This window comes from Peribacillus sp. Bi134 (assembly GCF_918698065.1).
In the GTDB taxonomy this organism is placed as follows: Bacteria; Bacillota; Bacilli; order Bacillales; family DSM-1321; genus Peribacillus.
In genome coordinates this window covers 57,672-173,014 of sequence record NZ_CAKKLN010000001.1, presented here as the reverse complement: position 1 = coordinate 173,014, position 115,343 = coordinate 57,672, and the positions used below count along the sequence as shown (strand labels likewise).

The following is a 115,343-nucleotide window of genomic DNA, read 5'->3' as shown; positions in this document are numbered from 1 at the left end:
AGTAGATTTTGATTTTCATCATTTTTAATATAATCTAGTTCTGTTAAACCATTAATATCAATTAAGCACTTGGGTGAGGCAAGTCGCATATTCATAATGGGAACTAAGCTTTGCCCACCGGCAATGATCTTTCCATCTTCACCGGCTTCTTCTAAAAGATTCAATGCTTCATTTAGTGTGGTAGGTTTATAGTAATCAAACTTTGGTGGTTTCATAATTCCCCTCCCCTTCGGTAATCCTATTTTTATGAGATTCAGAATATTTGTTTAAGGAGCTGTCACTTTTTCCTTTGCCTCACTGAGTAACTTCCAAATGCGATTAGGACTTAATGGTAGCTCATCGATCATAATATCTAAATGGGCTAAGGCATCACTTACGGCATTGGCAATCGCCACCGGTGCACTCATGGTATTCCCTTCACCCAGGCCTTTGGCTCCTAAAGGAGTAAGAGGGGACGGAGACTCCGTATGTTTAATCGTTACATTAGGGATTTCTGGAGCAGTTGGGCATAAATAATCCATAAATGACCCCGTTAAGAACTGTCCATTCTTGTCATAAGCTAATTCCTCGTATAAAGCGCCACCAACACCATGAGCCAGACCACCCATGATTTGTCCATCAGCAATCAACGGATTTAATAGCTTTCCAGCATCATGAACGGTGAAATAATCTATTATTTTCACTTCTGCTGTATCCGGATCAATTTCCACGGTCACCATATCCGCAACAAATCCGTATGTGACAGAGGAATTGATCAGGTCGTTATCATCCGGTGGTTCTGCAGCCTGTGGTGTATAATAATGAGTTTCATAGATTCCTGGTTCCATTCCTTCAGGTAATGCAAGCGGATTCCAATGTGCTAGACCTGCAAGGCGCTTGATAGGAAACTTTTTAGCAGGATTATCCCTTACGTAAATGAAACCCTCTCCCAGCTCGAGTTCAGTGACATCTACACCAAGTTGAGAGGCAGTAATGTTAAAAAGTTTGTTCCTTACCTTTTGGGCTGCATAATAAATAGCGCTTGAACCTAACGAGGCAAACCGACTTGAATAGCTTCCTGAAGCGATGGACCAAGGACTGGTCGCTGTATCAAGTTCAGCGATTATATTTATTTGTTCCCTTGGTATCCCTAAAACTTCAGATACAATTTGGGCTGCCACGGTTTCGTGTCCTTGACCTGTTGGTGCAGTGCTAATTCTCACGTTTACACTTCCTAAGGGATCCATTGAAACAGTAGCCGCTTCTGATGCACCTGACTTCGGTAAGGATTTCGCTCTTTCTTCTGGTGTTAAGGCAACCGTGATATATCCCATATTTGATCCGGATGGTTCGACGATACATGCAAGGCCGACGCCTAAAATTTTTCCACTTTTACGCGCTTCTGCTTGTTTTTTTCTAAAGTTCTCATATTTCCCCGTTAAAAGGGCGAGTTCAAATGAATTCTCATAATCCCCACTGTCGTAAATTCCACCTGATGCTGTTGTGAATGGAAATTGTTGTTTTTTAATCAGGTTTTTTCTAATCACTTCAGAGTGGTCCAAAGAAAGTTCTTTTGCAATAAGCTGCATAATTCTTTCGAGGGCAAAGTACTGCTCCTGTCCCCCGTAACCACGGATTAACCCGGTAGGTGACTTGTTTGTCATGACTGCAAACGCTTCAATATTTAAATTTGGTATATCGTATGCCCCGGTTGAGTTGGCATGGTTACGGTATAAGCAGGCTGGTTCTGGTGCGCGAATATAAGCACCAACATTATCCATCAATTTCATTCTTAAACCGGTGACCTTGCCATCATTTTTGACGGCGGCTTCAATGTAGGTCACGCGATCTGTTCCGCTCGCACTTGATGAAAGATGTTCCTGTCGATCTTCTATCCATTTAACTGGACAGCCGAGAAGTTTACTTGTGATGGAACAAAGAACGATATATGGGAAAAGCCCTGCCTTTATTCCATAACTTCCCCCAATATCCTTTGGAATGATCAGTCTTAATTTATTGCTGGGGACTTGTAAGGATTGAGCCATGATTGCCTGAATAATAAAGGGTCCATGAAAATTAGCATGAACATTATACTGATTATGAGCAGAATCATAGTTTGCAACCACACCATATGTTTCAACAGGGGTAGCCGTATATTTCGGAAACTTATATTTATGCTTGACGATATGATCTGCTTCTTTAAAGGCTTTGTCTACATCTCCATAATGGAATTGACGATGATTGGCGATATTCGACCCAACATTTTCATGTAAGATCGGTGCATCCTCTTGTACCGTTTTCTCAATATCTACAATGGCTGGTAACTGTTTATAAGAAACTTTAATCTTTTCCATTGCGTCTTCGGCAGTATAACGATCCTTGGCAACTACAATGGCAACAGGTTCTCCAACATACCTCACCTTTTCGATGGCAAGAGGAAAATACTTAACTGGTGCCGTAACCCCAACACTAAATGGTTTTACATGGTCTTTTATGTCTTGACCGGTTACTACTCCCTTTACTCCCTGCATTTTTACCGCTTCGGTTGCGTCTATGGATTTTATATAAGCATGAGGATGTGGACTACGTAAAATTGCCGCATAGCCTGTATTTGTTGTGTTACCAAGATCATCAATATAAGTTCCTTGACCGGTTAGTAGCCGTTTGTCCTCCACCCTCGTAGCAGACTTACCTATTACCTTTGTCATGTACAACCCCCCTCTTTTTAATCAATCTTTGATAATCGTCTATTGTGTCAACATCCGGAATAATGTGCTGATTCATTGGTGCATATACAACTTCCCTGCTAAACTTTTGAATGACGGACTTTCCACCACTATCTCCTTCTACCTGTAAAAGATGATGAAACATATCTCGTTTGAATAAAACAGGATGCCCCTTCTCGTTGTTAAAAAAAACCGACTGAACGATGGATGGCCTATTCTTTACTTGGTAGGTTTCAACAATTCTGTTTATTGAGCCTTCATCCATTTCAGGCTGATCGCCTAAAAGAATAACCATGGCCTCTACTTGTTGGGGTAAAGCTTCCAGTCCGACTTTAATCGAAGTAGACATACCTAAATGTGAATCATGATTCTCTACCACATGTTTTATACCAGGAACAGATACCGCCTCTACCAACCCATTCACTTTTGGATTTATCACAACAACCACCCCATCAAGTACTGAGTGTAAACACGTTTCGATCACATGATGAACTAGTGTTTTTTGTTGATAGGGCAAAAGCATTTTTGGAGTACCCATTCTGGTTGATAAGCCCGAAGCTAAAATGATCCCCCAGACTTCATGATTCTTATCATTGATAAGCAATCACTCTCCTATGATCTCTAGAGGTGTACAAAAGTTCCTTACCCTTCGTTTGTTTTAAATGCATCGAATTACCACCACGATGAACATTAACCAATTCTGCAGCAATACTGATAGCAATTTCCTCAGGAGTTTTTGCACCAATATCAAGGCCTATAGGACTATAAATACGGTTTAACTGCATTTCATCAATAGTGAAACCGTGGAGCAACTGGTTTGTTCTGGTTGTTGGTCCTAACACTCCGATATAGGGTACCGATGAATGTAACAACGATTTTAGAACCAATTGGTCTTGAGTAAAATTGTGGCTCATCACAATAGCATAACTATGTTCACTTAATGGAACGGAAGCGGGGTGGTCTCGTTCATAGCATATTAATTCATCGGCTAAGGGAAAATTTCTTTTATTAACAAAGCCCGGTCGGTGATCTAATACATTTACAGTCCAGCCTAAATTTTTAACCGTCTTCACCAATGGAACAGCGTCTGGTCCTGCACCAAATATGTAAAGGGTAGGAACCGGCGTAATATGGTCATAGAAGACTTCACTGTTATCTTTCATCTTGAGATCCATTGGTTCCCCAATTTGTAAATTGGAGTGAACCCATCTCTCACCGATCTTAGATTCTTCTTCATCACGAGTTATGGTTGCTATGATAATGGGCTGACTTGTTGTAAAAGCCTCTCTCATTAACTTGCTTCTTTCATGGTGACCAACAGGATCAAATAGCTCTATAAAAATCTCAATGGCTCCATTACACCCTACACCCAAGCCCCAAATTTGGTCTTCTTCGCCCCTGAAATCGTAATGGATTTTTTTGGGTTTTCCTGTCTGTAAAACTTCTTTTCCGTGCTCAAGGACATCACCTTCCACACATCCTCCACTTAACAAGCCTATTAACTCTCCATCTTCAGCAAAAAAACATTTTGCCCCTTCTTTCTGGTAGGTTGAACCTTCGACACGTATGACAGTGGCCAGAATTCCTCTTTTCTTTTCTCTGACACACCTGTCCATCTCATTTATTATGGTAATCATAACCACCCCTCCCAAAGTGAAAAAATATTTTTTTCAATTGATATCTTTTTTTCTTTCCCAGAAAAAATGCTCTCGATACTGAGTTGGAGTTTTTCCTTCTATTTTCTTGAATGTTGTTGCAAAGTAACTGGAATTTGCAAAACCGGTGTTATTAGCAATAACATCAATTGGTAGTGAAATCATTCTTAACATATTTTTTGCCTTCTGAACACGAATCCAAGATAAGTATTCTACAAATGTCATCCCTATTTCTTCCTTAAAGGATTTACTAAAGTAGGATGGGCTTAAATAAACCCTATCAGCAATATTTTTAAGAGTAAGACATTCATTGTAATGTAACTGAATGTATTGTACGGCACTTTGAATCGGTTTTCTTAAATCTAATTCGAATTCACCTTCATTTTTAACCGTCTGACTTATTTCCATTTTAATTATTGGTTTTAAAACACGATCGAATATGTTCAAAAGCTGGTTTTTAGTAAGCGGTTTCAATAAATAAGCTGAAAAACCCGCATTAATGGCTGATTGGACGATTTCAAACATTTTTAACCCTGTAATTGCAATGATGGGTAAGTCTGGATAGATAAGTAGTACGTTTTTCCCAAAATCTATGCCATCCATGTTCGGAAGTGAAACATCCATTATAAGCGCACTTGGACGGGATTGTTTAAGCATCATCATAGCCCGTTGTGCGTTATTAGCTTCATAAATACGAAGAAAGTTATAGTCGCTATTTTCAACAATATGACGAATATTGCTTATACAGCTTTGGTCTGTATCAACAATTAGCAGCTCTGCCATAGGACACCTCTTTACTTCTATGTAAATCTATTATAAAAATATTCAGAAATAATTAGTTTTAATTTTTTAAGATGAGAGTTATAAAAATTTAACCACTTTGACTAGAGTTAGAAAATACATCTTTTCAACACTCTCAGCGGAGAGATTTATTTTATATCAGCCTACAGAATCGCTTTGATTTTGTAGTGCCTCAAAATCACCCTCACGTAATTTTCGGCGTAGGATTTTCCCAACGGGGCTTTTTGGCATTTCCTTAACAAATGTATACTTTCTTGGTCTTTTATAGTTCGACATGTTAGGATACCTTTTACAAAACTCATCTAACTCTTGTGCTGTAACCGTTTCGTTTTTAGAGACAATATAGGCGGATACGATTTGTCCCAATCGATCATCCTTCTCTCCAATAACGATAGCTTCCAAAACGTTTGGATGTTGTGACAGACAATCTTCAATTTCTAATGGATGAATATTTTCTCCCTCAGAGATAATCATATCGTCAAGCCGACCAACAACGAATAAATCGCCGTCTTCATCAAGAAAACCAATATCTCCTGTAAAATACCAACCATTGCGCATCGCTTTAACAGTAGCATCCGGGCGATTCCAATACCCCTTAAATGCTTCATCGGAATCTAAATTTGAAATTATTTCACCAATTTCTTCTTTCCCAACTATATCTTCGGGAGTAGAACGACCGTCGGGATCTGCCTTTACAACACGAAGATTTTGGTGAATACCTGGTTTACCAACACTGCCTGGCTTTTCAGATACATTAGGACAAATAGAAAACGTATATACTTCTGTACTGCCGTAATGATTTACAAATACCTTTGGTTTAAGTAACTTCACACATTGATTTACTAATGTAGTGGTCATTGCAGCACCTGCATATCCAACTTTTTCAAGCTTGGATAGGTCATATTTATTGAAGTCTGGATGTGTTAGCATATCATGATAAAGCGTAGGGATTAAATAAAGGGAAGAGATTCTTTCTCTGTAAATAATCTCAAGAGCATCTCCAGAATCAAAGTCTGGCAAAATAGCAATTTTTCCATTTAATAACGCCATGGTAAGCAGTGAACGAACGCCCATTGTATAATATAGCGGCATTACTCCTAGTGTACTTTCCCACAACTTGTACTGGTTTTGGACGATATGTGCCATCGCTGAGGCATATTCATTCCTATGGGTACGTGGTACTCCCTTTGGACGTCCTGTTGTTCCTGACGTGTATAACATGATCGAAATATCATTTTCATCTAAAGTAGGCTTTTGATAGCTACCTGGGCTTCGGTCTACTAGTTCAGGATAAGAAATATCTACACCAATATAATTCTCATCACCTATCAAAATTGGCCTTTCAGAAAAGTTCGATCCTAATACGGCATTTTGACTGGCTGATTCATAGACGACAGCTTTCGCTTCAGCATCGTTTACACAATACTCGACCTCTTTAGTGGATAATCGGTCATTAAGCGGAGTATAGATCGCACCAAGTTTTTGTAATGCCCAATAAATGATTACATTTTCAACTCGGTTCTTTAAGATGACTACAACACGATCCTGCTTCTGAATGCCTAGACGCTGCAAAGAGGCTGCAATTTTTTCTATTTCCTGTTGTAATTGGACATAAGTATAGCGTTTTTGGTCTTGAACTAAAGCGATATGGTTTGGGTAGCGCTCAACTGCAAAATCGAATAATGTACCTAAATTCATTTTACATCTCTCCTTTTCCCCTTGAGTTGTGCTTATCTTATCTAAATCACTTTTTACTCGTTTTTTAATTCTAAGAAAGGCCAGTTTTGGTTTTTTAGCATGGAGGCTGTTGCGGGTATTATCCTTGAGTCAGTTGATTCCAAGGCCCCACACCCTTTACGATTATTCGATAAGATATAGATTTACAATCGATTAGTCACCCTTCACTGCACCACAACTATAGAAATATCAGCTTAATACATATTTTCTATTTTCTTTAACAAGCTCTATTTTTTTGCACCCAATGATGCATATTTTAAACACCTCTGGATCTACTCCCTAGACTGTTCAATTTCTGCTGACAATTTTAAACTCCCTATACCTTCTATCATGAATACCCCCTCGCTTTATATTACTTTACTAAAATAACATATGATAGAAGAGTTATGTTTCAAAAAATGATTTTAAAATTAAGAATGCATCTTTAAATTTATTAATAGACATAATAATCGATAACTTACTTTTGGTATTCAATATTTCACTTTCCTCATATCAATATTTTCCTTAGTACAAACAATGTACCTATATTGAATCTATTAATACTGCAAAAAACAAGCCAAGTTCCATTTATAAAAAAACCTAGGCTTCCTGTTCCTTATAATTCCATCTAGAAAAGGTAGTTTAGTTGTTTTGATAGTGGTTTTAAAGGAAAAAAACAAAGCATGAAGCCGTTTATTTTTCAAGAGACTTTGCAGGTCTTTTTTACCCAGTGAATCAAAGGCATACTGTTCAACATGAATTCAAAAGTTTGACTAATACTTTTTGTACAGGTTTGCTTACAATCACATTGAATAGAGGAGAATATGAATAATAACTTGTAGGAAATGAGCGAAGTGTTTTTTTGATTACCCATGTTGAAAAGGCTGACACCAAAAGGTCATGCACAAAGCCTTTTGAGTCAGCCACAATTTTTTCATATTTTTTAGAAGTCTATATCTCCTTCAAGATGAACTGATTGAATCAATTTATCAGGATTTATGTAATCATCTAGATTACATTCATTGTAGCCGGGAATTTGAACTCGCAAGTATTGCATTTCTTCACTGTCTAAGGGGATTGTACAGTCAAATCCCATCTTCGAGCCCACTCCATCGCGTGTTGACGGGTCAAGCTTCGAACTTTGTGCTTCATGAACTACCACTAAGTCTCTGTCTGCTTGAAAGCGGGTTGCGATTGCCCATTCCACTTCTTCCATATTAAAAATATCAACCTCTTCATCCGTTACGACGACATGTTTAATATCAAAACTGTTAGCAAGTGCTGCTAAAATTGCATTTTTGGCTTCACCCTCATTTCTTTTATTAATGGAAACAATGGCATGATACCGACATGTTCCACCAGGGCTCATATGAACCGCTTTTACGGATGGAACTGTCTGTCGAATGCTCTGAAAGAGACTTGCCTCACGAGGGATGCCACCAAGCAAAAGATGTTCGTAACCCGCAGGGACAATGGTATAAAAAATCGGGTTGTTACGGTGAGTGACAGCCGTAATCTCAATCACCTCTTTGTCACTGCGTGGTCCATAGTATTTTGGGAATTCTCCAAAAGGGCCTTCAGGCTCTCGAACATGTGGAAGAATTTTTCCTTCTAACACTATTTCCGCGTAGGCCGGTACATCGATATCTACCGTCTCACAACGAACGACTTCCAACGGTTCCCCCCGAAGGGCGCTTGAGATTTCCAGTTCATCTACCCCGAACGGAGTACTTGCTTGTGACGCCAGTAACGTCACCGGATCGACCCCAATGACTATCGCACACTCCAGTGGTCTTCCCGCCTCTTCAGCCTGTTTATACAAATGAAATGTATGGCGAGGCAAGATTAGGGCTCCTATCTTATTTCCCCCGGAGATTTGGAGGCGATGAATCGAAACGTTCTGCTTTCGAGTTACTGGATCCCGAACAATAAACAACCCAGCTGTGATGTAATTACCTGAATCTTTCTCATGGTGTACCGGAATTGGTAACATCTTCATCAAATCGATATTATCCAGAATAATATTTTCTTTAATTGGCGCTTGTTGTTTGTTTAGTGCTCGACAAGGAACGGGAGATGCAACTGCTTCGGTAAATTTTGAAATAACGCCATATTGGTCTGTTTCCAACGCCTCTGCAAAATCTTCACGTGTTGAACAAATTCCTGATACAACCGGAACCTGATAATCTTCTACACTAGTAAAGTATGTTGCTTTTTTGCCATCTAATTTCTTAGCTATTTTTGCGATTTCATACTGTAAGCTAACTTTTCGGTCAATTACCGCCAACCGATGAGTTGCTTGCAGATGCTCAATCCAGGTGCGAAATGTCTTAGCTTTCATAAAAAAAGATCTCCTCCTTATATAGCAACTGAAGTTCCTAATATATCCTTTAGTCTGCGTTCTAACATTTTAGACACTCTTTCACGGCCTCGAACTTCAGGTGGAGTTGGGTATTCCCTACCATCTACAATGACAGGTTGATCATATCGAACCAAGATAAGAGGAAGGTATTCTTCGTATAACGCACGAATTCTCTTGGCATGTTCTGGTTTACGGGCAAACAGCTTTAGCATACGAAGTCCAAAGCCTACATGCCGTCCTTCGTCTTCCTTGATTCGGGCAAATCCTTCACTCAAACCAGGCAATAGGCCCTTACTTCCGTATACACCTCGAAACACATCATATCCAGTCATCGCTTGAACACCTTCTATTATTCCTTGGTAATGGGTTAACCCTTCTACAAGTGCAGCCTCACGTTCCTCTTCTCCTTGTTCAAGAGCATTCAGCATTACTTTTACACGATTATCAAGTTTCTGCTGAACCATATTTTTCACTGAAGGAATTCGCTCACGACCAATTACTTCTTTAAAATAGCGCATAAAAAACTCAGTATGTTTAAATTCCTCGAGCAATTGAGTACTAAGGAATGCCTGTTGTTCTGTAGAGGTGCCTAACATGATCCAGGGACAAAACTTTAAGGCAACATTTTCTTCAGCATCGAGAAATCCTGTACAAAAATGAATAAGATATCCTTTAAGATCTTCATCAAGCGCTTCAAAATCCCTTTTATCCTGGCTAAGATCGATAGCAGCAGGATCCCAAGTCCCAAAACGAATCGCTTTTCGATATAAGTCCCACGCCACTTCATCCGTCGTCTTATCAATACTAGGGATTAGCTCTTCAGTTTTATCGATATTTTCTGACATTACAATTACCTCCATTTTTATAATAGAATTAATAGTCTTTAATAAAAAAATCAAACTTTAAAACAGTTCTTTCAGTAGATCCAAAATCTCTTCTTCTGTTGCTAGCCAAGGATTAAATTTCCACATTCCACTTTTCACGGAGTCGTGTGCGATCCCCTTAAGGTGCTCTTCTTTAACCCCCACCTGCTGCAATTTCTGTGGAAGTCCGATATCGTTTCGTAATTTAGTCACATCTTCTATTAATTGATCTGTAATCTTCCAACCAGGTAACGATGGATCAGTTACTCGAAAAACGCTCGCCATTTCAACATGCTTATCGACCAGGGATATCGAATTACGGCGGATAACCTCCGGTAAAAGCAGACCTATTGCCACTCCGTGACTAACATAGGCATATCCGCTTAACGCACTACCAACGGCATGTGTCAATCCGAGAAATGATTGATTGAATGCCATACCGGCCAAGAGACTAGCTTCTGCCATTTTGATCCTTGCCTCTACATCATTTCCATTAAATACGGCCCGACGAAGGTATTTGCTAACAGTTCGCATGGCTGATAATGCAAGTGCGTCACTGGCAGGCTGGGATATCCGTGACACAAATGACTCTGCCCCATGTGCAAAGGCATCAAATCCTGAGGCTGCTGTAATTTTCGTTGGTGCAGTCATCGTCATTTTAGGGTCCACTATACTTATATCCGGTGCGATGAATGGGCTCGTTACCGTAACTTTTCGATTCTCCTCCCAATCCGAAAAAACAGCAAACATGGTCACTTCACTTCCGGTGCCGGATGTCGTAGGTATTGCAATGAGAGGAATATTGGATGATTGCTTGATAAGATTTACTCCAGTATAATCACGAATACTCCCTCCATTTCCAGCTATTACACGAACACCTTTGGCTGTATCGATCGGACTGCCCCCGCCAATGGCGATTAAAGCATCGCATTCTTCCTGTTGAAACCCGTGAGCTGCTTTGTCAACGGTTTCAACGCTCGGATCCGGTTCCACATCATCATAAATCACATAAGAAATGTGATTGTCCTCTAAGATTTTGGTTACATTTTCGATTAACCCTGATTTTAAGACACCGTTATCAGTAACGATAAAGGCACGTTTTACTTTAAAAGGTATATTGTTAAGTTCGTTGATTTTGTTATATCCAAAATAAATCTTTGTGGGAAGATGAAACTCAAATGATCGATACATAATAGATAGATTCCCCCCTATTCTTCTATTTCAATATTAATATGTTTTGTTTCGGTATATTCCATTAATCCTTCAATTCCCCTTGTACGCCCAATTCCGCTCTCTTTATAACCCCCAAATTCTGCCTGTGGGTAATTTTTGTTATAGGTATTAATCCAAACCGTTCCGGCCTCGACCTTTTTAGCAATTCTCACAGCTCTGTTGACATCCTTTGTCCAAACGCCAGCAGCTAAACCGAAAATTGTTCCATTAGCAAGTGAGATCGCTTCTTTCTCGTCCCTAAAAACTTGTATGGCCAGCACGGGCCCAAAAATCTCTTCTTGTGCTATTCTTGATTCAATTGGCACCTGATCAAAAATGGTTGGCTCAATATAATACCCTTTATCGTAATCTCCACCGGTCAACCTATTACCACCCGTAATAAGTTTTGCATCTCGTCTTCCAATCTCGCAATATTCCAAAATTTTATTAAGCTGTTCTTCCGAGATGACAGGTCCCATATCGGTTGTTTCAATTAACCCGTTACCAACTTTCAATTTTTCAGCCTGTTTACGCAATCCTTCCACCACTTCTTCATGAATCGACTCATGAACAATCACTCTTGATCCAGCAAAACACATTTGGCCGGCAGTAATAAAGGCTGATTTTGCAACGGCTTGAATCGCTTTGTTTAGGTTTGCATCAGGAAATATTATATTAGGAGATTTCCCCCCCAGTTCAAGAGCAAGTTTCTTCACCTTTTCTGCTGCTTTTTTCATTAAGTTTTTGCCAGTAGTCGTGTCACCTGTAAAGCTGATGGCATTAACATCGGGATTTGTAGTCATTTCATCTCCAATAACCTTTCCCGGACCAGACACGATATTCACAATTCCTGGTGGAAAGTCGCTATTTTCCTCGATTAATTTGACAATGGCAGTGCTGATAAGTGGTGTCCGACTTGCCGGTTTTAAAACCACTGCGTTTCCTGCAGCAAGGGCTGGAGCAACCTCTCGAATCATTAGCATAGCCGGCCAGTTCCAAGGTGAAATAATCCCTACTACTCCAATCGGCTCTTTGTCAATGATGCCATATGACGTGGTGGAAAGATTTATCGACCTACCGAATATACTTCGAGCCATACCTGCAAAATATTTTAACGTATCAATACAGGCGTCCAATTCTATACGAGACTCCTTTATCGGCTTTCCGTTCTCTGTGGTTAAAATTCTAGCAATTTCTTCTCTATTTTCCTTCAATTTATAAGCCCATTGCATCAAAGCATCAGAACGTCGCGAAGAATTTGAACGCCAGTCGGATGTATGAAATGCTGCCTTCGCCAATTTAATTGCCAATTTAATATCTTCTAATCCCGATTTCTGTGACTCTCCAACAATCTCACCTGTAGCAGGATTTACGGATGTCATCGTTTCCCTAGTTTTGGCTTCTTGCCAATCGCCATTAATATAATTTCTAGTAATCTCTAATTTTGCAATCACTATTTACGGCCCCCGTTTCTATTTGAGATTGCCTTTTGTTTCTGGAACGATGAGGCTTCCAATAATGTAGACAAGAAAAATTACAATCACAAAATACATAAGTGTGTACGGTATATTTTCAATCGAACCGCTTGCTAATGTTACGAAAGTTGGCATCATACCGCCAATTGCAAATCCCATATTCCATGAAAGTCCTGTACCCGTAGACCGTATTGATGTAGGAAAGCGTTCATTAAGAAAAATTAACACAGGTGCATAAGCAGCATTTCCTAAAAACACCAGACCCATCGTATTCAAATAAATCGAAGTCGTTGTAACAGCATCGGCTAATGCTAGATAAAAATATGGAAGTCCGACGATATTTAAACATCCAATAACTAAAAAGGTCTTTTTTCTTCCAATAATTTCACTAAGTTGTCCGAACAGTAAAGCCGAAATTATCGTGACAATACTTGAGACAATGAGAACACCTGATAAAACTTCTGAAGATACATTGTTAACTACTTTTAGAAATGTGGGAATAAAACCAGCTGTAAGGTAATAACCTGAACCACCACCAATAACAATCATTAGATTCACAGCTATAACTCGGAAATATTTTGTAAATAGGGTCTTAATAGGAGACTGCGGTATTACATCCTCTTGCCCTTTTTCTTCATTCTCTTTACGTAATTGTGCCCAAAGCGGAGACTCGTTAAGTGTTCTAAATACAAGTAGACCAGCTACTGCACCTAAAATCCCTGTAAAGAACATGACTCGCCACCCCCAATCATTAAACGCTTCACCAGGAAAAAAAGCAGAAACGATGGTAAACGTTAGTGAAGCGAATAGTGCTCCTAATCCGGCTCCTCCCCCACCTATAAGACCAGACATCAATCCGCGCCATTTAGGCGACGCAGATTCTGTTCCAATTGTATGTGTAGATGCCACGACACCGCCGACAAAGACCCCTTGAACTAATCGTAGAATTAAAAAAAGGATTGCAGCAGTCACACCAATTTGTGGGACAGTAGGCAAAAGACCAAAGGCAGCTGTACTAACACCAACCCCTACCACAGAAACAATCATGGCTTTCTTTCGCCCGTTTTTATCTGCATAAGATCCAAATATTGCCGACCCAAGAGGCCGCATCAAAAGCGTTACCCCAAAAGAAGCATAAACAGCAGCTAAAGAAAGCGTAGGGCTGGTTGTAGGGAAAAATAGTATACTAATTGTGGGAGCCACAAAAAGTAGAAGAAAAAGATCATAAAGATCGAAAGACCACCCTAATAGTGACGCTGTCATTGCAGAGACAACCTGACGTCTGTTAACGATTACATTTTCTTGTTCAGAATGAGCGACTACATTAGACATTAGAGTACCTCCATTTTTTCATGTCATGTTCTGAGTCATGTTAAACGGGAAAAATAGTATATTAATACCCAAAAAATAATGATTATAGATTGGTTATTATTTCATCTTTATTGAGTCCCGACCACCGTTCAAACAGTCGAGCATCAATACCAAACTGATCTAACGCCTTACCTACACTTTGATTAACAATATCATCCAATGATGTTGGCTTATGATAAAAACTAGGAACAGGAGGGAGGATTACCGCACCATTCTCTGCAGCTGATTGCATTAGCCGCAAATGCCCTAAATGCAATGGTGTTTCACGGACCATTAGAACCAACTTCCTTTGTTCCTTCAAAGTTACATCAGCAGCTCTAGTGATTAAATTATCATTAAAACTGTTTGCGATAGATGATAGAGTTTTAATAGAACACGGAGCAATGATCATCCCGTCAACATGAAAGGAACCACTTGAGATGCTTGCACCTATATCATTTGAGTCATATACAAAACTGCACAGTGATTTTACTTGTTCCACCGAGTATTCTGTTTCATATTCGATGGTTTTTTCAGCAGAGGAACTAATAATTACATGACTTTCAATTTGAAGTTTGTTTAATGTCTCAAGACATCTAATACCGTAAATGGATCCACTTGCCCCTGATATACCTATAACAATTTTTTTCACTCTGTTTCCTCCTACATTTGAAAACGACTTTTTGGATCATGCACTTTGAAGCGGGTAATCAATCCACTTTTGTTAACTGCACGCTTTTCAAAGTTCCCCCCTTTCAACTTTCAATATTCATCTTTTATATTTGCAAGTTTCATGCCATTAATAAACTGTTTAAAATTCACTCTTTCCTACCCATTAACCATCCAACTGGAACGAATGACGTTACAACTGGAACCCCTGCAGTTCCGCTTTTCTTGAAGACTAGGGTAAGGCTCGAACCTTACTGGATGGCAAATTTCAAATAAACAAAAAAACGTTTGCTCCATTCTGAAACGTAGACCCCGTTCAGATGGGCAATAATTTTACCTTTTACACCTTGTGAACTGCGTAATATATAGTACTGATTCCGAGTCGGTACCTTTCAAAATTGAAGTAAAAAGGATATCCAACTGTGATTGTTTAATGTAAAAAGCCCTTCTCTTAATCGAGAGGGCTTTTATTAGAGATTAATGTTTATTATTTATTTCAAACTCCTTGAGAAACGTTAGAATCTGTACTATTTTTACTTTGTTGAACAATGATGGTTTTAAAATCAGGCTTTTCAATAATTAGAGAAACAGCAACACCACCCAATATCGCCCAGAATGGAGAGCTTATATCATAAAAATGGACTCCTGACATCGCAATGATAAGGGCAAAAAATGAACCAAATTGGAATTGGGGTTTAGAAAACGCTTCCTGTAATGAACTTAAAAGAACTCCCATCATAGCCAGTCCTGCAACAGTGCTGATTAATACTTTCGGCATTGCAGCTACAAAAGGCATGACTATACCTGCAAACAATCCAAAGGTAGAAAATAACACACCACATACAACCACTGCTGCATATCTTCCTTCCATTTGACCAGCTTCTTTTGATGCGCAGATTGCTGTCATTGACCCCGCAATATTCGCATTATGACCTCCAAAAAAAGATGTAATAACCCCGCCAATTCCGCTTAAAATCGTCATCTCATTAACCGGTGGTTTATATCCTTGGGTGTTTAACACACCTGTAGCCTGGGCGTTTTCAGCACCAATTACTAAAAGTGCAAGTGGGATGCCCATTGAAATAATCGCTTCAATATTGAATGATGGAGTCACTAGTTGAGGAACGACAAAAACGGAACTCACATCTTTCACTTGTAATTCTCCCATCCAAACCGATAAAATGATAGCAACAGCAAATGATATTAAAATAGGTGGAAATTTTTTTATATAACGGAATGAGAGAAGATACACGAGGATGGATGAACCTGCAATTATTGGTGCTTTTTCGAGGGATGCAATCATCTCAGTCCCAAAACTAATCATTGTTCCAACGACCATCGACATAACAATTGGAACCGGAATCCAGTCCATAACTTTACCAATAACCCCTGCTATCCCTAACATAAAGACAATGAGACCTGCTGCCAAATAAGCACCCGCAGCTTCATTTAAAGAATAGTTTGACAGTGAACCTACAACAAGTACTGCACCTGGAATTGAATAAGCGCCAGCAATCGGCTGCTTATTTCTTACGGAGATGAATATTCCTAATATCCCACCAAAAAAATATATGGCAAATAACCAAGAAATCATTTGTGTTTGAGTTAATTCGCCATTTGATGCTCCGTTTATTATAATTAGCGACGGACCAGTACAGCCAAAAATTGCTGCCAGCGCTCCTGCACTAACCGTTCTTACATTTAAATGACTTAATAAACCTTTCTTGTTTTCAGAACCCTTTTTTAGCTGCATACCTTCAATCCTTCCCATATCGTTCTATTAACTTCCCTGAATCAAACATGATTTAAAGCGACTTTTCTTGATCTAAAATGAGAATCACCGGCAGAGGCTGCCGGTGACTCTCATTTTATTACTTCCCTGTAAAAACTGGTTTTCTCTTTTCGACGAACGCATCTACGCCTTCTTTAAAGTCTTCTGTTGTGCGAAGGAGGCCGTAGGCTTTCCCTTCCATTTTCAATCCGACTCCCAGCGGACTTTCTTCAGAAGCGTTCAACACTTCTTTTGCAACACGCTGAGCAAGCGGAGAAAAATGAACAAGCTCCTCAACTAACGAATCCACTGTTTGTTGAAGGTCCCCTTTGGACACCACTTGTGTTAATAGACCCCATTGATATGCTTCATTTGCAGGAATTTTTCTGGCACGCATGATCATGTCCTTTGCTCTTGTTAAGCCCACAATCTTTGCAATTCTCTGTGTACCTCCACTCCCAGGAATCATTCCTAGGTTCATTTCTGGAAGGGCAAGCAGGGTATCTTCCCGTGCAATCCTGAAATCACAGGCCATCGCAAGTTCTAGGCCTACACCGAACGTATACCCCTGCAGCTGAGCGATGACAGGTTTTGGAGAGCGTTCAGGAGCAGCCACGTTTTCGGCTAAATGGGAAAGCTTTTCTTGATGGGTCGCCATAAATTCTGGGATGCTTCCTCCTGCACTGAAGCATACATCTCCTGCTCCTTTGAGGATAATGACACGCACTTCATCATCTTGATTCAAACCATCAAAAATCTCTGCCAGCTGTTCTCTGCCGAGCATACTGATATAATTCATTTTCTCTGGACGATCAAACACGATTGTTGCCGTTTGTTTTTCTGCATTTTTCTCTACCCGAATATGGTCATACGTTTGCTCTGTTATAGTCATTTGTTATTTCCCCTTTTCTATTTTAAAATTTTTATTGGCTGATAGCTTCACTTTCATTGTGAGGTGCATCAATATCACCCTCGCGCAATTTACGGCGAAGAATTTTCCCTACAGGACTTTTTGGAATCTCTTTTACAAACGTATACTTACGAGGCCTTTTGAAATTTGATAAACTGGGTAGATTCTTGCAAAATTCATCCAGTTCTTGCTCTGTAACAGATTCGTCTTTAGCGACAATATAAGCGGTAACAATCTGCCCCCAGCGCTCATCAAGCTCCCCAATTACGGTAGCTTCCCTAACTTTTGGATGTTGAGTCAGACAATCCTCGACTTCTAATGGATGAATGTTTTCTCCCCCAGAGATAATCATATCGTCAACCCGGCCAACAACGAATAAGTCACCGTCTTTATCAATAAAGCCAATATCTCCTGTAAAATACCAGCCATCTCGAATAGTTTTTTCCGTCGCCTCCGGGCGATTCCAATACCCTTTAAAGGCTTCAACGGACTTCAGATTCGCAATAATTTCGCCGACTTCTCCTCTCCCAACAATATCATCAGGAGTAGAATGACCGTCTGGATCTGCTTTTACCAGGCGAATATTTTGATGAATCCCCGGTTTACCTGCACTGCCTGGCTTTTCATGTACATCAGGGCAGATGGTAAACGTATATACCTCCGTACTGCCGTAATGATTTACAAACAGTTTTGGTTTAAGTAACTTCACACATTGATTTACTAATGTAGTAGTCATTGCGGCACCAGCATACCCGATTTTTTCAAGCTTGGTAAGGTTATACCTGCCAAAATCCGGGTATGATAACATATCATGAAAAAGCGTCGGAACTAAATAAAGGGATGAAATTTTTTCTCTTTCTACAATTTCAAGCGCCTCACCAGCATCAAAGTCTAAGTTTGATAAAAGAGCAAACTTTCCATTTAAAAAAGTCATAGAGAGCAACGAACGAACACCCATTGTATGATAAAGTGGCATAACTCCTAATGTACTTTCCCACAACTGGTACTGGTTTTGGACGATATGTGCCATAGCCGAGGCATATTCATTCCTATGCGTTCGTGGTACTCCCTTTGGACGTCCTGTTGTACCGGATGTGTATAGCATTATCGATATATCATTCTCATCTAGAATTGGCCTTTGATAGCTTCCTGGGCTTCTGTTTACTAGTTCCGGATAAGAAATATCCACACCATTATAATTTTCAACACCAATCAAGATTGGTCTTTCGAGAAAGTTCGCACCTGACACAGCACTTTGACTGGTTGATTCAAAGATGATAGCCTTCGCTTCAGAATCGTTTACACAATATTCGACCTCTTTGGCGGATAAGCGGTGGTTTATTGGAGTATAGATTGCACCAATCTGTTGTATTGCCCAGTAAACCATAACATTTTCCTGTCTGTTCTTTAAGATGACAACAACACGATCCTGTTTTTGAATGCCTAAACGTTGCAGAGAGGCAGCAACTTTTTCTACTTCCTTTTGTAATTGGGCATAAGTATAAGATTTCAGGCCTTGTACTAGAGCGATTTGATTTGGATAGCGTTCCACCGCAAAATCCAATAATGTACCTAAATTCATAAAAAATCTCTCCTTTCTCCCCTTGAAGGTTCATTACTTATTTAATTGGTAACTTCAGCCTTTTTTAATTCTTTCCCAAATTTTTTGAAGAAGTCTTTAATAACCAGTTTAGATACGCCTCCTAGCATTCGTTGACCGACCATCGCAACTTTTCCTCCCACTTCTGCTTCAAAGCTGTAAGAGAGAACAGTGTTGTTTTCATCTACTGATTCAAGAGTAATATCTGCGACGGCTTCTATGCTTCCAGGTCCTCCCTCACCTTTAACGATCATTTGATAAGATATCGGTTTATTAATATTCGCTAATTCAATTGTTGTAGAATAATCACCTTTCACTGATGCAACACCCATTGATATATCAGCTTCATATTTATTTTCTTCAACTAACTCCAATTTTTTGCACCCCATGATGCATCTCTTAAGCACCTCTGAATCTAATAACACATCCCAAGACTGTTCAATTCCTGCTGGCAAATTCAAACTCCCTTTACCTTCCATCATAAACTCCTCCTATCCTATCTTTAACTACGTTTTCAAGAAAGCGGTTTCAAATGATAAATAATAAATGAAAAAAAAGTATTGCATTAATAATATGGATTGTTTTAATTGTGATTTCACCTTCCATTACTAGCATAATAATCTATAAACTTACTTTCCATTTTCAAAATCTTGTTTAAATCACTTAAAATATTTCTTATTATTTCGAATATTCAATATTCCCCTTCTGAAATTGCGCACAGGCTTTTAATTTTTTTTAACTTAATATAAACTTGGAGAATACCATTTACGCCAAAGTTTTTTACTATGCCAATATGTTCCCATACCTTCAAATATGTTGACTGATAAATTAATATGGTCATCTATTAGGTAATTATATTTTTTCTACACATTGTGTAAATGGAAAGACGCTTAGTATAACAATTTCACCCTAATGTCATTTTCTATTTCTCCATTGGCTTCCATTACATCCTCCTCTTTTAACCTCCTCTTTTAAAAAAACTAAAGGTAACAGAATCAATGTCTCAAAAAAGAATATTAGGATAATTCAAATAGTAATTATTTTGTCATCTTGAAGATGTAATGGATCATAAGTCACGTGAGAACTTAATGAAATACAACAAAGGCAGACCATTTAGATACGATTATTATTTGAGAGAAACCAATGGAAATTAAAGAAAAGACTCCAGTTCAAATACCATGATCCATATTCTTATAGAGTACCCCTTTTTAATTTGTCCCTTATAAGGGATATAGTCCAAAGGGGAGCTTCATAAATCCCAAACCCTTTATATTACTATGCAATCTTTGCTCCATCTTTTTTTGAATCCATTTTACTTTTTGCTTTGCTGTAGTCCTCTCGATCAAGTAATAATGAAACGACAAATCCTACCAATAGAGCCCAGAAAGCGGCACCAACAGTAAATACTGTTACATTAGAAATGGCTATAAGAAATGCTACCATGGCTCCATTTTTAAATTTCCCGTTGAAAGCCCCGGCAAATGTACTTATAAACACGTTAAAAATAGCAAGACCACCGAGCACAGAAAGCAATTGACCAGGAACCACCGTCGAAACCGCAATAACCATCCCGGCTACTAAACCAAAACATATCCAAAGTAATCCATCAAAAGTTGCCGCTACATATCTCAAATTTTTATCCTCACCTGCTGCATCGCTAGAAACCATTGCAGTACTTGGTCCAGCTATAACAGTTGGGTGTCCTCCAAAAAGAGAGTTAACGATTGTACCAATACCTGGAATGGTAAACATAGCATTGATAGGAGGTTTATATCCTGTAGCAAATAGCACCCCGACAGCCTGCATATTCTGAACACCAATTATCAATATAATTAAGGGCAACGTTAGTTCTAATGTAGCTTGAATACTAAAATGAGGTACTACAAATATAGGATGAGCAAATGAAGGTTGTATCGCCCCCCAGTTCGTTTGCCCAAGGGCTGTTGCGATTATCCCTCCTATTATTATTGCTCCTAGAATAGGCGGGAATTTTCTTGAGAATTTTTTCATCGCCATTAAGAGGAAGAAGACTGCAAAAGAACTCCCTGCAACTGCTGGTGCCTCTACCACAGCCTGTATTGCTTTGATACCAAAAGATAGAAGGACACCAGCAATCATTCCAAGCATAACCGGAAGAGGAATTAATTCTATTACCTTCTTGATTACCCCTGACAATCCAAGAATTGTAACTACTATTCCAGCAACAATAGATGCACCAATTGCCTCATTAAAGGGTATATGCTTTAAGGCATTACCTATTAATATTGCACCAGGTATGCTATAGGCCACCACAATAGGTATGCGATAGCGGAGTGACAAGATAATCGTAAATATACCTCCCGCCGTATAAATAATAAACAACCAAGAAATTGCCTGCTCAACAGAAAGATTACCTTCTTTAGCTGAATTCATTACAATTAAACCTGGCCCCATAATGCTAAACAATGCAGCAACCAAACCAGTTCCAAGAGCAGCGGGAGTTAAATTACCAAAAAAATCCATAATGTTTTTCCTCACGTCTGTACCTCTTTCGATACTCATTTTGGAAACCTCCTTTTTTATCATCTCATTGGATAGAAAAAGATTCTGTCTCTGGCCAACTCCTAGGACGGAATCTAAAACGGAATACTATTACTTTTGGTATTAGCTAACGAGATAATGGCCAGAGATTTACGTTTTCCTTTTATCGTCCACGTTGTCATCCCTCCTATTTTATGAATCAAATCCCCCAAAGAAAGCGTTTACAAATAAAGGTAAGGAGAATCTTATAAAGATATTTGAAGTAGAGTTAACTTTCCCTAATAACAGAATAATCAATTAATATATATCAGTCTTTTAAAATCTTACTTTTCTTATTTCAAAATAAATCTGTCAAACAAACTTTCCTCTTCTTTAGTACGCTATTACTGACAGTACTTAAGTGAAAATCTTAACAAGATTAATTAACATAAATACATCCATTTTCCCTTTAAAGTAGAAGCTTATAGTGTAAACGGGTTTAGTAATTATAATTACAGGGTAATTAAAGTTTTGGTATATAAAAAATAGGGGGATTAAATGATGAAGGGGTCACTAGATACATATAAATTACTGGAATTCATCCAACAAAATAAAGCGGATTTTGAAAATTCATTATTAAACGAAGCATCTAATGTAAAAGAAAAAATTGAAGAAATTTTAACGGTCGGTAATATTGACCTGGTAAATAATGCCCATAGGCTGATTCAATACATTATTGAGGCTAAAGAACAGGAGCTTCAATCATTTGCTACACAAGAAGGTATAGCTTGGGCGACGCACGCAATTCCATTAACTTTCAAATTAGAGTGGGTGCAAGCAATTCGAAGGACCTTGTGGAGGTTCCTACAAGAATTTAACAAGGTAAATAATAAGGTTATTACTGAAGAATTTTTTTCGGTAGAAAAACAAGTTAATAATCAGGTAGACAGATTTTTAAATGTTTTTTTTATCACATATTCTCAATACAAAGATTCGTTGATAATGGCTCAAAAAGAATTGGTTGAAAATCTTTCGGTGCCCATAATCCCAATAACACCCACTATATGTATTTTGCCTCTTATTGGTGCGGTTGATCTTTACCGAACGAATATCCTCGAGGAAAAAGTTTTAATGGAGATTGGAAAATTACGTATTCAAACATTGATTATGGACTTATCTGGAATTATGGAAATCGAGGCCGAAGTAATTGATCATTTAATGAAGATTATAGACGGCACTTCATTAATGGGATGTACCACTGTGATTACCGGGTTAAGAGCTGAAGTGGTTAGAAGTATGATAAACTTAGGAATAAGATTAAATGAAAAAGCACAAACATTAGGAACTTTACAACAAGCATTGAATAAATTCTTATTAAGTTAAACACGGAGAATTTTAGAGGAGAGTCGCTTTGCCGACTCTTTTTTCTTATTAATATATTCTGACCAACTGTCTAAATATTTGTTCCTGCCCGGCAGTTACGCCTTGGTATAAGCTATAATTAGGGTATTTAGTATTTAATTCAACACTAATCAAATCATTTTTTTCTTCAACCAAAATGCCCGGTATACAAAGAATGTGCTGCCTTAAAAACAGCTCCTGTTTTCAGCTAACGCACCCGTTACCATCTATGAAGCGCAAAAACCAGCGTTTCACCACAGAGAATGAAAATTGGTCTCTATGTCGATAATGTTTTAATGGCTGGCGAAGAAGGTCGTTAAACTATGGTGCCTTTGAGCCCATCCGTTAGTCTGACTCCGACAACAATGGTGTACCATCGACTGTCGCGCCCTTTATGGGTAATACTTTTGGGAGATTAATCCTTTTTTGATCGTCGCGCTAGCCTTTACTTAATTTCCAATTATTGGAGGTTTTGTTTAACGATTTACCAAATTCAATCAGATCACTCATAAGACTCAGCCTTTTTTTAAAAAGCGTTTTTACTGGGTCTTTTTTTTTTGTGGTTTTTTCTGGATTTTGAGCCTTTTAATTCTCATGGGAGCTCAATAAGAAAAACACGATACCTCTTATTGAAGTATCGCACTCGTTAGTTTAAGAAGTACATCATTAATCAATCAAATGGTTCTCTACAATTTTCCTTTCTTATTTGAATCTGTAATTAATATTAAAACTAAGATTCTTAGGCTTATTCCAAGTATAATTGCACCTACCCTACTTACTCCCATTCCTACAAAGCCCCTAATTAACTTCAAACCAACAAAATGCGTTATACTACCTAAATTTACAAGAACCAATGGAAAAATATATAAAGGTAAGCTTGATTTGTGTTAGAACATCAGTGTGACAAATCTCCGACGGAATAAGGCGAACTAAACCTAACTTCTGTGATTTGGAATGGTTCACCTTCCCAAATGTAACTGCTGACCTTTTCTGTTGAATCCTTACAAAACGATCTGCCCAGATTGTATTATAAGTTAATAGAAGCTTTCTATCCTACTTAGTTATTTTATGCTTAATATGAATGTACAAAAAGAGAAAAGGGATATATAGATACACAAAGTAAAAAGCAATGTTTGAATACATTTCATTCAATCGCTCTATTTGACTCCTCTCTTTGAGCACATTAGCTATAATAAAGAATAGGACCAGTACAATGAACAGACTTATACGTTGTTTCACATTTATTACTTTCTTAATAGCACGACAACCTGCCCATATTTTCACACTGATATTGGGTAATATGAGAAGTAACCAAATCGAAACAACGATAAATTCGACTCTTTCTATTAGAGGGAATTTCGCAATTTTCATTTGATCTAATGTGGGCCATATTGTATGGTTTAATTGTCCTTCACTAAAGAAAACAAATGTGATGAGTGCTACTATTAGATAAAGTAAGCTTGAGAACAAAAGTCCAAAATGGGCCCATTTTTGTGATCTGTCTGGATTTTTAATGAATGGGTAGAACATGAATAAGGTCTCAAAGCCAACATACTGAAACAACATAGCTTTAGAGGATGATACGATTTCCTTCAGAGAGTGGTTAAAGACGGGTAATAAATTGTGAAAATTGGCAAATTCCAACGAAAAAAAATTAAGGGGAAACAGGATAATAAAAGGTATAATAGTTCCCCAGAAACACATTCCAGTAATCACGCGGAATCCACCGGATACAACGTAATAAATGAGGACTAGAAGAATGAGGCTTATTTGCCAGGTCTTCATTAAGGGAAACAGCCAAACTTGAACAACTTCAATATAAACACGGAAAACAATTAACGCTAATATAAGAAAGTAGAAAATCACAAAAATGTTGAACAGTCCGCCAATCCATTTTCCAAAGCAAAATTTGTGAACATGTATGACATCATTTTTAGCAATTCCAAGAATACGATAAATCATCCAAACTAGTATATGAATGCTTATACTTGATAAAATGATGGAAATCCATGCATCATAACCTGCGTCCTTCGTTATATCTCGTTGAAAACTCATGATTCCTATGCCAATAATATTCGTGTAGATCAGAAAGAAAACGTAAAAGGAAGATACTAAATGTCGTTCGTCTAGTAATGATTTCACGTGGCTCCTCCTCTTATCATGCAGACTTACTCTTCAATACCTGTATTTAGGATGTCAATATTTGTGTGTACAGTGGTTTTTACTTTTGGGTATATGTCCATAAACCGTTGATAGTCCCAATTTCTTGAGTTGGCTCTAACCTTTTCTCCCAACCCAATGGGATCTACATTGTATCCTTGTGCCAGTGAAATTAAACGTTGGACCTCTTCCTTAAAGTGTTCATTTAAAATTCGTTCCAATTTTACAATATCTTTATTTTTTTTCAAATCAAACCAGGATGATGCTTTTTCAATCTCTGCATGGATGGTTAAATCGATGAATATACTCGGAATGCCTTCGCTTTTCTCAACCGTATATGTAGTTTTTGCATCCAGGTTTTTCAAGAGAATAAAACCTTCCTTTTTATTTTGCGTGATTTTGGTTTTATATTGTCCATTTTGAGACCCATCAATTAATGTTTTTAGAATTAAGGACTGTCTTAAATTAATATGATTTATGTACTTCCCGTTTTTTAATAAAGCTAACCCGTCAATTTTAATTTGATTTTCCTCTAGGATAAGGTAAGGTAAAATTTGATCCCTCCCTTCTTGATGAAAATTATTCAAAAACATGTGCAGATTCATTTTTGGCAAATTACCACTTTCAATGTTTTGATTGATTTTTTCACTTAAATGGAATGAAAGATTCACATGTTTACTGGATTGAAGTATATCTTCGGCTGTGTTTTCAGCAATGCCCAACTGCATTCGACTCGCTGTATTTGGATTTCGGGCAAAATTAGTGATAACATCTTCAATCCCTTGTGTGGCGTATTCCTTGCCAAACAATAAAAAATCTAATTTTCCTGTCTCAATAGGATAGGCTGATTTTGCATTCATTCTCGGGAGTATGTCTTCATATGAATTAGACACCGTTTTATAAATCTTCAATTTGACATTTCCCTGCTCTGCGAAAGTAGGATAAATAGCAATTCCTTTAACTTTGCCTTCTTCCCGATCATATCCTAGAGCTTCAATTATCTGAACTTCATCAATGATCCTCTCATGTATACCACACCCTGATAAAAAGAAAGTTAAGCTAAAAGTTAACAGAAAACATAATTTCATGAAATTCACCTTTATTATCCTTTCCCAATTATTCATCAAAATCACTTTTCTTTTTTTTGTGATTATGTGGGTGGTATCTCCAAATTGATTTAGGACGTAAATAATTTGGCCTTTTGGATGTTTTACTATAAGAGGAACGGATCAGGCTGTCCGTTAAATCCTCATGCCTAAAAGGATAAAATGGAACTGTATAGGGTGTTCCTAAAGATTCTAACCGTGTAAGGTGAATGATTAAAAACGCAATCCCAATAACGATACCTAGTCCCCCCCAAATAGATGCGAAGAGAATTAAAGGAAAACGTAAAAAACGTATAGTGTTCGACATTTTATAAATTGGGGTAGTAAAGGAAGCTAAGGCAGATAAGGCGACTATAATGAGTAAGACATTACTTGTAAGAGACGCCTCAACTGACGCTTGGCCGATAACAATACCGCCCACTATTCCCAATGTTTGTCCTACCTTTGTAGGTAACCGGACTCCCGCTTCACGTAATAGTTCAATCGTGAATTCCAGAAAAATCACCTCTAATACCGGCGGAAACGGGACATTATAACGAGAAGTACTAAGTGAACCGAATAAATCGTTTGGAATCATCTCGTAATGGTAAGTGATAACGGCTATATAAATAGATGTTCCAAAAATGGAGAAAAGGACACTGAATACCCGTATTAAACGAAAAAAAGATGCAAGAATCCATGGGAGAAAGTAATCTTCAGGTGAAATAAAATAATCAATGATCGTAGAAGGACCTGTAATGACATATGGCGACCCACTACTTAAAACAGCTACTTGTCCGTTAATAAGAGCTTGAACCGCCCTATCCACACGTTCAGTTGGCAGAAGCAAAGGAAACGGTGTAAGGGAATTATCTTCTATAAATTGATGCAGCTGAGAAGTATCAAAAATGACATCAAAATCAATATCTTGAAGCCGTTGGGTCATGGTATTAACGTGCTGCTCACTCGTAATCCCATCAATATGAGCAATAATAACTCGAGTATTTGAAGTAGAACCAATGTTTACTTCCTTCGTAATTAGATCAGTTGTATTTATTTGTTGTCTTAATAAATGTATATTTACATCAATATTCTCAAGAAACCCAATTTGTGGCCCCACCACACTAAACTCATTTTCAACATTATTTTGTTCACGCAATCCAGCTTTATCATTAGATAAGAGAATTAAAGCAACCCTTTGATCATTTTCCTTCATTTGAAGTATCGCATACCCTTTAAGTAACTTTGATTCAGCTTCGTTCCGATTATCTGTTATTACAATATCTTCTATTGCGATGATTTTCTTTATGTCATCAATTTTCTCTAGCCTGCCTAGTTCAAAAGGGGTCTCTCGGAAAATCATTAAAATTTTCAGTTGGAGTTGTTGTTGATCGACCAGTGTATTGTAGTAAGAAATGATTAAATGTCCCGATTCATCTGTAAGTGGAAATTGTTTAAAATCACTGGATTTTTTAACCTTAGCAAACAGCTGGCCAATATCTTGTGAATTCTCAGTCACGACCTGTTTGTCTTTATTATTTCTAATCTTTCGTTTTTTGAAGAACATCTAATCACCTCCCTATTACAAAGGAATTTATATCCTTCTATATTATGTAAAGTCATCCCCATATTTATGTAAATCCGTTTTATAATAAGCGAAAACTCATAATATAAATATAGCTTAGAGTAAGCAAAGGACCATGATCCTAATAGAAATAATCCCTGTAGGGGTAGGGTAGGACAGCAAAACAAAAATTTACAAAGTTAAAACTTTTTCAAAATAAAAAGAGCCAAAAGGCTCTCTTTAATCATCGAATGGAGTTTAAACTCTAATGCTCCCCTCAATTTTATATCTAATTCAGGATAATCACTTAAACCGGTCCATACATTAACTCAACTCTCCTTTTGTTAAACAGTTTGCTTATTAGTGTATCATCATTTTCTGTCAAACCTTTTTAATAAAGTTAGGATGGTATCCTAACTTTTGCATTGCCTTACGAACACGAACCTTCGTTTTTTCACTTATTCGAGTATCATCTGCATTCAATTGAGAAATTATAAAAGTAGCAACATTCGCCAGTTTTTCCACATCTTTTATTGTAATTGCCATAGGTTATTTCTCTCTCCTCTCCTCTCTATAGCCTTTATTTTTAATAATTGGCTCTGTTAAAGAAAAATGTTGATATTGAATGACTGTTCAAGTGTTTTTATCCTTGTTAAATATTACAGGATGAATGTAAGATCACCTTGAATTACTAATAACCAAAAAGAATCCTAAAACAACAGAGGTAGCTACTAGGTTTATATATATAAAGAATAGAGGCATAGCAATCGACTATGCCTCTATTCTTTATAATTTTTCTAATCAGTTTCCAAACCTTAGCAACTTTTTCTAGTATCCTTTTCTTCTCAGAAATCATAGGTATATAACTTCAAATATGATATTTCATAACAATACCTTTTATAAATAATCAATCTCACTTAATTTAGCTTTCAAGTATTCAATCGAAGTCCTTGCGTACCAATCTGGTTCTGCTTGTCTTGTATGAAATCCTACTTCCATTGATAAATACCCATCATAATTGATTTCTTTTAATGCTTTAAGTACGGCCGTAAAATCGCCTCTTCCTTGGCCAGGAGGGAGACGGTCATTGTCCGAAATATGCACATGGTGGAGTTTATTCTTCATTCGATATACATAATCACTTGGTACTTCGTTTCTGTACAAAGCATGGAATGTATCAAACATTACCTTGACATTGGATAAACCAGTTTGTTCGCTTAATAACAAAGCATCATCCGCTGTTTCAATCAGGTTGCTATCTGCAGGGGTTGGCTCAACAACCATAGTTACACCTAGCTCTTTGGCATAATTACCAACTTCCCCCAACCCCTCTAAGCTGTAATTCCAGGCATCCTGTTGAGACATGCCAAATGAGGCCCATCCTGCAATCCACATAACTGTCGGGCATTCCCACTCGTGTGCCAACCGGACAACCTCTTTATAGTGGTTGATCGTAAATTTTCGTTCCTCAGCAAGAAGTGAACTTGGGTTATTACCCGGTCCGCCTCCTGGTGCAGGAAGCATCGATGATACCTTTAAGTTTTTTTCTTTTAAAAGTTTTAAAATTTCCTTCCTTCTTTCCGGTGATAAATAGTCCGGCCAGGCATGAGGAGCTGCACATCCAATCTCAATCGCATCATAACCAAATGATGAAATCCTATTTATTACTTCCTCTAGCGGATAGGAAGGAACCCAAGATGGAAAACTGCTGTATGCCCAAGTATTAAACGAAATGCCCTTCATGATACATAACCTCTTTTCGAATGATATTATCTAACGATTGTTATTTTATCCCTATACTTCGGACCGGCAATGAGAGCTAATAAGTATTTGTATAGCTAAATATTATTCCCAAACAAATACTGCTTTTTCCGTTTTTCTTTCATCAAATAGTCGGAACGCTGTTTCTGCTTCTTCCAGTCTGAATTTATGGGTCACCAATCTTTCAACAGGGAGTTTTTTTCTCACAATGAATTCCGTAATTTCGTCAAATTCCTGGATTGGGAAATACCACGACCCTATGACAGAGATTTGTTTACGGATTAATTGTGCACTTGGTTTAATCGTAGTTTCCTTGCTTTCACCAACAAAGGCAACCCGTCCATGGGCTCTAACGCAATCCAGCGCATCATTCTGAGCAAAAGGGCTTCCTGAACAATCGATCGCCGCATCGGCACCAAGCCCATTTGTAATGCGGGAAATTTCTTCTTGTACGTTTGCATTTTTCCCATTAATTACGTAGGCAGCGCCTAATTCTTTCGCCATTTCTAAGCGCTCATCGAGCATATCGACTGCAATTACAGTCGCACCCAGGGCATTTCCGATCATTACACCGGCGGCCCCCATAGGACCCATTCCGAAAATGACAAGTTTGTCTCTTCCAGAAATCGCTAGTCTTTTTTGGGCATGGAATAACGTTCCGACAGCATCAGTTGAAACGGCAGCTGTTAAAAAGCTCATATCATCGGGAAGCCTCATGCAGTTTTCAGCCGGAACAACCATGTAATCTGCGTCTCCACCGTGGGAATCAAATCCTATGCACTTGAATTCCTTACAGAACATTTTGTAACCACTCTTACAATGGGCACACTCCCCGCATCCTAGTGCTAAATAAACCGCAACACGGTCTCCTGTCTTAAAAGTGGTTACCCCTTCTCCTAATTCTGTTATGATTCCTGCAGGTTCATGACCTGGAACAATAGAACCAAGTTTTGTACCCTCAAAAACCGAAGTTCCATAATATAAACTCATATCACTGCGGCAAATCGCAGATGCTTTCATTTGGATTAAAACTTCTCCCATACCAGGTGTCGGGATTTCCATTTCTCTTATTTCTACTTTTTTGTCTCCAGGAAAAATAACTGCTTTCATGGTTTTCTCCTCCTATTAATAAAGGTCTTATTTTTCATAGTTTTTAATATATAATGTTTTTATTATCTTTTAACTTGCTTGATCTTTGTCAATAAAAGCATTTTCTTTCTGTTTTTGCTTTTCTTCATGCGGTAATTTCATGAATCTCATTAAGAATGCACTAATAAAATACAAGATGGCGAATACCCACATCACACCTTCCACACCGATGCTGCCGATGAATGCCCCAACGATTGCCGGTGCAATGAAGTAAGATAATCCTGCTCCGAAATTTACAACAGCCATTGCAGACCCTTTCTTATCCGGTGCAAGTGAAGTTACAATTGCAGTGATTGGTACGTAACCTGTGAGTGCAGCTCCAAGAAATACTCCTGCAAGAGTCATCATCCAAAAATTACCACCGAAAACCTGTGGCGTATAAAGCAAAACCAAAGTCATTACACCCGAACCAAAGCTTCCAATCCACATAACCGTATTTCTCCAGCCTAACCATTTATCGCTGACATAGGGGATAACAATATCAAAAACAATATTAGCTAACCACATCGTTCCCCATACTTGCAGCCATTGCTCTGTGCTAAATCCGTATTCGGAAGATAAATATAACGGGAAAAAGATTGGCAGTGCACCTATACCTGTCGTATTGATCGTACGAACAATACCACCGATTGCTACTTTTGGATTCTCGTAGCAAATGGTTAGTCCACTAATTAAGCTTTTGAACTTTTCCTTTGGATTGCCTTTCTTAGCTCCTGTATCGCGTCCGACAACATAAATTCCAATTAAACCACCGACTAAAACCCAAGCAACTGCACTCCATAGAAGACCTACATGCCCAATTTTAGGAAGCATAAATGCTGGGAAATAACTTCCGATTACATAAAGCCCCGCAATCCAAGCTGCCCAGAAAACTCCGATTGCTGTCGCAAGGACCTTACCAGGGCTGCGATACGTGACCCACACTAAGAAAGAGTAACAAAATAATGGATATCCGAATCCGCGTAAAGCATAGGTAGGCAACATGACTGAATAGTTAATACTTTGAAGAGCCTCTATAAAAGCAATGTGACCGATCAACCAGATGATCATTCCTAAAATCATCACTTTTCTTGCTCCCCAGGCTTCTGTCAGAACCCCGGAAAAGTAGGAGGCAATAGCCAATACTCCCCCATATGCCATAAATAAGGTAGCAGACTGTTGAACGGTAAAACCTTGTTCAATAAGATATGGAGACAGCCATCCATGCTCAAGTCCGTCCCCAACCATAAAAATCATTGTTGCTAAATATCCCCAAATCATGGTGATAGGAAGGCCGAAGAGACCGCGTTTCGTTCCTTTTATTGCTTTCACTATTAATCACCTCGAATTATAAAGTTAAGGAATGGTGAGCCTTATGCCCACCACATTTCAGTTAATTGCTCTTTAAACATGGTCCCTTTTAATAAGGAAATGGCCTTGCCTAAACCCTCATCTAGCGACGCAAGCATATCTTCATGCTCGATTGAAACAACGTAATCATATCCTACTGCGAGTAGAGCGCTTACAATATCTTTCCAAACTTTTTCGTCTTGTCCATAACCTACAGATCTAAATGTCCAGGAGCGATTTAAGATATCACTGTAATGCTTTGTATCCAGGACGCCATTTACACTAATATTTGCTTGGTCCAAATACGTATCTTTCGCGTGAAAATGATAGATGGCATTTTCTTTTCCAAGCCTTTTAATGGCTTCAACCGGATTTATTCCTTGCCAGATCAAATGGCTTGGATCAAAATTCGCTCCTATAATCGGTCCTACATGCTCCCTTAACTTCAGTAATGTTTCCGGGTTGTACACAACAAACCCTGGGTGCATTTCAAGTGCGATTTGATTGATGCCGTGTGACTTGGCAAATCGAGCTTCCTCTTTCCAATAGGGAATTACGGCTTCGTTCCATTGCCAATCTAGAACCTCGGTGTATTCAGGTGGCCAGGAGCATGTTACCCAGTTTGGAAACCTTGCTTCATGATGATCACCTGGACAGCCTGAAAACCCATTGATGACAGGAACTTCTAACCGTTCCGCTAATAAAACGGTTTTTCTCCAAGTTTCATGTGCTTCTTTCGCAGCCTTTTGATTCGGGTGAAGCGGATTCCCATGACAGCTTAGTCCACTGATAGTCATTCCTCTACTATCAATCGCACGTTTAAATTCTTTAACTTTTTCAGGACTGCTTAATAACTCATCCGGGTTGCAATGGCAGTTCCCCGGATAATTTCCAGTACCCAGTTCAACCGCATCTACCCCCATTTCGGAAAGCTTATCCAACATCGCTTCAAAAGAAAGGTTTTGATAAAGAACGGTAAATACACCTAGTTTCATAGATACTCCTGCCTTCCCTGGACTTTCACCCATTTTTGTTGTTCATGGCTCTCTAAAATCGCATCAGTAATGCACATGGATATATGACCATCTTCAAATGTCGCAAAATTAACTTGTTCATTTAGTAGATCCTTGCCTTCACGAATGAAGGAATAATAATTCAGCATCATATTCTTCATTGCATCCGGCCAACCTTCATTATGTCCGCCTGGATGGTGGATTGCTTGTTTGGCTTCCGGTAAGAACAAAGCAGGATCTGCCTGAAGGATTTCATTCGGTCTTTCACGGTGGCCAATCCATAATTTCTCCGGTTCCTCCTGGTTCCAGAAGGCTGAATGTTGACTTCCATTGATCTCAAAGCTCAACCTATTTTTCCGGCCAGCGCTTACCTGAGATACCGTAAACACCCCTTTGGCTCCATCCTCAAAGCGTACAAGAACGGATGCGTAATCTTCTGTATTGATAGAAACATCTTCATAATTCTTATTTTCTTCTTTTTCCGTTCCAAAAGTGGATCCGTTGTGTTTTTGTTTCTTTCTTACTGGAATGACTGTTGCTAAATCAGCGAATACTTCCGTAATCCGTTTTCCGGTCACATATTGGACGGTATCGCACCAGTGGGAACCGATATCCGCGATGGCTCGTGATTTTCCGCCTACATCCGAAGCCAACCGCCAATTAAAATCTGTCTCATATAATAACCAATCTTGTAAGTAGCTTCCGTGCACAAGATTCACTTTGCCCAACTCGCCATTCTTTATCATTGCTGCCAATTGTTTCATGATCGGGTATTGCCTATAATTGAAGTTGACGCCATGCACGACTTTATTTTCCTTTGCGAGCGCTAACAATTCAGCTGATTCTTGGCTTGACATTGCTAGAGGCTTTTCTGAAACAACATGCTTTCCTGCTAACATAATCTCTTTATTGATCGTAAAGTGAAGATGGTTCGGTGTGCAGTTATGTACCACTTGGATTTCACTATCTTTTAGCATATCGCGATAATCGCCAAAGGCTTTTGAAATCCCGAGTTCAGCCGCCTTTTTTTCAGCGGCCTCCTGACCATTAGCTGCTAGCCCGATCACTTCCACAAAACCAAGCCTTCTGATAGCTTCAATATGAGTAGGTCCAATAAAACCATTTCCGATGACTCCCACTTTAATTTTTTCCATGGTGTGATCCTCCTTAACCAGTAACATATGATTTTCTGTAATCGATTACAAAGTTTTATTCCTTTTTTCCTTTATTTCCTTGATTTCGTGTGAATTAGAGATAATTACATGTAATCGATTACATATTATAGAGATTAATGCTATCTATCTATTCTTATTAGGCTGTTTAAGTATTAAACTGTTTTACAAGAATAATTGTAATCGATTACATTAATAATTGCAACTTTTTTCACAAAATTTATAATCTTTATACTTATTGTATATAGACATTTTTTACCCATAAATTTATATTTTCTCAAAAATAGATGTACTTCTAAATTAGTTAACTCAGTCAGGTCAAAACTGTGTGAGTCTTAAGGTTTGTTAATGAGGGATGCAATAAAAAGGGGGTGACTTGTTTTAATAGTCACCCTTTTTTTATATATTAGAGATAAAAAACACAGAAGTATTATCAAATAACATAGCTCATATAATGAAACCTGCAGGTTTACCAATTTATTTCAGGACTGGCCTGTTTAAGTGTAAATGAAATAACCTTCTACTGATGGAGTTTCCCTTTATTTATTTTACATTTACAAGGTTTTGTTGCAGATTCACCCATGCACCTTTTTCAGCAGATTCAAGGATTGCATCAGAAATAACTGCAATCTGAAACCCATCATTAAAGTCTGGTGAAACAGCTGTGTTTTCTGCAATTGATTTAATAAAATCATAAGTTTCGATTATTTTTGTTTCACCATAGCCGATGCCTAACGCTGGAATTGGCCAGAGACTTTCTCCGTATGGATGGGCCGGACCAGTATAAACTGTTCTGAAGCCTTTGGCATCGCCTGGGTCGTCAGAGAAACAAACTTGGAGTTCATCACGGCGCTCGTAGTTGAAACAAATTGAACCTTTGTCACCATGAATTTCGAATGTTAAGAAGTTGTTACGACCCCAAGCATTGCGTGTAGCCTCAATACTTCCAATTGCTCCGTTCTCAAACTTTACCAATGTAGTAAACTCATCATCTACATCTACAGCACTCTTTGGTACACCTTCAGATCCTTTGATAGTACCTAATTTGTCGACACCACCTGTTTGAACTGGCCTCTCAGGAATCCATGTTCTTGCAAGTGCATTAACATCAGTGATTTCACCGACCAGGTAACGTGCAAAGTCGATTACATGAGTTCCTATATCTCCTAGAGCGCCAGAACCTGCGACTTTTTTCTGGAATCGCCATGATAAAGGTGAATTAGGGTCTGCAGACCAGTCTTGTAGATAAGTACCCCGGAAATTCAAAACCCTTCCAATTCTTCCTTCTTCAATATATTTTTTAGCCAATGCAACAGCTGGTGTTCTTCTATAATTGAAAGCAACCATATGCTTGACCCCTGCCTCACGTACAGCCTCTAACATGGTTTTTGCCTCTTTAGCATCTCTTGCTAAAGGTTTTTCTGAAATAATATGCTTTCCAGCCTTAGCAGCAGCAATCGCTATTTCTGCATGTGAATCATTAGGAGTAACAATATCAATAATATCAATGTCTGGATTTTCTACTACCGCTCTCCAATCGGAAGAATAATTCTCAAACCCTAGACGCAGTGCACCATCCTTAGCTAATTCATCTGTAATATCAACTAAAGTATGACGATGTGGGATTGCTGGTGACGGCCAAAAAAACATCGGCATCCCTGCATATGCAAGTGCATGCGCTTTCCCCATAAATCCTCCACCAATCATGCCTATATTCAATTTCTTCATTTTATTCTCCTCCTATTATTAAATTAGCGATCAATAAGTATTTACTTTCCTGCATTCTGGATTGTATTAGGTGCCTCTGTATGGTAAACCAGTTCCCATGCATCCAGAATATTGTCTTTATTTACTGTTAAAGCTGGTACTGCTATATATGCAGGTGCTTCTTTTCCAAGTAAAGCATAACCAGCAAGGATAGCTTCAGCGATACCCTGGTCATAAGGCAGCTGTGCCCCTAGACCTTTTATTGGCCCACCTGATGCAATATCCAAAGCAACATTTGTGCCTAAATCAATTGTTGTTATGACCATATCCTCTCTACCTGCAGTTCTAACTGCCGCTAATGCTCCTTCAGCAGGTACATCCCAAACAACAAAGATTCCATCTAAAGTGGGGTTTTTTGTCAGCATACCTGATGCAACCTTCTCTCCCTGGTTCGGGTCAGTTATCCCTCCACGTGCAACAATTTTCATATCGGGATACTTTTCTTTAAGGGTTGCTTCAAATGCTTCTGTACGTTGTTTTGTTACAAAGAAGTCAGCATCATGAAAAACCATACCGATCTTCCCCTTTTCACCAAGTTTTTCAGCCATAATATCTGCTGCGGCCACGCCATTTCCATAGTTATCTGCAGAAACAATACTCACATAATCCTTGCCTGCTTCCAGACCGCTAGGTGTATTATCCATAAACACAAGCTTAACTCCAGCTTCAACTGCTTTCTTATATGCTGCAGCAGTCGAGACAGGGTCTACTGGAATACTTATGATAAGATCAGGATCCTTTGCTAGAACAGTTTCTATATCTGAAACCTGCTTCTCTGGTTTAAATTGTGCATCCGTAACGGCTACAACTTCTACGCCCATTCTTTTGAAGGATGATTTCAGACCGTCGATTTGTGCCTTTGCCCAATCGTTACCCGCGTAATGCATTACAATTGCTGCAGTATATTTCCCTTTTTTAATTTTTTCCATATCCTGTTCTGAAAGTTCTAATGTTGTTGCTGAAACTGCAGTTTCCCCATGAGGACCTTTACTAAGAATTTCCTGATCACTCGGTAATTCAGTGTTAATGGTAAGCGGACCCGATGAATTTGCTTCTGGGGCATTTTCAACTTCAGTGCTGTTCGAACTTTCCTGGCTGCAGCCAACTAGTCCAAAAGAGGTAATCAACAAAATCATAGGGAATACCGACAAAAACTTCTTCATAATAACCCCACTTTCATATCCTTTAACCTATACGTTATTTATCTTCACAAACTTAGAAAGAAAATGACGGCTAATCTCTGCCCCTTTTTTTGGATCAGGGTAGCTATCTAATTCGACAGTAACCCATCCATCATAGTTCACTTCATCCAAAACGGTCAGCATCAGGTCAAAATTTTGGTGACCCTCTCCCAAAGGTAAGAAATCCCCATTATGGTAGTCTTTTAAATGAACGTATTTAATACGATCCCAATACTTTTTTATAACATCTATCGGTTCTCCACCACCAGCTTCAATATGAGCAGTATCCGGGCAGAGATTTATCTTTGTTAATAGCATTAGTTTATCCAGTTGCTTAGGGGACTGTACATTTGTCCCTAAATGTGGATGGTAACTTGCTATAAGGTCATACTTTTCAGCAATGTCTGAGACAATATTAAGAGCATTCCCTAACGCTATGTAATCGCTATCCAGGATACCATTCGAACGGATTGCCCCTCCCCCGACTATAAGGTGTTTTGCGCCCGCTTTTGATGCCAAAGCAGCTACCGCCTCTATTTTTGATAATTCCTCTTCTAATATGTCAGGAAAGATAAAATTCCCACCTGTGTACACACCAATAAAATCTAAGGAATTCTCCCGTATCAAAGACTTAAATTCTTCCACTCGATCTTTGTATTCCATTAGGTTTCCATCGAAGATCTCAAAACCTTGATAGCCTGCTTCTGCTATATCTTTTAACGCTTCCTCTGTTGACCCATTTGCTAGATAGAATAAATCCTTCACTGAAGTGACTCCTGCAGGATGGCCAATTACTCCACCCCAGGTATTCGTATGATATCCCAATTTCATTATTTACCCTCCAATTCGAACTGATGAAAAGCCTTCTTTAAAACCCTAGAATAATAATCACCTCCTAAAAAGGAATAATGAAAAACTAACCCTGTATCATTTAGTTTTCTATACTCTCACTGATCGTAAGTGGTATCTAGTGTCCTAGACGTGCTATCGATTTACAGGGTTGTGCTAGTATTCCTACAATTATCAAGTTTTATTGTTGCAGATTCCTATAAAGAGATACCCAATCCCAAGAACGATCCTTTAAATGCTTAAAGAAGTTGTTATTTCCAGGTATAAACATTAAATCAAATGTAATCGATTACATTTTGAATTGTTATATATTTGAAAAATCTAAACCGTTCTCAGTCAAAGAAACCACCTCAAACAAAGCTGAGTCATCTGATTACTTCAATGTAAGTGGCCCGATAAAAACCCATTTCAATATTCCCACCTGATTTTTTGTTCACATCTCATCCCTGCTCTAGTGGTTGAAACCAAATGAGTATTGAATCGTTTACTATCTTTTCAAGGCTTTCTTACCGAACGCTACAGCCATGATAATGATCATTCCTTTAACAATCATCTGTTGGCTCACATCTAAGCCCATGATTATTAATCCGTTGTTAATAGTTCCAATCATCAACGATCCAACTACAGTCCCAACGATGGTTCCTACGCCGCCAAATAAGCTTGTTCCGCCAAGAATGACTGCTGCGATAACGGATAGCTCATCGCCCTGACCAAATGTATACCTCCCTGCATGCATACGTCCTGCATATAATAAACCTGCCAAACCCGCCATTAGGCCCGTCCCAAGAAAGACTATAAGTTTAATTTTCATGGTTTTTACACCTGAGAAACGAGCGGCACTCTCATTCCCGCCTGTGGCAAGGGTTTGTCTGCCAAAAGGTGTTTTTTTCAATAGAATATGAGCAATAATAGTCAGAATTAATGTCCACACTAATAAGATAGGAACTGCACCAATGTCACCGGATCCAAAGATAAAGTTAAAAGAAGCATCAACGATCGGCACCGGTGCAGTGTCTGTTATCCACATCGCTACCCCTGAAATAGCTCCCAACGTTCCAAGCGTAACCAAAAAGGAAGGGATTTGTACTCTTGTTACTAGCAATCCGTTAATTAATCCAACTAGTAACCCAGTCGCCAAGCCAACTGCTACACCACCTATCGCTCCATAACCAGCCTGGATGGCCAATGCACCTGTTAATGAAGATAAAGCGGCAATAGAGCCAACAGAAAGGTCAATTTCACCTGTACTGATAACAAATGTCATCGCTAGTGCCATGATTGTGATAGGAGCTGTTTGTCTAACTATATTCATAAAGTTATCTGAGCTCAAGAATCCTTGGTCAGAAAGGCTAACCGAGAAATAGAATAATACTCCTATAAAAGCTATATAAACGATATAGTTTCTCCATTCAAATCCTTTAAGTGATGTAGTTACATTGTTTCTAAGTTTGTTTTCAACTTTATTAGTGACCTTGTATTGCATATTGAAGATCCTCCTCTGTATCGATTTCTTTTCGATTGAGCTCCTTGATGATCGCTCCTTCGTGCATGATGACCACACGATCACTCATGGCCAGCAGTTCTTGAAGCTCCGAAGAGATAACAAGTATAGCCTTGCCGCTGTCAGCAAGTTCACGAATGACATCAATAATTTCTGATTTTGCACCAATGTCTACCCCTACTGTAGGTTCGTCGAGAATAAGCACCGTTGGATCATTCGCCAGCCACTTGGCCAAAACAATTTTTTGCTGGTTTCCACCTGAGAGCAAACCTGACTTTTTGAAGATATTGTCTGTCTTGATATTAAGTTTTTTAACAAACTTGTTTGTAATTTCATTGGACTTTTTATCATCAAGCAAAAAGCCTCTTTTAACCTTCGAAATGATTGGTAAGACCATGTTCTCTTTCACACTGTGCTCCAAGATTAATCCCTGTACCCTACGGTCTTCCGGAATAAGGGCTATACCCGCATTTATTGCGTCAGTTGGACTTTTTATGGTTACTTTTTGTCCATTTACAATGACTTCTCCACTATCTTTAGGGTCTACCCCAAATATGCCTCGGACCATTTCTGTTCTTCCGCTTCCCATCAGTCCGGCCACACCAAGTATCTCACCAGGATAGATGCTTAAATTTACATTATTGACTTTTGGTCCTGACGATAAATTTTTTACCTGTAATACCGGCTGGGCAACTTTAGAATAACTTCTTTCTTTCCATTCAAAGGCCTTATTAAATTTCGCCCCTACAATATGATGAATAACAGATTCCATATCAGTATTTTCAATGTTATCTGTAGCTACATGCTTTCCGTCTCGTAAAATCGTAATACGGTCGCAAATCTTGAAGATTTCATCCATTCTATGTGAAATATAAATGATAGAATACCCTTTTGCTTTTAGTTGATTCATAAGCATAAATAGTATGTCTATCTCATTTTGAGTAAGCGAGGAAGTCGGTTCATCCATGACTAATATTTTGGCTTCCTGAGAAAGCGCTTTAGCAATTTCTGTCATTTGCCAGTACCCTACTCCAAGTTCCTGGACAATGTCATTAGGGTTGATATCGACACCTAATTCATTTATGATTTTTTCTGCTTTTAAAACAAGTTCTTTATCATTAATCAGCCCAACAGAAGTTTTGGCTTCTCTTGTGAGAAAGATATTTTGTGCAACTGTTAATGTCGGAATTAAACTAAACTCCTGAAAGATCATAGATATAAAGTTTTTTCTAGCATCCTCATAGCTATTGATTGTTACTTTTTCATTTTCAATTAAAACTTCTCCTGAGTCTGCTGTATAAACACCCGTTAAAATCTTCATTAAAGTAGATTTACCAGCACCATTTCCACCCATTAAGGCGTGTATCTCTCCCTTATTGATAGAGAAATCAACATTGTCAAGAACCGTGATACCGTTGAATGCTTTAGATATTTTTTTCATTTCAAGTATTGGCTGTCCCAAAGCTAATTCACCTTCTTTATTTGTAGAAGGTATTCATTTCAGAATAACTTCATATAATTTAATGATTTAATTAGTAGTAGATATTATTCAGCTGCATTTTGAATGATCTCCGGGGCATCCACTCCGTAAATTAGCTTCCAGCTATCCAACACGTTTTCTTTGGTTACAGATAGAGCTGGTGTAGCGACATAAGCTGGTGCCTCTTTCCCAAGTAGTGCGTATCCTGCTAAAATAGATTCTGCTACGCCCTGGTCAAAAGGTAATTGACCGCCTAGGCCTTTTACAACACCTTCAGAGGCAATTTCCAATCCAACATTTGTGCCTAAGTCTGTTGTAGTGACTACTAAATCATCTTTCCCTGCTGTACGAGCAGCTGCGACGACACCTTCAGCAGGCACATCCCACACCACGAAGATACCATTAATATCTTTGTTTCTAGTTAACATTGCAGAAGCTACTTTTTCTCCATCATTTGGCCCCGTAATTCCCCCCCTTGCTACGATTTCTATATTTGGATACTTTTCTCTCATTGTTTCTTCAAAAGCATCCGTACGGTTTTTTGTTACAAAGAAATCAGCGTCATGGAAAACAATACCCACATTTCCTTTTTCACCAAGTTTTTCAGCCATAATATCAGCTGCGGCAGCACCGTTTCCGCGATTATCACCAGACACGGCACTGATATATTCCTTCCCTGGTTTTAAACCCTTTGCAACTCCATCCATAAATACTAGCTTAACCCCTTGTTGGGCTGCCTTTTTAAACGCCGGTGCTGTTGAAACTGGGTCTACTGGAACAGAAATCATTACATCTGGTTTTTTTGCTAATACTGTTTCAATATCTGAAACTTGTTTTTCTGCTTTGAATTGAGCGTCCGTCACTGCAACTACTTCGATTCCCATCCTCTTGAAGGATGCTTTCATCGCATTAACCTGGGCTGTCATATAGTCTGTTCCAGAATAGTGCATAACAATAGCAGCTTTATAATTGCCTGCTTTAATTTTTTCAATTTCTTTTTCAGTAAGCTTTAATGTTTTAGCCGAAACTGCTGCCTCACCATATGGCCCCTTATCCATAACTTTTTTATCCGAAACCTTAGGATTTATCATTAAATCACCAGTGCTTGCGATAGTTGCTGTTTTAGTAGTGTCTTTACCGCCTTCCTTTGTAGAAGCGTCTTGGTTACCACAAGCTGCCAGAGCAAGTGCACCACTTATAATAATTGCAGAGAATATGTAAGATTTCTTTTTCATATTAATCCTCCCATTTGGTTCATTCATTATTTTTTTTTATCGCTTTATTCAAGCTTAGTAAGTAATAAACCAAATTTCCTCTTGTATTAAAGAAATCAATCACCCCCTTCAATTTGTGTAATCGTTTACACTTCAAAGGACTCTTTTTTCTTAAAATCAGTCAAAGGTGATATACATAACCCCCTTAAGACATGTAATGAGGGTATGTATCATGTATTATCCATTTTATAGTTTGTAATCGATTACAAATTGTAGAAAAAATTTCTATTTTAACCTTTTGCATGATTCCCGAACAACCAGTTTATCATCTAAAATATATTGGCTTTTCTCTAGATTAACTTTACTTATAATTTTAATTAGTAATTCCATGGCTATCCTCCCAATGTCAAAGGATGGTTGAGCAACCGTTGTTAATGATGGCTCAAAAATGGAAGCAAATTTAATATCATCAAACCCAACGACTGATATGTCCCCTGGAACACTTAATCCTTTAGATTTTATCGCTTTTATCGCCCCAATTGCCATTTCATCATTAGCAGCAAAAATAGCAGTCGGGGGTACTTCATTCGCTAATAATTTAAGCGTTAAATTAAAACCACTTTCATAAGAAAAGTCCCCCTCCTGTACCATTGTTGAGAGTATAGGTAAGCTATGTTGAGCCATTGCCTGATTATATCCCTTTAAACGATCGCGACCTAACACGCTATTAAATGGCCCGGATAAAAAGCCAATTCGTTTGTGGTCTAAATTAATCAGATGTTCCGTTGCTTTTCTGGCACTGCTAATATTGTCAATCGATACAGTTGGAATTTCAAATCCTTCTGTATACTCACAAGCAAGGACAACAGGAAATTGTTTTGCAATGTCCTCTACTACTTGTCCATCAATTCTTGCAGTTAACAATATCATTCCGTCCGCCTTTTTTTGTTGAAGAATATTTAAGTATCCACTTTCACGATCCACATTATTAAGAGCATCTCCCAACAATACTTGATATCCACTTTCCATGGCTACGGATTCTATCCCCCGTAACACCTTGGAAAAAAATGTATTCGTAATATCTGGAACAACAACAAGGATTGTTTTTGTTTCCATTCTTCGAAGCTGTCTGGCAAGAACATTAGGCTGATAGTTTAATAATTCTATCGCTTTCAGGACTCTTTCTTTTGTATCACTTTTTACGGTACCGGATTTACTTATCACCCTAGAAACTGTTGCTGTGGAAACATTCGCTTCCTTAGCAACATCAACAATTCTTATCATATTTTAAATTCCTTTCAAGATAAACTATCTTCCAATATTGTAATCGATTACATTTTAAATTGCAATAATATTTTTAATATTTAATTTTTGATTACTATTATCTATCAATAAAATCTTCGATTTTTAAAATTATTCTTACTGTTTAACAAGCACAGATGAAATAATCATAACATCCTCCTTGGACGTGATATATTGACAAATTCATAACCACCTAATGGATTATACATTCAATACTTTATTGTTGACCCCCTTATATAAATAGGCTCCACCCACAACACCTGCATCATTTCCTAACGACGCAAGTTCTAATGTTAAAGCATGGTAAGCCCGAGGTAACGTATATTGTTTTAAATACTTTTTCAATTGTTCTAGCAAGAATTCTCCTGCTTTCGAAACCCCTCCGCCAATAATCACCATTTCAGGATTATTTATATGAATAATGGTACTAATTGCAATTCCTAAATGTTTCATTGCTTCATCAACTACATTAAGAGCATAAAAGTCCCCGCTTTCCGCAGCATTTAATACATCTTTGGCTTCAATTTTCCCGTTATCTTCTTTAATTACATTTAAATCAGTAGAACCGGAGTGATTTTCAATCATTTCATTTCCCAACCTTACCATACCAGTTGCACTTGCGATTGTTTCCAGGCAACCCACTTTTCCACAACCACAAACAATTCCATTATCCTTTGAAAATATATGTCCGATCTCTCCACCCATCCCATTAATTCCTCTTACCACTTCTCCATCTACAATGACTCCCCCACCTACTCCGGTACCGAGCGTCACCATTAAAATGTTTTTCTTTCCTTTTCCAGCACCCATCCACATCTCACCTAAAGCTGCTAAATTAGCATCATTTTCGATGGCCACTGGTAGTCTAAAACCCTCTTCTAATTCCTCTTTCAGTGGATAGTTTTCTTTCCAAGGTATATTAGGGGAATATGTTACACATCCGGCAACTGAATCTACAAATCCTGGAACACCGACACCAACCCCATTAAAAGAATCCATCTCAAAATTAAGTTCAACTATTTTTTTGTTAACGGTTTCAATAATGTCACCAACGATTTTTACGCCGTTATACGAGATATCTGTCGGTATTTCCCACTTCGCTAACGTCATTCCATCTAATTTTATAAAAGCTAATTTTATGCTTGTTCCACCAATATCAATACCAATACACTTATCTTTCAAATATAACAACCACCTAACTATTAATGAATTGCAGTTCCTTTCTCAGAAACAAAAAATGAAAAAGAAACGGGAAAAGGTACTATTCTTTTTTTGTAAATTCCTAAACAAGTATACAATGATTTGCTTTACTTTAACAGGTACCTTACTTTTGTTTTTGTAGCATGTCGTAAACTTCAAAAAAAAAAGGGACTTACACAGCGTTTTAAATGTTACAAACACACAATCTTTTAATTAATTGTAAATTCCATTTTGATATGGACCAAGTAGCGCATACCAGCTTTTCTTTACATCGAAAACGGGATCACCGTCTTTAAATTTTTGTGTTTATTTCAATTAAATTTTTCACTTTAATAACTTCATAAAACCTTATAATGCTCTCTGCCGTTTTCTCTAAGTTTTCTTTTCCATTAGCTAATGCTTCTTCTAAAGAAGATGCCCCTTGCAGTATACTAAATAAGGAGTCAATCCCTTTTTCATATAGTATATCAATATCACCACTTACTCTTCCTGCCAGCGCTATTACCCGTTTATTATATTTCTTGGCCACAGTTGCAACTCCATATGGCGTTTTCCCGTATTGTGTTTGAAAATCAATACTTCCTTCACCAGTCCAGACCATGTCAGCGACTTTTATTTTTTCTTCTAAACCAGTATATTCTATTACCATATCAATGCCTTTTTTCAATTCTCCATTTAAAAATACAATAAGTCCAGCTCCCAGTCCCCCAGCTGCTCCTGCACCGGGAATATCTAATACTTCCTTGTTCAATTGTTCTTTTATGACATTGGCATATTTTCTTAAGTTACTTTCTAGTATTTCAACCATTTCTGGATTGGCTCCCTTTTGAGGTCCAAAAATACGTGATGCTCCACTTTCTCCACAAAGAGGATTGGTCACATCACAGGCTATTTCGACAACTACATGTTTCAAACGAGGATCAAGTTCTGTTAAGTTTATTCTAGCTAACTTTCCTAACTCACTGCCACCAAATCTGAGTTCCTTTCCTTCTTTATCTAACAACTTCCCACCTAATGCCTGTACAACACCTGCTCCGCCATCATTAGTCGCACTTCCTCCTATGCCTATCAATAATTTTTTAACTCCGTGATCTAAACAGGCTTTTATAAGCTGTCCCGTTCCATATGTTGTTGTAATTAGCGGATTTCTTTTTTCTAATGGGACTAATTGGATTCCACTTGCGCTAGCCATCTCTATTACTCCGGTTTCCCCATCTCTTAGAATCCCATAGTGTGCTTCCACTTCGTTTCCAAGTGGCCCAATTACATTTAACGAATGAAATTCTCCTCCAGTAGCATCGACCAAAGATTGCATTGTACCTTCGCCTCCATCTGCCATCGGTACATGAATGCAAGTAATCTTATCATTTACTTTTTTTATACCTCTTTCCATTGCTTCACAAGCCTCTTTGGCTGTCATGCTTTCCTTAAATGAATCCGGTGCTAAGACTATGACTAAATCCTTCTCCATATTAATCACACCTTCCCATAATGATTATGAATGTAGCCACACTGAATTACAGTACCTTATGATATCCAATAGATCTTCGTTAACTTCCTTACACTTTTAAGATAGAATGTTTTTACCAATTGCTGAGAAGTCCTGTTCTCCAAACTCCTTCTCCGAAGTCTTATAAAGTTGAAGCGCAAAAGAAGAAAGCGGCAATTCCTTATTTTTCCCCTCGTCCACAGCGATCTGGATATCTTTTTTCATTAAGCTAAGTTTAAATCCTGGTGCAAAATCCCTTTTTAACAAGCTATCCAACTTGTTCATCAACATCCAAGAAGCCCCTGAACTGTTCCCTATCACTTGTTTCAACATATCCATATCAACATCTAGTTGTTCAGCTAAAGCCACGGCTTCGGCCGAAGCAATCATCTGAATACCTGCCAACATTTGATTAATTGCTTTAATTGCTTTTCCTGCACCAATAGAACCTACCAAATAAATACTTTGTGCCATTGCCTCCAACACTGGTCTGGCTTTTTCCAGTACTTCTGAATCTCCACCTGCTATTACAGTCAAATTTCCTTGTTCAGCCCCAAATGTTCCCCCGCTAACCGGTGCATCCAAAACACGAATCCTTTTTTCCTGATAAGCAGCATGAATCTTTTTCATCATTCCAGGAGAACCTGAAGTCATTTCAATTAATATCTTGTCAGAGTTGAAACTCTTCAGCACTTGATCAGAAAGCAGCACATTTTCCATTTCATTGTCCGTAGGTAGAATACTAATCAAAACCTGGCTATGTGAAATGATATCTGCTATCGATATGTGCTCAATCGCTCCATACTTTTTTAATTCTTCTATAGGTTTTCGATTTTTATGAGATGACACATGCAATTCATAGCCTTTTTTTAGAACATTCTTTGCCATAGGCATTCCCATTGCTCCAAGTCCGATAAAGCCTACACTTTTTAATTCCATTCAGCAAACTCCTCCAGTTATAATAGTTATTACCTAAATACAAGAAGCGAGGTGTGGAAGCACATAAGTAAGTGCCTTCCCCCACTTCTGTTTAAGTCGGAAGATTGATATAGTTAAAGCTCATGTGTTGTATTATCCGTATCATCATAAAAAACTGATTTTTATTTTGAATCATGTAATTTCCCATTTCAAATGAGTAGCAATTTTTTTAACTAGTTATTAAAACAAATATCGTTTAACAAGTTTTGAGGTTTTTCATTTTGTAAAGCTGTCATTAAATTAGTCATGGCGAGATTAGCCATTTTCGTTCTAGTTGCAATACTCGCGCTACCTATATGCGGAAGAGTAACCACATTTGGTAATGTTAAAAGGGGGTGATCTAAAGAAACAGGTTCATTTTCAAACACATCAATACCTGCCCCCCAAATCTCTCTATTTTTTATAGCGTTATATAAAGCTATTTCATTTACAATTCCACCTCTAGCCGTATTAATAAGTACAGCATTCTCTTTCATTAATGAAAGTTGCTCCGATCCAATTAGATTTTTGGTTTCTGTAGTGTAAGGAACCATGACACATACAAAATCTGATTCTAGTAAAAGGTTTTCAAGTGAGGTATAGTTTATGCCTAATTCATACTCTTGTTCATATTTACGGCTTCTACTAGAATACAGGACCTTCATATCAAACCCTTTTGCTCTTCTTACTAATGCCTCTCCAATCCTACCTAAGCCAATTATCCCCAAAGTAGCTCCATGTATGTCCAGGCCAGTCAGTTGCATAGGAGACCATGTTTTCCATTCACCACTTTTCAAATAATCAGATGCCTCTATTAGACGGCGAGCTGTTGCCATTAAAAGACCAAACGTTAAATCTGCTGTGGTTTCTGTTAAAACATCTGGTGTATTCGTGACCATAATGCCATGTGTAGTCGCACTGTTAATATCAATATTGTTATAGCCAACTGCCATATTAGCGATGATTTTAAGGTTTTTTGCTTTTCTTATCAGTGCATCGTCTATTGTTTCTGTTAATAAACATAATAAACCATCAATCTCTCCAATTTCTTTTTCAAGAATCTCATAGGGTATGGGAATATCTTCGTGATCCCACATTCGTACCTCGCAAGTTTTGTTAATTCTCTTTACGGTTTGTTCTGGGATTCGCCTTGTTATATAAACTTTTGGCTTCATTTAATGTCCCTCACTACTTATTAAAGATTCAGAAGTACTAAAAATTTCACAGCCCTTTTCCTTCAAAGTACTATCAACCCAACTTCTATCTACTGTCCCTTGCTCAATTGATTGAAAAATCTCTTCCTCTCTTTGAGCTTGAATTTTTACTTTTTGAAGGATTTCTTCTACATTTTCTATAGGGACAACTATAAGACCATCTTCATCCCCTACGATAAGGTCACCTGGGTTGATAATCATACCACCAAGAGAGATGCGGACATTGATTTCACCTGGTCCATCTTTATATGGGCCACGATGAGTTACTCCTTTTGCATAGATAGGAAATGAATCATGTTTGAAAGCTAGTGAATCCCGAATAGCACCGTGAATCACAAATCCTGCTATACCATTTTTTTTGGCTATTCTTTGCATAATCTCCCCAACAATTGCGTTTGTTGTATCCCCGCCTGCATCAACTACAATAACATCACCAGGTTGTGCTAGATCAATTGCTTTATGGACCATTAAGTTATCCCCCGGTCTTGTTTTGACTGTTAAAGCTGTACCTACAAGTTTTCCCCCTTTATGATAGGGTCTTAAGTCAGAAATCGCACCTTGCAGCCGGCTCATATTATCACTGATATGAGGAGTGACAACGTTTTGGAACTCCTCGACTATCCTTTTATCAACACGATTTTCAACTGGAAATACTCTAAAACCGATATTCATTTTCCTAATCTCCCCTTTTTAATTAGCTTCCAATTATTTGTGAGTTTCCCTTGCCATCTTTTAAAAGGAATACTATCCGATTGATATGAAACTCCCCTACATTGAGGCTTTTACAATCATAGCTGTACTTCACTTTTTCGTGTCTTTGGCCATTGTCGAGTATTTATTTGCATTTCTCCATCTATTTGAGTGACATAAATACTGTTTATCCAATTTAAATCGTCTTTTTCAGGGTAATCCTCTCGATAATGGCAACTTCTACTTTCTGTACGTGCTTTTGCAGAGATAACAATTGCTCGGGAAGTGACGAGCATATGTTTAAGGTCAATGGCAGTAAAGAGATTATTCTCATCAATATTAAAATCTCCATTTACTATAGAACGCTCGAGTTCATCAATAAGTGTAAGCGCTACATTCAAGCGCTTATCGTTACGGATAACCAAACAATTTTTATACATAGTTTCCTTAAGTAAATGGATGGCATCATTAAGTTCTTTTTCGCCTTTGCTGATTGAAATTAATTCGCTTAAATCATCTAATACAGCTAGGGATTCTTTTTCAGGATTTTCAGTAATTTCTTTTTTGTCAGCATAAGCGGCTGCTGCTTTTCCAGTACGGTAGCCAAAAACTTGTCCCTCAGCCAGAGAGTTTCCACCAGGACGGTCCGGACCACGCACACCTCCTGCTGTTTCCCCTGCGATAAATAAACCGGATATATTTGTGGTACCATCTGGGCTTTCGATTAAGGCTCCTCCATTCATACACTGAGCTACAAGTGCTATCTCGAACTGATCTTTAAACACATCAATCCCTTTTGACTTCAGTACACCTTTTGTCTTAGGCATTTTTTGTTCTACGGTGCCTTCAGAACCATCAGGCATCGTACACCAAACTCCCCCGTTAGGGGTGGGATTTAACTCCAATTCTTTCTGAATGGAAGTATCTAAGTAATACGCAGCTGTTGAAATGGTGAATGGAAATACTTTATGGTTATAAACATCCTCAAGTTTGACATGTGGAGGTACATGCTTTTTGAGAATATTTTCTCCTTTGGTGTTTGTGAGTATAGGTTTCGGCTTCCACACCGGTCCAGATAATAATGTGATGGAAGGATTAATCACTCCTGGTCCGATTTGAATAAATTCCATATTGATGAGAGGGATACCTAGTTCATAGGCCATCGCATATCCATTTCCGGTCATATCTGGAGTCCCTACACCATATTTATAAACATGATGAGCCCCTCCACACGCAAGGATAATGGACGGTGTTTTGTAAAGAATGATCTCTTTTGTATCCCTATTTATACCAAGTGCTCCTGAAATGCTTTTGTTTTTATCGATTAATAATTTAAACACCATAATATTTTCATCAATGGGCACGTTATGTTTTTTAATTTGCTTTGCTAGCGCAACTAAAATGTGACGCGCTGTTACGCCATTTACTCGGCATGTTCTTGGATATGTGGCAAAATCACTCATACCTTGTACTAGCTTTCCGTTTTCTTCTTTATCAAAGTTTAACCCTATGTTCCTAAGATCTTGAATACGATCAGGAACTTCCGAGGCAAGTGTCCAAACTAGTTCAGGATCAATAAAACCTCTTCCAGCATCTAACGTATCTTCATAGTGGATTTCAGGATGATCTCGTTCATCTGCATGGCCAATGGCTGCCGCAATCGCTAACAATTCCGAAAATGCTGTTGCAGTAGAGCCACTTCCAAGCCATTTTGATTTTACAGCGATTCGAACACTTACACCAGATTCGACCGAAGAAAGAGCAGCTCTTGCTGCAGCTCCACCACCTCCCACAACTAATACATCTGTTTCAATGATTCGACCAATTTTTAAGTAAGACACTCCGTTACACCCTTTCCATTAAAACTTCATTTTTAGATTCCATGAAAAGCGATGGCTCCATCAACTTTAGATTAGAAGAAATAGTAATTTCACAATCCACATTCGAAAGAATATCTTTTTTCACATCAATCCCGGGTGCATGTTCAATAAGGACCAAGCCTTTCTCCTCTAAACGGAAAACACAACGTTCCGTAATATACAGAATTTCTTGCCCTTTTTTCAAAGCTTGATTAGCGTTAAAGGTCATATGTTCGATGGATTGGATAAATTTTTTATATCGTCCCTCATTTTTGATTTTTATCTTACCTTCTTCCACAGATACCTTTAACCCTCCACTTGTTAATGTCCCACAAAAGATAATTTTTGGAGTTTTATGAGTAATATCGATGAATCCACCGGAACCCCGGTAGATACCATTAAACTTACTTACGTTTACATTTCCACTACCATCAATTTGGGCAAATCCTAGAAAGGTTGCAGATAATCCCCCGGCTTGATAAAAATCAAAGATTTGAGGTGAAGTTACAAAAGCCTCTGGGTTATTATGAGCTCCAAATACTTCTACCCCCATTGGAACACCACCAATAGCCCCATGCTCTAAAGAAAAGGTAATTTCCTTGAAGAAATCTCCTTCCAGAGCCAATTGAGGTAAATCTACAGGAATACCTACTCCTAAATTAACGATAGCTCCTGGAACAATTTCTTTTGCTGCTCTGCGAAGAATCACTTTTTTAGCATCTAATGGTAAGTGTTTTTTTAATTGACTAATAGGCTGTTTAATTTCTCCTGTCCAGCTAGGGTTATAATCTGGAAGTAGACTTTGCTTTTGTTCTTCGTCTATCACTATGGCATCTACTAAAATACCGGGAATTTCTACCGAACGAGGGTGAAGGGTATTTTTTCCGGTCACACGCTTAACTTGAACAATGACATATCCCCCATTAGCCTTTGCTGCCATGGCCATTTCCAGTCCACTTAACGTCGCCGGTTCTTCTTCTAAGGTAATATTTCCACTTTCATCGGCGGTAGTACCTCTTATGATTGCCACGTCTATTGGGAAAGACGGGTAGAATAAATGTTCATCTCCATCAATCTCAAGCAACCGAACAAGCTCATCTTTTGTATGCTCATTTAATTTGCCTCCATCATATCTAGGGTCCACATAGGTATGTAAACCAGCTTTTGTCAAGAGCCCTGGATGCCCTCCTGCAATTGATCTAATTAATTGAAATAAGGTCCCCATAGAAAAATTGTACGCCTCTATTTCATTGTTACGAATCATGCCTGCCACTTTTTGATTTTCTTTAATATGAAAGCTACCGCTTATTAGGCGTTTTAACATGCCTTTGTGAGCAAAATGCTCAAGTCCTGTCCTTCTTTTAGGGTCCCATCCTACTCTGACTGGTGTAATAACAGATAGATTTTTAGGTTCATCTTCAGTTAAAAAACGTTCCTCAAGCGCAGCTAGAACTTTTTCTGGACATAGGATCGAGATTAAACCACCAATCGTAATGGACGCATTACTTGGTATATTTTTAACTGCTTCTTCAACAGAAACTACTTTGGAGTTACTAATTTGGTTGTAAGATGCTGTGCTCATCCCATTTACCTCCTAGTTTTCTTGATTAAAATTCCTCAATGACTTCAATATTTAAGTACTTTTACATTACTATTGTCGTTGGTTGAATTTTCTTTCAAGTACATCTGAAGCTAACATGGTCTTATGAACTTGTAACGTACCACCCGCAATTGAGGCAGAACGAACACATCGATAATACCATTCGAGCGGATATTGTTTAGAAAATCCATAGCCACCATGAAGTTGAATGCATGTATCAGTGATTTTTTGAGCAGCCTCAGCTACAAACAGTTTGGCAACACTAACTGCATTTTTATCAGGTTTATTGTCAGATGCCGCTTCACCTGCACGATAAAGTAAAGTACGAGCAGCTTCAAGCTGGACATACATATCGGATATCATCCATTGCAACCCTTGGAATTCACAAATTTCCTTACCAAATTGTTTACGTTGTTTTACATGTTCGATTGTGCGATCAAAAGCAGCTTGTGTAATCCCTATGGTTTGGGCTAAAAACCCTAAACGCACACCGTTGTAGACTCCCATTAACTTTTTGAAGGCGTTATCTGTTACAAGGACATTTTCTTTTGGTACCAGGGCATCTTCAAAATATAAAGCACATTGTATTTCACCGCTCATATTTTCTTCATTCGGTCCTACCGTAAAACCCGGAGTGCCACGTTCTACTAAGAGTGCGCCTATATCTGACGTACGTCCTGTATTTCCGAATCGAGCATAGACAACAAATACATCAGCAAGATGAGCATCACTAATAAAAACTTTTGAACCATTTAAACGAAAGTAATCTCCTTCTTTAATGGCTGTTGTAGTTAAATCAGTTGCAGCACTGCCTGCTTCTGGTTCACTCATTCCCAGTGCAACAAACAATTTTCCGGATGTTACCATTGGTAAATATTTTTTCTTTTGTTCCTCATTACCTAAATGATTAATATATGAAGCAATACCCATACTTGCATGATAAGCATGACGCCCGCTAGTTGGACACACCCTGCATAATTCTTCGATGATCAGTAATGCGTCAAATAAATCCAAACCCATTCCTCCATATTTTTCCGGAAGAGTTAAGCCTAAAAATCCGTGATCGGCTAATTTTTTTGCATTATCCCAAAACTTCTTGCCTTCTAGCCATTCAGTGGCAGGTTCTAATTTACGTTTGGCAAAATCTCTTGCAAGATCTCTCCAATTTTGTTGAGTTTCTGTTATTTGCATATATATTCCCCTTTCTTGTTAGTAAAAAATGTTAAAACCATCAAATTATCCACTTTATCTATAATAGATTATCGATAATTTGAATAAATGAAATATCATCTATCCATCTATCAAAAATATAGATAAGAATAAAATAGATAGATGTTTTTATAAGGAGGTCCCTTTCGTAAAGCAAGCGACTCACCTGATTACATTTTTAACTTGTTATCTAAAAAAAATAGTTACTACTCTTACAATCGCTAAGTTTACATAAACAAAGGGCTAAATAAAGGTCTATCTCTTTCTATTCATAATAAAAGGAACTCATGATCTAGTTATATCGCTTCTACTTTCTTAGTAAAGTCAATAAAAAGGGATGCTCCAGCTAAGACTAAACCAAAGATACTAAATAGAACCAGTCCCATAAAATATGAACCTGTAAACGATACAATAAAACCGATTACAATAGGAGTGATGACACCAGCCATGTTCCCTGCAAAATTCATACATCCTCCTATCGTACCAACATGTTCACGCTGGGCAATTGTGGCTGGAATACTCCAATACAAGCCAGCCCACCGTAGGAAGAATAATGCGATACACAGTAAAGTAACAGCCATGGTAGGAGATGTTGAGAGCGTTAATAATAATATGCAAGAGGCACTAATTAACCCTGATATGACTAAGAGAGTATGCATAACCGTATTAAATTTACCGCCTTTTTCCCTCCATTTGTCTGCAATCCATCCCCCAGTCAATTCACCTACAACACCCGCACCAAAAATAAGCAATATCGCACCTCCAATGGTTGTTATATCTAAGCCTTGTGTTTTTGCCAAGTAATTAGGTCCCCAAGTCATGAGACCGAAAAAAATCGTGTTTAACGAATAAAAGCCTAGGCACATGCACCAAAAGTTTCGATTTTTAAAGTAATGTTTGATCTTAGTGGTTTGAGTTTTCCCTTGGGAATCCGAGTTGTATTCCTCTAAATGTGCTTTTTTTAGATATTCTCGTTCAGCTTTGTTCACCCTTGGATTAGTTTCTGGTGTTCCCTTTATAACTTTCCAACTGATTAAGCCAATCACGATTGTAAGAAGACCAACTCCAATTAAGGCACCACGCCATCCTCCGAGCCATGCCATGAAGGCTATTGTTAATGGTCCACCAAGGGCCGTTCCTAAGGATGCACCGCTATCAAGTAAAGTAGCACCACGTCCTCTTTCTTTGGAAGTTAGCCATACGGATTGCATTTTGGATCCACTTGGAAACATAGGTGATTCCGCTATTCCCAGTAACACCCGTAAGAAGATAAGCATTTTACTGGTACTAACAAACCCAGTTAAAGTTTGCGCCAATCCCCATGCAAGTGCTGAACCCACTATTAATTTATCAGGTCTATAACGGTCCGCAATTAAGCCAACCGGAATTTGCATAAGTGCATATCCCCAGAAAAAGGAACTTAGTACAAGCCCTACAATGGCAGGGTCCAAAGCTAAGTCCTTTTGGAGTGCTGGCATGGCGACAGATAAAACAGCCCTATCAATATAATTGATTGTAGTGAGACCAAGTAGAGCAACAAACACTTGCCAACGTACATTGGTAGGTCTATCCAAATCATGTGACAATGGTTTACTGTTGGATAATTCCAGGTCTGAATCCTTACGTTGTAGTGACATTTTATCAATCCCCCACTAAGAGTAAATTTCGTGCCTTTTTTGAAAACGTAGGACCATTTATCTCGGTTAAAATTTTAGTTGTTACCTTTTCCAGCACTAGTCCGGATAATCATTTAAATACACTGCTTCAGGAGTAAAGAGAACCTTTTATTTCGAAATTAACCCTGCCTTTTATGTTCCTTAGTGCTTTGTTTGCTATGTTAATAACAAATATCTATCATTAATTAGCATCATAAATCACTTTCAAATCCGTAAAGAAATCTTTTGCTGTACTGCCAATAGAATAAGGTCCTATTGCTGAATGTTTTAAACCTCCAAATGGTACATGGGATTCACTGATAGTACCATTATTCAAATGAATCATACCTGCTTCTACCTGGTTAACAAATAGATCCTGATATGATTTATTTTGAGTAAAACAAGCTGCTGCAAGCCCATAATCACTGTCATTGCATATTTCTAGTGCTTCGTTGAAGCTATTTGCTGTCAATACGACAAGTACAGGTCCAAAAATTTCTTCTTTCGCTATTCTTGAATTAGGCTTAACATCAGCGAAAATGGTAGGTTCAAAGAAATATCCTTTTGTTCCCTGATCTGAGGCTTTTCCGCCGGCTATTAATGTGGCCCCTTCCCCCAAACCAATTTGAACATACTTTTGTGTAGTTTCTAATTGATCTTTAGATACTAAAGGTCCCAATGTAGTTTGTTTGTCTAAACCATCACCAATAACATATGCTTCAGTTTTTTCCTTTAAGGCTGCTACTACGCGATCTCTATCTTGCTTGTTAACGATTATTCGGCTAATAGAAGTACATCTTTGCCCTGTAGCAGCAAAAGCAGCGGGAACTATTTGATTAATGGCCTTTTCTATATCCGGGTACTCATAAATAATGGCTGCGTTTTTCCCACCCATTTCCAGTTGAACATGGATCAAACGTTTTGATGCTTGTTCATAGATGTTTGATCCCACCCCTGTTGAACCAGTAAATGTAACTCCTCGAACCTTTGGATGATTGACTAGTTGGTTTCCAACATTTCTTCCTGAACCAATTATTAAGTTTAATACACCCTCTGGCAGACCTGCCTGTTCAAATAATTCAGCTATCTTATATCCCATTCCTACCGTTACACTTGCTGGCTTAAAGACAACCGTATTCCCAGCAACTAATGCCGGCGCAATTTTTCGTAAAGGTGTTACCAATGGGAAATTCCATGGTGAAATAGCAGCGATTACCCCCTTAGGAACCCTAATCGTACGAATGTTTACATTCTCACGCTCACTAGGTAAAGTCTCTCCTATTAACCTTGATGCTTCCCCAGCTGTGAAACGAACCTCGCTAATAGTTTTATTTACTTCTCCTAAAGATTCACTAAATGGTTTACCTTGTTCTTTTGTCAATAAATCTGCTACCTCATCTTTTTGTGATTCTAAAATTTCGGCAAAGCGATAAAGGTATTTACCACGATTAATAGGAGACATTTTAGACCAGGATTTGAATGCTTCTTGAGCAGCATCAACAGCATTGTTTGCATCCTCTTCCGTAGAATTTGGAGCTATCCAAATAATTTCCTTAATATTCGCTGGATTTTCCCTTTTGTAAGTCTGGTTATTTGAAGATGGAACCCATTTGCCGCCAATATAGTTTTTTACCGTAATAGGAGAACTCTTAACAACTACCATTTTTACACCCCTTATTTAATAGAATTGATGATGGAAACTAAATCTTTAACAGAAACTTTTTTAGGATTTGCATTTGTCATGCCACTATCAAACGCTTCCTGTGCTACCACTTGAATTTCTTCCTCTGATAATTCAATGTTGATATCTTTCAGTGTCGTAGGAATCTCTAAATCTGAAATTAACTCTTCTACAGCTTTCACTGATTTTTCAGCAGCACTTCGAAGGCTTAAGTCATGAACATTTTCTCCGAGCAAAGCAGCGATATTTTTAAACTTTTCAAAGTCAGAACTTAAATTATATTTCATAACTACTGGTAACATTATAGAATTGGCTAAACCGTGGGCGATTTTGTATCGGCCACCCAGTGGATGGGATAAAGCATGAACAGCCGCAATCCTCCCCCAAATAAAGGCAATCCCTGCAATGGTGCTTGCCAGCATCATATTAGATGCAGCTTCTAAATTGGATCGATCTGCAACAAATGGCCTTAACCATTTACCAATCAGCTCAATGGCATGTAAGCCTAAAGCTTCTGTAATTGGCTGCGCCTGATTAGATGTATAAGATTCAATGGCATGGCTTAATGCATCCATTCCCGTAATCGCGGAAGATCCTTTTGGCAAAGTGGTAAGTAAGCGAGGGTCCAATATTGCCACTTTTGGATGTAAATGTTCACTAACAATCCCCATTTTGTATTTCCTTTTTTCATCCTTTAATACAGTTGCGTGGGTAACTTCGGATCCAGTGCCCGCCGTTGTAGGGATGGCAATAATATCTGGTCCACGGTTTGGAATTTGATTCTTCCCTTCAAACAGACTTAAATCACCTGGATTTGCTACAGCTACAGAAACCCCTTTCGCTGTATCAATCGAGCTTCCACCACCTAATCCAATAAGGGCGTCACAATTTTTCATTATGAAGAGCTCTTCCACTTTTTTTACCACCCTTAAAGTCGGATCAGGTTCTACTTCAGTAAATAATTCATAATTAACTTCCCCACTCTTAAGAACGGATTCTAAACGATCAAGAGTACCTGAATCAACAATTCCTTTATCCGTACAAACAAGTATTTTTTGATAGTTATATTTTTTAATAATGCTAGGTAATTCCTGAATACGGTCAACCCCAAAATGGATCTGTGTATGCAACCCAAATTCAAACGAGTCTGTTAATAAATTCATTAGTATCCCCCTAGTAACTAAATTTTTTAATGATCAATATTTTTCGACGGTTTGACTTGCTATATAGCCTATAAAGTAACCGTTTTCATAATTAATTTTAGTTCTTATCCTATTTAATCTGAGAAGTGAAATCACCGATATTTGTATTTTCTTTAATATTAAAATTTACATGTGTTTTGTGTTACATACCCGAATCGATTATTCTTTTTTAGTACTTTACCTTCACATCCTATTATTAGACAGACGATTATTCAAATTTCTCTTACACATATCCACTCCTTTAAGATATTTTCATTATTATAGATTATCGATAATCTATAATAAAGATAGCAATTTCCTTTTAAATTGTCAAAATAATTTAAAAATTATTTTGAATAAAAATTACCAAATGAAAAAGCTTCACTTCGATACAATCAATTTTTCCCTTTACTTCCTCTAATTACTATTACAAATAGTTTACTGTTAATTATCGATAATATATAATCGCTATAATACATTTAAATGCGAATGCCCAAATATTTTAGAATCATCTAATTATTGTTAAAATAGATTGAAATAGTTTAATAACTAAACTTCCTATAAATACTATAGATGATTAAAAATAATTAAAGAATAAAGGAGTGTTATTTCTATGGAAAAAAAAGTTACAAATTATTCGTTGCCTGATCAAGTATGTGATCTTTTAAAAGAATCAATTATTAAAGGAGAATTAAAACCTGGAGATCGAATTATAGAAATGGAAATAGCAAAATCATATAATGTTAGTCAAGCTCCAGTTCGAGAAGCTCTTTCACGTCTTAGAAAAGAAGGTTTCGTCATTCACCATCGTCATAAAGGAACTTTTGTATCCAACTTCTCTAAAAAGAACATTGATGAAATTTATAGCTTCCGTGAAGCAATAGAGCCCTTAGCTATAGCAAGAGCTATACAAAAAATAAAAGAAGTAGATTTAAAAGAACTTAGTGATTTATATCAAGAAATGCTTAAAGCAGGTAAAAATGGTGACCTTGAGAAAGTTAGAGAAATAGATGTAGCTTTTCATAGCTATATTTATAAACTAGCGGATCATGATTATATGTACCAGGTATGGGAAGATTTAAGTGCGGTATCGAATCGAATCTGGTATATAACAAGCAAAATTTATTTTGATAATTTAGATGAAATTGCAAAACTTCATAAGCCTATATTAGATGCTTTATATAAACGTGATGTAGAAGGATGTATTAAAGCATTTAATATTCATACACATTATGTGTGGGAAAAAATAACTAATGAGTAAAATGTTAGTCGGTTAAAGCGACATTGACACAATGATTTCTGGTGTTAAATTAAAGATGGAAATTAATGTATACCTCCAGTAATAGGTAAATATATGAATATGACTTCGGATAAAAACTAGTCAACAGTGTGTTTCGATATCATCGTTGCACACATTGACCTAGTTTTTTCTATATAATCATTACACTTTTTCTGGGGTGCACTATTAACTATTACCCGCCATTAGAGAAAAAAACTAGTTATTTACTGACTAAATATTTACGATAACACGACCACGTATTTTACTTTTTAAAGTATCGCTAATATGATAGGTTACTCTTCTAAAGTAACTTTTCTCTGTAAAAAACCAAGACATTTGCAGTCTCAAGTCAGTAGCTAAGCTACCAACTAAATCAAAAGACCTCCACCGTGAACGCTGCTAGAAAGATTTCTTTTTAATTCTTACTTTCAGGAGTTTCTTTATCTTCACTCATTTGAACACCCCCTGTATATTAAACAATTATTCCTATTAGATTTTACCAAAAAAACCATATTTCTTGTGGAGTTATCCTGCCCCTTTAGTTCCATAAGATAGTTTTTTCAGTTCTTTCTTTGTTCATCTTTAATGTTAGAAAAGAAGTCTTATTAGAATACTCACTTTAAATGATAGCAGTTAGCTTATATCCCTTTGAGTCGGTTACTAAGTAAAAAAATCGAGAAATTTATTCAATAATCCATAATTCTGAGTATAGTTAAAGCAGTAATCAATGAATCGTAATCATAAATTCTATTGCGTGTCTTACGCTTACAAAAATTCATCGCGAACTTAACATTCCCGTTTTCAAGAGCATTTCTTTGGGGCATTGTTAGCGGTTTTTGGAACATTAAACTTCTCACTTTGTCATTAAAATTATGCTCTCTTTCTTTTATAGATTAGAGGTGTTGAAAAAAGTGGAGATAAAAAAATTAGTTGTTAAACAAATTAAGAAAGGCAAATTTTAAACGGTTAAATTTGAATTAAACCGAGATAATAACATCACTAAAAATTGGGCTACAATAGCAAGTGAAGGTAATAAATATATCTTTAATAGTGTGATTTACAAGATTGATCCGGAGAAAGCTGTGTTTTCTAATAAAACGGTAAAATCACTTGACCCAGAGTTCTATTACAATGCGTCTTTGACAGAAGAGGTATTTAATTTAATATTAAAATCTCAAGATTTTACACAGTACCGAGAAATATACAATATAAAATTCGATTTAAAGAAAGTATATGACAGTATGCAAATAACAGAGCGAGAGAAGAACCTTAAAAATCTTATTAAAGTTGCATTAGAAAGAGATGAATACATTGGTGCGATTTGCAATGCTGGGGAATATTATATCCCATTGTTTGAAATGGATCCTGGTTAGCATATTGAATCCTTTCTACCTAATGGTGATGAGTATAATGATTATTTAAAATACATTGGTTTTGATAAAGAGACTGAAACCATAAAACATTTAAACTTGGCCATAGAGCGTTTAAATAAAGTTTCAAACAACGTTTACGCGGTAAAAATTGAAAGTTTTCTTGAAACTAAAGTTACCAATACAGGAGTAGAAGAAGAGTTTGGTTCTTTGTTCGGCTGGGGAATTACCTGAAGACACAATCTTTTATGATGAAATTTTCTATACGGAAACGATAACTAGACTTGCAACAGAAATGTTGGAGAATAATGAAGAAGAAATTATTGAAGCTGCTTTACTGGGGAATCCAGATGTATTGAATGAAAATATAAGTGAATATTACATTGGTGTCATTTATGATGATGAATCTTATTTTGTAGATAAAATGTATGATTTTGCGCTCAACAAAGCATCCTATCTAGCAAAATTAAAACTAGATTTCTCCTCATATCTAGATCTTAACACGCTAGCTAAGAAGGTTCGACCTAAAAAACCACGGCTTTAAATACGCAGCTACATTTAGGATTAGCTGCTAGAAGAGCCGATGTTCATCTGCGCATAAATTACCTAACAACAGTAAAAAAAGCATTGCTAACAGCAACGCTGTTTTTACTACTTGATATTAAAGCCAACACCAACAACAAAGATTGATAATTCTAGACTCCCCTCTACTTCAAGTTATTGAAATTCCATATCTTCTTAGCTATGCCCGCAAGATACACGCTCCTTATATTTATTTCTTCGAAGGTCCATTTGTCTTCTTGGCAAATTTCTTTGGTTAACATTATGATGGATTGCTCTTATTTTTTTTCTTTTCAAGAAAAGATAATTAGATGCAGTAATGTTTAATTCGCTTCCAAGCAGCGTAAGGTTCCCAATTCGATTCGAACATTGAATATTCAGAAGCTCTTGTTCCTATTTCTTTTTTTCAATAATTACTAATGACTTTATTTCTTTTCCTTAGTAATTCCCTTGGCATAATATGTATGTTCGATGTGAACATCACTCCGACCACTTATCTTTTTTTCTCTGGTGTTGTTTGTTAGTGCATTTTCTATCATTTCTAGGATATATTTCGTTTGTGCTGACCTTGTAAAATCCCGGTTCTGGAAGTTTAAATAAAATTCAGTATCAGATGGGGTCCTCCTAAGATAATCAACTATATAAGAAACTGGCATTTCTTTATTGAACGATTTTAAAGCCAAATGATTGTAAATTTTATCTATGTCTCGTGTTTTTTCAAATGATAAAGACTTTGATTGCAACAAATAAGGTGACATTGTCGAAAAATAAGTAAAAAGCTTTTTTCTATTAAAATTTATAACTCAATGCAATTAAGTTCAGATGATCAAACAGATAAAGTTTTAAGTGCATCCAAATATCGGTTTCAAACATTTAATAATAGCGAAAACTAAAAACGAATTTAGGCTTTATTAAAAAGCAAAAAATAAACAACCAATCATCCTTGGTTGTTTATTCTCTATAAGTAAGTCCAATAACCTATCTGTATTGGTAATACATAAGCTTTAATTTCGTGTTGAACAGTATGATTTACCATGTATTTTCTTAATCGTTATTCTTCCTTGCCTGCTGCCATATTCATGTTCGCTTCGACATTCTCCTGGCTGATGGTGGTAAATGGTAAATTTCGTTTTCCTGAGAAATTCTCAAGCAAGTCTTTGACATCAATTCCCGAAGATGCCTTTAATGACTCCTGCAAGGATGCCATTAAATCCGTTGCATATCCAGTCACTTTATTAGCCCCGCCATTCGCACCGCTTCCACCTGTATCCACTACAGTGATCTTGTCGATATTACTAAGCGGGCTTGCCACTTGTTTTGCATATTCCGGCAGCATTTTCAAAATCATGTCCATTACGGCCGCTTGCCCGAACTGTTCAAAAGCTTCAGCGATTTTCTGCTTGGCTTCTGCCTCTGCTACCCCTTTTAACCTGATGATTTCCGCTTCAGACGTACCCTGTGCCCTTTGTGCGTCCGCTTTAGCAAGACCGTCCATACGAACACGTTCCGCTTCCGCTTTCGCCATGGCTTCAATTTTATACTTATCGGCATCCGCTTCTGTAATCTGTTTCATCTTGTTGGCTGAGGCTGCCTGCTCTACCGCATAACGGTCGGCATCGGCCTTTTTCTTCACTTCTGAATCATATTGCTTTTCACGGCGTAGGATTTCTTTTTCCTCCAGCTCAATTTGCTTCTGACGTTCAATGATCCTGATTTGCATTTCCTGTTCTGTTACATCCTGTTTAGATCTGGCCGTTTCAAGATCGTAAGCTTGGTCAGCCCGTGCTTTGGCAATATCCTGCTCACGCCGGAATTCCGCAACCTTTAGCTTGTTGATTTTTTCGGCTTCTGCTATTTCGGTTGCCCTTTCAAGTTCGGCACGCTGGGCTTCCTTCGAAGCTTCGGCTCGCTTGATTCGCGTTTCTTTCTCTGCCTCGGCGGTCGCTATATCGGCATCCCTCTTCACCTGGGCAATCCTTGGCTTTCCGAGCGATTCAAGATATCCATTTTTATCCCGAACATCTTTAATCGTGAACGATACGATGATGAGTCCCATTTTAGCTAGATCCTGCGAGGCTACCCTCTGTACTTCCTGGGAAAACTTTTCACGGTTTTTATAAATTTCCTCGACTGTCATCGAACCAAGGATGGAACGAAGATGTCCCTCCAAGACTTCCCGCGCTTCCTGTTCACGGTCATCTTTTGATTTACCAAGAAATTGCTCTGCCGCTGTGGCGATATCGGTGATTGAACTGCCAATCTTGATTATCGATACACCATCTGCCATGACAGGAACTCCCTGTTCCGTATATACTTCAGGAGTTGAGACCTCAAGCTTGCTTGATAACAAGCTTAGTGGTTCCGCTTGCTGGAACACCGGGAGAACGAATGCACCACCGCCGCGGACGATTTTAATTTTATTTCCTGATTCGTCGATGTGAACATTTTTGCTTCCTAAATAGCTTCCGGTCACGATCAATGCTTCATCAGGACCAGCAGTACGGTATTTCGTAATAAAGACAGCAATAAGTGCGATAAGTAAAAATGCAACAATGGCGACAACAATCCAAATCAAATCAAACATAACTTACCTCCTACCCTTTTTTTAATCCTGGTGGGGCATAACATAGACAACCCCATTTTTAACTTCGATGATCAAGACCTTTGAATCCGAAACAATACCTTCATTCTTATAACTTGCCGCAGTTTTCGCGATGCTTCCGCTGATGCTTTCAATCAGGACTTCCCCAAACCCGTCAACCGGGATTGATGTCAGAACCCTGCCGACCCTCCCTCTCAGGTCATTATCATGAAATGTCAAACTTTCTTCCGCTGATGAGATGGGAATCAAAACAAATACATTCAGTAAAGTGACGATAATTAATGAAATGATCAGGGAAATGCCGGCACTCAATCCAGCATTAAGTCCTGAAAGCGATTCAAACAAAAACCCACTCGCAAAAAACACGGTGAAAAAGCTAAAAATGAGAGTTGGATTAAATATATCCGGTAATTCAAGGCCGGAAAATATATCATTAAACAAAATAAATAAGAATGTTAGCCCCCCGAATATAATTAATCCATATAAATAGACTGTTTCTAACGGAACCCCAAATAACTCCATCTTTTTCATCCTTTAGTTTCGATTTTTCCATGCCGCTTACTACTTTAAGGACCTGGGATAAGCGTTTTACCAACAATGATAATATCTGGTTATAATCCCCTCCAATTACTTTGCTTACCATTCATACGAATGACGCCTTCAAAAAGTTTCATTTATTTTAAAAGACCATTATTGAAATAAAATTCATAATACCATTGACAGTGTTTACTTAACATATTAAAATTCTTTATATGTTAACTCGTTACACAACTAGGTTTACATTAGGGGGAAGCACGATGAAGGAACGTCATGAGAAGTTAAGAATGATGATGGTTACAGCTTTATTTGCAGCACTTATAGGAATACTTGCCCAAATTACAATTCCACTGCCCATAGTACCGATTACAGGACAGACTTTAGCTGTTGGATTGGCAGCTACGATACTCGGTTCACGTTATGGAACCTCTTCCGTTTTATTATATTTGTTCATTGGAGCAGCGGGTGTTCCTGTATTCGCTGAAATGTCAGGAGGGCTTGCTAAAATATTCGGTCCTACTGGCGGTTATTTATTATCCTATATCCCGACAGTGTATATAACGGGTTTGATATTGGAAAAAACGCGTTTCTCAGTTGCGATGGCTTTCCTTGCAAATACAATCGGGATGATAGTTACTTTGGTCATCGGTACGGTTTGGTTAAAATATATGAGTTCATTATCTTGGCCAGTGGCATTTGCCAGCGGTTTTGCTCCATTTATTATCGTAGGCGTTTTAAAGGCATTCCTTGCATCTTGGCTTGGCATTACAATCCGCTCAAGGTTAGCGTCGGCTAATATGCTGCCAAAAAAAAATGCACCACTTTCCCAATGATGGGTAAATGAAAGAGAGGGTACCGCTAGTGGTACCCTCTCTTTCATTTATATTCAAATTCCGGAACTCTGCATAAAAAAAAGACTCTTTAAAAGAATCTTTTTTACAAGTATTTATTGCGGTCCTATCCCCATAAGTCCGAATATGAATAGCAAATGTATATTATCCCCTTTGCTAACCGTAATCATTTTACTATAGTAACAGTAATTTGACAACTATTGAGGACAAAATGAACATGCTACCATTTTATTACATAAGGAAGAATATAGTAACGGATTTGGTTACTTATTATTCACTTTATATTCTTTTTTCGTACCATCTTCGAAAACGACCTCTAGATCGAATTCTTGATAGTCATCTTTCAAATTAAAAGCTTTTGTCACTTCTTGAATGACTTCCTCATCTGATGAATCTTTGGTGAATGTCAATTTTTCTAAAATCGGGGTCAATTCTTTCATTGCTTCATCACCGTGAACTTCATGTTTGTTAAGTTTGTCCTCGATTGAAGCTTCTGTTTGGGCTCCCATGGTATCATATTCAGCTTCGTATTCGTTATCATTGCCTGTATAATCCACTTCTAATTGAAAATCCTTATAAGTGAAAGGCAGTTTTTCATTATTATCCGTTCCTGTTTCAGGGTTATTTTCCGCTTGATTTTCATTTTCCTGAACTGGCGGGTTTTTCACTTCATCGTTTTCTTCGCCGCATCCAGCCAAAACAAGCATAGCCGCAAACGGGACCGATAATATTTTGATTGATCTTCTCATTAGTTTTTTCCTCCTTTAGTTTGTATACGTTATTTATTTCCTAATAGGGGGCATTTAAAACCTCAAGAATCTCTCAGATACATCATATCAACGAAGTTATCATAGTGGAAGGATATAAAACAATACCGCAAAAAAGTGTGTGACAGACCCCCCAAGCACGAATACATGCCAAACCGCATGATGAAACGGAAAACCGCGCCAAACATAAAAGATGGCTCCAAACGTATAAAGCAATCCCCCTGCAATCAATAACTGGATACCAGCTGAAGGCATCGTTGCTGTAAGTGGTCCCCAAACGATAACGATCATCCACCCCATTGCAATATAGAGAATCGTCGAAAGGAAGAGGAATCTTTTCACATAGAAAGCTTTGAAGACGACGCCAATGATTGCAACTCCCCAAATTATACCTAGCAGTGTCCAGCCGAGTGACCCTTGGATCACAAGAAGCATGATGGGCGTGTATGTCCCGGCAATGAATATATATATGGCTGAATGATCAAAGATTTCAAATATATCCTTCGTTTTGCCCTCTGGAAAACTATGCACTAAAGTGGAAGAAACATATAAAAGAAGCATGGAAACACCATAAATGACTGAAATGACTACATGCCAAGGCGATCCTGTTTGGGCTGAGAATATGATCAAAAACACAAGTGCGGCAATACTTAACAAAACGCCGATACCGTGGGTTATCGCATTGACCACTTCTTCTTTTTTTGTATAAACATGTGTATTAGCCATGTTACAGCTCCTTAATTCCGGCTTAATTTTTTTGTATTCACCTAAAGTATACACCAGTTCTTCCAAGCAATATAGAAAAGTGAATATTAACTTGATTAATACCCACTAATTAGATTATCATCTAATTAGATGATAATCTAATTAGAAAAGGGAGATAAAAGTGCAATTAGAAAAATTGGTCGCTTTCCACAAAACGATTGGTGATGTAACCAGGATTAGGATTATATCCATCCTTGCAAATGGCCCGAAACACGGACAGGCACTTGCGGGAATATTGAAATTGACGGCCCCGACCATATCACACCATTTAACGAAATTGAAGGACATTAATTTAGTGAAGGATCACAGGGAAAAAAATACGGTATATTATTTTTTGAATGAAGATGTACTGAAGCATTATTCGTCAGCATTACCTAAAATGGTTTCAAATAAGGGGGACTCTAATAATATGGATAATCAAAAGCTGAATTTAGAACACAAAAAGATCCTTGAAAACTTCTATACGCCAGATGGCCGACTAAAAACAATACCGGCACAAAGGAAAAAGAAAATGATTATCCTTCATCATATTGGCAGCCTTCTGGAAAAGGGACGTAAGTATCCAGAAAAAGAACTGAATGAATTCATACAGTCATTCCATGATGATTATGCAACGATAAGGCGTGAACTCATTATCGGAAGCATCATGTACCGTGAAAACAGCATTTATGAGCTGAATCCCCGCGAGATGTGGGCTGACATCGTTTAACGGAAGGATTCTAAATTAAAAACCGGCCTCCCATTTGGAAAGCCGGTTCTTGAGATGCAGTTTATATGGCAAAATGGTGACCGCCGATTATTTTGATTACATCTAATTGTTTCATCCATTCGCTGTCCGAAATGCTAGGATTCCAAAAATACAATGCATCATTTGTATAGCCATGAATCGCCAATGCTTCATTGACAGCTTTCTTGGCGTCATCTCCTGCTGGTTTATTTATACTGCCATCACCAACAGGCGAGAATTGGTTTTTTTGATAGATGACTTCCCGTACCGTATCAGGAAATTCATCGCTATCAAGGCGATTCAAAACAACTCCTGCCACCTCGACCTTACCTCTGTATGGCTCCCCTTTAGCTTCTGCATGCACAAGCCTTGCTAATAATTCTTTATCTTTTTCATTCATTACATGTGGAATAATCAATGTTTTACCGGGCTCGGCAACATTATTTACATTATTATTGACTTCTTTCAACTTACCGATTGGAACACCGTGCTGCTTCGCAATATCCCATATCGATTCACCTTGTTTAATGACATGTTTGGTTGATCCATCCGAAGCTTTACTGGTCGTTCCCTTAGGAAAAGCTATCCCAAGTATGATGACACTTAGAGTCATTATCACAGTTATTATAACTGATAATTTCATCCTGTAACCTCCTCGTTAAGCATCTTCCTAGGATAACAGACCATATGGGAGAAAACAGTGCTAAATTTTTTCCAAGGAAATGAAGGAAAAATTTTCACGGGTCTATTAACTTCGAAATTTTAATGATTTCCATTCTTCCCTTAGCATTCCCATTCTGATTGAATCGTAATAATAACCATCATGATAACGGCATTTTCTCATCCTTCCCTCTACTTGCATGCCCACCTTTTCTCCAACTGCGATCATACGTTCATTACCTGACCAGGTCGTCAGACCAACCCGCTCAATCTCCATTTTTTCGAATAAATAACCTATGTATAACATTAACGCTTCTGTTCCGTAACCGCCGTTCCAATACTCGGGCTCAAAAATCGTAATTCCGATTTCAAGCCAGCGTGAAGGTTCATGTTCCCAGTAATATACAACAGAGCCTATTATTTGATCGTTTTTTTCCATTAATAACTCGGAGTAAGCCCCCATTTTCTCATCATAGGTTTTATGCTTCAGTTCTTTTTCGATATACGTTTGGAAATCAATGAGTTCTAGAGGATAATAAGGTGCATCCCACTTTTTCCATTCTGGATCGGCTTCTCCATATTTCAGGCTCCATAAACGTTTTAAATCGGCTTGTTTAACATTCCTCAATATTACTTTGCTTCCTTCAATCCAAACATCGTCCAATCCGCTTCCTCCCACTTCATCCTTGACATACCTTCCATTTTACCGGTCGACACATAATTTTATAAAATATTGCCTTTCTCTGGGACCATCGAATTCACAAAAATATACACCCTGCCATGTACCAAGGATTAAGCTCCCTTTATGGATAATCACCTGCTGTGAAGAACCAACCGTACTTGATTTCAAATGGGCAGCCGTGTTTCCTTCCATATGTAAATCCAATGTATGATTCCATGGGTATTGCTCATCAAATCTTCTTAGCATATCCTTTTTGACATCGGGATCAGCATTTTCATTAATCGTGATTCCTGCTGTCGTATGTGGACAATATATAAGAGCTATCCCCTCTTGAACCCCATTTTCATTAATGAAGGCCTGTACTTCTGTCGTTACATCAATCATATCATCCCTTTTCGTCGTTTTTAAGGTATTTTTCTTCAGCATGTACGTTCACTCCCTTTTGTCAATTTAATACTCCTTTACCCATAAACATAACATTCATGCTTTAAAAAACCAGTCGATATTAAGATTAGCAAACCTTATAATAATTATTTTGTTTTAATATTGGATCTATAAGGAATGAGGGAGGTGAGAATGGTTTGAATCCGGATCGACCAATTGAGGACTGTGCGAAAAATCTCATCCGGCTCTTGTAGTTGAAAATAAGATAGGCTATAGGCTTCTAGCCACATTTAATAATTAATCATATATCTTTTAAAGTGACGCAAGGTTTCCTGAAGCGAACCGCATTTTTGTATCACCCTTTCGGCAACAGGATTGAAGTTTTGGATTGGATATAAGAAAAGCGGACCCGATGTAATTGGATTCGCTTTCAGACTGAAGACAAACTCAACGAAAATCGAGTTTGTCTTCAGTTTTTTTGTTTTAGGCTATGTTAATTTTCATTGTTAATTTACGATTGAAATAACAGCTAATCGAATAAAATGAATTTATCCTCTTGTGTAAGTTGCCGATATAGCATTAGTTCTCACCCAATTCTAACTCCTTTATGCTCATGCCTTCCGTGGTTAATCGGAATAGACCGAACATTACTGGATTAGCTTGCACCCACCCTTCACGGACTAACTCTTTAAGAGTCTGATTTATACAGGATAGAGTTCCCCATTCTTTCGGAAGACGGCCAGAAATTTGAATCGGTGTCTGCAAATCAGTGGTTAATGATAGCAACAAGTTTCGTTGTTTTTGGGTCAAGTCCATACTTACTACCTCCCAGTTTTTAGGTCGCCATTATTAATGGTACGTTCTTAATGACTGAAAAGTTTCGTTAATCGGTAATAAACAGCTATCTACAATGATTTTTCTTATAGATAAATTATCACTTCAATATTGTGTAACCCCAATTAGCCAAAGCTCGACCGGCACTAAATTGACATCGGACAATACGCTTGCTAGATGCTTGAATGGCTTTTTCTTCGTATGTAAAAAGCAAAGGATTGGATCCTTGCCGTTTTAAATCAGATGGAACAGAACGTGTTAAAGGACTCTACCACATCCAGAATCCGAAAAATTATCACAGCCATATAAAAGGTTGGTTTTATTTTTTAGGTATAGTGAAACATCTATCCTAAGGAAGCACGTGCCATCAAGGACACATTCAAGAAGAAATAAATCAAGATCGTAAAAACAGTGTAAAGAAGTCCTTTCCACCAGATAAGATTATCAAGAAAGAAGACAGGGAGATTAAAGAAAGTTCAACTGATCCTGAGAGTAGCTACTATGTGCAAGAGAACAAAACAGTTTGCCTATTCGTTTTCATGCGGCAGTAGAAAATACGCATGATAGTCACTTAGATCCTCTATTAATAACTGCTTCCATCCAATAAAATTAAAAAAGGTTCCGGAATGATACCATTCCGAAACCTTTTTGTCTACAAACTGAATGCGGATCCAATGTACTTGGACCCTCTTTCTTTCAGTTTTTTTATATCCGTTTCTTTTTCCAGAATCCCAATATTAAAGCGGTAATAAGGGCTCCTATTAATATAGCCAGCAAATAGCGGAAAGGATGGTTGACTAGAGGGATGACAAATATTCCCCCATGAGGCGCTGGCAAAGTTACACCAAAAGCCATTGACAGGGCCCCTGCCGTCGCTGCCCCAACAACACTGCTGACGATAACGCGCAATGGATCCGCCGCCGCAAAAGGAATGGCACCCTCTGTGATGAATGAAGCACCCATGAAGTAATTAGTGAACCCGGACTTCTTTTCCATTTCACTGAATTTACTTTTAAAGAATGTAGTTGCAAATGCGATTCCCAGGGGAGGAACCATTCCGCCAGCCATTACTGCAGCATGCGGTCCGAAACTTGATGCCTCAATGGCTGCAATCCCAAAGGTGAATGCTGCTTTATTTAAAGGTCCGCCCATATCCACAGCCATCATTCCCCCAAGAATCAGGCCCAGGAATATTGCGTTCGTTCCGGATAATCCCTGAAGCCAATTGGTCAGGCCCGTGTTAATTGCTGTTACTGGTTCATTTATAAGAAATATCATGATAAACCCTGTAATTAACATTCCGAAAACAGGATAGAGTAAAACCGGTTTAATGCCATCGAGTGTTTGCGGTAACTTGGAAAACAATTTTCTTAAAAGTAAGACGACATAACCTGCAAGGAAACCGGCGATCAGTCCGCCAAGAAAACCGGCATTGGCCTGTGCTGCCAATAATCCCCCTACCATACCAGGAGCAAAACCTGGACGGTCGGCAATACTTGAAGCAATGAATCCAGCCAGGACAGGGATAAGCAAGAAGAAAGCACCATTTCCACCGCCAATATCACTTAATGCTTTGGCAATCGGATTATACTCCGGATTTGCCGGATCGGCTGCCTCTATCCCGAAAAAGAAAGAAAGCGCAATCAGGATTCCGCCCCCGACGACAAATGGAAGCATATTACTTACGCCATTCATTAAGTGCTTGTAGATCCCCAATCCTCCTTTAGCTGAATCACCTTCATCAGTTTTATCATTTCCAGTTCCTTTGTAAACAGGTGCATCCTGATTCACGGCTCTGGTTAACAGCTCCTCGGTCTTCCGGATTCCATGGGCAACAGGCACAATAATGACATGTTTTCCATTAAAACGATCCATTTCCACCTGCTTATCCGCTGCGACGATAATTGCATCCGCCTCATCAATCTCGGCGGCGGTTAAACCATTTTTGATTCCTGTGGAACCATTTGTTTCCACTTTGAAATCGATTCCCATTTCCTTCGCTTTGGCCTTTAACGCATCAGCAGCCATATAAGTATGGGCAATTCCTGTTGGACATGCTGTAACGGCAAGGATTTTACCTCCTTTATCGTTACCACTGGCATCATTACTTGATTGCTCCTCTTCCCTTTCTTCTTCATAAGCCTCCATTTCTTTTTGATTGATTATCTCCAACACTTCCTCACCGGAAGAAGCAGAAATCAAGCGGGCTCTGAATTTATCATCCATCAGTAACGAAGAAAGCCGGGAAAGGGTCTCCAAGTGATCTGCATTCGCTCCTTCACTTGCTGCAATCATAAAGAACAAATGAGCTGGCTGCCCATCAAGCGATTCATAATCCACACCACTGACCGATTTGCCGAAACAGATGGCTGGTACCCTTACAGCAGTTGTTTTTGCGTGCGGTATGGCTATCCCCTCACCAATCCCTGTTGTGCTTTGCTCTTCACGTTTTAAGATGGCAGCTTTGAAACCCTCCACATCGTTTAACCTTTCTGCCTCGGCCAACTTTCCTGATAGTTCATCAATGACTGCTTGCTTTGTAACACTTTGCAAATCTATTATGATTGTATCCAATTTTAACAAGTCTGTAATTTTCATAGAGTCAGCCTCCTGTTAGTTGATTGATGGCAATTTGCGGTAATAACTCTTCAATTTTATCCAGTGTACCGAGATCGGATGAAAAGGCTGTAGCACTTCCTGCAGCAAGACTGAAGCGGAAAGCGGATAAAATATCCCCTGTCCTTTCATATGTCCCGATGAAACCTGCGACCATGGAATCACCGGCACCCACTGAGTTGATGACGTTCCCTTTTGGAACATTTGCGGAATATGACTCTCCACCGGTGCAAAGCACGGCCCCCTGTCCCGCCATTGAAACAATAACATTTTGTGCTCCTGCTTCAACCAATTTAGTGCCATATTCTCTAGCATCATCAACCGTCCTTATTTCTGTGGAAAAAAGCTCACCCAGTTCATGGTGATTCGGCTTTATTAAAAATGGCCGGTGTGGAAGGACATTCAGTAATCCCTTGCCACTCGTATCCACCACCACTTTAATGCCGTTATCGGAACATGACCTTGCCATGGCTTCGTATACATCCGATGGAACGCTTGGAGGGATGCTTCCTGACAAAATGAGGATATCATTATTATTCAACTGTTCAATTTGACTAAATAATTGTTGATAATTCCCTTTTGAAATGACTGGCCCTTGGCTATTAATTTCGGTCTCCAGCCCTGTCTTCAATTTGATGTTTATTCTTGTATCTCCAGCTATCTCTGTAAAGTCCGTGAAAATCTCTTCCTGTCTTAAGAACCTTTTTACAAATTCACCTGTTTGTCCACCGATGAATCCTAAAGCTGTCGTACTATTGCCCAGCCTTTTAAGCACTCGGGAAACATTGATCCCTTTCCCTCCAGGGAATTTTGCATCATAACTGGTTCGATTCACCTTGCCCATTTGAAAACTTTCCACCTCGACAAGGTAATCGATGGATGGGTTGAGTGTCACTGTATAAATCATTAAATGGTCACGACCTTTACCTTTGGATTTTTATCAAGTTGAGCAACAGCCTCTTCATCATTGCTGTCAGTAAGGATTATGGCATCGCTTACATCTGCCACCTTAGCGAAAGTAGCTTCATTCAGTTTTGAACTGTCAGCAAGCACATAAGTTTCGTTAGAGAGGCGTAACGCCATCTTCTTCAGTAGGGCTTCTTCCGGGTCGGGTGTTGTTAAACCCAGATCTTGATGGATGCCGTTCATTCCCAAGAAACATTTATCAAAACGGTATTCATTCAAAAACTGTACAGCATTACTTCCTATAACCGCATTTGTCGAAAATTTAATCGTTCCGCCAACTAACACTGTTTTGATTTCCAATTCGATGAGTTTTGGAATATGCATAAGACCATTTGTCAGCACCGTTATATTTTTATCCTTTAAATAAGGAATCATTTCCGCAGTTGTCGTGCCTGCATCAAGATATATACAATCATTTTTCTCTATGAATGAGGCCGCCAGCTTTGCTATAAGTTGTTTTTCAGCTCTTGCTTTGTTTTGCTTTTCCATAGTTGTTGGTTCAAGGCCTTTTCTTTGAAGTAAAGAGGCCCCGCCATGCACGCGCTTCAAGAGCTTCATTTCTTCGAGTTGCACTAAATCTCTCCGAATGGTCGACTCCGAGGCTTGTAGCTGATCTACAAGCTCCTGCAGCTTTACCGTTCCATGTTCTTTAAGGATCGATAAGATGAACTGGTGCCTTTCAGTTGTCAACAATTCGCCCACCTCACTTTAATATCATCATCATATATGAAAACGAAGGAATAATCAATCACAAACGTTTAAAAATACTCAAATTCATTCAAAAATACCTCCAAAAACATTCAAATTCAATTGAGATAATCTTTCTTGAACCCCATTATCTCTTTTTCTATGAAAATATCCTTTCAGTTCTTCAAACAAAAAACCCCCATGTCATGATGACAGGGGGGTTTCTTATTATTTTATTAGCCTTGAAGTAAAAGTTGTTCTGGATCTTCCAGCATATCTTTGATAGCCACTAAGAAACCAACAGCTTCTTTTCCGTCTACGATACGGTGATCATAAGATAATGCAAGGTACATCATTGGTCTGTTTTCGATTTGATCTCCAACAGCGATTGGACGAGTCTTGATTGTATGCATGCCCAAGATCCCAACTTGAGGGGCATTCAAGATTGGTGTTGATAATAGGGAACCGAAAGTCCCTCCATTTGTGATGGTAAAAGTACCACCTGATAAATCGGAAAGTCCCAGTTTGTTGTTACGCGCTTTAACAGCTAAATCGGAAATGTTCTTCTCGATTTCAGCAAAGCTTTTGCGGTCAGCATCCCTTACTACCGGAACAACAAGACCTTCATCAGTGGATACAGCTACACCGATATCATAAAAGTTCTTTTTCAGGATATGGTCGCCTTGGATTTCAGCATTCAATAGCGGATATTTTTTCAATGCGCCAATGACCGCTTTAGTGAAGAATGACATGAAACCAAGTTTAACGTCATTTGTTTTCACGAAAGAATCCTTATGGCGGTTACGCAATTCCATGACTGCAGAAAGATCGACTTCGTTAAAAGTAGTAAGCATGGCTGCTTCGGATTGTACTTGAACTAGACGTTTGGCAATGGTTTGACGACGGCGTGTCATCTTAACCACTTCAATGCGGTCATCATTCACTTCAACAGGAGCGGCTGCTTGTTTAGCTGCAGGAGCTTGTTTTGGAGCTGCCGCAGGTGCTGTAGGTGCTGCAGGAGCATTACTTGCTGCTTCTACGTCTTGTACACGTACACGACCTAGTGGGTCGGCTACAGGCACTTGAGTCAAGTCAATTCCTTTTTCACGAGCCAATTTCCTTGCAGCTGGTGAAGCAATAACTTGTTGAGTGGATGATGCTTCTTTCGCTTCTGCTTTAGGAGCCTCTTTAGCAGGAGCCGCTTGTTCAGCCTTAGCTGGTTCTGCTTTAGCTTCTTCAACCTTAGGAGCTTCCGCTTTTGGAGCTGCTGCAGCTGATCCATTTTCATCAACGATGGCGATAGCCTGTCCGACTTGGACAGTATCGCCTTCTTCTGCTAAATGTTCCGAAAGTGTACCCGTATAATCTGAAATGATTTCCACGTTCACTTTATCCGTTTCAAGTTCAAGGACATATTCTCCTTTTTCAACGTGATCACCGGGTTGTTTTAACCATTGCGCAATAGATCCTTCAGAAATTGATTCTGCTAATTCAGGTACTTTTACTTCAGCCATTTTATTTCTCCCCCTCATTATTGCGTGTAATTGCTTGAGTCATAATCCGTTGTTGTTCATTTTTATGGACAAGTGGATCTCCCTCAGCCGGGCTTGATCTGCGCTTCCTTCCTATATATGTTACTGAAAGATTGCCAGGAGCCGCTGCATTTAGGCGAGGTTCAACAAATGTCCAAGCACCCATGTTTTTAGGTTCTTCTTGAGCCCAGAAGATTTCTTTAAGATTTGTATATTTTTTCAGGGCTTCTTGAACTCCAGTGAATGGGAATGGATAAATTTCTTCGATACTGATGATTTGCAACCAATCCGTATTTTTTTCAGTTGCCGCTTTTTCACGAAGTTCAACCGCCAATTTACCTGATGCAAAAACAATGCGTTCAACCGATTTAGGTTTTTTGCCCAAAGCTTTGGTTTCTACGAAGGATTCAAATGCGCCTTCACTGAATTCTTCTGCTGTTGAAGCCATCACTTGATTACGAAGCATACTCTTCGGTGTCATGATGACAAGCGGACGTACTTGCTCTTGATCCAAAATCTTAGCTTGTCTTCTAAGGATATGGAAGTATTGAGCTGCCGAACTTAAGTTGGCAACTGTCCAGTTGTTTTCAGCTGCTAACTGAAGGAAGCGTTCCAGTCGTGCACTTGAGTGCTCTGGCCCTTGTCCTTCATAACCGTGTGGAAGCAGCATGACAAGACCTGATTTTTGACCCCATTTTGCACGGCCAGCCGCGATGAATTGGTCAAAGATCACTTGTGCTGTATTAGCGAAGTCACCGAATTGCCCTTCCCATAATACAAGTGTCTCAGGTGCAAATACATTATAACCATATTCATAAGCCAGAACTGCCGTTTCAGTAAGCGGGCTGTTATGAACAGCGAATGATGCTTTGGCAGTTTCAAGTGTGTGAAGTGGTGAATATGTTTTGCCATTAGCACTATCATGTAACATGATGTTACGTTGTGCGAATGTTCCACGCTCTGAATCTTGTCCTGTCAAACGAATTGGTGTGCCGTCACTCAATATGGATGCAAATGCCAATGTCTCGGCATGAGCCCAATCAATTTTTCCGTCAGCACCAAAGGAATCCAAGCGACGTGATAAAATCTTTCCTAATTTTTTATTAGGAGTGAATCCTTCCGGCCACTTAACAAGTTCTTCGTTAATTGTAACAAGTTCTTGTTTCGGAACTGCCGTTTCAATCGCTGGAAGTCCTTTTTCAATAATCCCAGGAGGATTACACTCTTTAGAAGCTTCCGGTTTATTTCCGGAAATTTTCGCATATGCATCTGCAAGCCTTGTATCCACTTGCTCAGCAATCGCTTTAACTTCGGCTTCAGAGAACTCGCCAGTTTCAATAAGTTTTTTCCCATAAAGCTCTTTAACGGTTGGGTGCTTATGAATTAATGCATACATTTCAGGTTGAGTCACCAATGGCTCATCCATTTCGTTATGGCCGAAACGTCTGTAACCGATCAGGTCGATCAAGAAATCCTTGTTGTATTTTTCACGATATAGGTTAGCAAGGTTCACAGCGGCCATACATGCTTCTGGATCATCTGCATTCACATGCACGATCGGCACTTCAAAGCCTTTTGCCAAATCACTAGCATATAAAGTTGAACGTGAATCTTCACTTTCCGTTGTAAAACCGATCATGTTATTGGCAATGATATGGATGGCGCCGCCAACTTGATAACCGCGTAAACGGCTTAAGTTAAACGTTTCAGGTACAATTCCTTCACCTGGGAATGCTGCATCACCATGAATCAGGATTGCAAGGGATTTGGAAATGTCCTGAACAGGGAATCCTTTTTCTGAACGGTCTTCTTGAGCCGCACGAGAATACCCTTCCACGATTGGACCGACCACTTCCAAGTGACTTGGGTTATTGGCAAGTGTAATCCTTGCTTTTTGTATATTAGCTTTAGTAATCTGTTTATCCAGACCTAAATGGTATTTAACATCACCGGTCCATCCATTGTTAATGCCTGTTGAACCTTCGGAAGGAACCAAATCTTTATTAGGTGAATGTTGGAATTCAGAGAAAATGACCTCATATGGCTTTCCTAATACATGTGCAAGCACATTCAAACGTCCACGGTGAGCCATGGCAATATTCACATTCCCCGTTCCGTTTTGAACAGTTTGTGAAATCATTTCATCTAAGATCGGAACCAAAGCATCCAGTCCTTCAATAGAGAAACGTTTTTGCCCTACATATGTGCGGTGAAGGAATTTCTCGAAGCCTTCTACTTCATTCAATCGTTTAAGTAATAGTTCTCTTTTCTCTTTTCCCACTTCCGGGAACATGTTTCCGGATTCGACCATATCAGTAAGCCATTGCTTTTCATCCAAGTCATTAACATGATGAAATTCAAAGGCTATCGTTTTTGTATAGAGTTGTTTTAGGTATTGTACGGCTTCGTATCCGTCTTTCACGTCTTCAGGTGATTCCGGACAAATTAAGTCAGCCGGTATTTTCCTTAAATCATCTGCAGTCAAGCCATATTTTTCAAAGTGAATTTGTTCAGTGTCCAGAGCTTCTTCTTTTAAAGGATAAATATTTGCAGCAAGATGTCCGTATGCACGGATATTTTCAGCTAAATTAACTGCAGACATAATTTTCTTCATTGGAAGAACTTCTCCAGTTTGTACAGTTAGTGCACTTCCAGTCGTTGTTTCTGCCGATACATCGAACGAAGGAGGACCAGATACTTCAAAAAAGTTTTTCAGTTCCGGATCCACTTCTTCCGGGTTGGCTAGAAATAAATCGTATTGCTCCATGACATACCCAAGGTTTGGACCCGAAAAAGTTTTCCATTGGTCGTATACCTTAGAATCATTGATGGTCATTTTGTAAACCCCCAAATTTTTCTCATAATTTTTTTCATTTCGTTTTATCCATCCCCAAATTTCTTTCTTCTAAATTTTCCCCAAATATATGATATATATAAGATATATACTAAATAACTTTGGTTATTGAATAATAAAATTTTAAAGGATAAAACGTTTTCAGATGTTATATTAACATGTTTTTGTCGAAATATCCAAAGGTTAAACCACTTTATGCAACCTTTTTTAAACTATATTTCTGTTTAATTCGTCAAAAATCGCTTTTAATTGTCTTTTTTGCTCATTTAAGTCTTTTTTTCGCTAAAAAAAGAATTTTGTATTTTTGTATAATGATTATTTTTCAGGTAAATTTAACTAGTTTGAAAACCCTTTCACCTCAATCAAACTTCCAAGCTGTTAAACTCAGATTGCCATATTGAAAGCTCCTGTGCAGGAGAGTAGCTTTTTTGTTGTCATCTCCTGACCCCATTGCGATGACCAATGGAATGAAATGCTCTTTGGAAGGCACAGCCTCTGTACTGTAAGGGGCGATTTTTTCATAATTGAACAAAGATTGCAAATCCCATTTCATGATATTCTCTTCGACCCAGTTCTCAAACTCGATTGCCCATCCTTCTGCAACATGCATATCTTTCTGAATTTGGGTGAAATTATGGACAATTCCACCGCTTCCTATGATTAGGACATTACTTTCCTTTAATTCTCTCAATGCTTTCCCAATTTCATACTGCTTGTCCAATGGCAGCGCAGGACTGATGGACATGGATACGGTCGGGATGTCAGCTTCGGGATACATGATATGCAAAAGCCCCCATGCTCCATGATCCAGGGGGCGCCTTTCATCAAGTTCCCCCAATACACCTATCTTGGACAATAAGGTTAAAATTCGATCTGAAAGCTCAAGGCATCCCCTGGCAGGATAAGTTATTTGAAATATTTCTTCAGGATATCCTGCAAAATCATAAATGACTTCATGCTTCCCTACTGCAGAAATCATTTGATCTTCATTTTCCCAATGTGCTGACAAAATAACGATGGCAGCAGGTTTCTTCATAGCTTGCATATAATCCTTCAAAAAAGAAGTGTAGCTATTCTTTTCCAAAGCTAATAGCGGTGTTCCATGTGATAAAAACAATGATGGCATCATAGAAACGATAAATCCTTTCACAATGTAATCTCTATATCCTATACCTTAATTTACTATAGATAAACAATGTGTTCATCAATTAAATTGCATTTTTGGGGTTGTCTCATCAATAGTATCAAAGGTATACCCTTCTTTTTTTAGGATTTCAATTATATCAGGCAATGCTTTCACTGTATTTTTCATACTATTGATATCATGCAATAAGATATTAACATGCTTTTGATCTTTCGTCCCTTTTTGTACAGCAGTAATGATTTGTCGTTCACTTATTGACGGACTGAAGCCATCTGTCGAGTCAATGGACCAATCAAAGTATATATACCCTTTGTCCTTTAGTTGTTGAAGGATTCCATTGATGATGGGTTTAGTGGCAGCCTGATGCCGCAGACGATTATTCGAGCCGCCAGGAAGGCGCACAATTCGGCTTTTTAACCCATACTCCTTTTGCAGCATGGTTTCAAGTCTATTCAAGTCTTGAAAGAAACCCTCAGTCGATCGATAAATGATGGAATAATCATGTGTATATGAATGTAGGGCAATCGAATGACCGCGGGAAATCATTTCCTGATAGCATTCCTTTGCGTATGGCTCTTCGTTGCCTTTAACGAAAAATGTGGCTTTAACATGATAGCGGTCCAAAATATCCAATATCTTGATGGTATTCAAAGATGGTCCGTCATCGAAAGTCAAATAGGCGATTTTCTGATTTTCCTTACTTTTTAGGAGCGGTGTCATCTCTTCAGGTACCATTGCATGTACTTGAACGTTTTGCACAGCCATAAGGAACAAAATAATAATGAAAGAACCCGCCATGGAAAGAAATAAATTAAGCTTATTCTTCATAGGTGTTGCATCCCCTTCCTTTTGACCATTAAGATGTGCCAATATAGGGGATTCATGCGCAATAAGGCAGCGGTAAAAAATACCGCTGCCTTATAATATGAATTATCGATCGACATTAAAGTAACGAGCTTCAGGATGTGCAAAAACAATGGCGGAAACGGAAGCCTCTGGTTCCATCATGCATCCTTCAGTCAATTCCACGCCAATATCTTGAGGTTGTAACAGGCGGAATAGCTTCTCCTGGTCTTCCAGATTAGGACAAGCAGGATAACCAAAAGAAAACCTTTGTCCGGTGTACTTAGCGGCAAATCGCTCTTTCATGGACATTTCAATCGGATCGCTTATGCCTAAATCATCACGCATTAATTGATGAATTCTTTCCGCAAACCCTTCTGCTGTTTCGAGAGCAAGTGATTGAAGGGCGTGATTTTTCAAGAAATCACCTTCAAGCTTAAGTTTTTCTGCCCATTTTCTGATTCCTTTTCCGGCAGTGACCAGGAAGAAACCAACATAATCCATTTGCCCAGAGGAGACCGGTTTCGCGAAGTCCGCTAAACAAAGATGCGGACTCGTATCTTGCCTTGGGAAATCGAAAGTTTCCAAAACCTCTTGATGATTGTCCGGGTTGTATACCAATAGCCTATCTCCTTCGCTTTGAGCAGGGAAAAATTGATAAACTGCATGCAAGCCATAATCCGGTTCCGTCTTAAGGAATTCAATCAATTCATCAACGAGATCATTGAGCTGCACTGCTTTTTCATTCCCTTGCTTAAGCAGTTCGGAAACTTTACCTTTTAACCCCAAATGATGACCAATCAGCATTTGCCTATTTATATATGGCTGGATGACATCCAATGGATAGTTTTTCAGGACGTGACGTTTGATGTCACGCGGTATTTGAACAGGAACATCGCTTAAAGGAGCAGCTGTGGACTGCTTACGGACAGGTTTTTCCAGCGTGGCGGCAATGGCGGCATTCGCTTTCGACCTTTCTCGTTTCTCGACTAACTCTTCCAAGTACACCACTTTTTTGTCAGAGTCATGTAAAATATTCGTTACAGCCAAACCATCCATCGCATCTTTGGAATATAAAACCGGTCCTTCATATTCAGGTGATATTTTAAAATCGGTGAATTTACGTGATAATGCTGCCCCACCCACTAATATTGGGGTATCTATTCCCGCTTGCCTTAAATCCTGAGCGGTTAAAACCATTTGCTGTGCAGATTTGACAAGTAACCCAGAAAGGCCAATGATGGTTGGCTCATGTTTTCGAACCTCTTCAATGATTTGTTGCGGGGCGACCTTGATCCCTAAATCAATGACTTCATAGCCATTATTCGATAGGATGATATCCACTAGGTTTTTCCCGATATCATGCACATCTCCCTTGACAGTCGCCAAAAGGATTTTCCCTTTCTTAGCGCTATCTTCAGAGTTTTCCATAAGTGGTTCAAGGTGAGATACTGCCGCTTTCATCGCTTCAGCACTCTGAAGCACCTCTGCGACAATAAGTTGGTTGTCATTAAACAACCGACCCACTTCACTCATGCCATCCATCAATGGTCCATTAATGATTTCCAATGGGGTATCACCGCGCTCAATCGCTTCATTTAAATCATCAATTAATCCTTCTTTCGTTCCTTCGATAATATAGTTACCTAGACGTTCGTCCAATGGCAGGATCACACCATTATCCTTCTTCTCAGCTTTTTTTCCACGATAAAATTCGGTAAAAATCGCTAAAGTTTCAGTTGAAGTCTCAAACAGGAGTGCCTCAGCCAGTTTCACTTCCTCTTCCGGAATCAGAGCGAAACGTTCAAGTTTTTCTGTATTCACGATGGCATAATCGAGTCCCGCTTTTGTACAATGGTAAAGGAAAACTGCATTTAATATTTCCCTTCCCCTCGCTGGCAGACCGAAAGAAACGTTAGAAATGCCAAGTATCGTTAGGCATTCTGGAAACTTTTCTTTAATCGCCTTTATTCCATTCACCGTCTCTAAAGCAGATCCTATATATTGTTCATCTCCTGTGCCTACAGGAAATACAAGCGGATCAAAGATGATGTCACTTTTGTTTAGACCGTACTTATTGACGAGCAGATCCACAGACCGTGTTGCCACTTCCAATTTCCGTTCAGCATCGACGGCCATCCCTATTTCATCAATGGTTCCTACGACAACGGCAGCACCATATTGATGGACTAAGGGTACTATTTTTTCAAAGCGCTCTTCACCATCTTCAAGGTTTATGGAATTAATGATCGATTTTCCTTGTGAATGTTTTAATGCTTGTTCAAGTACAACTTCATCCGTAGTATCGATGACCAATGGGACCTTCACTTTTTTGACGACCTCTTCTACAAATTCCTTCATATCGCCAAGCTCATCCCCATCAGGATCAGCAAGACAAATATCAATGACATGGGCGCCTTTTTTCACCTGGTTACGTGCAATTTCGGCTGCTGGCTCGTAATGCTTGCCGCGTATCAGCTCCTTGAACTTTCGGGAACCGATAACATTCGTCCTTTCACCTACGAATAAAGGACGCATTGAATCATCATAAATGAGCGGCTCTATGCCTGATACGGCATGACCATGGGCAGTTTCCGTAATAGTACGGGGCTTCATGCCTTCGAGGACCCTGGAAAGTTCTTTAATATGCTCTGGTGTCGTACCACAACATCCGCCAATGATATTGACCCATCCCTTTTCGGCAAATTGCTTCATTTTCTCTGCCAGGGAAGTAGGTGACTCATGATAGTGGCCCTCTTCATCAGGGAGCCCGGCATTCGGATAACAGCTGATGGCGCTGTTTGATATATCTGCAAGTGTCCTGATATGGTCTATCATGAATTCCGGCCCTGTTGCACAATTAAGGCCGACAGCTACGGGCTTCATATGTTCAACCGATAAATAAAAAGCTTCTATGGACTGGCCAGCAAGTGTCGTGCCCATCGGTTCGATTGTTCCTGATATGATGACAGGCACATCTTTTCCTGTTTTTGCGAATGCTGCTTTGATTCCAGAAAAGGCAGCCTTGACATTAAGCATATCCTGACAGGTTTCCACCAACAGCAAGTCTACACCGCCATCCAAGAGACCCAGTGCCTGTTCTTCATAAGAATCGGTTAAAATATCAAAAGTCGTTCCGCCCGTTACGGAAAGCGTTTTTGTAGTGGGGCCCATCGAGCCAGCTACATACCTTGGCCATTCTTCATTGGAATACTTTTCACAAGCTTTAACGGCAAGCTCAGCTGAAATTTTATTTAGCTTGTAGGCGATCGTGCTTATTTGGTATTCCTCAAGAACGATGCTGGTCGCTCCAAAGGTATTTGTTTCAATGATATCTGCGCCCGCCGCTAAATATTTTTCATGAATGGATTGGATGATTTCCGGCTGCGTCAGTGTTAAATATTCATTGCAGCCCTCGAATTGTTCCCCGCCAAAATCATCTGCTGTCAAATCCTCCGCTTGAAGCATGGTTCCCATCGCCCCATCAAGTAGGAGAATCTTGGAATTTAACTGATCTTGAATCGCTTTTTTATTCATGTACTGCCACCTCTGATGTCTGTTTACTATCGACTTTTCTAATATATTTCGTAAGTTCCGCCGTCATTTCATAGCGAAGGAACGGAGTGATTAAATATATGCCCTTGAATTTTTCCCTTGCCGCGTCCACCAGTTCCCGCGCGATATTAACCCCTTCAATCCTTGACTTTACAGGGTCATCCCCCGCTAAAGCCATTGCCCTTCTTACGTTATCAGGCAATTTGATGCCTGGGATCTCATTATGGATGAATTCTGCGTTCCGGGTGCTTGTCAAAGGCATGATACCGATGAAAATCGGGGTTTCTAAATGTTTTGTAGCTTCATGTACTTCTTCGATTTGCTCCACCGAATAAATTGGCTGTGTCAAAAAGGATTGAGCACCACAGGAAATCTTCTTTTCCATTCTCAGTACTGCTTTATCCAAATATTTCACATTCGGATTAAACGCTGCCGCAATTTTAAAATTTGCCCGTTGCCCCAGACTTTGACCGGAATAGGAAAGACCTTCATTAAATTGTTTGACCATGCTTATAAGGTCGAAGGAAGATAAATCATAAACCGAAGTGGCACCCGGGAAGTCCCCTATTTTTGAAGGATCTCCGGTGATGATCAATAATTCATTCAGCCCCACCGTCTGCAGACCCATTAAATGTGATTGCAGGCCAATCAAATTTCGATCACGGCATGTTATATGCACCATCGGATTAATATTCAATTGGTTCTTCAGTAGGTTAGCCAGAGCATCATTCGATATCCTTGGTGAGGCAAGTGAATTATCCGCTAGTGTAATGGAATCGACCCCTGCTTTTTTCAAAACCTCTGCACCGGTCATGAAGCTCTCTATTCCCAGCTTTTTAGGTGGATCAAGTTCAACCAGGATCGTCCTTTCCGTCTTGGCCTTTTCGTACAGTGGAAGTTCCAATTCTCTTTCGTTCACTTCAATTATTTCTATTTCACGGGATTTCGTAACTTTCTCTTTTACGGGAGCAAAACTTCCGATCGCATTCTTTACAGCTTGAATATGCAGTGGCGTCGTTCCACAGCACCCGCCTATGATAGCGGCACCTTGCTCACGAAGTTCCAGGGCACTTGAACCGAAATATTCCGGCACGGCTTTATAGACGAGCCTTCCATCCACATAATCAGGGAGGCTGGCATTAGGGTATATGGCAATCGATGCTTGCTTTGGCAAACTCACTTCTTCCAATGCCCGGATCATATGATGTGGACCAAGACGGCAATTCACCCCAACAACATCGGCACCCAATTGCTCGAGTTTTTGAAAGGCTTCATTTAAATGGATTCCATTTTGGAGATTACCCAGTTCATGCATCGAGACATTTGCGATGATCGGCAGTCCAGTTTCATTTTTTACGATTTGCAGAACGGTTTCCAGCTCTTCCAGGTCATAAAATGTTTCCAAGAGAATCCCATCAGGGTTTTCCATCAACAGACTGTATAGCTGTTCACGAAACCCCCGTTTAATCTCTTCCAGGCTTAAATCCGATTTTCTGATACTCCGTTGTGCCCCTATGGTACCGAAGACATAAGCCTTTCCTTTTGCCGCTTTTTTAGCAAGAATGACTCCCTGGCGATTGATTCTGCTTACTTCATCTTCAAGTCCATACCGTTTCAATTTGTTGAAATTGGCTCCGTATGTATTCGATTGAAGGATATCTGCACCAGCTTCCAGATAGGCACGATGGATAGACTCTATTTGATCCGGATTCGTGCAGTTTAATTCCTCATAACATTGATCGATGCCATTTGAGTACAATAAGGTCCCCATTGCCCCTTCCCCAACCAGCATTCTTTCTTTCACTTCTTTACGAAAATTCATCATTACACCCTCTCTCAAAAACAGTCCTGTTTTTGTCGTATTTTATGAGTATGAGAGAAAAGGAAAAAAAACCTTCTCAAAGAAGAAGGTTTTTTGAAACATTCTCCTCATCTATCAAGCTCTGCTTGCTGGATTTAGCACCTTTGCCTAAGCTGGTTGCTGAGGTTTCTTCGGGCCAGTCCCTCCACCTCTCTCGATAAGATCCATTTATATAATTTTCACAAGATTTCAAAATTAGATTATATTTAATTTACATTAATAATCTGTCAATTTCAATACCTGATCGACATTTTTTTCACTTTTGCAAAAATGATTCAATCTTTTGCAGCCTGAACCCTCTTCAAGATTCTTTGTTTCCAGTCTTCCGCTAATGGGTCCAGAGTAAGTAAAGCCATGGCGCCTTCCAGCCCATCTCGTTTATGAAGGATTACCTCTGCTGCATAATGAACTGAAATTTTTTCTTGCAAACGATCTATTAGTACGATCTCGTTTTGTTTATTTATCGTTCCTTCTTGAAGTACTCTTGCAAAATAACCAGTGAAACTCGTTTTCAGCACGAGTTCCAAAAACTTAGGTTCTTGATTGAAGTGGGAAATGGTCGAACAAGGTATCCTCCCCTGGTTAATTTGAACAATCACTTCGCCTATTTGATAAATATCACCGATAAACATGGTTTCTTCCCTCATCCCCGCTACGGTTAAATTTTCACCGAATGCTGGGATATCCAGCTTTTTAGAGAATCTTTCATTCCATAATGAATAATGCTCAAAGGGGTAAAAGCACAAAGCCCGATCAGGACCTCCATGGAACTTTTCATTACCTACCCCATCACCAATTATGCCTGATTTAGTCACTTTCACATGATCCTGTGCTTGTTTATCCATGGCTGAAAAGATATCGACATTCGAAAAACTTTCATGTTTCGGCTTTCCGGCCTGTAGTGATTTGATTTTTCCATTTTCCATTTTGCATCTTCCATTCATATTTAATTTATATCATTCTATATGTATAAATTATACTAAAAATCCATTATATTCAGTAGTTTTTAAACATATATGAAGTGAAAAAGCCACATGAGCCGTTAAATGGGCGAAATATCATTGATTTCCAGAAAAATTCATAGGTTAGTTTCAGTAATTTTGTTGCTATTTCAGAATTAAATATGGTAGAATATGAACACAATATATAGTCGAAAACTACAACCGTTCGCCTATATGTTGATTTTCACGATTGAATTCCTCATTGTCGCTCTTTAGGGAGCGAATTTTTTTGCCTTCATTATCATCCATCATTTTCTTTTAGTTCCATTCTAATCCTTAAATCGTGATTCACTTACCTATTTTCACTTTCATTCCCTATTCAAATACCTCCCTGTAAAGTCACTTTCATTCCCTTATAAGAGGCCTGATTCCTTGCTAAAACAAGCAGAAAAGCCGAGCGACACCATATGTCTTCCGCTCAGCTTCCTGTTTAAGCTTGTTTCTTTTTTTTTGGTGCCGCTTTCTTTCGGGTCGTCTTTTTCTTTTCCGGTTCATCATGTTTCGTACGGTCAATGGATGCCTGTAATGCCTCCATTAAATCGGTTACATTGTTGGAAACTGGTTCTTTTGTTTTGGCTGTAATCGTCGTCTGTCCCGTTTTCTTTGATTCAATCAATTCAAGTAAAGCGGTTCGATAGTCATCGGTGTATTTTGTCGGATCGAAAGTGGTCGTTAATTGATCTATTAATAATACGGCAGTATCGATTTCTTTTTTTGCAATGGTATCATTGGCGGGGATATTCGGAACATCCGCTGTGGAACGGACTTCATCCGGATAATGAATCGTTTCCATCACCAAGGTATTATCAACGACTCGGATTACCGCCATTTGTTCTTTAGAGCGAATGATGATTTTTGCTAATCCTACCTTATTCGATTCCTTGAGGGCCTGCCTCAAAAGGGAATAAGCTTTTATCCCTCCATCATTAGGGGACATGTAGTAACTCCGATTGAAATAAATGGGATCTATTTCTTCAATTTTAACGAAATCCACAATTTCCACGGCTTTTTCTTCGTTTTGTTTTTTCAGTTGCTCTAGTTCATTGTCTTCCAATACAACAAATTTTCCCTTTGTATATTCAAAAGCGCGGACTATATCATCCTTACCCACTTCTTTCTGGCATACCGGACAAACTTTTTCGTATTTAATCGGTGAATGACATTCCTTATGCAACGTCCTTAAAGAAATATCCTTATCCTCCGTTGCAGCATGAAGTTTGATCGGAATGTTCACCAAACCGAATGATATGCTCCCCTTCCACATCGTATGCATATTCGTCACCTCATAACTTATTTTTAAAGAGAAGAACAATTTTATTATTCCCCTTTGTTCAAAAAAAACCGAAAAAACAATTGCCAACTCTAACACTTCGTTTTTTTGGCAAAATAATGTTAATCAATTTTTTGCGGAGGTGATACAAAAATGAAACCGATGCTGCCAACATATTACCCCGAAGCCCCCAGCTCCAAGGATTGGCGTTATGAAGTCAAATATGACGGCTTTAGGGCTATTTTAACGATAAACTCCGATACCATAAGCATTTCAAGTCGGAACGAGAAGGAATTATCACCACAATTCCCAGAAATCATTGCTTACATCAAAGAACTGGACCTGGAAGAATATCTCCCGCTTCAGTTGGATGGAGAATTGGTCTGGCTTACCAATGAAGCGAAAGCGGACTTTTTTCAAATACAGTGGCGAGGACGCCTTGGTAAACAATCCCTAATATCCGAAAAATCCCGCTTTTCCCCATGCCGGTTTATAGCGTTTGACCTGCTTCGCATCAACGGAAAAGACTTAGCAGCTAAACCTATGGAAGAACGTAGAGAATTGATGTTGAATATGGGGGCAAAACTTGGCTTTCCTATTCCGCCTGATCCCAACGATAAGGCTTTGATACAATTAATAGAAAGTTTTGACGTTTTGGAAAGTGCCTTGAATAAGGTCACCCTATTAGATGGCGAAGGGGTTGTAGCCAAGGAAATTAGGGGTACTTGGCAAGAAGGAAAACGTACTACATCTTGGATTAAGGTGAAAAACTGGAAAACCGTTTCTTGTTTCATTACAGCATTGCACAAAGAAAATGGTTATGTTTCCCTCGCAGTTTTCAAGGAAGGTGCCGTAACGAAAATCGGAAGTGTTAAAAATGGACTGAGTGCTCAAGATAAAAGTATATTGCATCAACTGATAAAGCAAAATGCATCAAACGAAGACGCACAATTTTTTTATATCCATCCATCCATTTGCATAGAAGTTCAATTCTTACACGTATACGAGGAAAATGAATTGCGTGAGCCCCAGTTTTCGCAATGGCTTTTACAAACGACTCCCGATGAATGTACCTGGGAGAAATTTGTGCTAGGTCAATACACATTTCCAGATACGGTACAAATAACTTCCAGGGATAAACCGCTTTGGATAACTGAAGGTAAACAGGTGGTAAAAGTTGAATACCTTCATTATTTACGTGAGGTTTCAGCTTTCTTCTTACCCTTCTTGAAGGATAAACTGCTTACGACGATCCGCTATCCTCATGGCACTTTGGATAAAGAAAGATTTTTCCAGAAAAACAAACCTGATTATGCGCCGGCTTTTATTAAAACGTTCATGGATGAGGATATCGAATACATGCTGTGTAACGATATTGAAACGCTTCTTTGGTTTGGTAATCAGCTTGCATTGGAATTCCATGCCCCATTTCAGAAAGCGGGTAAAACAAGACCTGACGAAATCGTCTTGGACTTGGATCCCCCATCAATCGAATTTTTCTCCTTTGCAATAAAGGCCGCACAGGAAATTAAAAAAGTGATGGAATCATTAAGGATTAAAGCTTTTGTAAAAACTTCAGGTAATAAAGGACTGCAAATTCACATCCCACTGCCTGAAGACAGATTTACTTATCAGGAGACACGCATATTCACCGACTTTCTCGGTGACTACTTAACAAGTTCCAATCCAAATGATTTTACAACCGAAAGAATGAAAATAAATCGGCACAATCGACTTTACTTGGACTTTGTGCAGCATAGTGAAGGAAAAACCATCATCCAGCCTTATTCCCCACGGGGAAATTCTTTCGCAGGTGTGGCTACTCCTTTGTTTTGGAAAGAAGTGGACGAAAATCTCCAGTTAAAGGACTATACGATTGAAACCATCCCAAACAGAATAAAAAGGGATGGATGTGCTTTTGTGGATTACAGACTTGTCGATAATGGACCAGCCTTTTTGGAAGTTTTGTCGTTCCTAAAACAAAAAAAAAACCAACAACTGAAATAAACCCAAAGAGTCAGAAGTCGCTTTATTAATTAGGCAACCTTGAGGGAATGTAAAATGTAGCGTTGGAACGTAGGGCACTCGCTTTTCTTCGGGTTTGCCGACCTAATGGGATTCGAAATGGTCTTATCCCGAAACCCTTTCTCAATTTAATATAGAGAATACAAGACTGGCTTTCACAGCATGATTTTTTACTGTTTTATATGAGATGAAAACTCACTGGATTGAAGAAATTTGCGACACTCCTGCCGAATAACTGGCTAGCCGAGACCCCACAGGCGCTTGAGCCTAGGAGGCTTGGCAGACACTCGGCAGAAAGGGAACCGATTTCTGAAATCAACTGCAACTTTTTCAAATAAGAAAACTACAGGCAAACTCGCTTTTCTCCGAGTTTGCCTGCAGTTTGAAGATTTCTTTATAATTTTGTTTTCAAATAACTTTGCACTTCATCCTGAAGCTTGGCATATAAGCTTGTTTCCAATTCAAAATCCTCTTTTTCAAGCATTTCAAATTTTTCAGGCTGATCTAAATCTATTTCAAACGATACCTTGAATTCATAAGTTGCGTTCCCGATTAAATCAATTGAATACTTTTGGCTTTCTTCATCATGATGGACGACACATTTCACTTTTCCGCCGTTATTGTAGACAGATATTTCACTTTCCAACGCGTTTAAACCAACAGAGCATGTTACAAGGCTTGAAGCCGACATCGCCGTTCCACATGCATTCGTGAAGCCTACTCCCCGTTCGAATGTCCGCACATAAATGCTCCCTGGTTCCAGCTCTTTCACAAAGCTGACATTGACACCATCAGGGAAAAGTTCATTTGGTTGATTGACCTTTGTTGAAAGTTCTTCCTGCAAATCACTTTGTAAAACATCACTATCGACGAGTGTGATCAAATGTGGATTAGGAACCGCCAATGCCGAAAATAGCAGGGTATCATGAAGTTCCGGCAATGGTTCGTTTTGCAGCTGTTCTTTAGCCAATACAAGAGGGAGATCCTTCACATTGAAACTTACTGGTGAAATTTCTACCTTGAAAGTCGGAATGCCCTCATAAATATCTTCCGTTTTTTCCACGAGTAGATCTGCCTTCATGGTTTCCACGATCATTTTATCTAGCCCTAGAACGTCGTTCGCGTAACGTGCAACACAGCGAAGTCCGTTGCCGCACATCGAGGCTTCAGATCCATCCGCATTAAAGACACGCATCCGGCAATCGGCATGTTCACTTTTCATTACGAACAAAATACCATCCGCTCCAAGCTTCTCCCTATTGCATAGGGCCTTCGCGAAATTTTTCCGCTCTTCTTCAGTAAACGTCAGGGTTGTAGTCAATTCATCAATGATTAAGAAATCATTTCCTGAACCATGGCTTTTTAAACCTTCAATAATCATCCTGTCACATCCTCTAATATGCTGCTTTTCATTTATCATTTTTTAATATTCTATATCATAGCATTTTCAAGATGGATGTGTCATCGCGTAAATCACATTAAATCCATTTTTTCCAACGAAAAAACAAATAAGAAGAGCGGTTGGAATAAGAATTAACTCATTCCAACCGCTCTTTTGAATAATTAACCGATCATACCGATGATGAAATAGACGATAAACATTCCGGCACTCACATACATCGGGGCTGACACTTCTTTTGCTTTTCCGGTTACAAGCTTCAAGAAAGGGTACAGGATGAAACCGAATGCCATTCCATCGGCAATACTGTATGTGAAAGGAATGATCGTGATGATCATGATTGCAGGTATGCTCTCGGTTAAATCACTGAAATTCAGCTTTTTTATGTTTCCGAGCATCAAAATGCCAATGATAATCAAGATGGGGGCAATGGCGCTGTCAGGGATTACTTTAATCACCGGTATAAATAACAGTGATAGAATGAATAGCACGCCTGTCACCACTGAAGTAAAACCAGTCCTGCCTCCTGATGCGATTCCAGCTGCCGTTTCTACTGTTGCAACGGTAGGACTCGAACCGAATAAGCCTGATAATAGAACGGACACACTTGTCGCCTGCAGCGACTTTTTATAGGCATCCTGGCGGTTGATACTGTCTACATGCCCGTGTACAAGACCAATATTTTCAAAAACAAGAACCATCGTCATCGCAAATACACTTATCCAGAATTCAATCCGGTTTGCTTCCAGGAACGATAATGAAAAGAAAAGATCGCCGTAGGAAGCTGTGTCTATGCCTGAAAAATGGATATCCGATAGTTGAACCGTCCCGAACCAATAGGCAATGAGGCTGCCTGCCAGGATGGTAATCATGAAATTACCGGGGACATTCTTGATGAACAGCGTGATTGCCAATAAAAAGGTCAACACCGTTGCACACACCGCTGGATCGCTTAAATCTCCGAGTGCGACGATTGATGATGAACCTCCTGTGATTATCCCGCCCTTTTCAAGACCGATTAGCATCAAGAATAAGCCAAGACCGACAGATATGGCTTCTTTTATCGAACTTGGAATCGAATCACTGATTAACTTAGAGTATTTTGTAAAAGCGATGATTACAAAAATTACCCCGGAGATAAACACAGCACCAAGAGCCGATTGCCAAGATAGACCCATTCCTTGAACCATGGTATAAGCAAATAGGGCATTTACGCCCATTCCTGGAACGAGAAGGATTGGGACATTCGCCCAAAGTCCAATCATGACACAGCTTAAAGCAGATAAAAGAATCGTGGCAATCACTGCACCATTAATCGGTATGCCCGCTTCCGATAAAATCAGGGAATTCACGATGAGAATATAGACTATCGTAAAATAGCCGACCACTCCAGCAAGGATTTCACGTTTTCCATTCGTTCCATAGTCGGAAAAATGAAAAAACGTTTCCAAGTTTAATTTCTTCATGTTGTATCCTTATTAAATTTATCCCTCGCCCACCCGTTTGTATTAGTGACAAACTACACTTGGCGATTTTAACAAAAAAAAGGATAAAAATAAATAGCAATGATAAAAATTCGAAAAAAAACTGCCGGGAATGATCCCGACAGCCTCGATGAATATATTATTTTTGTTCTTGCGAATATCCATCTACTACCAATTCCAGCTTCCCTGTATCAGGCGAAATGATTAGACCATGCACAGGAATATTTTTAGGGATCAAAGGATGTCCTTTAATCACTTCGACGCTGTTCTTACAACTTTCATAAACATCATCAAATCCGCGAAGCCAATTGCGGATATCGATTCCTGCAGCTCCCAGTGTATCGATGGTGCTCTTTGGTATATCACGTTCGATCATCTTGTCCATTACAGAATCGGCATCGACTGATGCCATTCCGCAGTCATGGTGAGGTATGACCAATACTTCATCTGCCTTTAGCTCATAAATGGCAACAAGGATACTCCGCATCACACTTCCGAATGGGTGGGAGACGATTGCGCCGGCAGTCTTCAGGATTTTGACATCGCCATTTTTGACATTCAAGGATTTTGGCAATAGTTCAACGAGCCGAGTGTCCATACAGCTTATGATGACCATACGTTTCTCAGGAAACTTGTCCGTTCTATACTTAACATATTCACCTTTTTCTACAAACTGTTCATTATAATCAAGAATCTCATTAAGTAAACTCATAATTTACCACCTTTTCATTATGTATTTAATCTATGTACCTCCTATTATTATATCAAATATTTAAAAGATTTGCTAAAGGGTAACCATAGTCAATTTGAACGATGATTCAGAGTGGCTGCACAGAACCCAAAGACGATGATTTTAGGAATTTCAGCAACATTTGATGAAAAAGAAAGTATGGGTGTATTAGTCTTGAATCGTTTCCCCCACTCCAAAGGCATCCAGCCTTCTTGATATGAAACGATCTTTTCCCCGTCTTTTGTGACAATCTCGAATGAATTAACGCTCCCCGGCGTTTCAATGGGCATCCATTCCGTACCGTCTGCCTTATAGATCATTCCATTGATTTTCACGAATGACCTATTTTCTTGATACGATCCTATAATGCCGCCCTGGTCATCCATGATCGTCATTTTATTGAAAAGCCCCCTTTTGATATGGTACTTAGCCAGCAAACGCCCTTCATGGTCCACAAGTTCATAACGCTTGGTCATAAGCATCGACAATAAATTGGGTATCATCCACATGAACCACTTCATATTCAAATCCCGTATTTCGCCCATTAGTGACCCATCAGGCGCAAATAGGAGCAGGCGCAATGTCGGTGCTGGCATAAAAGTCAATAAAACATGTTCATTTTTTAATAACCCGGTATTCGTCCCGACGAGTTCATCAGGCAATTCCTTCATTCTATTTTCATATATCCGATGACTGATAAATTGGGCAATACTAAAGAAAATAAAAGGAGACGTGATCAATAATATATTGCCCGGTATCATCGCAAAAATATGGCAAATGAAAAATACAAATGCCAAAAGAAGAGATATCCAAGATGCATGAAAATTTGAATTGCTCGTTTTCTGATAAAATTCACGTATATTCATATCCCGCTCTGCTCCTCACCCCTTACAAGAAAGATTGCCGCCTTAAGGGCGGCCATTGATTAGCAGTACCACAATCCGCCCGGCATCCACTTCCTAAAAGTGCATGGAAGTAGTTTTCATAATACTTTATTCGCTTTAATGTGATCTATTCCCTTTTTAATGAAGGGCATTTCCCAACACGGTTCAAATAAAAAAGGACTCCGAATTGAACGGAATCCTATTGTAGACAAAATGGCTTCTACCCAATTTTAAAAACAAGACTAATGTCTTTTTAATGATTCCTTATTGGATTGAAGAAATTTGCGACAACCTGCCGAATTACTGGCTAGCCGAGACACCGCAGCCGCTAGGCGAGGAGGCTTGGCAGGCAGTCGGCGGAAAGGGAGCGGATTTCTTCATTCCACTGGAACGTTTTTAAATAAAAAACTGCAGGCACTCCGAATGAACGGAATCCTTTTACATCATTCTATAATATCCTGAAGATCAACGGGAACCTGTAATCCGTTCCTTCATAAGCCCTAACAGCAGCAATGATGGTGAATACGACTAAAGCTATCCCGATTACCGGCAATAGCAAGAATCCAACCAATACTATAGTGAGTATCCCTGCGACTATTGAATAAACGGTGTAGGAAATGAAAAAATTCAAGTATTCCCTTCCGTGATAATCCACAAATTGTGACGAGTCCTTCTTCAATAACCAAATAACCAAAGGACCGATAAATGCTGTAAAAAAGCTGATCACATAAATAAGGGCAGCAAACACTCTTTCATCTTTAGTAGGCATAGTGTCTTCTCCTCCTTTCTCATATGAATAATTACGAATCAAATGAAAAATAGTTTCATTTTCCTTTCATTTTATTCGAAAACAGGTAAAATTGGACTGCTTTTTCTTGATATAGCAAATAAAATCCGGACATGTTCATCATTCTTGTGCATACAGTTTAAATAATGGATTGTCCTATACCTTCTAGAATGGAGTGATGTTTTTTTGCTGAATGAATTTCAAGCCTTCATCCTTGGGATCATTCAAGGCTTGACTGAGTTTTTACCTATTTCAAGTACTGGACATTTATATTTAGGACGGCATATTTTCCATCTTGACGAGGCCGGAATTTTTCTGGATACCATGCTCCACATCGGAACATTGCTGGCGTTATTGGTCGTCTATAAGAATGACATAATTGCCATTTTGAAAAATCCTTTCTCCAAAATGACTCTGCTTCTCATTGCTGGGACGATTCCTGCAGTGATTGCCGGCATTTTACTCGGGGATTGGTTTGATGGCCTTTCAAAAACAGGTGTCACCATTGGCTGGGAATTTTTAGCGACCGGACTGATTTTATGGGTAGCGGACGGAGTGAAAAAAGGGGCCAAATCCCTTAATGAAATTTCCATTAAAGATGCGCTGATTATCGGTACCTTCCAAGCTGCTGCCATCATGCCTGCTCTTTCGCGCTCCGGCCTAACGATTGCCGCCGGTCTCTTCTGCAGATTGGATAGGGCCACTGCAGCCTATTTTTCCTTTTTGCTTTCAATTCCTGCCATTACGGGGGGCATCGTATTTCAGATGAAACCGATTTTTACTGGAGATGTTGAACGGCTTCCACTCACTGCGCTTTTCGTCGGAACCCTGGCCGCAGCAATCTTTGGTTATATTGCAGTAGTATGGATGATCGATTTCTTAAAAAAGCGTTCACTGAAAATATTCTCCATTTATGTATGGGCCCTCGGCGCAATCATTTTATTCATGCAATTCACAGGTGAATTTTAAAGAAAAAGGCGGGCGAAAAACCAGTTTTTCAAGGAAAAATGCAGACGTTTGCCTACCGATTTCCCCCTTCAGGAAAAAGTTGAAATTTGACGAAAAAAAAAGGCAAAAAACCTATTCCCAAACCGTTTTTTTTTTAGTATTATACCTTCGTAAGGTACTTTAGATTTGCATATTTTCTGACAATAAAAATAGGGAAGGCAAATGGTGCGCCACCGGTTTCCGGTTCTAGTGGGTTCGATTCCCACCCCGAAATTTTTTGATGAACGACTTAAAAAATTTCGAGGGTGGGCAGCGACTACGCATAAGAACTGCCCTCAAACGGAGGGACGGAAATGTTAAAAAAGAGAGATTTCACAGATTGTTTTTCTCTTTATGAACAAATGACGCATCCAGATGTCTTCCCTTTCGTGCGCCATAAGGTAGATTCATATGAAGAATATGTTTTCATCACTAAGCAAACGATCGAAGCCGAAGATGCTGGGCAACTCATTTCACGAACAATCTTGGATGAATGGGAAAATCCCATCGGTTGTATTTCTTTATATGATATTGAAAATGGTGCAGGTTTCTTAGGCACATGGCTTGGCAAGCCTTATCATGGAAAAGGGTATAATGCCATTGCAAAAGACGCTTTCTTCAAAGAGCTTTTTTTCGAGCTCGGTTTGGAAACGGTCTTCATGCGTATTCGCAAAAAAAATATCCGCTCTATAAAAGCTGCAGAAAAGCTTCCCTATGCCGTCAATGCCAACGAAACAAGAAAATCCCTTTATGATCAGATCAATCATGAAGAAGATATCTACGATTTGTATGAAATCCCTAAAGATTTATACACCTTTCATATCCTTAGACAGCATGATGATGACGAACAGCAGTTACTTGAAGCATAAAGCGAAGAACATTTCAATTTGGATTTGTTTATCTTTTCATATAATGGCCGGAGCTTCCAAACCTGGAAAGCTCTTTTTTCCATTTACATAGGATGTTTAAGATAGATTGCTGCAAATCCCTATTCTTTTTAGGGATATTTTTTTATAATGAATACAATTGACCAATTCATCAATATATTCAAAGCGTCATTGAAAGGACTTAATCATGAAAAAAACATTTGCTTTTATCGTGCAGCTTATCTTCCTGCTCATCATTTGCAAGCTCGGCTATTATTTAGCCAATTTACTTCAATTACCCGTACCAGGCAACGTCATCGGCATGATTCTGTTATTCGGTTTATTACAGACGAAGGTTATAAAAGTCGAATGGATTGAACTTACTTCAGGATTTTTGGTAAAGCACCTAGCCTTTTTCTTCATCCCCATTTCAATCAGTTTAATGACAATGGGATGGCTTTTCATTAAATTCGGTTTGCCATTGGCACTTACATTGGGAGTCAGCCTGATATTTGGATTCATCGTTTCAGCTTGGACTGTTCAGAAGCTATCCCATAGAGGAGAGGTTAAGCAGCATGACAGCGCTCATCACAACATATAGCATCTTGATAACCATCCTTGCCTATTTCATTGGAAGGAAAATATATGCTAAACATCCATCACCTTTTACGACGCCCGTATTTTTCAGTACGGTTACGATAATTCTCGTATTGCTGATCAGCGGTTTGGACTTCGAAGATTATTCACCGGGAAAAGACATCATAACCTATTTCCTGGGACCGGCTACCGTTGCTTTGGCCGTACCACTTTATAAGAATAGAAAGATAATCGTTAAATATGCAATGCCGGCAATTAGCGGCATGATATTTGGTCTTATGGTCACATTGATCATTGCCTTCGCCATCGCTAAAGCATTTTCTCTTCCGCAATTCATACTCCAAGGATTGGCGGTTAAATCCATTACAGTGCCCATCGCTGTTGAAATCACTGAACTTTATGGCGGAAATTCCAATATATCAGCAGCCTTCGTCATTTTGACTGGGGTGCTGGGTACGATGATCGCTCCAAAAATGATGGATAAACTAAACATTACGATGCCCTTCGCTCGTGGGATCGCTTATGGTACGATCGCTCACGGTCTCGGAACTGCTCAAGCTGCCCAGGAAAGTGAGTTCACCGGGGCTGTCGCAGGTGCGGCAATGGCTATCGCAGGTATTCTTATTTCCTGTTTTTTTCCTTTTATAAGTAATTTCCTATAAAAAGAACCGCAACGTTAACGACGTTGCGGTTCTTTTTTATGATTTATCTTTTTTGCAAATCGTCGTATAATCGCCTAAGAATATAGGTTTTATACAGCTCCAGCTTTTTTTTCTCAATTGGATGATAGCTTATCCCTGCAGCTTTTAGCTGCTGAATGAACCATCCTTTGGAATATTCATAAGCCATTCTACCCCCTCCTCTTTTCGAAAAAGATATGCTGCATAGAGGGGATTGATACTTATTTTTTTGCAGCCATTACTTGAAGTAATAATTCATACATTTCAGCTGCCGTTTTGAATGGGCGTTTTTGACGCATTTTTTCCTGATATTCATTCGATTGTTCCAATAAATCCGCTAATGTAGCATTAAAAATCCGGTCATTTAACTCTTCTTCTTGAATGACTTTACAAAAGCCCTGTTTTTCAAAGCTTGACGCATTCAGAATTTGATCTCCGCGTGATGCATTGGCACTAAGAGGGATAAGCAGCATAGGCTTTTGCAAACCAAGGAATTCAAAGATTGAATTTGAACCTGCCCTTGATACAACGACATCAGCAGCCGCCAAAAGATCGAATAATTCTTCATGTACGAATTCAAAAGGAGCATATCCCCTTTGTTTCAATTCCGTTTTCACATTTCCCTTCCCGCAAATGTGTATAATCTGGTAATCCTTTAATAAAGCATCTAGGTTATCTGTAATCATATTATTGATTTTAACGGCTCCAAGGCTCCCGCCCATAACGAGTAACACCGGTTTGTTATTCGTGAATCCACAGAATGTCTTACCAGCTGTAGCGCTTCCCTTAAAAATCCCATCGCGCAATACAGCGCCTAGATACATGGCCTTATCTTTCGGAAGGTCTTTTTCCGTTTCCTGGAAAGTGGTGAAAATTTTCGATGCAAGCGGCATGGCAATCTTATTAGCCAGACCAGGCGTATAATCCGATTCATGTATCGCAATCGGTATTCTCAGCATCCTGCCTGCCAAAACGACTGGAACCGAAACGAATCCACCTTTAGAAAAAATGAAATCCGGCTTGGTCTTTTTTAATATTTTTCGTGCATCAAAAATCCCTTTTATGACCCGGAAAGGGTCTTTCATATTTTCAACTGATAGATAACGTCTGAATTTACCTACGGAAATCGTTTCATAACGGACCTCGGGGAATTCCGTTTCGATGATATTTTTTTCAATGCCTTTTTTTGAACCAATATAAGTGACATCCCAATCATGCTTTAAAAATTCCGGGATGATTGCTGCATTAACAGATACATGACCGGCAGAACCGCCTCCGGTAAATACTATTTTCTTAGTCAATATTTCCACCTTCCAAACTTAAAAAATCACTTTGCATCCATATTACCATATATCCCTGCCATGAATAACTTGAAAAAGTATTCAGTGAACCGCAAAATCCCCGTGAGGAATGTAATCATCGATTATTTTTCCTTTTTCAGCATGAATATATTATAATCTTAGTATTCTACAATACTACAAGATACATTGGAGGAGTAATACATTGCAAGAAGTTTCTGAATCACTCGATCAATTTGATGGAATCGAAGCCTGGACCAAATTAGGAATATCCATTGGTATTTTTCTAATCTTCCTTTTGCTTCGGAAAGTATTTACTACATATATATTCAAGTTCTTTCTACGAATTGCAGAAAAACGCAAAGTAGAATTTGCCGCCAACTTAATGCTCGCTTTAGAACAGCCGGTAAGATGGCTTATCGTTTTGATTGGTGTTATCATTTCACTGCACTATTTTCCGATTGACTCACCTTCGGTTGAATTAAGATCGAAAATATACAGATCATTTTTTGTCTTCTTAATAATTTGGACGATTTTCAATATCAGTTCGATCTTAACCATTTTATTTCCGAAATTAGTAAGTAAATTCGGGCTTGAAGTCGATCAAATCGTCATGCCGTTCTTTACGAAAATCATAAAATTAATCATCATTGCTTTTGGTGCCTCCATCATTGCTGAAGAATGGGGATTTAATGTCGATGGATTCGTTGCAGGGCTTGGATTGGGTGGATTGGCTTTCGCTCTTGCCGCTAAAGATACAGTCAGCAACTTCTTTGGAGGGATCGTCATCGTTACCGAAAAACCTTTTACCATAGGAGATTGGGTCAAAACTCCAAGTGTTGAGGGAACCATTGAAGACATTACATTCCGAAGCACCAAAGTTCGGACTTTTGCCCAAGCTCTAGTTACAGTCCCAAATGCGACCCTTTCGAATGAACCGATCATCAACTGGTCCAAGATGGGAAAAAGACAGATTGCCTTCCATTTAGGTGTGAATGTCACGACACCAAAAGAAAAATTGGAAAATGTCATTAAAGACATAGAAAGAATGCTGATTGATCATCCTGAAGTCCATCCGGAAACGATTTTGGTTAAATTTGATGAGTTCAGTCATTCCGGTTTCAATCTTTACCTTTATTTCTTCACGAAAGCGACGGACTTTGGAGGATATTTATCAATCAAAGAAGATGTGAACTTTAAAATAATGGAGATATTGGAACAGGAAGATGTACAAATTGCCATTCCGTCCCAAGCCTTCATTCTTCAAAAAGACTCAAATATGGAAGCCATGAATGATTTTGAATCCATGCGCGACTGACAAAAGGACTTGCCCAAAAACGGAAAGTCTCAGAATGTAGACAACCTCGATGAAAATCGAGATTGTTTACATTTTTTTATGGCTTGTACAAATTTTGACGTTGATTATAACGTAAGGCACTCGCTTTCCGCGGGCGGTCCGGGAGCCTCCTCGGGATTCTTGCGCCTGTGGGGTCTCCCCTTGGACGCGCTTTTCCCGCAGGAGTCTCGCACACCCGCTCCAATCAACTTTGTTTTAACTTTTAGATAGAACCCTTTTGCCTAAAGTCTTTATTGTTTTAAAATAGACTAATTAAAACTTGAGGTGATGAGGATGCTTTCTAAACATGATTCTATTCAGCGAGATCAACTTGAAATGGTTACTTTAGATCTTTAAAGTGTCGTTTAATTTTCCCCGAACATTGAGATATGAGGCACTTTTCATGGAAACCATATCGCACTCTTTCACATGTGTGGAATCCACGTATACTTGCTCTGCACTTATTAACTTAAATAAGCGAAAAATCAAAAGGGGTTCTGAATTTTTTAATTCCGTACCCCTTTTGTCTACAAGCTGAGACTTGCCCAAAACGGCAAGTCTTTTTTAGCTTCAAATAAAAACTCTTAAAACATCACATGCTTATGTGATATAATTCTTTCATTGTGTTGAAAATTGCAAATATTGATATTGAGGTACTTTAATGAATCAGACTTATACTAAATCACAAAAGATCCGCCTATTATTTTATATATTGATACCTATCCTGATAACCCAAATCAGCATGTATGCCATGACCTTTTTTGATGTGATGATGTCAGGACAATACAGCACTCAGGACGTTGCTGGCGTCTCCATCGGCAGTTCGCTATGGACACCCGTATACACGGGGCTGAGCGGGATATTGATTGCCTTAACGCCGGTGGTTTCACAGCTGGTCGGTTCCAGGCAGTCTAAATCCGTTTCCTATTCCGTGATGCAGGCCATTTATTTAGCTGTCACTTTAGCCTTATTCATATTAATCATTGGGGCGTTTTCTTTGAACCCCGTATTGAATGCCATGGACCTTGAAGATAGTGTCCACATGGTTGCTCATGATTATTTGATTGCACTTTCACTCGGTATCATTCCTTTATTCGTTTATAATGCGTTAAGGGCATTCATTGATGCTCTGGGGCAGACCAGGATATCCATGATAATCACCTTATGTGCACTCCCGGTAAACGTCCTTTTTAATTACCTATTAATCTACGGGAAGCTTGGATTCCCCGAACTTGGCGGTGTCGGTTCGGGGTACGCCACTGCCATTACTTATTGGTTAATTGCCTTGGTGGCCATCCTTGTTGTAATAAAAATCAACCCGTTTTCGACATATAAGGTTTTCAATGAATTTTTCCGGGTTTCCTGGAAAGAATGGCGTGCTTTATTATTGATTGGAGTACCCATCGGGCTGGCTATCTTTTTTGAAACAAGCATTTTCTCGGCCGTCACCCTTTTGATGAGTAAGTATGATACCGTCACAATAGCATCGCATCAGATTGCCATGAATTTTGCCTCCCTGCTTTATATGATACCGCTAAGTATATCCATGGCTTTGACGATCGTCATTGGATTTGAAATTGGGGCAAACCGTTATAAAGATGCAAAAGTGTATAGCTGGATTGGCATTTCGATGGCCTTGACAATGTCGCTCGTTTTGTCGACCATCCTATTCCTTTTCCGTGAACCTGTGGCTTCTTTATACACAAAAGATCATGAGGTAATGATGCTGACTTCACATTTTTTAATATATGCCATCTTCTTTCAGATATCGGATGCCCTCCAGGCACCTATTCAGGGTATATTGCGTGGTTATAAAGATGTTAATGTCACATTTGCGATGTCACTGGTCTCCTACTGGATTCTCGGGCTTCCCATTGGCTATGTTTTCGCAAAGTATACCGATATGGGAGCCTTTGGGTATTGGATTGGCCTAATTACCGGCTTGGCTCTCGGAGCAATAGGCTTGGCGGCTCGCTTACGGTTCATACAGCAAGTGAAATATAAAAAAATGGCGTGAAAAAAGAGTGGGGCTGGATTACCGGCCTCACCCTTTTTCATTCTCACGCTAGGCTTTATATATTTTCCCTAGAACATCCTTTCCGCCTGTTACCGGTATGATGCTGCCGGTAATGAAATCTGACTCCTCATCACAAAGAAACGTGACGACCCTCGCTATATCTTCGCCTGTACCCGGTCTGCCGATTGGAACCGTACCATCCTTTTCTGCTCTCGCGCCCCTGATTTCCCCCTCTTTCCAATCACCTACTATATCACCAGGACAGACCATATTCACGGTGATGCCATGTGTAGCTTCTTCCGCAGCTAAAGTTCTTGTCAAGGAGGTCAAGCCGCTCTTTGCCGCGGCAAAAGCAGAACGATAAATCCAGCCTGGTGCAGTTTCACACCGTTCAAACCCTAATGTAATGACTCTGCCCCAGTTTCTACTTCGCATTTGCGGAATAAGTTCCTTCGCAAAATAGAAAAAACCGTTTAAATTCCCATCCATGATGTACTTCCATTCATCACTGCCATATTCAGTCATGTGTTTACGATCATGCATATATGGCCCTGCGTTATGAATGAAGATATCAACATGGCCAAAGACCTCCAAAATCTTTTGCAAAATATTCCGGCAATCTTCTTCACTTGACGAGTCACCTTGAATCGCAAGTGCCTTAACATGGTATTTTCCCTGTAATTCATCCACTAATGCTAAAGCTGCCTTTTTACTTTTTCGATAAGTAATGATAATGGCCATTCCGTTATCCGCGAGTAAAAATGCCATCCTTTTCCCGATTCCCGTTGCTCCACCAGTAATAAAAGCTACTTTTTCATCCACAGGCCTACCCTCTTTATCTAATGGATTTTACTTAATTATACATAAGTTTATTCCGTTTTCTATAATTTAGTAATTATATAAAAGAACCTATGGGCTTTAGCTGCATAAAATATAACAAATAAACCTGTCAGACCATAAGCAGGAGAGAGGAATTCAATATGTTTCCTTGGAATTCACTTTTTTCTTTTAAGAATAACCCGAACCAAAAGGATTTCATGAAAAATATGCAGCAAAGTGATGTACAATCATTCATTGAAAAAGTATTTTCACAAGTCATACCTGAAAATATGCAAGGTATGATGAATCAAAATGATGGCCGCTCACAAAAAGAAAATGCCAGATCTGAACATCCTTTACATGCCGAAGTATTTGAAACGCATTTATATGTCTTCGTAAGAATTCCAATAGAAGATGAATCTTGGCTAAAGAAAATGAAACTTTACCATACATCTAACCAATCCATCATCGAGGGGATCCCTGAAGAGTCAGATCGGCATGTCATAACACTCCCCGCACCTGTAAAGAAAAAAGGGGCATCAGCCCAATATAAAGAATCAACATTGGAAATACGTCTTCAGAAAAGTTTCAATACACAGTATTCAGAAATCGATGTATCCGAGATTTAAGTGGCTTCACCGGGACCTCACTGATGTTAAGGTGCGGTTCCAGTTATTTCTTGGTTCAATTTTTTTAGATTTGGGTACATTATAGAGAACCAATCAATGTCAGAATTGATTTTTTTCCATGGAATGGAATTAGTTATTTTCGCACAAAAAAAAGCGCACCCCATGTTTTTGGGATGCACTCTTCTATCAATCTATTATTTTCCGATGAATTGTTGAGTCCAGTAGTTACCAGATTCCACATAACCTACTCCAATATGAGTAAAGCTAGAATTCATGATGTTTTCACGGTGTCCTGGGCTATCCATCCAAGCTTGTACAACTTCTTCAGGTGTTTTTTGACCTTGTGCGATGTTCTCGCCTGCTGTTGTATAGCTGATTCCGAATTTTTTCATCATATCGAATGGTGAGCCGTAAGTTGGGCTATTGTGGTCAAAGTAGTTATTATCTTTCATGTCTTGAGACTTGGCGCGTGCAACTTTGCTCAACTCAGTGTCGATTTTAAGAGCTGCCAAACCTTGTTTTTCACGTTCTGCATTAGTTAATTTAACAACTTCTTGTTCAAAAGCGCTTAATTCAGAGCTTGTCTCTTGTTTTTCACCAGTTGATTTATCAGGTGTCACTTCCGGTGCTGCAGGTTTTGCTTCAGGTTTTGCTTGGTTCGCTGTTCCAGCTTCTTGACCTGGTGTTTGAACTGGTTTTTGAACTGGTTTTTGAACCGGTTTTTGTTGTGCCTGCGCTGCAGGTAAAGTGATATTGTATTTAGCTAGGTATTGGTTAAGGACATTTTGCATATCCTCTTTATTCATAGATTTATAAGTTACTTGTTTAACAGTATCACAGTTGGCTGCTTCAGCTTGGTTAGCTCCTACTCCTGTGAATATAATAGCTGCAGCCGCTGCTGCTGACATAAACATTTTCTTTTTCATTCGTATTTCCTCCTGTGATGTTCGTTTTGTGTTGTGCTTTGCTTCTGGAATTATCATAACATGCACTTTTTGTAATAAATGCACCAGCAATTTCCATCGAATTTAACAGGATACGAAAGAGAAAATATTATTATCCTAGTTTCAGAGAAAACTTGCAAGAATGCTTTACCTATCTATGTTTCTTTCGGTGGTATATATACTCATATTTTTCCAGCCCTTACTTGTCAATGGTAGTTACATAGAACCATTTCCATTGAATACTAATAACTTTTTGTTGACATATCGTATTTAACCAACTTAATATGACTTTCATTACTTTTATGTTACAAATTTTTCGATTTAACTTCGACGCTCCGTCTTTTGTCCCGATCATTTCTACCCTATTGCCTTGGTCCATTTTTCAAAAAAAAAAAAACAATTCGGATTCACTTCCGAATTGTTTTGAGTTTGATGGTCATTCATCATTTCATTTCTTCATCATCCATTTCGTCCATTTCCTTTTTCCCACCATTTTGTTCAGGAGTGCTTGGCTTCCCTATGACGAATTCTTTCTTTGGCATGTTGTGCATATCCCTTGCCGTTACATGGGCATATACATAATAGGTTCCTTCTTCATCAAAAATCTTCTCCAATTCATATATGCCGTTTCTTTTATGTTTTACTGCAATCTTGTCATGGTCATCGCTATTCGCAAGCCAAATTTCAAAACTGACATCATCCGCATCTGTCACGGCTTCGTCCCCATAAGTCACTTTTGCCTGAAATTTCACAGGCTCATTCACTTTACCCTGAATTGGATCGACAGCTAAATCGACATTTAACATTTTCGGAATTTCCTCTTCCTTGCCGCATCCGGCCAAAAAAATTAACGTCATGCAAAATAATACGATTTTTTTCATTTTTGAACGTATCCCCTTTTTATGAATTCCATTCTTCTTTTATAACCGGTAGGATGACCTTGACTTTTGTTCCCCTTTTTTCCTTGCTTTCTATTTCGATTTTACCATTTTGCAATTCCACCAATTTTTTGACAATGGACAGTCCAAGCCCTGAACCGCCATCAAAACGGCTGCGTGCTTTGTTCACTCGGTAAAAACGATTCATGATATGAGGCAGATCCGCTTCCGGAATCCCGTTACCCGTGTCAGTTATCAGCAGTTCGCAATCATCTTTATGCTGAATTAGGGTAATATGAATCGCCCCTCCAGAATCCGTGTACTGAATGGCATTATCAAAAATGTTATGCAGGATCTGTTCCATCCTTCCTTCATCCCCAAAAATAATCGGGTCTGGATCCAGATCCAACTGCAAGTCCAATTTCTTTTCCTTTATTATCGGTTCATATTTCACAAGTACGTCTTCTATGAATTGGGCATAGGCAATTGGGATTTTATTTAACAAGAATGGATCACTATCCATTTTTGTTAAGTCCATCAGATCACCCACAAGCCGCTGCAGCCTAAGGGCCTCCCTTGAAATGAGATGAAGGTATTTCCGTTGTTCTTCATCATTTTTCACGACACCATCCAATATGGCCTGCGTGTATCCCTTTACGTAACTAAGCGGGGTTCTGAGCTCGTGTGCTACATTTTCAAGAAATTCTTTTTTTCTTTCTTCTTCCAAATGGATGGAATTGGCCATATCATTAAAGGCTATTGCCAGTTTACCTATTTCATCATGGCTCCTTACATGGACCTGTATGTCATAATTCCCCTCTGAAACGAGATGGGCTGCAGTCTCGATTTCCTTAATCGGACTGATTAGCCTTTTCAACCATTTTGTAGTAAAAAATATCGCGACTATCAAGAATAATAGGATCGCTGCCAACCATTTTACAGCAAATTCCTTAAGTAAGACCGTAATGGAATCTACTGGAATATATGTATAGATGATACCTTCGAGGCGATCTTCGTCAATCAGGGGTATGATCGCCGCTACGATGTTCTTTTCAAACCTTTTCTCATATCCCTCTTTTTCAACGGCTTTCCCATCTAAAAGCATTTGCCGTTCTTCTTCAGAAATAAGAGTATCATAATTGATTTCAAAAGGTAGACAGGCACTCAATTCCCTGGGATTGTTGACGACAAAGACCTCGCTGTCATTCTTACTGTTAAACCATTCAACTTTTTCCTTGAAGTCATCACTGATTTCACCGCCGGTATAATCCGCCCCTAGCAATGACGCTTCATTGACTAAATCTGTTTTAAGCTTCTCCACATATAGATTTTTATAATAATATTGAGAAAGTGAGTATGCGAACAGAACGGAAAGGATGATTGCGGTGATGATGGTGAGCCATAATTTAAATGAGAGGGTTCGCCATTTATTGATCATTTCTTTTCCTCTATCTTATAACCGATTCCCCAGACGGTTTGAATGTAATCGGCCGCTCTTAATTTCATTCGTAACGTTTTGATATGGGTATCCACAGTACGTAAAGATCCTCCATACTCCCCGCTCCATACATTTTCAAGCAATTGTTCACGGCTGAGTGCCTGGCTCTTATGACGCATGAGAAATAACAGCAATTCGAATTCTTTCAAGGTTAAATTGATTGCCTTCCCTTCAACCAAAACCGTTCTGGATTGTAAGTTCAAGCTAATTTTACCGAATCGGACATGGTTTTGATTCTCTTCATTCAATGATAATTTCCCTGTCCTTCGCAATACAGCTTCGACCCTTGCTACCAATTCTCCTGGATTGAACGGCTTGACGATATAATCGTCGCCGCCAAGCTTCAGCCCTTTCACCTTATCCCATTCTTCACCTTTCGCACTGACAAATATCACAGGGATCTCCCAATTATCACGAATCTCTTCACAAACGGAGAAACCGTCCATACCTGGCATCATGATATCCAATAGGATTAAATCCACTTCCTCTGTTTCAACCATCCTTATAGCTTCTTTTCCATTCGCAGCTTGAAGGCATCGATAACCTGAGTTCAGCAAATACATTTCAACTAGATTTCGCATATCTTCTTCATCATCCACGACTAAAATGGTGTAAGCATGCATGTCATCTACTCCCTCAACATCAATTGGAACGGACCTTCGCCGACTTTTATCGTTTTTTTAACATCGACTGTTTCAGCATCCATTACATACACTTCATCACTATCATATCCCGCCACGACCACATCTTCATTGAAGTTCGCCATTTCAAAGGGGTTGACGCCGACCACTTTGCTTTTCACTTCCTCATATTGATCATTCAATTTATATAAGGAGCTTGTACCATGACTTAGGACAAATATGCCTTCAGCATTCTCCAGGAACTTTATCGGCATGGTGGGGGCCTTCAGTTTCTTCTTCAACTCTCCCGTTTTTGCCGAATAAATATATAGATCTTCTTCCACTTGGTCCCCATCACCATGTCCTCCGATCCATATTTCATCCTTTTCTTCCCTTAATAACGTGCCGGTGCTGGAACTATGTACGGGAAATTCGAAATCGACCTTTTTCGTTTCAAGATTTATCACTGAACATTTGGTATCACCAAAATTAATAACATACAAGCGATTTGCTTGCTCTCCTTGAAGAACGGTCAAGGGGCTTTTACCAACCTTGACAATATCCTGTACCTCCCCATCAGCATTTAAAAAATAAATGGAGTGATTCGCTTGATTGACCGCCACGATGCTTTTTCCATCACGTAACAATTGCATATTGACGATTCCTTTCCCAATTTCCCAACTGTTTATCATTTTTCCTGCTGATAAAGAGTAAACTTGGACTTTCTTCATCTCTTTTCCATAAAGCAGGATAGTATCTTTGTCTGCCAGGAGCAGGGCTCCGGTAAATGGTTCTGAAATATCCCATTTTGCAAATGGATGATAGTTTTCATCTATAAAAGTCAGAGAAGTATCCTTGATATTGACAGTCGCCAGGAAAGATTCACTTTTATTGATTTTAGTAAATGCATTACCGCTATTACACCCAGTAAGCAGTACGATGGCAAGAAAAAGCCCAATGCCCCACTTCATATTTTAAGCTCCTTATTCATTAAATATCTATTTTTTTAAAATTTTAACAATGATTTGTGAAAAAAGTATGAAGCGGATAAGAATATTTGCTAACAAGCACCCGTATCACAATCTGGAATCATAATCTTTCCAATTCAGTGATATAGAGCATGACGATTGCATTTTTCATTTCTTCCGAAAGCGAAGATTCCATCACGCGTTTAATGGAGAGGTAAAATTTCTCCAATACTGGTTTTCGGGCACGGGGATGGGCATTTTCATCCAAAAGCTCACGGCGGACGAGTTCCGGCAAAACTTCCCTTCCACCTCCATCGGTCACCTTACGATTGTTCCATATGCTTAAATAAGCCACCAGTAATTCTTCTTGCCTGATATTTTCCTTCATAGTATCCCTTCCATCCATTACTAATTCATACATATTATTGATCAAGTTCGTAAAGACTATCTTAATAATACGATTACGCTTTTTAAAATTCAAAAAAGGAGTGAGTACAGTGTCTCAAGTATACCGCTGTCCGAATTGCCGGACAAATAAATCTCGCTTCAATCTCATTCAGCAAGTAGCAACCCCTGTTAAAAAGGATCCGCAATCCGGTGAGATTGTTGAACAATATTCGAACGATTCCCTTCAGCCGTTCCATCTAGCATATAATGGTCCTGAAGTTCGGGTGCAATGTGCTGCGTGCGGATTAATAGAAGACGAAAAGACATTTGCCGCCTTTGGAATGCAAGAATAAAAATGGTCAGACCCTCAAATGGGTCTGACCATTTTTTCAATCTTTTCCCACCGACATCTTAGCCCGGTCTATGGCAATTGGAATGGCTTTTCCATCCTCATATCCTTCATCCAATAATGCATTCGCGATCTCTATAGCCTTTTCCCTGACATCTTTATCTAGATTCTTCATCGAATTTGGGTAATCGTTCTTATTCCATGGCATTAATACCGCCTCCTTGATAAGAAAGTCTTCTTATATGTTTCCCTTCTTTTATGGGCGGTAAACGTTTATCAGACCGCTCTCGCTTCCAAAGCTTTCAACTGACCGATCAACATTTCCTCATCCAACTTTTCCCCGATGATGACGATATTCAATGGCATTTTCATCATTTCATTCATATACATCGGCATTCCGTAGGAGTATTGAAATAAATGGGGGTATTGTGAATGTGTAAAGGAAATGTATCCTTTCATTCTATATACCGTTTCCGGCAGGGACCTAAGCCACTCTTCAAAGTCGGTTTGTGCCACGGCACCTTCAAAGGTATGAACGACTGCAGTTAAATGCAAATTGTCATGTACATCAAGCTTTTGATGGCTATTTTGCCGATTTCTTTGCATCCCTTGCAATGATTTCAAGGAAACGTCTGCATACTCCGTCAATAAACATACAGCATCCGTATTCAGTGCCTGTATCGTATATATCAGCTGTGCGGCCTCCATCTCACTTACTAAATCCGCTTTATTCAATAGTATGAAATCGGCATGGTGGATTTGCTCGGCAAGCAGCTGTCGAAGCTGCGGAGACAGTTCCTCGCGATCGCGCCACCTTAATAAATCGACCACGGTGATAATCCCTTTATACTCCAGCCTTTTGGCGAAGATCGGGGACATGATGCCATCCAATACTTCAACTGGATGAGCAGCGCCCGTCGTTTCAATATAAACCGCATCCAAGTCATTTTCGGTTAGCAATTCATGAAGCTGAACTTCCAGTTTATCTTGAATTGTGCAGCAGATGCACCCGTCAAACAACTCCTTCAGAGGCACTCCATCACCAATGAGTCCGCTGTCAACCGATACACTGCCGAGCTCATTTAAAAGCACGGCCACTTTTCTGCCCGCGTCACTTTCCTGCTTTAATATATTTCGAAGAAGCGTCGTTTTCCCGCTGCCGAGAAAGCCGCCCAATATGTACACTTCGGTTGTTTTCATTCTTATCTGCTCCTATGATCCTGTTAAATTCGATTCCGTTAAATTTTATCATAATTACCTTACTAAAGCACTTGCCGGATTCACATAAAAAAACCAGCCCGTAAGCTGGTTTCAGACTAGGCAAATTCGAAGAAAAGCGAGTTCGACTGCAGTTTTTTATTTAAAAACGTCCAGTCGATTTCAGAAATCCGCTCCCTTTCCGCCGACTGTCTCCCGAGCCTCCTCGACGCAAGCGTCTGTGGGGCCTCGGCTAGCCAGTTATTCGGCAGGAGTGTCGCAAATTTCTTCAATCTTGCGAGATTTCTTTCCTATAAAATAGAAAAAACACAAAGGGATTAATCATGTTTTTTTATAAAATCAAGGTTAGGTGAGATCATCCCGACTTCCCTTTTTTCTACAAATAAAAACCAGCCCGTAAGCTGGTTTTTTAACATTGATTCATGCTTGAACTTCGTCTTTTTCGTAAATCGGCACCCATCCTGCCGCTGTAACGAAAATGCGGACAGCAACAGTTTTTCTATCTTCTGCAAGCGTGAAATAATGTCTTGTTGATTCTGGTACACTAATAAGATCACCTGGATTAAGGCGCACGTCAAACCACTGTTTCTCTTTGCCTTCAATCGCAAAGATACTCGTACCGCCTGCTATGAAACGCACTTCATCATCTTCATGGTGATGTTCCTGCTTAAAGTTTTCAAGCATTTGATCCAAGTTCGGATTCGCATCGGATAATGTGATGATATCATGCGCTTTATAGCCTCTTCTTTCGGAGATTTCCGCTATCTCTGATTGGAATGCTACAAGGATTTCCTCCTTTTCAGCATCTGTTAGATCGTATTTTTCCACGAGATGGGCCGGTAATTTAGAAATGTCCCATTGCTCATAAATAACCCCTTGTGTTTCTAAAAAGCCTTTTACCTGTTCACTGTTTTCAATAACCTCGTTTGTTTCCTGGAATCTGATCGTCGCCATCATTCATTCCTCCTTCATTAGTGTTTATCTTAAAGAAACTGCAAATGCCTTTTGTTGATTAAGCAACAGTTGATATTGAAATAAAAATTCGCAAGCTTCAAGTATTCTCTTTGCTTCGAGTCCGCTTTTACCCCAAACCGTAATACCATGATTGCGGATCAGCACGGCGCCAGAGTCTTCTTCGACATGTGGCTCGAACTTATCGGATAACAGCGGAATGTCAGCATGATTATATATGATTGGAATCCGAAGTTCCGAATCTTCATCCCACCGACCGGTCGCTTTAATGATTTCATGATTACGAAAAGAAACTTGGCCTTCATCCCCGTACAATTCGGATATCACATTATTTTCAACTGTATGGACATGGAGTACACAGTTCGCATTCGTTTTCCGGTAAATGACTGTATGAAGTAAAGTTTCGGCCGATGGTCTTAGGTTCGTTTCTTCAACTGGCTTTCCTTTTAAATCCACCAGTAAAAAGTCCGAATCCGATTGCTTCCTTTTATCCTTACCGCTTGCCGTAATATAAAAGAAAGGGCTTTGGGGCTCCCGAATGGACAAGTTCCCGCTAGTTCCCATAAACCAATCCCTTTCGGCCAGTTCAGCTTTAATATCTGCCAGCTCCTGCCATTCTTTAGAATGATTATTCACGCTTTACCCACCCATCTGCTGCTTAATAATATCAATTACATCAAAAAACGTTTCAAAACCTTGATGTGGAATCCCTTCGCTATCGCATTTTTCAAGCAGTATGTCACGGGCTATGACAAAATCCGCCTGTTTTGCAGCTTCAAAATCCGTTACTGAATCTCCAATAACGAATTTAAAAACTTCCGCACCCGCAATTTCCCTCATAATGGATGGCTTGCAGCAACCGCATCCATTATTACATTGATCATCACAGGAATGCGGCCACTCAATATAAATCTTTTCCTTATCAAAAAATGCACGGTTGCAATAAACGGACTCTGTTGGCAAGATATCATTCAAAAGCGGTGCAATGAAAAAATCCATGCCCCCGCTTACAATATATAAAGGGATGTTGGCTTGTTTCGTATACTCAACGAATTCATAAAACCCTGGACGAATGCCGGCCGTCTTTCTTACATATTGGATGATGTCATCCTTCAAGCCGCTATCAAGCAGGGAAAACATATCCCCTACTCCCGAAGATATACTGATTTTTTGCTGAAGGACACCGTCTTTCAACGCTTCCCATTCCGGAGGCGCAAATTTCTTCATGATGGAAATGATATTATCCGAGTTGGTGATCGTTCCGTCAAAATCACAAAAGATGATCGGTTTCATTATTTCTTATAGGCCTCCCCATAACACAAGAGCTTTTTTTAGTGTTTCATCCTCAGCAGCCGCTTCAGATAGTTCCTTTCCTGCCAGTACGGCTTCCACAGCGGATCGGAAAGCCTTTGCCCCGCCATCTGCTCCATCAGGATGCCCGTGAATTCCACCTCCGGCATTAATCACACTATCGATTCCAAAATCCTTGATTAGATCCGGAACCATGCCCGGATGAATGCCAGCAGAGGGAACCGGGAAGGCTTTTTTCCATGAAAGTTCATCTTTTGTCAGAGCTTCTGCAATCGCCAAGGTCTCCTTTTTTTCAAGTGCGACACTTCCGTAAGGGGACGGGAACAAGGATAAATCCGCACCTGATAACCTTACTAATTTACCAAGCAATAATGGATAGCCGACCCCATAAAATGATGAAGCTGCCAATGCCCCGCTATATGCGGGGTGCGCCATGATCGGCAGCTTGATACGATCATGTTCACTCAAGGCCTGCAATACATCCAAACCATATGTATGAACGTTGAACAACAAGGCATCTGCCCCTGCATCAGCCGCTTGCTCTGCCTTATCCAATAATTCAAATGTTTTCCCTGATAGATTGACTGCATATAAAGTTCGGTGGCCAGTGGTTTCATAGACATCATTCAATATTCTTTTTCCCGTTTTTATTCTATCGAAAAATGGAGTCAGTTCCTGGTCAAAGAGGATCTCATCATCTTTAACTAGGTCGACACCTCCTAATGCTTGTTGCCTCAGTTGCTCATTATGGAATGTTAGGTCTCTTCCTAATACACCTTTAAAGATGCTCATCACCAGGGGCCGGTTAAATACGCCAATCTTTTTCCTAATGCCTTCAATGCCAAATTGCGGCCCGGGAAAGGCTTTTTGGATATCACCGACAAAATCCAAGTCGATAAGTTTTATTTCCCCGTCCAATGAAAGTTTGCCGAAGACCGTCGTTAGGATTGCAGGTAAATCATTGGAGAAATTCCTTGCCGGATAGGCAATTTTAATAAGCGAACGGTATACTTTACGATTAAAGTAGCTGTTTGCCCTCTCTTCTTCGGAAAGTGGTGTCA

At 39.0% G+C, this 115,343-nt stretch carries 99 protein-coding genes, 3 pseudogenes and 1 riboswitch (2 of these 103 cut by a window edge); of the genes and pseudogenes, 18 read left to right on the top strand and 84 right to left on the bottom strand.

Features of this window, described 5'->3' with window-relative positions:
* The 17 genes from LQ188_RS00810 to LQ188_RS00730 form a co-directional block, all read right to left on the bottom strand.
* Nucleotides 1–215: the 5' portion of a xanthine dehydrogenase family protein subunit M gene (locus LQ188_RS00810; RefSeq protein WP_101225177.1), read on the bottom strand. Its footprint begins 661 nt before the window's first position; 215 of the gene's 876 nt are visible here — the first part of the coding sequence; the start codon lies at nucleotides 213–215; its stop codon lies beyond the left edge, outside the window.
* Nucleotides 216–266: 51 nt separating this feature from the next.
* Nucleotides 267–2,687: a xanthine dehydrogenase family protein molybdopterin-binding subunit gene (locus LQ188_RS00805; RefSeq protein WP_230175747.1), complete on the bottom strand. Its 2,421-nt coding sequence runs from the start codon at nucleotides 2,685–2,687 to the stop codon at nucleotides 267–269.
* Nucleotides 2,668–3,309 (bottom strand): nucleotidyltransferase family protein, encoded by a 642-nt coding sequence (locus LQ188_RS00800; RefSeq protein ID WP_230175746.1) that lies wholly within the window; start codon nucleotides 3,307–3,309, stop codon nucleotides 2,668–2,670. Before LQ188_RS00800 ends, LQ188_RS00805 begins: the two co-directional genes overlap by 20 nt.
* Entirely contained in the window at nucleotides 3,296–4,342 is a 1,047-nt protein-coding gene (locus LQ188_RS00795; protein ID WP_230175745.1) for an XdhC/CoxI family protein, read from the bottom strand. The genes LQ188_RS00800 and LQ188_RS00795 overlap by 14 nt, the downstream gene beginning before the upstream one ends.
* Nucleotides 4,343–4,375: 33 nt before the next feature.
* Complete coding sequence (locus LQ188_RS00790) at nucleotides 4,376–5,143, bottom strand: helix-turn-helix domain-containing protein (protein WP_095395893.1); 768 nt, start codon at nucleotides 5,141–5,143, stop codon at nucleotides 4,376–4,378.
* A gap of 156 nt (nucleotides 5,144–5,299) precedes the next feature.
* Entirely contained in the window at nucleotides 5,300–6,859 is a 1,560-nt protein-coding gene (locus LQ188_RS00785; protein ID WP_230175744.1) for an AMP-binding protein, read from the bottom strand.
* A gap of 961 nt (nucleotides 6,860–7,820) precedes the next feature.
* Complete coding sequence (locus tag LQ188_RS00780) at nucleotides 7,821–9,218, bottom strand: UbiD family decarboxylase (RefSeq protein ID WP_095395888.1); 1,398 nt, start codon at nucleotides 9,216–9,218, stop codon at nucleotides 7,821–7,823.
* Between the two features lie 17 nt (nucleotides 9,219–9,235).
* Nucleotides 9,236–10,084 carry a R2-like ligand-binding oxidase gene (locus LQ188_RS00775; protein WP_101225183.1) on the bottom strand — a complete coding sequence of 283 codons (849 nt, stop codon included), beginning with the start codon at nucleotides 10,082–10,084 and terminating at the stop codon, nucleotides 9,236–9,238.
* A 57-nt stretch (nucleotides 10,085–10,141) separates the two neighbouring features.
* Nucleotides 10,142–11,293, bottom strand: a complete 1,152-nt coding sequence (locus tag LQ188_RS00770; RefSeq protein ID WP_230175743.1) for an iron-containing alcohol dehydrogenase — start codon at nucleotides 11,291–11,293, stop codon at nucleotides 10,142–10,144.
* A 17-nt stretch (nucleotides 11,294–11,310) separates the two neighbouring features.
* On the bottom strand, nucleotides 11,311–12,768 hold the full coding sequence (locus LQ188_RS00765) for an aldehyde dehydrogenase family protein (protein ID WP_230175742.1): 1,458 nt from the start codon (nucleotides 12,766–12,768) through the stop codon (nucleotides 11,311–11,313).
* An 18-nt stretch (nucleotides 12,769–12,786) separates the two neighbouring features.
* Nucleotides 12,787–14,121 carry an MFS transporter gene (locus LQ188_RS00760; protein ID WP_095395881.1) on the bottom strand — a complete coding sequence of 445 codons (1,335 nt, stop codon included), beginning with the start codon at nucleotides 14,119–14,121 and terminating at the stop codon, nucleotides 12,787–12,789.
* 82 nt (nucleotides 14,122–14,203) lie between these two features.
* On the bottom strand, nucleotides 14,204–14,791 hold the full coding sequence (locus LQ188_RS00755) for a UbiX family flavin prenyltransferase (RefSeq protein ID WP_101225185.1): 588 nt from the start codon (nucleotides 14,789–14,791) through the stop codon (nucleotides 14,204–14,206).
* Between the two features lie 513 nt (nucleotides 14,792–15,304).
* The gene (locus tag LQ188_RS00750) at nucleotides 15,305–16,579 is read right to left on the bottom strand and encodes a benzoate/H(+) symporter BenE family transporter (protein ID WP_230175741.1); all 1,275 of its coding nucleotides are present in this window, start codon (nucleotides 16,577–16,579) and stop codon (nucleotides 15,305–15,307) included.
* 100 nt (nucleotides 16,580–16,679) lie between these two features.
* Nucleotides 16,680–17,471 carry an enoyl-CoA hydratase-related protein gene (locus LQ188_RS00745; RefSeq protein WP_230175740.1) on the bottom strand — a complete coding sequence of 264 codons (792 nt, stop codon included), beginning with the start codon at nucleotides 17,469–17,471 and terminating at the stop codon, nucleotides 16,680–16,682.
* 31 nt (nucleotides 17,472–17,502) lie between these two features.
* Nucleotides 17,503–19,071: an AMP-binding protein gene (locus LQ188_RS00740; RefSeq protein WP_101225187.1), complete on the bottom strand. Its 1,569-nt coding sequence runs from the start codon at nucleotides 19,069–19,071 to the stop codon at nucleotides 17,503–17,505.
* Nucleotides 19,072–19,112: 41 nt separating this feature from the next.
* The gene (locus tag LQ188_RS00735; RefSeq protein WP_230175739.1) at nucleotides 19,113–19,571 is read right to left on the bottom strand and encodes a carbon monoxide dehydrogenase subunit G; all 459 of its coding nucleotides are present in this window, start codon (nucleotides 19,569–19,571) and stop codon (nucleotides 19,113–19,115) included.
* Between the two features lie 793 nt (nucleotides 19,572–20,364).
* A complete protein-coding gene (locus LQ188_RS00730) occupies nucleotides 20,365–21,630 on the bottom strand; it encodes a benzoate/H(+) symporter BenE family transporter (protein WP_095394981.1) in 1,266 nt (421 codons plus the stop codon).
* A gap of 519 nt (nucleotides 21,631–22,149) precedes the next feature.
* On the opposite strand from LQ188_RS00730, the gene LQ188_RS00725 reads away from it, so the two are divergent.
* The gene (locus LQ188_RS00725) at nucleotides 22,150–22,971 is read left to right on the top strand and encodes an STAS domain-containing protein (protein WP_230175996.1); all 822 of its coding nucleotides are present in this window, start codon (nucleotides 22,150–22,152) and stop codon (nucleotides 22,969–22,971) included.
* Nucleotides 22,972–24,042: 1,071 nt separating this feature from the next.
* Here the strand turns inward: LQ188_RS00725 and LQ188_RS00720 are convergent.
* The 27 genes and pseudogenes from LQ188_RS00720 to LQ188_RS00590 form a co-directional block, all read right to left on the bottom strand.
* Complete coding sequence (locus LQ188_RS00720; RefSeq protein ID WP_098371984.1) at nucleotides 24,043–25,131, bottom strand: GerAB/ArcD/ProY family transporter; 1,089 nt, start codon at nucleotides 25,129–25,131, stop codon at nucleotides 24,043–24,045.
* A 26-nt stretch (nucleotides 25,132–25,157) separates the two neighbouring features.
* The gene (locus LQ188_RS00715; protein WP_230175738.1) at nucleotides 25,158–26,237 is read right to left on the bottom strand and encodes a Ger(x)C family spore germination protein; all 1,080 of its coding nucleotides are present in this window, start codon (nucleotides 26,235–26,237) and stop codon (nucleotides 25,158–25,160) included.
* 28 nt (nucleotides 26,238–26,265) lie between these two features.
* Nucleotides 26,266–27,801, bottom strand: a complete 1,536-nt coding sequence (locus tag LQ188_RS00710; RefSeq protein WP_230175737.1) for a spore germination protein — start codon at nucleotides 27,799–27,801, stop codon at nucleotides 26,266–26,268.
* 390 nt (nucleotides 27,802–28,191) lie between these two features.
* A pseudogene (locus LQ188_RS00705) lies at nucleotides 28,192–28,344 on the bottom strand (LacI family DNA-binding transcriptional regulator); the annotation flags it as partial.
* Between the two features lie 351 nt (nucleotides 28,345–28,695).
* On the bottom strand, nucleotides 28,696–29,541 hold the full coding sequence (locus LQ188_RS00700; protein WP_230175736.1) for a sugar phosphate isomerase/epimerase: 846 nt from the start codon (nucleotides 29,539–29,541) through the stop codon (nucleotides 28,696–28,698).
* A gap of 102 nt (nucleotides 29,542–29,643) precedes the next feature.
* A complete protein-coding gene (locus LQ188_RS00695) occupies nucleotides 29,644–30,669 on the bottom strand; it encodes a zinc-binding dehydrogenase (protein ID WP_230175735.1) in 1,026 nt (341 codons plus the stop codon).
* 69 nt (nucleotides 30,670–30,738) lie between these two features.
* Nucleotides 30,739–32,019 (bottom strand): MFS transporter, encoded by a 1,281-nt coding sequence (locus tag LQ188_RS00690; protein WP_230175734.1) that lies wholly within the window; start codon nucleotides 32,017–32,019, stop codon nucleotides 30,739–30,741.
* 41 nt (nucleotides 32,020–32,060) lie between these two features.
* Complete coding sequence (locus tag LQ188_RS00685) at nucleotides 32,061–33,032, bottom strand: sugar phosphate isomerase/epimerase (RefSeq protein ID WP_230175733.1); 972 nt, start codon at nucleotides 33,030–33,032, stop codon at nucleotides 32,061–32,063.
* The gene (locus tag LQ188_RS00680; protein WP_201183707.1) at nucleotides 33,029–34,204 is read right to left on the bottom strand and encodes a Gfo/Idh/MocA family oxidoreductase; all 1,176 of its coding nucleotides are present in this window, start codon (nucleotides 34,202–34,204) and stop codon (nucleotides 33,029–33,031) included. Before LQ188_RS00680 ends, LQ188_RS00685 begins: the two co-directional genes overlap by 4 nt.
* A 561-nt stretch (nucleotides 34,205–34,765) precedes the next feature.
* Nucleotides 34,766–35,950, bottom strand: coding sequence for a Gfo/Idh/MocA family oxidoreductase (locus tag LQ188_RS00675; protein ID WP_098866254.1), 1,185 nt, complete (start codon nucleotides 35,948–35,950; stop codon nucleotides 34,766–34,768).
* Between the two features lie 41 nt (nucleotides 35,951–35,991).
* Nucleotides 35,992–37,152 carry a substrate-binding domain-containing protein gene (locus LQ188_RS00670; protein ID WP_230175732.1) on the bottom strand — a complete coding sequence of 387 codons (1,161 nt, stop codon included), beginning with the start codon at nucleotides 37,150–37,152 and terminating at the stop codon, nucleotides 35,992–35,994.
* A 27-nt stretch (nucleotides 37,153–37,179) separates the two neighbouring features.
* The gene (locus LQ188_RS00665) at nucleotides 37,180–38,001 is read right to left on the bottom strand and encodes a sugar phosphate isomerase/epimerase (protein WP_230175731.1); all 822 of its coding nucleotides are present in this window, start codon (nucleotides 37,999–38,001) and stop codon (nucleotides 37,180–37,182) included.
* A 505-nt stretch (nucleotides 38,002–38,506) separates the two neighbouring features.
* The gene (locus LQ188_RS00660) at nucleotides 38,507–39,502 is read right to left on the bottom strand and encodes an ABC transporter permease (protein WP_230175730.1); all 996 of its coding nucleotides are present in this window, start codon (nucleotides 39,500–39,502) and stop codon (nucleotides 38,507–38,509) included.
* The gene (locus LQ188_RS00655) at nucleotides 39,483–40,982 is read right to left on the bottom strand and encodes a sugar ABC transporter ATP-binding protein (RefSeq protein WP_230175729.1); all 1,500 of its coding nucleotides are present in this window, start codon (nucleotides 40,980–40,982) and stop codon (nucleotides 39,483–39,485) included. The genes LQ188_RS00660 and LQ188_RS00655 overlap by 20 nt, the downstream gene beginning before the upstream one ends.
* Nucleotides 40,983–41,065: 83 nt before the next feature.
* The gene (locus LQ188_RS00650; RefSeq protein ID WP_230175728.1) at nucleotides 41,066–42,235 is read right to left on the bottom strand and encodes a substrate-binding domain-containing protein; all 1,170 of its coding nucleotides are present in this window, start codon (nucleotides 42,233–42,235) and stop codon (nucleotides 41,066–41,068) included.
* A gap of 264 nt (nucleotides 42,236–42,499) precedes the next feature.
* Nucleotides 42,500–43,498 (bottom strand): LacI family DNA-binding transcriptional regulator, encoded by a 999-nt coding sequence (locus LQ188_RS00645; protein WP_230175727.1) that lies wholly within the window; start codon nucleotides 43,496–43,498, stop codon nucleotides 42,500–42,502.
* A 219-nt stretch (nucleotides 43,499–43,717) separates the two neighbouring features.
* Nucleotides 43,718–44,698: an ROK family glucokinase gene (locus LQ188_RS00640; protein ID WP_230175726.1), complete on the bottom strand. Its 981-nt coding sequence runs from the start codon at nucleotides 44,696–44,698 to the stop codon at nucleotides 43,718–43,720.
* A gap of 310 nt (nucleotides 44,699–45,008) precedes the next feature.
* Entirely contained in the window at nucleotides 45,009–46,187 is a 1,179-nt protein-coding gene (locus tag LQ188_RS00635) for a glycerate kinase (RefSeq protein ID WP_230175725.1), read from the bottom strand.
* A gap of 96 nt (nucleotides 46,188–46,283) precedes the next feature.
* Nucleotides 46,284–47,144, bottom strand: coding sequence for an NAD(P)-dependent oxidoreductase (locus LQ188_RS00630; protein WP_230175724.1), 861 nt, complete (start codon nucleotides 47,142–47,144; stop codon nucleotides 46,284–46,286).
* 212 nt (nucleotides 47,145–47,356) lie between these two features.
* Nucleotides 47,357–48,337 (bottom strand): D-glycerate dehydrogenase, encoded by a 981-nt coding sequence (locus tag LQ188_RS00625; RefSeq protein ID WP_230175723.1) that lies wholly within the window; start codon nucleotides 48,335–48,337, stop codon nucleotides 47,357–47,359.
* Entirely contained in the window at nucleotides 48,338–49,048 is a 711-nt protein-coding gene (locus tag LQ188_RS00620; RefSeq protein WP_230175722.1) for an RraA family protein, read from the bottom strand.
* Nucleotides 49,049–49,164: 116 nt separating this feature from the next.
* The gene (locus LQ188_RS00615; RefSeq protein ID WP_230175721.1) at nucleotides 49,165–50,907 is read right to left on the bottom strand and encodes an FAD-binding protein; all 1,743 of its coding nucleotides are present in this window, start codon (nucleotides 50,905–50,907) and stop codon (nucleotides 49,165–49,167) included.
* A 4-nt stretch (nucleotides 50,908–50,911) separates the two neighbouring features.
* On the bottom strand, nucleotides 50,912–52,507 hold the full coding sequence (locus LQ188_RS00610) for a CoA-transferase (RefSeq protein ID WP_230175720.1): 1,596 nt from the start codon (nucleotides 52,505–52,507) through the stop codon (nucleotides 50,912–50,914).
* Nucleotides 52,508–52,576: 69 nt separating this feature from the next.
* Nucleotides 52,577–53,716 (bottom strand): acyl-CoA dehydrogenase family protein, encoded by a 1,140-nt coding sequence (locus LQ188_RS00605; protein WP_098866267.1) that lies wholly within the window; start codon nucleotides 53,714–53,716, stop codon nucleotides 52,577–52,579.
* 314 nt (nucleotides 53,717–54,030) lie between these two features.
* On the bottom strand, nucleotides 54,031–55,371 hold the full coding sequence (locus LQ188_RS00600) for an MFS transporter (protein WP_230175719.1): 1,341 nt from the start codon (nucleotides 55,369–55,371) through the stop codon (nucleotides 54,031–54,033).
* 220 nt (nucleotides 55,372–55,591) lie between these two features.
* Nucleotides 55,592–57,052 carry an aldehyde dehydrogenase family protein gene (locus LQ188_RS00595; protein ID WP_230175718.1) on the bottom strand — a complete coding sequence of 487 codons (1,461 nt, stop codon included), beginning with the start codon at nucleotides 57,050–57,052 and terminating at the stop codon, nucleotides 55,592–55,594.
* Between the two features lie 11 nt (nucleotides 57,053–57,063).
* Nucleotides 57,064–58,233 (bottom strand): iron-containing alcohol dehydrogenase, encoded by a 1,170-nt coding sequence (locus LQ188_RS00590; protein ID WP_230175717.1) that lies wholly within the window; start codon nucleotides 58,231–58,233, stop codon nucleotides 57,064–57,066.
* Between the two features lie 631 nt (nucleotides 58,234–58,864).
* On the opposite strand from LQ188_RS00590, the gene LQ188_RS00585 reads away from it, so the two are divergent.
* The 3 genes from LQ188_RS00585 to LQ188_RS00575 all read left to right on the top strand — a co-directional run bounded on the left by LQ188_RS00585 (nucleotide 58,865) and on the right by LQ188_RS00575 (nucleotide 61,444).
* Nucleotides 58,865–59,512, top strand: a complete 648-nt coding sequence (locus LQ188_RS00585; protein ID WP_230163210.1) for a GntR family transcriptional regulator — start codon at nucleotides 58,865–58,867, stop codon at nucleotides 59,510–59,512.
* 1,100 nt (nucleotides 59,513–60,612) lie between these two features.
* Nucleotides 60,613–60,903, top strand: coding sequence for a hypothetical protein (locus LQ188_RS00580; RefSeq protein WP_230175716.1), 291 nt, complete (start codon nucleotides 60,613–60,615; stop codon nucleotides 60,901–60,903).
* Between the two features lie 199 nt (nucleotides 60,904–61,102).
* Nucleotides 61,103–61,444 (top strand): hypothetical protein, encoded by a 342-nt coding sequence (locus tag LQ188_RS00575; protein ID WP_230175715.1) that lies wholly within the window; start codon nucleotides 61,103–61,105, stop codon nucleotides 61,442–61,444.
* A 194-nt stretch (nucleotides 61,445–61,638) separates the two neighbouring features.
* On the opposite strand, the gene LQ188_RS26900 is transcribed toward LQ188_RS00575, so the two are convergent.
* The 3 genes from LQ188_RS26900 to LQ188_RS00565 form a co-directional block, all read right to left on the bottom strand.
* Nucleotides 61,639–61,818: a hypothetical protein gene (locus tag LQ188_RS26900; protein WP_363320537.1), complete on the bottom strand. Its 180-nt coding sequence runs from the start codon at nucleotides 61,816–61,818 to the stop codon at nucleotides 61,639–61,641.
* Between the two features lie 694 nt (nucleotides 61,819–62,512).
* Entirely contained in the window at nucleotides 62,513–64,045 is a 1,533-nt protein-coding gene (locus tag LQ188_RS00570) for a flotillin family protein (RefSeq protein WP_230175714.1), read from the bottom strand.
* A gap of 21 nt (nucleotides 64,046–64,066) precedes the next feature.
* Nucleotides 64,067–64,585, bottom strand: a complete 519-nt coding sequence (locus LQ188_RS00565; RefSeq protein WP_101225196.1) for a hypothetical protein — start codon at nucleotides 64,583–64,585, stop codon at nucleotides 64,067–64,069.
* A 275-nt stretch (nucleotides 64,586–64,860) separates the two neighbouring features.
* On the opposite strand from LQ188_RS00565, the gene LQ188_RS00560 reads away from it, so the two are divergent.
* Nucleotides 64,861–65,433: a biotin transporter BioY gene (locus tag LQ188_RS00560; RefSeq protein ID WP_230175713.1), complete on the top strand. Its 573-nt coding sequence runs from the start codon at nucleotides 64,861–64,863 to the stop codon at nucleotides 65,431–65,433.
* A 281-nt stretch (nucleotides 65,434–65,714) separates the two neighbouring features.
* Here LQ188_RS00560 and LQ188_RS00555 read toward each other — a convergent pair whose 3' ends face one another.
* Complete coding sequence (locus LQ188_RS00555) at nucleotides 65,715–66,200, bottom strand: YusW family protein (RefSeq protein WP_101225197.1); 486 nt, start codon at nucleotides 66,198–66,200, stop codon at nucleotides 65,715–65,717.
* A gap of 99 nt (nucleotides 66,201–66,299) precedes the next feature.
* Nucleotides 66,300–66,944 (bottom strand): hemolysin III family protein, encoded by a 645-nt coding sequence (locus LQ188_RS00550; protein ID WP_101225198.1) that lies wholly within the window; start codon nucleotides 66,942–66,944, stop codon nucleotides 66,300–66,302.
* A 160-nt stretch (nucleotides 66,945–67,104) separates the two neighbouring features.
* On the opposite strand from LQ188_RS00550, the gene LQ188_RS00545 reads away from it, so the two are divergent.
* Complete coding sequence (locus LQ188_RS00545; RefSeq protein WP_230175712.1) at nucleotides 67,105–67,692, top strand: metalloregulator ArsR/SmtB family transcription factor; 588 nt, start codon at nucleotides 67,105–67,107, stop codon at nucleotides 67,690–67,692.
* A gap of 61 nt (nucleotides 67,693–67,753) precedes the next feature.
* Here LQ188_RS00545 and LQ188_RS00540 read toward each other — a convergent pair whose 3' ends face one another.
* The 4 genes from LQ188_RS00540 to LQ188_RS00525 all read right to left on the bottom strand — a co-directional run bounded on the left by LQ188_RS00540 (nucleotide 67,754) and on the right by LQ188_RS00525 (nucleotide 70,252).
* Complete coding sequence (locus LQ188_RS00540; RefSeq protein ID WP_101225200.1) at nucleotides 67,754–68,353, bottom strand: cell wall hydrolase; 600 nt, start codon at nucleotides 68,351–68,353, stop codon at nucleotides 67,754–67,756.
* A gap of 105 nt (nucleotides 68,354–68,458) precedes the next feature.
* A complete protein-coding gene (locus LQ188_RS00535; RefSeq protein ID WP_230175711.1) occupies nucleotides 68,459–69,034 on the bottom strand; it encodes a GNAT family protein in 576 nt (191 codons plus the stop codon).
* 39 nt (nucleotides 69,035–69,073) lie between these two features.
* A complete protein-coding gene (locus LQ188_RS00530; RefSeq protein ID WP_230175710.1) occupies nucleotides 69,074–69,478 on the bottom strand; it encodes a secondary thiamine-phosphate synthase enzyme YjbQ in 405 nt (134 codons plus the stop codon).
* Nucleotides 69,479–70,015: 537 nt separating this feature from the next.
* Nucleotides 70,016–70,252: a hypothetical protein gene (locus tag LQ188_RS00525; protein ID WP_230175709.1), complete on the bottom strand. Its 237-nt coding sequence runs from the start codon at nucleotides 70,250–70,252 to the stop codon at nucleotides 70,016–70,018.
* A 194-nt stretch (nucleotides 70,253–70,446) separates the two neighbouring features.
* Here LQ188_RS00525 and LQ188_RS00520 point away from each other — a divergent pair.
* Nucleotides 70,447–70,584 (top strand): annotated as a pseudogene (locus LQ188_RS00520) (IS1595 family transposase); the annotation flags it as partial.
* A 51-nt stretch (nucleotides 70,585–70,635) separates the two neighbouring features.
* A pseudogene (locus LQ188_RS00515) lies at nucleotides 70,636–70,823 on the top strand (IS5/IS1182 family transposase); the annotation flags it as partial.
* Nucleotides 70,824–70,975: 152 nt separating this feature from the next.
* On the opposite strand, the gene LQ188_RS00510 reads toward LQ188_RS00515, so the two are convergent.
* The 11 genes from LQ188_RS00510 to LQ188_RS00460 all read right to left on the bottom strand — a co-directional run bounded on the left by LQ188_RS00510 (nucleotide 70,976) and on the right by LQ188_RS00460 (nucleotide 88,602).
* Nucleotides 70,976–72,868: a PTS fructose transporter subunit IIABC gene (locus LQ188_RS00510; protein ID WP_230175708.1), complete on the bottom strand. Its 1,893-nt coding sequence runs from the start codon at nucleotides 72,866–72,868 to the stop codon at nucleotides 70,976–70,978.
* Nucleotides 72,869–72,872: 4 nt separating this feature from the next.
* The gene (gene pfkB, locus LQ188_RS00505) at nucleotides 72,873–73,793 is read right to left on the bottom strand and encodes a 1-phosphofructokinase (protein ID WP_230175707.1); all 921 of its coding nucleotides are present in this window, start codon (nucleotides 73,791–73,793) and stop codon (nucleotides 72,873–72,875) included.
* Nucleotides 73,793–74,545, bottom strand: coding sequence for a DeoR/GlpR family DNA-binding transcription regulator (locus LQ188_RS00500; RefSeq protein WP_230175706.1), 753 nt, complete (start codon nucleotides 74,543–74,545; stop codon nucleotides 73,793–73,795). The genes pfkB and LQ188_RS00500 overlap by 1 nt, the downstream gene beginning before the upstream one ends.
* 230 nt (nucleotides 74,546–74,775) lie before the next feature.
* Nucleotides 74,776–76,053: a 2-oxoglutarate dehydrogenase complex dihydrolipoyllysine-residue succinyltransferase gene (odhB, locus tag LQ188_RS00495; RefSeq protein ID WP_101225207.1), complete on the bottom strand. Its 1,278-nt coding sequence runs from the start codon at nucleotides 76,051–76,053 to the stop codon at nucleotides 74,776–74,778.
* A gap of 1 nt (nucleotide 76,054) precedes the next feature.
* On the bottom strand, nucleotides 76,055–78,907 hold the full coding sequence (locus LQ188_RS00490) for a 2-oxoglutarate dehydrogenase E1 component (protein WP_230175705.1): 2,853 nt from the start codon (nucleotides 78,905–78,907) through the stop codon (nucleotides 76,055–76,057).
* 376 nt (nucleotides 78,908–79,283) lie between these two features.
* Nucleotides 79,284–80,054 carry a class III extradiol ring-cleavage dioxygenase gene (locus LQ188_RS00485; RefSeq protein WP_230175704.1) on the bottom strand — a complete coding sequence of 257 codons (771 nt, stop codon included), beginning with the start codon at nucleotides 80,052–80,054 and terminating at the stop codon, nucleotides 79,284–79,286.
* A gap of 75 nt (nucleotides 80,055–80,129) precedes the next feature.
* The gene (locus LQ188_RS00480; RefSeq protein WP_230175703.1) at nucleotides 80,130–80,897 is read right to left on the bottom strand and encodes a polysaccharide deacetylase family protein; all 768 of its coding nucleotides are present in this window, start codon (nucleotides 80,895–80,897) and stop codon (nucleotides 80,130–80,132) included.
* 102 nt (nucleotides 80,898–80,999) lie between these two features.
* Nucleotides 81,000–84,449, bottom strand: coding sequence for a methionine synthase (gene metH, locus LQ188_RS00475; protein ID WP_230175702.1), 3,450 nt, complete (start codon nucleotides 84,447–84,449; stop codon nucleotides 81,000–81,002).
* On the bottom strand, nucleotides 84,442–86,289 hold the full coding sequence (locus tag LQ188_RS00470; RefSeq protein ID WP_101225212.1) for a bifunctional homocysteine S-methyltransferase/methylenetetrahydrofolate reductase: 1,848 nt from the start codon (nucleotides 86,287–86,289) through the stop codon (nucleotides 84,442–84,444). Before LQ188_RS00470 ends, metH begins: the two co-directional genes overlap by 8 nt.
* 104 nt (nucleotides 86,290–86,393) lie before the next feature.
* Nucleotides 86,394–86,492: riboswitch (SAM riboswitch) on the bottom strand.
* A 111-nt stretch (nucleotides 86,493–86,603) separates the two neighbouring features.
* Nucleotides 86,604–87,254 (bottom strand): MOSC domain-containing protein, encoded by a 651-nt coding sequence (locus LQ188_RS00465; protein ID WP_230175701.1) that lies wholly within the window; start codon nucleotides 87,252–87,254, stop codon nucleotides 86,604–86,606.
* A 505-nt stretch (nucleotides 87,255–87,759) separates the two neighbouring features.
* The gene (locus LQ188_RS00460; RefSeq protein WP_101225214.1) at nucleotides 87,760–88,602 is read right to left on the bottom strand and encodes a Ku protein; all 843 of its coding nucleotides are present in this window, start codon (nucleotides 88,600–88,602) and stop codon (nucleotides 87,760–87,762) included.
* Between the two features lie 150 nt (nucleotides 88,603–88,752).
* Between LQ188_RS00460 and ligD the strand changes: the two genes are divergently transcribed.
* Nucleotides 88,753–90,606, top strand: a complete 1,854-nt coding sequence (gene ligD / locus LQ188_RS00455) for a DNA ligase D (protein ID WP_230175700.1) — start codon at nucleotides 88,753–88,755, stop codon at nucleotides 90,604–90,606.
* A 412-nt stretch (nucleotides 90,607–91,018) separates the two neighbouring features.
* On the opposite strand, the gene dapF is transcribed toward ligD, so the two are convergent.
* From dapF to LQ188_RS00435, 4 genes are all read right to left on the bottom strand, one after another.
* Nucleotides 91,019–92,005, bottom strand: a complete 987-nt coding sequence (gene dapF / locus LQ188_RS00450) for a diaminopimelate epimerase (protein ID WP_230175699.1) — start codon at nucleotides 92,003–92,005, stop codon at nucleotides 91,019–91,021.
* A gap of 182 nt (nucleotides 92,006–92,187) precedes the next feature.
* A complete protein-coding gene (locus tag LQ188_RS00445) occupies nucleotides 92,188–93,489 on the bottom strand; it encodes an NCS2 family permease (RefSeq protein WP_101225217.1) in 1,302 nt (433 codons plus the stop codon).
* A 157-nt stretch (nucleotides 93,490–93,646) separates the two neighbouring features.
* A complete protein-coding gene (locus tag LQ188_RS00440; RefSeq protein ID WP_101225218.1) occupies nucleotides 93,647–94,219 on the bottom strand; it encodes a carbonic anhydrase in 573 nt (190 codons plus the stop codon).
* A gap of 89 nt (nucleotides 94,220–94,308) precedes the next feature.
* On the bottom strand, nucleotides 94,309–95,103 hold the full coding sequence (locus LQ188_RS00435) for a hypothetical protein (RefSeq protein WP_230175698.1): 795 nt from the start codon (nucleotides 95,101–95,103) through the stop codon (nucleotides 94,309–94,311).
* A gap of 274 nt (nucleotides 95,104–95,377) precedes the next feature.
* Here LQ188_RS00435 and LQ188_RS00430 point away from each other — a divergent pair, with 274 nt between their 5' ends.
* Nucleotides 95,378–95,521 (top strand): hypothetical protein, encoded by a 144-nt coding sequence (locus LQ188_RS00430; protein ID WP_230175697.1) that lies wholly within the window; start codon nucleotides 95,378–95,380, stop codon nucleotides 95,519–95,521.
* A gap of 48 nt (nucleotides 95,522–95,569) precedes the next feature.
* Here the strand turns inward: LQ188_RS00430 and LQ188_RS00425 are convergent, their stop codons facing one another.
* Entirely contained in the window at nucleotides 95,570–95,890 is a 321-nt protein-coding gene (locus tag LQ188_RS00425; RefSeq protein ID WP_034311189.1) for a DUF4870 domain-containing protein, read from the bottom strand.
* Nucleotides 95,891–96,097: 207 nt separating this feature from the next.
* Between LQ188_RS00425 and LQ188_RS00420 the strand changes: the two genes are divergently transcribed.
* The 4 genes from LQ188_RS00420 to LQ188_RS00405 all read left to right on the top strand — a co-directional run bounded on the left by LQ188_RS00420 (nucleotide 96,098) and on the right by LQ188_RS00405 (nucleotide 99,020).
* On the top strand, nucleotides 96,098–96,877 hold the full coding sequence (locus tag LQ188_RS00420; RefSeq protein WP_101225332.1) for an undecaprenyl-diphosphate phosphatase: 780 nt from the start codon (nucleotides 96,098–96,100) through the stop codon (nucleotides 96,875–96,877).
* 332 nt (nucleotides 96,878–97,209) lie between these two features.
* Entirely contained in the window at nucleotides 97,210–97,764 is a 555-nt protein-coding gene (locus LQ188_RS00415; RefSeq protein WP_101225221.1) for a GNAT family N-acetyltransferase, read from the top strand.
* Between the two features lie 205 nt (nucleotides 97,765–97,969).
* Nucleotides 97,970–98,362, top strand: a complete 393-nt coding sequence (locus tag LQ188_RS00410; RefSeq protein WP_230175696.1) for a CidA/LrgA family protein — start codon at nucleotides 97,970–97,972, stop codon at nucleotides 98,360–98,362.
* Nucleotides 98,337–99,020: an LrgB family protein gene (locus LQ188_RS00405; RefSeq protein ID WP_101225223.1), complete on the top strand. Its 684-nt coding sequence runs from the start codon at nucleotides 98,337–98,339 to the stop codon at nucleotides 99,018–99,020. The genes LQ188_RS00410 and LQ188_RS00405 overlap by 26 nt, the downstream gene beginning before the upstream one ends.
* Before the next feature lie 43 nt (nucleotides 99,021–99,063).
* Here LQ188_RS00405 and LQ188_RS00400 read toward each other — a convergent pair whose 3' ends face one another.
* Nucleotides 99,064–99,207: a DUF2639 domain-containing protein gene (locus LQ188_RS00400; protein WP_101225224.1), complete on the bottom strand. Its 144-nt coding sequence runs from the start codon at nucleotides 99,205–99,207 to the stop codon at nucleotides 99,064–99,066.
* Nucleotides 99,208–99,259: 52 nt separating this feature from the next.
* Nucleotides 99,260–100,348 (bottom strand): undecaprenyldiphospho-muramoylpentapeptide beta-N-acetylglucosaminyltransferase, encoded by a 1,089-nt coding sequence (locus LQ188_RS00395; RefSeq protein ID WP_230175695.1) that lies wholly within the window; start codon nucleotides 100,346–100,348, stop codon nucleotides 99,260–99,262.
* A gap of 193 nt (nucleotides 100,349–100,541) precedes the next feature.
* Between LQ188_RS00395 and LQ188_RS00390 the strand changes: the two genes are divergently transcribed.
* Together LQ188_RS00390 and LQ188_RS00385 are read left to right on the top strand one after the other, a co-directional pair.
* Nucleotides 100,542–101,654: a mechanosensitive ion channel family protein gene (locus tag LQ188_RS00390; RefSeq protein WP_230175694.1), complete on the top strand. Its 1,113-nt coding sequence runs from the start codon at nucleotides 100,542–100,544 to the stop codon at nucleotides 101,652–101,654.
* A 679-nt stretch (nucleotides 101,655–102,333) separates the two neighbouring features.
* On the top strand, nucleotides 102,334–103,689 hold the full coding sequence (locus tag LQ188_RS00385; protein WP_101225226.1) for an MATE family efflux transporter: 1,356 nt from the start codon (nucleotides 102,334–102,336) through the stop codon (nucleotides 103,687–103,689).
* A gap of 48 nt (nucleotides 103,690–103,737) precedes the next feature.
* On the opposite strand, the gene LQ188_RS00380 is transcribed toward LQ188_RS00385, so the two are convergent.
* Nucleotides 103,738–104,511, bottom strand: coding sequence for an SDR family oxidoreductase (locus LQ188_RS00380; RefSeq protein WP_230175693.1), 774 nt, complete (start codon nucleotides 104,509–104,511; stop codon nucleotides 103,738–103,740).
* Nucleotides 104,512–104,669: 158 nt separating this feature from the next.
* On the opposite strand from LQ188_RS00380, the gene LQ188_RS00375 reads away from it, so the two are divergent.
* Nucleotides 104,670–105,137: an Hsp20/alpha crystallin family protein gene (locus LQ188_RS00375; protein ID WP_230175692.1), complete on the top strand. Its 468-nt coding sequence runs from the start codon at nucleotides 104,670–104,672 to the stop codon at nucleotides 105,135–105,137.
* A gap of 194 nt (nucleotides 105,138–105,331) precedes the next feature.
* On the opposite strand, the gene LQ188_RS00370 is transcribed toward LQ188_RS00375, so the two are convergent.
* The 6 genes from LQ188_RS00370 to LQ188_RS00345 form a co-directional block, all read right to left on the bottom strand.
* Nucleotides 105,332–106,063 (bottom strand): CAP domain-containing protein, encoded by a 732-nt coding sequence (locus LQ188_RS00370; protein ID WP_230175691.1) that lies wholly within the window; start codon nucleotides 106,061–106,063, stop codon nucleotides 105,332–105,334.
* Between the two features lie 461 nt (nucleotides 106,064–106,524).
* Entirely contained in the window at nucleotides 106,525–106,962 is a 438-nt protein-coding gene (locus tag LQ188_RS00365) for a FixH family protein (RefSeq protein WP_101225230.1), read from the bottom strand.
* A 19-nt stretch (nucleotides 106,963–106,981) separates the two neighbouring features.
* On the bottom strand, nucleotides 106,982–108,397 hold the full coding sequence (locus LQ188_RS00360) for an ATP-binding protein (RefSeq protein ID WP_101225231.1): 1,416 nt from the start codon (nucleotides 108,395–108,397) through the stop codon (nucleotides 106,982–106,984).
* A complete protein-coding gene (locus LQ188_RS00355) occupies nucleotides 108,394–109,080 on the bottom strand; it encodes a response regulator transcription factor (protein ID WP_230175690.1) in 687 nt (228 codons plus the stop codon). The genes LQ188_RS00360 and LQ188_RS00355 overlap by 4 nt, the downstream gene beginning before the upstream one ends.
* 5 nt (nucleotides 109,081–109,085) lie before the next feature.
* The gene (locus tag LQ188_RS00350; protein ID WP_101225233.1) at nucleotides 109,086–110,048 is read right to left on the bottom strand and encodes a hypothetical protein; all 963 of its coding nucleotides are present in this window, start codon (nucleotides 110,046–110,048) and stop codon (nucleotides 109,086–109,088) included.
* Between the two features lie 118 nt (nucleotides 110,049–110,166).
* A complete protein-coding gene (locus tag LQ188_RS00345) occupies nucleotides 110,167–110,433 on the bottom strand; it encodes a hypothetical protein (RefSeq protein ID WP_101225234.1) in 267 nt (88 codons plus the stop codon).
* Between the two features lie 109 nt (nucleotides 110,434–110,542).
* On the opposite strand from LQ188_RS00345, the gene LQ188_RS00340 reads away from it, so the two are divergent.
* Nucleotides 110,543–110,785, top strand: coding sequence for a DNA alkylation repair protein (locus LQ188_RS00340; RefSeq protein ID WP_101225235.1), 243 nt, complete (start codon nucleotides 110,543–110,545; stop codon nucleotides 110,783–110,785).
* Between the two features lie 36 nt (nucleotides 110,786–110,821).
* Here the strand turns inward: LQ188_RS00340 and LQ188_RS00335 are convergent, their stop codons facing one another.
* The 6 genes from LQ188_RS00335 to mtnW form a co-directional block, all read right to left on the bottom strand.
* Nucleotides 110,822–110,989, bottom strand: coding sequence for a hypothetical protein (locus LQ188_RS00335; RefSeq protein WP_157831134.1), 168 nt, complete (start codon nucleotides 110,987–110,989; stop codon nucleotides 110,822–110,824).
* Between the two features lie 68 nt (nucleotides 110,990–111,057).
* The gene (locus LQ188_RS00330) at nucleotides 111,058–111,981 is read right to left on the bottom strand and encodes a CobW family GTP-binding protein (protein WP_101225236.1); all 924 of its coding nucleotides are present in this window, start codon (nucleotides 111,979–111,981) and stop codon (nucleotides 111,058–111,060) included.
* Between the two features lie 438 nt (nucleotides 111,982–112,419).
* Nucleotides 112,420–112,953, bottom strand: a complete 534-nt coding sequence (locus tag LQ188_RS00325; protein ID WP_101225237.1) for a cupin domain-containing protein — start codon at nucleotides 112,951–112,953, stop codon at nucleotides 112,420–112,422.
* 24 nt (nucleotides 112,954–112,977) lie between these two features.
* Nucleotides 112,978–113,607 carry a methylthioribulose 1-phosphate dehydratase gene (locus LQ188_RS00320; protein ID WP_101225238.1) on the bottom strand — a complete coding sequence of 210 codons (630 nt, stop codon included), beginning with the start codon at nucleotides 113,605–113,607 and terminating at the stop codon, nucleotides 112,978–112,980.
* 3 nt (nucleotides 113,608–113,610) lie between these two features.
* Nucleotides 113,611–114,264, bottom strand: coding sequence for a 2-hydroxy-3-keto-5-methylthiopentenyl-1-phosphate phosphatase (locus tag LQ188_RS00315; RefSeq protein ID WP_101225239.1), 654 nt, complete (start codon nucleotides 114,262–114,264; stop codon nucleotides 113,611–113,613).
* A 6-nt stretch (nucleotides 114,265–114,270) separates the two neighbouring features.
* Nucleotides 114,271–115,343: the 3' portion of a 2,3-diketo-5-methylthiopentyl-1-phosphate enolase gene (gene mtnW, locus LQ188_RS00310; RefSeq protein ID WP_230175689.1), read on the bottom strand. It continues 160 nt past the right edge of the window; 1,073 of the gene's 1,233 nt are visible here — the last part of the coding sequence; its start codon lies beyond the right edge, outside the window; its stop codon occupies nucleotides 114,271–114,273.

Coding starts and splice junctions, on each gene's coding strand:
- LQ188_RS00775 (WP_101225183.1), bottom strand. CDS start 10,084: ATGTCAGAAAATATCGATAAAACTGAAGAGCTAATCCCTAGTATTGAT.
- LQ188_RS00550 (WP_101225198.1), bottom strand. CDS start 66,944: ATGGCTAATACACATGTTTATACAAAAAAAGAAGAAGTGGTCAATGCG.
- LQ188_RS00410 (WP_230175696.1), top strand. CDS start 97,970: ATGAAAAAAACATTTGCTTTTATCGTGCAGCTTATCTTCCTGCTCATC.
- LQ188_RS00315 (WP_101225239.1), bottom strand. CDS start 114,264: ATGAAACCGATCATCTTTTGTGATTTTGACGGAACGATCACCAACTCG.
- LQ188_RS00350 (WP_101225233.1), bottom strand. CDS start 110,048: ATGAAGTGGGGCATTGGGCTTTTTCTTGCCATCGTACTGCTTACTGGG.
- LQ188_RS00400 (WP_101225224.1), bottom strand. CDS start 99,207: ATGGCTTATGAATATTCCAAAGGATGGTTCATTCAGCAGCTAAAAGCT.
- LQ188_RS00630 (WP_230175724.1), bottom strand. CDS start 47,144: ATGGAATTAAAAAGTGTAGGCTTTATCGGACTTGGAGCAATGGGAATG.
- LQ188_RS00695 (WP_230175735.1), bottom strand. CDS start 30,669: ATGAAAGCAGTTATTTTTCCTGGAGACAAAAAAGTAGAAATAAGAGAA.
- LQ188_RS00355 (WP_230175690.1), bottom strand. CDS start 109,080: ATGCATGCTTACACCATTTTAGTCGTGGATGATGAAGAAGATATGCGA.
- LQ188_RS00325 (WP_101225237.1), bottom strand. CDS start 112,953: ATGGCGACGATCAGATTCCAGGAAACAAACGAGGTTATTGAAAACAGT.
- LQ188_RS00585 (WP_230163210.1), top strand. CDS start 58,865: ATGGAAAAAAAAGTTACAAATTATTCGTTGCCTGATCAAGTATGTGAT.
- LQ188_RS00470 (WP_101225212.1), bottom strand. CDS start 86,289: ATGAATTTTCGTAAAGAAGTGAAAGAAAGAATGCTGGTTGGGGAAGGG.
- LQ188_RS00335 (WP_157831134.1), bottom strand. CDS start 110,989: ATGCCATGGAATAAGAACGATTACCCAAATTCGATGAAGAATCTAGAT.
- LQ188_RS00385 (WP_101225226.1), top strand. CDS start 102,334: ATGAATCAGACTTATACTAAATCACAAAAGATCCGCCTATTATTTTAT.
- LQ188_RS00650 (WP_230175728.1), bottom strand. CDS start 42,235: ATGAAAAAGAAATCTTACATATTCTCTGCAATTATTATAAGTGGTGCA.
- LQ188_RS00780 (WP_095395888.1), bottom strand. CDS start 9,218: ATGAAAGCTAAGACATTTCGCACCTGGATTGAGCATCTGCAAGCAACT.
- LQ188_RS00330 (WP_101225236.1), bottom strand. CDS start 111,981: ATGAAAACAACCGAAGTGTACATATTGGGCGGCTTTCTCGGCAGCGGG.
- LQ188_RS00560 (WP_230175713.1), top strand. CDS start 64,861: ATGAAGGAACGTCATGAGAAGTTAAGAATGATGATGGTTACAGCTTTA.
- LQ188_RS00480 (WP_230175703.1), bottom strand. CDS start 80,897: ATGAAGAATAAGCTTAATTTATTTCTTTCCATGGCGGGTTCTTTCATT.
- LQ188_RS00730 (WP_095394981.1), bottom strand. CDS start 21,630: ATGAGTATCGAAAGAGGTACAGACGTGAGGAAAAACATTATGGATTTT.
- LQ188_RS00510 (WP_230175708.1), bottom strand. CDS start 72,868: ATGAAAATTACAGACTTGTTAAAATTGGATACAATCATAATAGATTTG.
- dapF (WP_230175699.1), bottom strand. CDS start 92,005: ATGATTATTGAAGGTTTAAAAAGCCATGGTTCAGGAAATGATTTCTTA.
- LQ188_RS00805 (WP_230175747.1), bottom strand. CDS start 2,687: ATGACAAAGGTAATAGGTAAGTCTGCTACGAGGGTGGAGGACAAACGG.
- LQ188_RS00685 (WP_230175733.1), bottom strand. CDS start 33,032: ATGAAACTAGGTGTATTTACCGTTCTTTATCAAAACCTTTCTTTTGAA.
- LQ188_RS00415 (WP_101225221.1), top strand. CDS start 97,210: ATGTTAAAAAAGAGAGATTTCACAGATTGTTTTTCTCTTTATGAACAA.
- LQ188_RS00445 (WP_101225217.1), bottom strand. CDS start 93,489: ATGAAGAAATTAAACTTGGAAACGTTTTTTCATTTTTCCGACTATGGA.
- LQ188_RS00790 (WP_095395893.1), bottom strand. CDS start 5,143: ATGGCAGAGCTGCTAATTGTTGATACAGACCAAAGCTGTATAAGCAAT.
- LQ188_RS00710 (WP_230175737.1), bottom strand. CDS start 27,801: ATGTTCTTCAAAAAACGAAAGATTAGAAATAATAAAGACAAACAGGTC.
- LQ188_RS00675 (WP_098866254.1), bottom strand. CDS start 35,950: ATGAAGAAATTGAATATAGGCATGATTGGTGGAGGATTTATGGGGAAA.
- LQ188_RS00735 (WP_230175739.1), bottom strand. CDS start 19,571: ATGATGGAAGGTAAAGGGAGTTTGAATTTGCCAGCAGGAATTGAACAG.
- LQ188_RS00660 (WP_230175730.1), bottom strand. CDS start 39,502: ATGCAATACAAGGTCACTAATAAAGTTGAAAACAAACTTAGAAACAAT.
- LQ188_RS00460 (WP_101225214.1), bottom strand. CDS start 88,602: ATGCATACGATGTGGAAGGGGAGCATATCATTCGGTTTGGTGAACATT.
- LQ188_RS00700 (WP_230175736.1), bottom strand. CDS start 29,541: ATGAAGGGCATTTCGTTTAATACTTGGGCATACAGCAGTTTTCCATCT.
- LQ188_RS00785 (WP_230175744.1), bottom strand. CDS start 6,859: ATGAATTTAGGTACATTATTCGATTTTGCAGTTGAGCGCTACCCAAAC.
- LQ188_RS00740 (WP_101225187.1), bottom strand. CDS start 19,071: ATGAATTTAGGTACATTATTGGATTTTGCGGTGGAACGCTATCCAAAT.
- LQ188_RS00425 (WP_034311189.1), bottom strand. CDS start 95,890: ATGCCTACTAAAGATGAAAGAGTGTTTGCTGCCCTTATTTATGTGATC.
- LQ188_RS00565 (WP_101225196.1), bottom strand. CDS start 64,585: ATGGAGTTATTTGGGGTTCCGTTAGAAACAGTCTATTTATATGGATTA.
- LQ188_RS00725 (WP_230175996.1), top strand. CDS start 22,150: ATGAAGGGGTCACTAGATACATATAAATTACTGGAATTCATCCAACAA.
- LQ188_RS00435 (WP_230175698.1), bottom strand. CDS start 95,103: ATGAATATACGTGAATTTTATCAGAAAACGAGCAATTCAAATTTTCAT.
- LQ188_RS00745 (WP_230175740.1), bottom strand. CDS start 17,471: ATGACTATAACAGAGCAAACGTATGACCATATTCGGGTAGAGAAAAAT.
- LQ188_RS00485 (WP_230175704.1), bottom strand. CDS start 80,054: ATGATGCCATCATTGTTTTTATCACATGGAACACCGCTATTAGCTTTG.
- LQ188_RS00770 (WP_230175743.1), bottom strand. CDS start 11,293: ATGTATCGATCATTTGAGTTTCATCTTCCCACAAAGATTTATTTTGGA.
- LQ188_RS00490 (WP_230175705.1), bottom strand. CDS start 78,907: ATGACCATCAATGATTCTAAGGTATACGACCAATGGAAAACTTTTTCG.
- LQ188_RS00595 (WP_230175718.1), bottom strand. CDS start 57,052: ATGGTAGTTGTTAAGAGTTCTCCTATTACGGTAAAAAACTATATTGGC.
- LQ188_RS00440 (WP_101225218.1), bottom strand. CDS start 94,219: ATGAGTTTACTTAATGAGATTCTTGATTATAATGAACAGTTTGTAGAA.
- LQ188_RS00715 (WP_230175738.1), bottom strand. CDS start 26,237: ATGAAATTATGTTTTCTGTTAACTTTTAGCTTAACTTTCTTTTTATCA.
- LQ188_RS00590 (WP_230175717.1), bottom strand. CDS start 58,233: ATGAATTTATTAACAGACTCGTTTGAATTTGGGTTGCATACACAGATC.
- LQ188_RS00370 (WP_230175691.1), bottom strand. CDS start 106,063: ATGAAAAAGAAAATGTTTATGTCAGCAGCAGCGGCTGCAGCTATTATA.
- LQ188_RS00465 (WP_230175701.1), bottom strand. CDS start 87,254: ATGGAAAATGGAAAAATCAAATCACTACAGGCCGGAAAGCCGAAACAT.
- metH (WP_230175702.1), bottom strand. CDS start 84,449: ATGAATAAAAAAGCGATTCAAGATCAGTTAAATTCCAAGATTCTCCTA.
- LQ188_RS00750 (WP_230175741.1), bottom strand. CDS start 16,579: ATGGGAAGGATTGAAGGTATGCAGCTAAAAAAGGGTTCTGAAAACAAG.
- LQ188_RS00530 (WP_230175710.1), bottom strand. CDS start 69,478: ATGCTGAAGAAAAATACCTTAAAAACGACGAAAAGGGATGATATGATT.
- LQ188_RS00610 (WP_230175720.1), bottom strand. CDS start 52,507: ATGAGCACAGCATCTTACAACCAAATTAGTAACTCCAAAGTAGTTTCT.
- odhB (WP_101225207.1), bottom strand. CDS start 76,053: ATGGCTGAAGTAAAAGTACCTGAATTAGCAGAATCAATTTCTGAAGGA.
- LQ188_RS00570 (WP_230175714.1), bottom strand. CDS start 64,045: ATGTTTGATTTGATTTGGATTGTTGTCGCCATTGTTGCATTTTTACTT.
- LQ188_RS00430 (WP_230175697.1), top strand. CDS start 95,378: ATGATTCCTTATTGGATTGAAGAAATTTGCGACAACCTGCCGAATTAC.
- LQ188_RS00645 (WP_230175727.1), bottom strand. CDS start 43,498: ATGATAAGAATTGTTGATGTTGCTAAGGAAGCGAATGTTTCCACAGCA.
- LQ188_RS00345 (WP_101225234.1), bottom strand. CDS start 110,433: ATGAAGGAAAATATCAGGCAAGAAGAATTACTGGTGGCTTATTTAAGC.
- LQ188_RS00665 (WP_230175731.1), bottom strand. CDS start 38,001: ATGAAATTGGGATATCATACGAATACCTGGGGTGGAGTAATTGGCCAT.
- LQ188_RS00605 (WP_098866267.1), bottom strand. CDS start 53,716: ATGCAAATAACAGAAACTCAACAAAATTGGAGAGATCTTGCAAGAGAT.
- ligD (WP_230175700.1), top strand. CDS start 88,753: ATGAAACCGATGCTGCCAACATATTACCCCGAAGCCCCCAGCTCCAAG.
- pfkB (WP_230175707.1), bottom strand. CDS start 73,793: ATGATTTATACAGTGACACTCAACCCATCCATCGATTACCTTGTCGAG.
- LQ188_RS00555 (WP_101225197.1), bottom strand. CDS start 66,200: ATGAGAAGATCAATCAAAATATTATCGGTCCCGTTTGCGGCTATGCTT.
- LQ188_RS00795 (WP_230175745.1), bottom strand. CDS start 4,342: ATGATTACCATAATAAATGAGATGGACAGGTGTGTCAGAGAAAAGAAA.
- LQ188_RS00525 (WP_230175709.1), bottom strand. CDS start 70,252: ATGGACTTGACCCAAAAACAACGAAACTTGTTGCTATCATTAACCACT.
- LQ188_RS00600 (WP_230175719.1), bottom strand. CDS start 55,371: ATGTCACTACAACGTAAGGATTCAGACCTGGAATTATCCAACAGTAAA.
- LQ188_RS00540 (WP_101225200.1), bottom strand. CDS start 68,353: ATGAAATTATCAGTTATAATAACTGTGATAATGACTCTAAGTGTCATC.
- LQ188_RS00375 (WP_230175692.1), top strand. CDS start 104,670: ATGTTTCCTTGGAATTCACTTTTTTCTTTTAAGAATAACCCGAACCAA.
- LQ188_RS00635 (WP_230175725.1), bottom strand. CDS start 46,187: ATGGAGAAGGATTTAGTCATAGTCTTAGCACCGGATTCATTTAAGGAA.
- LQ188_RS00625 (WP_230175723.1), bottom strand. CDS start 48,337: ATGAAGCCAAAAGTTTATATAACAAGGCGAATCCCAGAACAAACCGTA.
- LQ188_RS00365 (WP_101225230.1), bottom strand. CDS start 106,962: ATGAAAAAAATCGTATTATTTTGCATGACGTTAATTTTTTTGGCCGGA.
- LQ188_RS00620 (WP_230175722.1), bottom strand. CDS start 49,048: ATGAATATCGGTTTTAGAGTATTTCCAGTTGAAAATCGTGTTGATAAA.
- LQ188_RS00760 (WP_095395881.1), bottom strand. CDS start 14,121: ATGTCTAATGTAGTCGCTCATTCTGAACAAGAAAATGTAATCGTTAAC.
- LQ188_RS00405 (WP_101225223.1), top strand. CDS start 98,337: ATGACAGCGCTCATCACAACATATAGCATCTTGATAACCATCCTTGCC.
- LQ188_RS00670 (WP_230175732.1), bottom strand. CDS start 37,152: ATGAAGAAGTTTTTGTCGGTATTCCCTATGATTTTGTTGATTACCTCT.
- LQ188_RS00360 (WP_101225231.1), bottom strand. CDS start 108,397: ATGATCAATAAATGGCGAACCCTCTCATTTAAATTATGGCTCACCATC.
- LQ188_RS00680 (WP_201183707.1), bottom strand. CDS start 34,204: ATGGAAAAAATTAAAGTGGGAGTCATCGGAAATGGTTTTATTGGACCT.